Genomic DNA, 114,503 nt, shown 5'->3' on the forward strand with positions numbered 1-114,503 from the left:
CGAGCCGCAACTATCAGTTAGAGAGCTCGTACTTAGAAAGTGCGGAGGCAGTAAGCGCGGAGGCCAGCGAGCCAGTTGCCGAAGCGGAGGTTAGTGAGGGATTACCAGAGGCTGAGCAGGGCGGGCAGTTTGAAGCGGTACCGAGCTTGAGTTTGGGGTCAGAGGGGTTTAACTCGGGAGCCAGCCTGTCGAGTCAGTTTGGTTCAGAAGCAAGTATTCGTTTGGCGGCGGATGAAATGCCGATGAATGATTTTCTGCATTACGTGTTTGGAGAGTTGCTGCAAGTTGACTACATCCTTGGTGATAACCTCCAGAGTATCCGTACTCCGGTTACCTTGAATGTGCAAAGCGCCATCAGTCCCCGCCGGTTGTTTGAGCTGACTCAAGAGCTGTTGTTGGAGCGAGAGGTCACTATTCAGGCTCGTGATGGCTTGTACGTGATAATGAACCTGCAACAAGGTGGGCAGGGGAACACAGTGCTGGGCTATGGCGCTTCACCCGATTCGATACCAGAAGGTGCGCAGAATGTAGCTCAAGTGGTGCCGCTAAAGTTTGTGTTTGGCCTGGAAAATCTTCGGGTACTGCGCGAACTCACTTCGGTGAAAGTCTCGCCGGACCTGCGCCGGGGGGTATTGATACTGAGCGGCTCCCGTACTCAGGTAGTACGTGCACTTGAGTTGTTAAAAATACTGGATGCGCCAGCGAACACCAGTAAGCATATCGGTCTGGTAAAACTGCGTTATATCACCCTTGAAGACTTTATCGAGACGGTCAATGAGCTGCTTAAAAGCGAAGGGATAGTCCCGGAGGCTGGAAATGACCGCCGTATCTCATTGGTACCGATTCCCCAGCTGGGGGCCTTGGCGGTGTTTGCCTCGGAGAGCAGCTTTGTTGGGCGGGTGCGCTACTGGGCCGAGCAAATGGATAAGCCGAGCCAAGGAGCGGAGCTGCGTTACTTTATCTATCAGCCTAAGTATGCCCGAGCCACTGATATTGGTGAGAGCCTGAGTAAGCTGATAGGCGGACGCTCGATGTCGGTACAACGTTCGGCCGAACGAGATTCAGCACGGGTGGAAGAGAATGCGCAAAGTCGCAACTCGGTGTCAAACGATAGCATGAGCCTGGTGGTGGATGAGCGAGCGAATACCTTGATATTCAAGGCCAGTGCCAATGAGTATCAGGGGCTACTGCCGCTGATTGCGCAGTTGGATGTAATGCCCAAGCAAGTCATTTTGGAAATGACCATCGCTGAAGTGACCATGACTGACGAGTTTAAATTTGGTGTGGAGTGGGCATTTGCCAAGGGCAACTTCTCTGGTGGTACGGCAGATGCGTTTGGTCTGGATAGTGTCGGTGGTGGCTTTATCAAATGGATGAGTGGGGATGATTTCATCAACATGCAGGCCTTTGAGAGCAATAACAACGTGAACATCATGTCGAAGCCAAGCTTGTTGGTGCGAGATGGTGTTGAAGCGAACATCAATGTGGGTACCGATATACCGGTGGTTGGGCAGACCACGACAGACAGCAATAATGGTGTAACTCGCTCAGTGGAATACCGTAAGACGGGTGTGAAGGTGTCGGTGACGCCCACGATTAACTCGCAAGGTATCGTGTCGATGACCATCTCTCAGGAGAACAGTAACCAGGTAGATGGCGGTACTTCAGTAGAAGGTAACCCGTCTATTTTTGACCGGAGTATCACCACAGAGGTGGTGGCGGAGTCGGGCCAGACGGTGATACTGGGTGGTTTAATTAGTGAAGATGTAACAGACAATGGTTCGGCAGTACCGGTACTGGGAGGCTTGCCTTTGATAGGAGGGCTGTTTGGTACCAAGACTGAGAGTGTGACCAAAACGGAGTTGGTCATTATGGTAACGCCCCGCATTGTGGACAATAGCAGCCAGTGGGATGAGCTGAAGCAGAGCTTAGCGCAAGGGCTGGAGCATGTTAGGTTGTAGGATGAGAGCCTCTTTACTTGTTTTACTGTTGAGTAGCTGGGTTGCTTCAATTAACGCCAGTGCTTCACAGTATATACCTCTTCAGGATGAGTACCTTACCGCTAGAATAGAGCAGTTAGCAGTCATCGCCAATATTCCCCTGATTTCAAAGCCTTACTCAGTTGAGGTGGTTAGGGTTGCGTTGGATAAAATAGAGCGTGACGTGCCAGGTCTGTACTTTGAAATCAATGGCTTACTGAGTAAATACGAAGAGCCTTATGGACTGAGTTATGCTGATGTGTATGCTCAAGTGAGCTCGAGGAGTGACTCTGAGCCTTCCAGATTTCGGTATGGGGGCGAATTCACTAGCTCTAACCTTGGTGGGAGGGCCATTGCTCATTATCGTTTTGCGCCCTCTTTGCTGCTCTCTCTGGGAGGCAGCTGGTATCAAGAGGGCGAGGACAGCTTTCAACCGAATTACAGCTATCTAAGCCTTGGCCAGCCTAACCTGAACATGTTTGTCGGGTATAAAGATCGCAATAGCAGCGTGATGAAGCTCTCTCGTTGGTTTAACAGTTTGTATCAAGTGGCCTCGCCGTCAGTTAGTTTCAGTAGTTTCCAAGGGGTTGCTAAGAGGTACAGCCCTAATATTGAGTTAGGCGTTCGTTGGCTCGGGGAAGATTCTCTTTCGTTTTCTGCAGCGCCTGAGCATCGTTTCTTTCATCTTAGTGTGGAGCCTAGTAAGGGCTGGACCTTAGGGGTTGGCGTAGACGATATCAAAGAGGGTGACTACTCAGAGACTATTTTTGTTGAAGGTCAGCATTCTTACTCCTTATCCAGCCGTTTTAACTTTTCAGTACCGTTGCCAGTCTCGGTTTATGGAGAACACACTGTATTTGAACATGAGCGGTATGAGACTAAAGGGCTTTCGCTTGGGGCTGATTTGCCCTTAGGGGCTCCGTTAGTTTGGTTGCAAAATGTATCACTAACGGTGGAGCGGCAAGTTTGGGATAGTGACAATACTGACTTCGAACTAGCTCGCTTGGAACGCAGCACTCTGCTGCCCGGCTATAGTGGTTCTTCCTTTTATTTGGGGCTTGGCTGGCAGCGTGATAACTACACGCGTTATGACCTAGGCATTGAGAGCTGGAATGCCGATGAGTTTGGCATCGATGATCAATATAAAGTCGCGTTATCTCGCAACTGGCCAATTGGCGAGTTTTTGGCAAACCTAGAGCTTAGTTATGAGAAGCAGAATAATGGTGATAATGCCTTTGCCACCAAGTTAACGTTGAGGTACTAGTGTTATGAAGCAATGGATGCTTGTGTTTGCGTTTTGCCTTGCGCTGCCCTTACCCAGTGCAGCCAAACTCAATCTTCAGTTTGGAGCAGGTGGCGCATACGTATACGATGCTGACAAATTCAGCGGTAAGAGTAGTGTTTTTCGACCCGCTTTTCAGCTTGGGGTATTTAAGCCGAATAGCCCCGATACAGCGATTGGTACCTCGTTAGAGTTTGTTCCAAACTTTGGTGGAGATTTGCTGGCTACCTGGAGAGTTGTTGATTTTGGAAAGCAGGTGTCTGACAAATCAGCGCTTTCTGCGTATATTGGCATTCCCTATATCAACTCAAGCCCAAGAGAGTACGGAGTTGCGGCAGGTGGTGGATACATATGGCAGCTTTCAAGCGCCTTGGCTCTATCTGCAGAGATTAGTTATGGGTCTGTTGATAGCAGCAGTATCATATGGGCCACCACGATGTTGAAGTATCGTTTCTAGTTTTTCTTTGGAGTTTTGGTGTTTGATCTGCCATATCGTGTGGTGGGAGTGTGCCAGTGCTTTGGCTGCCCCCCCCCTTTTTTTACTGAAGTAACTTTGTGAGAGCTGCGCGTTCTGGCAGGGGCAAATAGCTTCATTAACAGTTAGTCCCGTCTTTGTTGGTGATCAACAGGACCACTGAAAGATATATGATTGCTGCGAGTTAGTTCGCAGCATTACTTCGGCTAGAGTTATTGTGGTCTGAAAAGTTGTTAGTAACCAGCAGCCTTATTATTAATCACTCTGCGTATTTTTTGCTGGATTTTTTTGAAGAGTAATAGCCCCTTCCAGTAGTAGGCCAAGTGACCAATGGGTTTATTTATGGGGATTTCCATAAGTTCGGGCCATGCTCTTTTCATTATCTTAAAATGTAGCGCTGAAGAGCGTTTTTCTTCTACAGACATGCCTAATATTCCATCGATTACATCCTTTCTATTTAATAAGAAAAGAGTGGGGGCTGGGCGCTTCGATGCTACATTAGCAGGAGAAGCCCAACATCCTATTCTCTGCTCTAAATATAGCAAGTCGAGAAGTTGAAATGGCGTTAGCTGTGGCAAGCCATCAAGCCATTTTTGAGCTTCACTTTGTAATCTGGGGGAGTGTGGCAAGTTCATGCGCTTGATTATTAATTCAGGGGTAATGAGAGTGTTCAAGTCGTCTCGTTTTCTCCAATAGTCTCCTCGAGCTAATTCCCCAATGACACTATGACCGAATGGCTTTACTCCACCGGCAGTTTCTTCCATTCGATGATTTAACATTTTTGCGCCCGCTCTCACATAACCAGTGCGCTTTAACCAGTTATCGATATGGCGTTGTTCTGTATGAACCGGGAACACGACTTTGTGTGTTAAATTGAACCTCTTTGCAAGAGCTTTTGCGGTAGTGATATCAATGATGTTTGCTAGTGCAACACTTTTTGCTGTCCAAAACTCAACATTTAGAGATAGCTTTCCACGCAGCCCGGCTAGTAAAACTCGAGAGTCTATTCCAGCAGTGAGACCAACGAACAGTCCTTGTTCCTTAAAAAATTCTGCAAAACTTTGAACAGTGCTTATGCTATTAGATACTACGTCATCAATGTTTTCTGGAGTATTGGTGATAGTTGTTCTTTCTTCGCTGAAGTCACTTAAATTTAGCTTATGGTTTGGTAGAAGCCTTTTTACTCCTAGCTTTGGGGTCAAACCAAAGGGATACCAGTTATCTCCTCTTACAACATTAATGCTATCCACTAATTCATCGTCATAGGGGGCTTGGATTAGCTCAGTTGAAGATGCGAACACTCGACTGGAGCATGAGTAAACAATTGGTTGAGAAGCTGTCGGGTCAGGGTAAACATGCTCTTCAGTTACAAGTACCCACCTGCCACCATATGTAAATATGGTGTTAACTATGTCTTCATTATGAGCAATGGTTACGGTTTCTATTCGCTCTCCACTCGGTGTGATAAGCCAGCCAAGAACGACACCGCATAAACTCCCATTTTTAAATACTTCAATGTAAGGTAAATCAGGGTGAAAGCTGAAAGATATGTCACCAAAACATGCATGCTTCCATCCCTCAATTGGAGAGGCTTCCCTTCCTGCTATATATTGCCCTTGCCAATCGGAGAGGCTAACACCTTCATTTTTCATTGTCTGAACCTTAAAATTTGGAGTCGCGGTATTTTAACATCATGAGTTTATTTGTTCTCGGTTTTTTGCTGGTAGTAAGACACTCAAACATAGTTCAACTTCCGATACCTAATTGCAGTTAACTCAGGTTAAACTGACTTTCCAATTCTCCATTAGTGCTACTGATCTATAGTCTGAATTTGCACTCAGGACTCAGCTCTTTAGCCGGCCTCTTTTACTTAAAGATAAGGCTGTTTAGTATGGCTGCTGCGAGACAAAGCATTGTAGCAGGGGTAAAGACAGATCGAATAATAGTTGTCCTCCTTTGCGGTTTATCACTCCCTGCTATGCGGTGAGTGCATTTTAAGGGTTAAGGAATACTAGTGATGAAGCAGGTTATTGTGATCACCGGGGCGACCGGGGGTATTGGTCAGTTGTTGGTGAAGAACCTTTGTGGCGGTCATCGCCATATCGTCTGCGTTGGGCGTCGAGAGGGCGCATTGCAGCGCCTTGTCGATGACACTTGTGCAGAGAAAGGGCTGAGTGAAGCTGATATCTCTTATGTGGTGGCCGATATGAGTGAGTCGGTTGCGGTGGAATCGGCAGCGATGACGGTGGCGGCGCGCCATGGTCATATCGATATGTGGATCAACAACGTTGGGGTAAACAATCACGCCGCGATGGGGCCGACTTGGGACGTGGATGTCAGCGAGTGGTGGAAGGAGGTTCAGCTAAACCTGTTTACCGCTTATCTGGGCAGCGCGGCTGCTGCGAAGGCAATGAAACAGCAGGCACGCGGCTATATCGTAAATCTCGGTGGTGGTGGTGCCGACAAGCCGAAGCCATTTGGTTCTGCCTACGGCAGCGCTAAGGCTGCGATTGTGAAGTTTAGCGAAACCCTCAACCAAGAGTTGATTGAACAAGGGCTCGGCTTACGCGCATTTTGCTTTAATCCGGGCTTTATTCGTAATCAACGCACCGAGACGCTGGTGGCCTCGGAGGTGGCTAAAAAGTACATGCCAAACCTGGAAGAGGTGATGAATAGCGGGGCCATGTCGGACATTGCCGATTCGGTTGCGCTGCTGGAAGCCATCCTTAGCGGAGATCTCGACAAACTAAGTGGCCGCTACCTGCTAGCGGACTCCTTCCAAGAGGACATCCAGCAGCCGCTAAGTGAGCAACTACTCCTGCTGCGTCATCAGCGTTAGTTCTCGTACCGGGCAGCTAAAAGCATTGGCTGCCCATCTGCCACTTGGTTACATCCCATAGCGAAAGGCTCTCCCCGCTTCGACCATATCCCGATGCACTGGCGCAAGGGCGCTGGCATAGCTGGCGAGTAACTGCAGGGTATAGGCGCTGCGTTGCTGCATCTGCGGGTCGCTACACTCCAGCTGGTCGTTTAGCAGGTCTTCGCAGTAGCGAAAGATCAGATGATCCGGCAAAAAGCACAGATGATTGTTCTTGCTGCCGCTCATGCGCAGCTCGCTGATTGGATACACGCCATTTAGGCTGGCAGATACGCTGACCAGCAGTGCGGGCTTGTGGGCTAGCTCATAGTCAGTGGCCAGCATCAGAAAGTTCTTTAGTGCCGGGGTAGCCATGCCGTGCCACTCAGGGGTGATCAGCACCAAGGCATCTGCTTGCTTAAGCTGCTTGGCGATATCGCGCCAGCCCTGGCACTCTTCAGTGCCTTGCCATACCCCTTCATTCCACAGGGGAAGGGCAAGCTGATGGAGATCGAGCACTTGGCTTTGGCTGAAGTGAGCGATGGCCAGCTTCTCCAGGTAGCGGGCTACCCGCAGGCTTTGTGAGTCAGCACGTTGGCTGGCCGAGACGATACAGAGGTTCATAGCAACTCCTTTTGCGATAAGTGGTTGATTGTGTGGTGTTGTGAAGTGTGCTGGCGGCAATCACCTTGGCTGGCTAGCACAATCGATAGCAAGATTGCCGCCGCGCCAAGGCCTTGCAGCAAGCTCAGGCTTTGCCCCAGCAGCAGGTAGCCGAGCGCACTGGCTGAAATGCTGCTCAAAAAGCCCAGAAAAGACACCGTGACCGGGTCGAGCTTCTCAATACCGCGAAACCACAGGGTATACGCGAGCAGTGCCCCCACCAGGCTGAGGTAACCAAAACCGAGATAGTTGAGCGCACTTAATGTTGGCGGTAGCGGCTCCAGCAATAGCGTTATCGGCAGCAACATCAGGCCACCGAACAGTAGCTGCCAGCCGGTAAAGCCGAGCATGCTCATCCCCATAGGGCGGCCCCATCTTTTGTTTAGCGCGACCCCCACCGCCATACTTAGCGCGCCCAGTAGCGCCATGGCGATCCCGGCTGGGTCGAGCTGAGCCTGTTGGTTGACGACCAGCAGGCCTATCCCGACCAACCCCACAATGCCTGCCAGCAGTTGCCGTGGCCGAATGGTACTGCCCAGCAACACACGCGAAAGCGCCATCACCAGCAAGGGCTGAATCGCCATCAGCATAGCGGCGATGCCGCCGGGTAAGCGTTCTGCTGAGTAGAACAGGCAGTAGAAGAACAGCCCGATATTGAGCAAGCCCAGCAGCGGCAGGCGCAGCCACCATTGGCCTTGCAGCCCTTGTCGGGTTAGTAGCAACAGCAGGGCCCCCGCTGGTAGTGCCCGCAGGGTGGCTGCGAGCAGTGGGCTGTTTGGCGGCAAGGCCTGGGTGGTCACCACATAGGTGCTGCCCCAAATGATCGGTGCCAGTGCAGTTAGTGCCAGCAATGAGAAAGCGTGTCGCGTTTGCATAAGCTGCGTGGCTCCTATGTGAATGGAATATGTAAATGGATACTGTCTTCATGAAATATATCTTTTATGAAAGATACTTTTTAGAAAATAGTGGGAGTTTAACTTTTGATCAAGTATCTTTTTAAAAAGATATTTACTGGAGGGCGGCATGTCCCAAGACAAAGTCGATAGCATCCTTGCCCAGTGGCAACAGGTTCGGCCCGATCTCGACTGTTCGGCGATGGGGGTGGTGGGGCGTTTACGGCAAACCAGCAACCTGTGGAAGAGCCAGCTGGATCTGGTGTTTAAACACCATGAGTTGAGTGCGGTGGAGTTCGATATTCTGGCCACCATGCGCCGCTGCGATCAGCCGCTAACACCGACTCAGCTTTACCAGACCCTGATGCTCTCCTCGGGGGCGGTGAGTACTCGGATTGAGCAGTTAGTACAACGGGGCTTGGTGGAACGCTTGGCCAGCCAACAGGATCGCCGTAGCTGCGAGGTGAAACTCACCGAGGCCGGTGTTGCGCTGGTGGATCAGGCGGTCAATGCCCATGTGGCAAATATGGATGGTATGCTGCAGGTGCTAGATGCCAACGAGCAACAGCAGCTGGCGGCGCTACTGAAGAAAGTACTGTTGGCGGGCGAGTAAGCCCGCCCACGGCTTATATACAAAAGACATACTTCCAACAGGTTTACATCCAACACGCCTGACGGGTGATGTTCACATTCACCCAATGCTTTTTGTTGATGCTCTCTGCCACATAGGCGATGCGTTGGCGAATGTTGTCCATCAGCAGCACATCAAAGCTGCCCTCTTTGACCAAGAAGTTACTCTCAATGGTCAGCTCCATCCCCACCAGTACGGTGCGCAGTTTGTATTCCGCACCCAGCTCCTTGGCAATTAGTTCAACCTCTTGGCGGATCGGCGCAATGGCCTTTTCGTTCATCCTAAAGTACATCAGCTCTTTGGCAGCCTTGGCGAAGCTGGTTAAGGGGAACAGCAAGAAAAAGCTCGAGGCGATGATCACCATGCCGGGGTCGACATAGGCCACTAGCCAATCAAGCTCACCACCTTGCAAAAAGATGGCAACCACAAAGCCAATCAACACCCCTAGGCTTAGCAAAGCATCGCCCAGCCACTGGTCTTTCTCGGCGTTGAGCAGGGCCGAGTCTTCGCGGTTGGCGCGGCGGATAAACAGGGTAAGGGCAATACAGCCTAAGGTGCTGACCAAGGCATACAGCGAGGCGGGGCCGGGGCTCACTTCTCGACCGCCAGAGAGGATGCTGCCGAAGGCATCGAAGGCCGAGTAGGTACACATGCCAACCAGCGTGAGTGATTTAAACACAATCAACAGCGGCTCGAAGTGCGCCTTGCCAAAGGGGAACTTAGTGTCCTCTTTTTGCGCGCGTACCAGCTTGAGGACAATCAGACTCAGGCCACTGAGCCCCACGCTGAATAGCGAGTAGACCCCGTCAAACATGATCATCCCGGAATCGGCCATCATCCCCCAGATAACGCCGATAATAGCAAAGCTAAGTGCCGCCAGAATCGACACCTTAAGTGCGTGTACTTCAGACATGGAGTGCTTCTCTTCGTGGTAGAACGGCTTGAATTTAAGCCAGTTTAATAGAAAAAGACGTCAGGAAAATAACACTAACCACTCCTGCCCTTGGGGAAAAGCAGGAATGGCCGGTGTTTCTTACTTGTTGTACAGGTTTCAGGTTGTGTTTGCATCGCCAGCCCCCGTGTTGGGGGCTGGCATTTGCTCTTTATTGCGCCTCGGCCATCAGCTGGTCGATTTGCTGGTTATAGTTTTGATAGTCTGCGCTGTCTTCCGCTGCATAGTGGAAGTTGCGGAACAGTCGAGTCATGGCGATAAAGTACTTACGCGCCTCGTCCTTGCCGCTGAAGGGGTAGGTCCTGTCGATGATCGTCACCACCTTCTCGAACACGAACTTCTGGCGCTCAAAGCTACAGGAGCCGTCTACATCGTCGAAAGCATCTTGCTGCAGGTAGACCATGTCCAAAAACAGCGCCTTTTGATAGGTGATGTAGTCGTCCAGCGAGATCCCTTCTTCACCGGTTACCTGCATCATCTTGCCGATGCTATCGCCCTTGGCTAGCAGCTGTTGCATGGCGCGCACATTGCTCACCCAGTCTTCGCCGATATGCTGGCGATACCATGGCTCGAGCTGCTCGAGGTAGCGCGACCAAGAGATCAGCGGGTCAATCGCTGGGTAGAAGCGTTTGTAGGCGCGGTCATAGCTCAGGCCGAGGAAGGTCTTCACCGTGCTCAAGGTTGATTGGGTCACCGGCTCCTCGAAGTTACCACCAGCAGGAGATACGGTGCCGATCATGGTCAGCGAGCCGTTCTCGCCATCTTCGTTGCTGATCACCCCGCAACGCTCGTACACGCCTTTAATGGCTGAGTCCATATAGGCCGGGAAGCCCTCTTCGCCGGGGATCTCTTCCAAGCGGTTGGAGGTTTCACGCATCGCCTGGGCCCAACGCGAGGTGGAGTCAGCCAGCAGCAATACGTTGTAGCCCATCTGGCGGTAGTACTCGCCCAGCGTCAGACCGGTGTAGATCGATGCCTCACGCGCAGCGACCGGCATCGACGAGGTGTTACAGATGATCACGGTGCGGTCAATCAAGGTGCCGCCATGGCGCGGATCGGTCAGGGTGGGGAACTCTTCGATGGTTTCCACTACCTCACCGGCGCGCTCGCCACAGGCCACCACGATCACGATGTCGGCATCACAGTAGCGTGAGATCGAGTGCTGCAATACCGTCTTACCCGAACCGAAGGGGCCGGGAATACAGCCGGTGCCGCCGCGGGCGATTGGGAAGAAGGTATCCACTGAGCGCATGGTGGTCACCAGCGGCTCGCTGGGGTAGTGGCGCTCGGTGTTGCCGCGCTTGGCCAGATTGTTGGCAATCGGCTGACGCACCGGCCACTTCTGTACCATGGTGATGGGGTGCTCTTTGCCACGGCTATCGGTCAGGTGGGCAATCACGGTGTGGATGCTGAAGCTGCCTTCTTGGATCCAGGTGACCTCGGCCTCGCCGCGCAGGTTAAACGGCACCATAATCTGATGCTCGAAGCGGCCTTCCTGTACCGACCCCAGTGATTGGCCAGCACGGACTTTATCGCCAATGCGCACCTTGGCGCTAAAGGTCCAAGTTTGCTCACGCTCCAGCGCTTCTACCTGCACACCGCGTTTGAGGAACTTGCCGTGGATCTGGGCGAGGCGCTCCAGCGGATTTTGCAGGCCGTCGTATATCTGCGAGAGGATGCCAGGACCGAGGTCCACGGTGAGCATCTCGCCAGTTTGGATCACCTGATCGCCCACCGCGATGCCGCGGGTGTCTTCATACACCTGTATGTCGGCGCTATCGCCGCGTACCCGCAGCACCTCCGCCATCAGGTATTCTTCGAGGCCCGCGGTTTGCGGGCGCGCTGGGATCACGTAGACCACTTCGTTCTTGGTCAGGCCCTGGCTGCCGGTTGAGCGAATGCGCAGGGTGTCGCCGATCACCGAGGTCACCTCGGCGCTCGCTGGGATTTGAGATAAATCAGTGCTCATAGTATAAGCTACCTTTACTGCTACTCGGGCAGCGCCGCGGCATATTGGCCGAGCGCCTGCTCCACTAATTGGTCGAATCGAACAATCGCTTGCTCGTGGTTGTAAGAGGTCCAGCGCTGCAACACATTCCAGCGCAGCACATAGATAACAACCGCCTCAAAGCTAAAGCGCTGTTTGGCCGCTTCGGCGCTGAGGTGTTGCCATACGGCCGCCAGCAGCAGCTTTTCCGCCTCGAAGCTGTGTCCTTGCTCCAGCGCTTTGGCCACATCGGGCAGCCACAAGAAGCGGTGCTCCAGGTTGAAATAGGGGGCATTCCAGTTGCGGCGAATAAACTCGCGGCGTGAGCCAAAACTCCAGCGCGAATAGCCGGGGGCTTTTTCACCGCGCATTCGCTTGCGCAGCGCCGCAACCACCGTGCGTACGTCTAAGCGCCAGTTCAACAATGCCGCCAAATCGGGGCTGTTTACCCGATTGATCAGGCTGTGGGCGTGCTGGATCAGGTCGAACTCCTGGGCTGTGCTGTTTTGCTCTGGGCGGGCAGGAGCCTCGTTTCCCCATTCCATCTGCTGTTCAATTTCATTGAGCAGGGCGCGCTCGCTAAAGCCCAGCGCGCTTAAGCGCTGGTCTAGCTGAAAGCGGGAGATCGGCAGCTGCTTACAATCGAACAGTGAGTCTAGATGTGGCAGCGATGCCAGCAAGCTGTGATAGGCGTTGTTAGCCATGGTGGACCTCGTGGTTTACTTCACTACGCCTTCGAGCAGGGCTCGAAAACGTGGCTGCAAGTGGCTTAACAGCATCTGAGAAACACTCTCAGTGCCCAGGTTCACTTCGATGTCCTTATCTTGAATACGGAACAGCAGATCCTGGCTGCCTTGCTCACCCACTTGAATGCTTACCCCCTGGTTGAGCATCTCCTTGGTGCGTGCTTTCACAAATGCGTTGAGCTCGCAGTCTTCAGCGCTTTCAGCAAGCTGCTGTTTAGAGAGCGGCTGTGCTGGCAGCAGCACTTCAACCTGCTCGCCTTCGGCAATCGCGTTCTGTCCGGCCACTTCCAGGATCATCTTGCTCAGTAGCTCCGGGTCGCTCATGGCTTGCTCAACACAGCTGTGCAGTTGCTCGGCAAAGCGCTCTTGCAGGTAGCTCTTCATGCTGAGCAGTGCATTGCGCTCGGCTAAGTGCAGCGCTTGCTTACCGGCATTACTGATAAACTCGGCTTCTTTGTTGGCCTCGCTGATGATCTGTCCAGCGCGTTTTCGCGCGTCAGCAATAACGCTGTCAGACTGAGTCTGGGCGTCGATAATCATTTTGCGTGCTTCGGTTCGGCCGGCTTTTACCCCCTGCTCGCGCAGGGTATGAGCCAGCTGGTCGATACCTTGGGATACCGGAGCGTGCTTGGTGTCCAGGATCTTGTTGTCTAACATGTTTATCTCCCAGTCTTACTTAAGCGACGATGCTGGCGCCCAGCACCAGAGCAAATACAAAGGCGAATACGGCGAAGCCTTCTACAATGGCAGCTGGCGCGATAGACAGGCCGAATACCTCGGGCTTGTTCTTAGAGGCGCTAATCGCTGCTGCTACCGCCTGACCTTGGTACATCGCCGAGAAAAGCAGGGCGATACCGGTTAGCAGGCCAATGCCGAACAGCGCGCCAGCGGTGGCGTCAGATACGCCCACACCCATCAGGCTGAACATGATCACGATGCCGTAGATCACCTGCGACGATGGCATGGCCGATAGACCGACGAATTTTCCGTAGCCCGACTCCACGTCCAGCATCGCGCCACAGGCAGACTGACCCGCCAGTGAACAGCCGATGGCTGAGCCAACTGCGCCAAGGGCTACCGGTGCGAAGGTGCCCAACCAACCAAGTGCAATTACAAAGTGTTCCATGATTAATCCTCTTTCTTACGAAAAGCGTTGAATGGGTATCCCTCGTCGGATAGTCCCCAGTTAACAAATTCAATAACGTTCAGTCGCATGCCGTGCACCACACCACTCATGATGCAAAGCGCGAAGTTAAGCAGGTGGCCGAGCAACAAGATCAGTCCTGCAAACAGCACCCCGATAACCGGGCTGCTTTCCAGTGCTTGGCCAGCCAAGCTGTTAAAGGTCATCGCCAGTGAAGCGCCAGACAGGCCCAATGCGAACAGGCGCATGTAGCTGAGCACGTCACCAAAGGCGCTGGTGATGTTGTAAATCCCTTTGGCACCGTCAAGGGTGCGAAGCAGCAATGATTTCAGCGAGTTCACCGGGCGATCCGAGGTGAATACAGCCACCAATACTGCGCCGAGTCCCATCATCCAAGGGCCGATCGTCGACGCGAATAGCGCAGGCAGGGCGCCATCGGAGCCAAACCACAGCAGCATGCCGCCTACCATCAGTAGCGCCCAGCCCAGTGGCGCCAAGGCACGCGCCTGATGGCGATTGACATAGGCGCTCATCACATTGGCAAAGGCCAGATGGCCGACACCGATAAACACCGACAGCTTCATCATTGCGCCGTAGTTATTCAGGTCGAGTAGCTTGAGTGAGGCCAGTGGGCCGCTTTGCGGGCCGGCACCGAAGTAGGAACCCACTAACACCCCCCACACCACGCCCAACAGCGACATAAACAGGCCCAAGTTGAGCAGGCGCACACCGCGTTCGCTGCTGCGGATGCGCTTACGAGCCAGCCACAAGATCCCGCCGAACAGTGCCGAATAGAGCGCATCGGACATGATCATGGCGAAGAACAGGGCGAACGAGAAAAACACCAACTTGCCGGGATCCCAAGCGCGGTAGTTAGGCACCTGGAAAAAGCTCATCGCCTCAGCGCCGCCACCGGTTAGCTCACTGTTTTTCAGCAAGGTGGGTGGTTGGTCATCGGCGTTCGGGTCTTCCAGTAGCGCTGCCGCGCCAAACTGTTGTGCCAACTCCAGTAACGCCTCTTGCTGCTCCTCCGGTACCCAGCCTTGGATCAGGAAGAAATCCTGTTCATCACGGGCGCCCGCACAGGCCATCAGCAACTCGGCTTTGTCCTGGTAGGCTGCCAAATCTTGGCTGAGCAGGTAGATCCAGCGGGTTAGTGCTTCACGCTCGGCGCGTAGCGCTTCCAGCTGGTGCTCGCAGGCTTCGATCTGTGCGGCCACCTCGCTCATACGCAGGTAGCCCAGATGACTGCGTTCCACCGGCATTGCCTTGGCAGCAGGCTCGTCTTTGGCCACGACTACGATGTAGGCGTGCTGCTGGTCGCGATGCACCTCAAACCAGCTCAGGTCATTGGCCTGTACCTCGGTCATTTGATTGAGTGGTACCACGTAGAACCAAAAGCGCTGATGATCGATGGACTCCAGCGGTGGCAGGCTAAACTCGCCCCAAGGCTTGAGCGCATCGAGACGTTGGATCAGGCTGTCGCGCTTGTCGCTGGTGGCTCGCAGTGCCCGCTTGTTGCCCAGTACCTGAGCGACAATATTCTCGATATTGGTTTGTCCACGTTCGCGTACCAAACGGCGGCGACGCTCTGCCTGATTGAGCCAGGCCAGTGCTTCGCTAGCCTGATTGGGCTGGCGCATCACCCTGGAGCGCTGCTGGTCCTTGTTATCCCGATTCAATGGGATCAAGTGGGTGCAGCCGAGGGCCTGCAAGCCGCTCAGTAGCGCCTGCTGTTGTTGCTTGCTGCCTGCCAGAGTCAGGCGTTTAAGCTTGCTAATTGCCATTACTTGCTCCTTGGGCGTGTTGAGCCAGCACCTTTTGCTTGGATAGCTTGGCGTTCATCACCGCCGCGCGGTCTTGGTCTGACAGGTAGATACCGATCCGGCGGATCGCCTCGTGGGTATTGGGGATCAACACCTTGGAGAACAGATTGACCCGCTGGCTGGTGACCCGGCCGGCTTGGCTGATCTCGGCCAAGCGCTTTTCCGACACCGACAGTTCTACCCGCAGACGTACCATCTCTTGCAGCTGGCTGACCAAGGCATCCACCCAGTGGGGATGGGTCAGGTCGCTGTAGTTGCTGAGTGCGACACGCAAATCGTTGAGTAGTGGCACCCGGCAGCCCACGATGTTCTGGGTGGCCAGCTTGATCTCGGCCACCGTCACCAGCTGCTCAAGGCGGATCCCGCTATGGGCTAACATCGGTAACTGCTGCTCCACGCTGGCGCGCAGCTGCGCAACCCGCGCTTGGGCCTCGCTCACCGCTTGCTCGGCTTTGCGTTTTTCCAGCATTAGCTGCTGGCGCTTAAGCTCCAAGGCTGGCAGATAGCGCTGATAGGTCTTGAGACTGCGCTTCTGCTTGTTCAGCGAGCTTTTGTTTAGCGCAACCTTGGCCATAGTCTTTACCCCTCACTTTTTGACAAAGAGCGCTCAGACGAAGCGCTGTCTGAGGTCGCTTCAGTGCGGCTTGGCCAGTAGGTGCGTAGCAGGCTGTCTTTGATCAGGGTCTCTTCGGGCTCGAAGCACTCCGCCAAGATCTGCCAGCTTAGGTCCAGCGCCGCTTCCAGGCTCATGTCTACGTCCAGGCTCATAAAGTTTTGCTTGAACTGCTCGCCAAACTTGAGGGTCTTTTGGTCGTACTCAGAGAGCTCGAAGGCCATCGCTTGTTTCTGCGCGGCTTCCACCGAGTCGGAGTAGAAGCGGATCATCACGCTCATAATCGCGCTGTGGTCTTCACGGGTCTCTTTACCGATCACCATCTGCTTGAGGCGTGACAGCGAACCGAAGGGGTCCAGCACGCCGTTGTGCAGGTAGAACTGACCTTCGGTGATAAAGCCGGTGTTGTCTGGTACCGGGTGGGTCACATCGTCGCCCGGCATGGTGGTCACCGCTAAAATGGTGACTGAGCCGGCGCCTTTGTAATCGCAGGCTTTTTCGTAGCGCTTGGCCAGCTGCGAGTAGAGATCGCCCATGTAGCCTCGGTTGGCCGGGATCTTGTCCATGGAGACGCCAATCTCTTTCATGGCATCGGCGTAGGAGGTCATATCGGTCAGCAGCACCAATACCTTCTTGCCTTCTTCCACTGCGAAGTGCTCGGCCACGGCCAGCGCCATATCCGGGGTCATCAGGCGCTCAACCGTGGGGTCGGAGGCTTGGTTTACAAACATCACAGTACGGGCGCTTACTCCCGCTTCCTCAAACTGGGTTTTGAAGAACTGGTAGTCGTCGTAGATAAGGCCCATGCCGCCAAACACCACCACATCGGCTTCCGCCTGAATGGCGATACGCGCCAGGAATTTGTTGTAGGGCTCACCGGCCACCGAGAACACCGGGATCTTCTGCGATTCCACCAAGGTGTTGAATAAGTCAATCATCGGCACATTGGTGCGCACCATCTTCGAGGCGAGGGTGCGGCGCATCGGGTTGACCGAGGGGCCGTCGATTTCCACCTTGGGGTCGTGCTCCAGCTCGGGCCCCTTGTCTAGCGGGTTGCCCACGCCGTTAAAGATGCGGCCAAGGATGTTGCCGGAGTAGGTGACCTGCATCGGCTGGTCGAGGAAGCTGACCGAGGCTTGGGTCGACAGGCCCTGACAGCCGGCAAACACCTGCAGCGATACCTCGTCGTGGTCGATCTTGATGATCTGGGCCATCGAGTAGGCCTCGCCATCTTGTTCGACTACGGCTAAGTCGCCATATTTAGGGCGGGGCGCATTGCTGCCAACCACCGGTACTTGTACCCGGATCAAGTCACCCACAATGCTGAGGATGTTGGTAAAACGGAGTAAGTTCTGAGACATTCCGAATTCCTTGAGTAGTTACGTTAGTGTTTTCAGGGCGCAGAGCGGCGCAACCGGTCCGCCCGAAGGCGTCGGCTGGCAGCTCTACGAAATGAAATTAAGTCTTAGGGTTTGGCTAAGTTGGGCTTAGGCCATCTCTGGGATCATGCGGTTGCGATACCAGTTAGCGATTTGCTTGCGATACAGCCAGACACTGACCAGCAGGGTGCTAAGCTCGCACACTGGGGCAACCCACCAGATGGAATCAGGACCGAACAGGCGTGGCATGATAGCCAATGAGATAAGCACCAGGATAAAGCCGCGCAGTAGCGATAGCGCACCGGCGCGCTTGGTTTCTTCCAGGGCGGTAAAGAAGCCCGAGGTCACTACGTTCATACCCATGAACAGGAAGCCAAGGCTGAAGATCCGCAGGATGCTGTGCGACTGAGCCACCAACTCTGGATCGGCCAGGAAGGCTGAGGCGATGCGGTCACCGAAGAAGAAGATACCCAAGTAACAGCTGATACAGATAACAAAGGCGGTGCGAATGGTTAGACCGCTAACCCGCTTGATGCCCAGGTAGTCTCCGGTACCACGTGAGAAGGTCACAATTGGCTGCATACCCTGAGTCAAACCAATCATGGTGATCAGCATAAAGTTGTTGATGTAGCCCACCACGCTGAAGGCCGACAGCTCGGTGCTGCTGAAGTAGTACAGGATGGCGCTGTTAAAGGCCAGCAGGACGATACCGGCCGACATCTCGGTCAAGCAATCGGGCAGACCGATTTTCACGTAGCGCGCCACATCGCGCAGCTTCGGCATGATGCGCTTAAAGCGGATGGTACCGGCTGGGCTTAAGAAGTGCAGCAGTAGCAAGCTGGCTTGTAGCAGCTGGGCGAAACCGGTGGCGATCGCGGCGCCGCGCAGGCCCCAACCAAAGCGGATCACCAGGAAGTAGTCGAGCACGATGTTGGCCAAGGCGGCGCAACAGATAGCGGCCAGCTCACGCTTGGGAAAGCCATCTACCTTGGCGAACACTTCCATGGAGTAGGCCACCATGTAAAACGCGTTAAACATCAGCAGGGTAGAGAGGTATTCCACCACCAAGGGCACCAGTTCATCGCGGGCACCTAGCAGGTAAGCCAGTTTTTCAACGTTGAAGTAGCTGATACCACAGACCAGCAGGCCGAAGGCCAGGAGCGAGTAGATGGTGGTAGAGAAGGTGCGGCTGGCGCCTTCGTGATCGCCCTTACCTTTTTGCTTACCAGCAATGGTGGCGGCCCCGATGGTAATCAGGATCGAGAAGGCAAACATAATGGCGATAAATGGCAGTGACAGATTCACCGCCGCAAGTGCTTGCGGGCCGACGCCTCGGCCGACAAACATACCATCAACCATGGTATAGAGAGCGAATACCCAAACCGCCATGGTGGAAGGTAGTGCATAGCGGAACAGGGTTTTACCGACACCGTCTTTTTTTAAGTCAATGGTGCCGCATGGAGCTGACATGATAGTTCACCTATAAAATCTAAAATTTTGGTCTTTGTTGGAATGGGGCTATGATAAAGTCTCGAGTCGTACCAGAGTCAACGGTCGGAATTGAAATAATGAAACTTTATCGCATTGGTCAGCTAAGCAAGCTGTTTGATATCAGCGTGGACACCCTGCGCCACTATGAAAAGCTGGGCATCCTCAAGCCGGAGATCGTCAAAGAGAGCGGTTATCGCTACTACTCGAATCGGCAGATTTGGCGGTTGGCAACGGTGCGACGTCTGAGAACCATCGATGTCAGCCTCGAAGAGATCGCCGAGTATATGAATCAGCGAACCTTGGAAAAGGGCTTTGCGTTTTCTGAGCTCAATCTCGAGCGAGTGCAGCAGAAAATACGTGACCTTAAAGATCTAGAAAGGTTGATGAAAGAAAAGATCCGAGATGTGCGAGCGGTAATGACTGAGGCGGAGAACACCGACATCAGGCTGTGTGAGCTGCCCGAGAGAAAGGTGTGGCAGTCAGATAAAGCGGCATTGAACTACTGGGATATTGATCGACAACATCAAGAACTTGAGTCGGAGATTTCGGCGGAAAGTACCGAAGAGTATATCACTCGCTTGTACCGCCGTGGCGCGGCCATCTCCAGCAAGGATTTTCAGAAAGGGCGGTTTGACCGTTATTCCAGCAGCTTTATCGTGCACCCCAACGGTAAGCAGGTGATTTCAGGCGGGCAGTTCCTGTGTTTGTACTACTGGGGCCATGAGAACATCGACGATATTGCGCCTAAGCATCAGCAGATCCAGGCCTATATGCAGCAACACGGCTGGGAGATAGCAGGCCCGGTGCTGGAGGTATATCTGTTGGATCTCCACGAAGTTGATGACCCAAGCGAGTTCTTAACGGAGATTCAGGTGCCGGTTAAGCCTATGGCGGGCTAACAACGAAAAAGCGCGCCACAAGGGCGCGCTTTGAGTTAGTCATTGTCTGCTTACAGCGAGTAGTAAAGGATAGCGCCAATACCACCCAGGCCGCGCAGTCGGGCAGCTGCCTCGCCGTGCAGTAGCTCAACATCTACATTCGCCTTGAGCGCTTCTACCAGCAGGGCATCGAAGTCATCGGTGTCCATTGGGTAGGGCAGCAAGATCTTGCTCACCTGACCATTGCCCAGCGCTTCCAGTACCGCTTCGGTGCCAGTTACTGCGCGCTCACAGGTCTCTTGGCGGGTCAGTAGCTCTTGCAGTTGGGCGATATCGTTGACTCGGTTACACTCTTCCGCAATCTGCTGCACGGTCTCGCGGATAGCATCCACCGATGCATCCAGTGGGATCGGCTCGATAGATACCAGCTTTTCCGAGATGCTGTGGTGCAGCGCATTCTTCACGTTGTGGGCAATCCGCAGGTTGCCACCAAAGATGATGCGATCAAACTCTGGCTCGTCGGCGAAGTAGCTTTGGATCTCGTGGGCCGCTTCGCGATACACGCGGCGTTCTGAGTCTAGGTCGCGACGCTCCGAGGCCTGAGTGCGAGCCTTCTTACCGCCGGGGCGCAGGAATACACCTAGCTGTACGCTGGAGTCCACGGTGTGCTCGTCCACCACATCGGTGATGTCGATGGAGATTACCCGATGCTCTGTTTCAGAGAACAGTACCACCAAGTACTTACCGTATCGGTGTAACTGCGACAACAAGTGCTTAATCTGTGGCAGGCCGTAGTATGCACGGGTAGTGGTGGGTTGTGGTAGGTCGACCACGATCTCATTGCTCAAATCGGTGAACATCACCACCGAGCGACCGCGCGGTTCAACCGCGTTTAGGGTGCCAATTACGTGCTCTTCAATCTCACCGAGGGTCACATTGCTTGGCAGCACATTTTCGTCGATCTCAGTGGCCAGCTTGTCGAACTGGTTCTTCACCTCAATCAACCACGCTGGACGTTCGCGGCGGTTGTCTGGGTTGGTGGTATCCAGGTTCGCGTAGATGGTAAACAGGTTGTTTGGGGTAGTTTCCCCTTCGCTGAACAGCAGACGAAGGCTGCCAAACAGGTCTTGAATAGAGTTTTTCATGATGCTCTCGCTTGCTTGTTTATTGAGTACGAGAGGATGATAAAGTCTTGGGTTGTTCTAGAGTCAACGGGTGTTTAGTAATTATTTTTCAGCGCGTTTTCGCGATGATTTCTCAGCTAGAACTACCTAACAACGGAGAGTTGCTGATCACGAAACGTCCGTAAAGCAGATAGGCAAGTTGGGTTTTGCTTGTCTGAGTTCACTTGATGTGATGGACGGTAATTTATAAATATCATAACCTTACGATCCTTAGTGTTTGTTGACTCACTAGTGGGTGCTGCTTTAGTTTCATAAGGAAGTGAATAGATGTTCGCAAGGAAGCTGATGATACTAGTCGTGCTAATGCTATCGGCCTGTGCGTCTGTTCAACCACCCCCGTTGACTCAACAGCGACAGACGATAGATCTAAACGGAAGGTCCATAGGCTTTTTTAGCCTGCGTTTATCCAACCAATACAAAAAGCACTTTCAGCCGAAAGCCGACTTTTTTGCTGTTCACACACATCGTAAAAATGAGACTCATCGAGTCATGTTTAAAATCGAAGAGGCCCACCAAGTCCGACTGCACGAGAAAGAGTATTTATTGAGCTTTGAAGTGACGCCGGGTGACTACCTGATCTCTGAGGTGGTGGCGACCTTCAATGCAGTGCTTCTATACGCCACATTCAAGCTACCGATTGCGCGTAGAGTGAGCTTGGAGCCGGGAACCATCAACTATTTCGGGCACTTCAACGCGCAGATTGTTGAACGTACCTCCGAGGAGCAACCTCGAGCAGGAGCGCTTATACCATCAAACGCTCAGGAGGTTGCTGGTGCATCCAGCGGGACCTTTGTGGTCGAGCGCTCCGATAACTTTGAGCAAGATCTTCAGAAGGCTGTTGCGCTTTATCCTGCGTTGGCTGAGCTAGAGATCCTTAACCGCAGCCAGATTGAACAGGCTGAATTGGCACAAAACTAAGCATGGGTGAACACTGGCTGGTGCTTGGCATCTAGCCAGTGATTGCCTTTCCTACTTGTTGCTGCCTAATAGCTCAGCAATCTCTTGATACTGGTATTGTTTGGCCAGCTCCAGCGGCGTGGTGCCATCGTAAGCGCGTAGTTCGATATCGGCTCCTGCTTCAATTAATGCTTGCGCCGCTTTGAGGTGTCCATGCCAGATAGCATCGTGCAGCGGGGTATAGCCATTATTGGGCCCTTGCGCGTTCAACGTTTCCTGAAAGCCCGGGTAGTCCGCCAATAACTCAATCACCGCCGCATGGCCGTTGTAGGCGGCTTTGTGGAGTGGTATGGCCTTCATATAGTGATCAGGGATCTGCTGATCGCCACCTAGGTCCATTAGCTGGCGAAGGCTGGCAACCAAACCATCGCGCGCCGCCACCATCACCGCGGTGTGCTCATCGTTACCTGAGCTGGTGACCGGGCTGGTTGCGTTAAGGGTTTGCTGCTGGCTTAGCGCGCGCAAGCGAGCAGCCTTCTCTTGATCGCTGCTGGATGCGGCGGTCACGATATTGAAGGCCTCCATCGTCGCTTGCTGTTTGAGTTGTTGCTTGTGGTGTTGCTCGAACAAGGCGCGGATCTGCTCGGCTTGCTGCTGGCCAAACCGGTCATCGTCGGCGGCGCCAAAATCAATCAGCTGTTGCGCCTTCAGGCCAAAGTGCGAGCTGATCTCGACGTTGATGTACTTATCGGCCAACAAGCATTCGACCACCGCAGGTTTGCGATGCCATACCGCCACCATCAGCGGCGTCACTCCATGCTTGGGGACTTGCAAGTTGATAAAGGCGCCGTGCTCCAACAGCGTTTTAACAAAAGCAGTTTCACTGCGCTGGGCGGCTATATGTAGGGGCGCATTGCCCATCACGCTATCTAATTGGTTGGGATCAGCACCGTCTTGTAAGGCTTGGGTGAAACCGTCAAGGTCGCCCTGAGTAATGAGCTGATGAAGCGTAGGAAGTGTCATAGCTGTCTCGCTAGCAGGTTGGCTTACTAGATAATCTAGTTACGCTTGACTATCAAATAAAGTCTGTTTTTGGCCTATTACTGCGATTCAGGTAAGCCTGCCCGAATTTCGCCATATTTGGTCGTGATTGATCATCTTTCCTGCCCCTGATTGCCCGCTTGCTTTGGTGTACTTGCGTTATCAAGTGATGACAGGAGTACAGGCATGTTCAGGCGACAACGGCGTTCTTGGCCAAAGCCGGCGCACAAGCCCAAATGGGGGCAGCGTTTGGTTTGGCTGGTGTTTTTATTGGCGGTGGGCTTTTTCAGCTATCGGGTGTTTGCCGATGAGTTGGCTTATCGTGGCGAGGCAAATGCACACGGGCAGGATCGGCAGCCGTTTGGCCTAGTGCTAAGTGGTGATAGTGGCTCCCAAGCGGCGCTGCAGCTTAGCACCGATGTGAACATCACGGTGAGCGGGATGCTCAGCCGGGCGGTGGTCAAGCAGCAGTTTGTTAATGACAGCAACCAGTGGCAGCAAGGACGCTATGTGTTTCCCTTGCCAGCAAATGCGGCGGTGGATCGCCTCAAGCTGTGGATTGGCGAGCGTTTTATCGAGGGGGAGATCCAAACCAAGCAGCGGGCGCGCGAGCAATATACTCAAGCCCAGCAGCAGGGCAAGAAAGCCAGCTTGGTGGAACAGCATCGCCCGAATATCTTCTCCACCGAAGTGGCGAATATCGCCCCGGGTGAGACGGTGGTGGTGGAGATTGAGTACCAGCAGATGCTCGATTATCGCGATGGCGAGTTTAGCCTGCGCTTTCCCTCCACCGTGGGGCCGCGTTACATCCCCGGTGTACCGTTAATCTCAGCCGCGCCAGCATCTGCTTCGCAACGCCATGACCGGAACCAGCAGCAAGATAGCCCTGAATCAAAGAGCAAAGCTAAAGCCAACGCAGAGCTTACCAGTGAGCCGACCCCGCATAACGCCTTTGGCAAAACCGTGCTGGCCTCCCACTCCACTGCGTTCTCTGAACTGGGTTGGGGCATTGCCACCGACCAAGTGCCCGATGCGCCGCTGATTACCCCATTCTATCGTCGCGATGATGCCAGTGAGCTTGGACTCTCAATCGCGGTACTGCTGGATATGGGGCTGCCTTTGGCAAGTATCGAAAGCAACTTTGCGATTAATCGAGAGGCGCTTAGCGACAACCGTTATCAAGTCAACTTGGCACAAAGCGCGATCAGCGATCGCGACTTTGTGCTGCGTTGGCAGCCAACGCCCAGTGCTGCGCCGCGGGCAGCGCTGTTTCGCGAGGCTCAGCACCCACAGGGAGATTTCGCTTTGGCGATGATTATGCCGCCGCAACCTCAGCAGCAAGGGGCGGTCTCTCAAGCGGCCTTGCCACGCCATCTAACCTTTGTGCTGGATATCTCTGGCTCGATGCACGGCGAGTCGATGCGCCAAGCACGTTTGGCCCTGCTCGATGGTTTGGCGCGCTTAAAGTCCGAAGATACCTTCAGCCTGATCGTATTTAATCATCAGGCGAAGCGCTTTGGCTCGGTGGCCATGCCCGCCGACGAGAAACACCTGGCCAGGGCCCATGCCTTTGTTCGCAGCCTCAAGGCCGATGGCGGCACGGAGATTGCCAGCGCGTTAGCCCTTACCTTTGCCCAGCCGCAAGATCCCGAGCGTTTAGAGCAGGTGGTGTTTATCACCGACGGTAGCGTGGGTAACGAGCAGCGGCTATTTACGATGATTGAACGTGACAAGCAGCAGCGTCGACTGTTTATGGTGGGTATTGGCACTGCGCCCAATGGTTACTTTATGCGCCGGGCCGCGCGGGTGGGGCAGGGTAGCTATACCTTTATCGCCCAGCAATCGGAGGTGCAGCGCCAGATGCAGCGCCTGTTCGCCAAGCTCAGTCAGCCGGTGATGCACACCCTCAGCGTGAGTTGGCTCGATGAGCAGGGCGCGCGTCAGGTGGCCGATTACTGGCCACGACCCTTGCCGGATCTTTATCAAAGTGAGCCCTTGTTGGTCAGTGTGAAGGTGCCCGCAAACGTGTCGGCGCTTGAGATTAAAGGACAGGGGCTGAGCCAGCCTTGGCAGCATCGCATCGAGCTGGTCCAAGCGGCAAGCGGCGAGGGTATCGCGGTGCAGTGGGCCAGAGAGCAGATCGCCAGTATCAAACTAGATGGGGAGCTGGAGCGCGAGCAAAAGCGCCAGCAGATCCAACAGCTGGGCTTAGATTTCCACTTGGTGACCGACCACACCAGCTTAATCGCGGTGGATAAAACCCCCAGCCGACCACTCGATACACCGCTGGCCTTTGAGCAAGTGGCGCCGCATATGCCTGCGGGCTGGAACATGAACTCAGCCAAGCTGCTACAAACCGGGCTAGGCAGCCGGACTCAGGTTCTCGCCGGTGTGATCCTCTGCCTGCTGGCTTGGCGGCTGTGGTTAGCTAGCAAGGGGCTGGCTGGAAAGGGGTTAGCTAGTAAAGGGCTAAGCGGACGCGGTGCTAACCGGGAGAGCTTGTGATGGACTGCCCTGTGACACGTACCCTTGCGGTGATCCTGCTGCTCTCCGGTATCGGTTTGTTGGGCCAAGGTGCTTACATCCAACTCAAGGCCCAGCTCGCCCAGTGGCTGATCAATGATGCCTGGCGTCAGCAACTGGCAACGGGCAATTGGCACAAGCCTTGGTCGTGGGCCGATACCCATCCGGTGGCGAAGTTAAACCTGCCCGGCAGCAACAAACCTTTGTTGGTGCTAAGTGGGGCCAACGGTCGCAATCTGGCGTTTGGTCCTACCTTACAGCAGTCCACCTCTGCGCCGGGCGAGCCGGGCAATGTGGTGATCTTTGGCCATAACGACACTCATTTTGCCAATCTCGACCAGCTCGAACGCGGCCAGCAGCTGCTGCTGCAAGACGCCCAAGGCAATGAGCTGCGCTACCGGGTCAGCGGCCTGTATGTGGTGAATCAGTACGACACTATTTGGGCTGAGCAGAGTGATGAGTCCTTGCTCACACTAATCACCTGCTACCCCTTCTCCAGCGCGTCTTGGGGCGGTGAGCTGCGCTATGTGGTGCGGGCCAGCAAGGTGTGATCAGCAGAGTGCCGGCGGAGGTTGAAAGGTGTTAGCTGGTTGCGACAAGCGCTTCCTGCTATCTGCGCTGTTTACTTAAGCAGGGCCAGCATCTGTTTGTTCTCTAAGGTGTCTCCAACCGACTGAGCGATGGCTCGGTTGAGCATCACCTGTGCCAGTTGCGTCGATCGGATCCCGATGCTGTCGGACAGTTTGCTCATGGCAGGATAGAGCCAGCGAAACAGGCGATAGCTGAAGTTGGGCTCAATGCGTGGCTCAACCGGGTAGATGTAGCCCGGTCTATAGCTGGAGAACTTGTCACCAAACAGTGCCAACAAGCGGTTCTCGATACAGCCTTTGTCGCGGGCAAACTGCACCCGGCTCTTTTCGCTGCGATCAGCGCCCATGCCGCTCAATAGATGGAACAGGGCGCTGGGGTTGGCTGAGTACAAGGCTCGGGCGAGTGCCTCAGGAAGATCGACGTTGACTTGGCGAAACTGCTCGGCGGGCAGCGCACCGGTGTAAGCGCCCAAGCAATAGATGCAGCTGTCTTGCTCTGCTAGCACAGCGTTGAGTGCCGAGAAATCGCGGTGGTCTTGATGGACAACCTGCTCAAGTTTTGGATGCTCGATGGGCAAGCGGCGGCGCACAATCGCGGTTACCTTTGCAAGCCCAGAGGCTTGCAAAGCCAGCTTCAGTACCTCACCACCGACCATGCCGCTTGCGCCAATAAGCAGCAGGCGCAGGCCCTGCTGTTGATTGCTGAAATTGCTCATTGTTTTACTCTCGTATTCGGTGTTTATTCTGCGTATACATCCATTGGCTGGGCGCGCTCGAACTCAGGCAGATAGGCCTTCCACCAAGCGAGGTACTCTTCTGGTTGGTGGATGGCTACTGCCTCGCCGAACATCGGCAATCTGACTTCGGTAGCATGCTGCGCGGCTAACTGCTCCATCGCCTCGAAGGGTTCCCACCAGGCGTGACGCCCGAGATCGAAGGTGGCGTTGTGGATCGGTACCAGTACCTTGGCTTGCAAGTCGAGGTGCGCTTGCATAGCATCTTCCGGCAGCATATGGATATCGCGCCATAGCTCGTTATAGGCCCCCACTTCCAGCAGTGCCATATCAAAGCCACCAAAGTGACGACCAATCGCTTCAAAGCCGTCGAAGTAGCCGCTGTCACCGCTGAAGAATATCCGGCTGGTGGGGCTTTCAATCACATAGCTAGCCCACAGGGTTTTGTTGCGATCCATTAGCCCGCGGTTGGCATAGTGCTGAGCCGGAGTAGCGCTAATCGTAAGCTCGCCAAGTTCGACGCCTTGCCACCAGTCTAATTCGACAATCTTCTCGTCGGCCACACCCCAGCGCCGTAGCAGCGCGCCGAGTTTTAGCGGTACTACAAAGTAGTCGGCGCGATTTTTCAGCTTTACGATGCTGCGCTTGTCTAGGTGGTCGTAGTGATTGTGCGAGATGATCACCGCCCGCAGCTGCGGCAGTTGCTCGATCTCAATCGGGGTTTGTTCGAAACGCTTTGGCCCAAGCCATTGAGTTGGCGAGGCGCGCTCGGAGAACACCGGATCGGTGATCAGCCATTGTTCGCCCAGTTGCATCAATACCGTGGAGTGGCCAAGGCGATAAACCCGCTCTGGGTTAACACTCTGTAGCGCGTCGCTATCCAGCGGCTGGATCGGCAGGGAGTGGTCGGGGGTTGAGGCCTCATGCCGGGCCGAACGCATGGCTCGGTACATGGTGGCAAACTCAAAGCGCATCTCGAAGCCGTCGTTGTGGAACTTGCCGTCTTGGTAGCGAGCGCCGGGCTTGCCATGATCGATCATCGGCAAGTTGTGGCTGGCTGTCGGCTCCTTGCTGACACAGGCGCTGATGGCAAATACCGCCAAGCCTAGGGGAATAAGTAGTTTTTTTAGCATCCTATTGGCGCCTCTTTATCGTATAAATCGAACGTTCGTTCTGTTTGTCGGGTAGATAAAACCAACCGCGCAGGGCGGTTGGCTGCAAAGTAATCTAGGCGCTGACGCTATCCCAACAGCAGTCAAAGGCCTGCTGCTTGAGCTGCTCAGTCACTGGCTGTCCCACGCTAGGCAGCTTCACCAAGGCGACAATCTGACTGAACAGCAGCGACATTAGTAGCGCCAAGTTGAGATCTTTTAGCTGGCCTTGCTCGATGCCGCGTAAGATAAACTGCGCTGCAATCTGCTCGTAGTTGAGCTTGGCTTTCAAGGTATCTTCGCTGATCAGCGGTGAGTTGGCGCACTGCTCCATCAACGAGAGCTTCTGCGGGTAACGGATAAAGTAGCCATAGGTCAGCTCCAGTAGCTGATAGAACTGCTGGCGGTAGTCGAGTGTGTTATCGAGCTCGCCAAAGGTGGCATCCATCACCCGCTGTTTTTCTAGCAGGTAGAGCTGATTAATCAGCACTTCCTTGCTGGGAAAGTGATGATAGATCGCCCCAGCCGATACACCGGAGTGCTTGGACACCTGTGACATGGGGGTGTTATGCAGGCCATTCTCGGCGATGAGTTCCATCGTAGCATCGAGAATGCGCTGGCGTTTATCTGTATACCGAATGTTCATTCGGTTAGTTTGCGCGGAGGTCACAGCGTAGTCAAGCCTAATCTGTAAGCAAAAAACTGCGCTTCTTGGCTCCAAGCGGGCAAGAAGCGCCGACTAGGACTAGTTGTATTCTCGCAGTTGCGTTTCCAGCTGCTCAGTGGTTTTCTGGGTAGTGAACTCACGATATAGCGATTTTTGGTCGGTCGGATCCAACTCGCGTCCGCTCTGGCTTACTATGTCATCGAACAAACTATCACGCTGGTTGGCTGGTAGGGTTACCAGCGCGCATACGTGGCTGACATCCTCGATTTTAACCATTGCCAGTTGCTCAACTTGGGTGTTACTCAAGGTGACCGAGGTTACATTGCGAGCAATTTGTTCAAAGCTGGTGCCTGTGGTGGAGATGCCCGCCGCATTTTGGCTTTTCTGGTAGGTTTTTTCCAGCACATCGGCCTTCATTTCAATGCTTTGCGCAAGCGAGCTTCTCGCTTGGGCGATTGCATGATTGCGATCGATGCCGAAGTCTCCAGAGCTGACAATGCAGTCTGACGCAGCCAAGCCATTAGCAGCTGACGGCGTTAGCACCCAAGGTGGCAGCTGGGCTTGAGTTTCTACCTCGCCATAGCGAGCATTCTGTTGGCTTGCACATGCCCCAAGCAGCAGGCTCAGCATGATAACGCTGGGTTTTGTGATAGTGCTGATTTTCATAGTCTCTTCCTCGAGGGTAATTCCTGGTTATTGCTGATAAAGACGCTTACGAGAGGTCACTTTCTTCAGGTAGTTCTGGGTCTCCGGATAAGGGAGGTTGGCAAGTAGCTGCTGATAGACCTGCTCAGGTGTTAGCTGGTTAATGGCTGCAACCGCTTTACTGGTTGAGCGCGTATTGAAGGCCTTGGCCACATTGCCTGCGCCGGTGTTATAGGCAGCGATAATGGCGTACTCCGAGCTCTGGGGGTTGTTGATCCCTTTTAGGTAGCGCGTTTGCAGAATACTGAGATAAGCGATGCCGGTATGGATATTGAACTCGGGGTCATAGAGCTGGTGTGGCGACATCGATTTATCGCGCTGGTGGAACAAACGATTTACATCCCGGCCAGCACTACTCGGCACCACTTGCATCAGCCCGTAGGCGGGAATATGTGATTTAGCCTGAGGGTTAAAGTGGGATTCGGTATGCATGATTGCCATCACCAGAGCTGCCGGAAGCTGCAATTCTTGGCTGTGTCGCTCCACCGGCTCTCGGTACGCTGCTGCTAGCTTGCCCATAGAGCCGGAGGGGATGGCTACCCGATATTCAACGACCTGCTTGGGTTGTTCCTGCCATTCTTTTCTGGCACTGGCGAAATCTCTGGTTGCTTGCTGTTTTCGTTGCTCTCGCGTGGCCATAATACGTTGTTGCTGTTCGGCGACTAAGCGATCACGAAAGTCTTGATTGACCTCTGCTGGCGCATGTTCGACTTGGATATCTAACTGGCTTAGTTGCTGTTGGCTTTGTTGGTCGATCAACTGGTGAACTTTCTGCAGCTCTGCGGTGGGCAGTACCTCCGGTTGAATGGTGACCTGCTTTGTTTCCAACGTCACAGCGGGCGGGGTGAAATGCAGTTGTTGCCAGAGTTGCTGGTTGGCTTGCAGGGCTTGATTAACCTTTTCGATAACCTGTTGATGCGGCGTGTGAGCTTGTCGAATGCTGTTGACCTCAACTACGCCGTCAGTTGTAGGCTGCGTGGGTGTTTGTGGTGAGTCGGGCGTTACATTAGGCGTTGCATCGGGCGATGGTTCGTTTTCGGGAGCCACTTGAACAAAACGCACCACAATCTGCTGCTGCTCCAGATCCACCGTGGTTTTTACATCACCTTGTTCGGAGACAGATACCAGTGTGTCGGGCTGTTCAATATGGGTATCGCCCCATTGTCGCATTGCTTCTGCTCGGTAGGCATCCCATTCTGCGAGGTGCTGTTCTTGCCACTGCGAGAACTCCTGCATTCGTTGATAGTACCAGAGGGAAAACTCTTCAGTATCGGGCTGGGTGAGCTGTTCTACCGCTTGGTCTAGCTCGGCAAAAGGATCGGCGCTAGCGTTTTGGGGAGCGAGTAAAAGTAGCGTTATCAAAGGGAAAAGGTGCTTCATGGTTACTCTCTCTCGATGGAAAAGTATGCGCCTAGGTCGCTGACGGAGTCTTGATCCCGCTGGACTTGAAGAAGCTGTAGTTCAACTGAGTAGTTATCACACTCGGCCAAGCTGCATTGGGCTAAGGTGGCTTGGGCATCATCCTCACGCGAAGACTCGGCTTGCCAGCGAGCAATTTCCAAGTACAAGCCTTGATTGAGTAGTGGCTTATTGGCCACGTATTGTTGGTAGTAGCTATCGGCTTGTTCGGGCTGGCTGGCTTGCAACATCAGTAACACCAGGGCAGCGGCATCATTGGCGGTGTAGCTGTGACTGAGCGGTAGGCGCAAGGCTGCGACCAAGGCGTCGGCTTGCTGTTGGCGATGGTAATGGTAGCCGTAATGTAGCGACGTTAATGCAAGATTCTGTTCCGGGTTTTGCTCACTAACCATTGCAGAGCAGCTGGCACTGCCCGGTCCGTGCTTTTTGAAGCGCAGGGATTGCGTCTGATAACTGAGTCCTGCAATCGGCCAACTGCTGAGAGGTTTTTCTATCCGAGCTTGTTCGAGCAACTGAGATTCGTACTTGGCGCGCAAGGGCAAACCTAAGCCCCGTCTACACAGCCGTTGCAGCTGAGCATCATTCAAGCCCTTTGATGCGCTAATAGTGACTTGAACGGGCTGCTCTCCCGTTACTTGATACTGGGTGTCTCCGAACTGCCATGATTGGCTGGCTAGGGCTGGCCAACAGGCCAGTCCTAACAGCAATGACCACTTAGAGATCATTGGCGCTACTTACCTGACCACTTGGCCCTTGGCTGGAGTTGTTTTGCTCTGACTCCCCACCATGCACACTGAGTTTATGTTTGCTGCTACTTGGGCTGTGTGTGGCTGTGCGTTGGTCGTTCTCTTGACGAGCTTTTACTGCTACCGCTTCAAGCGACGGCGAGTAGACCGCGACGGTTAGCATCCAGTCGCCGTCGTGGCTCTGGAAAGACTTGGTTGAAACCCCTGCAGGTAGTTGGCCCGCTGAAATGGACTTGTAGCTGTCGGTCATCTTCAGCTGGTTGACGAAGGTGCTGCGATCTTGCTCCAACACCACGACGTTGTCTGGACCGGGCGCCTCAGGCACATACTCGAACTGCTCATTGGCCTCTTGCAAGGTCTCAGAAAAGCCGCCTTGCCAGTAGATCTCCTCACCCTGCATGGTTGCCAGCAGCGCGCTGCGCGCCTTGGCTTGGGATTGATTGATGGCGGCGCCTTCCAGTTTGCGTTGGACGGTCTTGTTACGATTGTGGCGGATAATCGACGAACCGAAGCCTAACACGTAGGTTTCATTGGTTTCTGGATGGGTAATGACTTTGGCGCCAACCGGGGGCATTACGCCACTTTGCAGGTCGTCAATGATGTGTTTGAAGATCTCATTGGGGTCGGTGCTCACGGTTAAGCAACCGAGCTGACGCTTGGTTTGTTGACGGGTTTTCGGCGTCGAAATCAAGCTGACGCTGACCCGTTGTGCATCCATGTCATCAAACACATCGAAGGTGACATAGCCTGCCAAAGAGCCTTGTACGGATTCCAAACACGCATCAACCATGTCGCTGGTGACATTGGCCACCGATTCGGTCGCCGTGTCGATAACGTCGACGCTCTCGCTAATTGCCGTGGTACAGGCGTTGTTCATTCCCTGCATGTTTTCAACAAACTGCTTCTTAGCAATCTCAAAGGCCTGAATGTAGGCTTTGCGCTTGGAAAGCAGCGTAGCGTTACGGTTATCAAAGGCTTTGTAGTCGGCAGAGCCAATTGACAAGATGCCGATGCCAGAGCCGACCGAGATCATCTGAATACCATCGGCTTGTTCTTGCAGTAGCATTTGGTGGGCGGTTGCAACGGCTTGTGGCTCTGAGTCAGCGAAAATCACGCCGTCTACCGGCTCTAGCTCGTTGCTTACCAAGGCTTGGCCTTGTTCGCTGGTAGCAGGTACTAAGTCGTTGAGATCAAAATTTGCCTGAACGCTTAACGGCAATACCGCTAACGCAAACAGAGCTGAAAGGGGAGAATGATACTTCATAGGTCGTCCTTGATAAGCTATCGAATGTCCAGCGATGAGTCGCTGACGATCTGAATGGAAGGCTGATAGTCAGGGTGGTGAATCATCAGCGTTGGCTTAAGATACTGAGCGAGATGGGCGGCATCACGCAGATAGCGCAAGTAGAGGTGTCGCTCCTCCCCGCTGATTTCGAAACGCACCTCGCTGACACCTGGAATAGCTTTTACTAGGTTGATCAATTGCACTTGATCGCCGGCGGCTTTTTCGCTCAGTTTGATTTGATGTACAGCGCCACCTCGGGCTAGCACATTTTTGATTGCGGTGTTTAGCGCTTGGTTTAGCTCGTGACGGTTCAGTTCATTGGCAAAGTGGATCTTGGCCAGGTTCTCTGCGCTGTCATCGCTGCCAGGAAGCGTGACCAAGCTAGGATCGTTGTTCCACTGGGCATATATTTCACCGGTTTTGTCGATCACTTTCAGGCGAACTTCCAGCTGTTTGCCACCTTGAACCTTGCGGATAGTCTCTTCAATGGCGACCACAAAGGTTGACCCGGCGCGTTGTGGCGTGGTGCGAACATCCTTAGCGATCAACGCTTGGATAACCGCTTCACGCACGCTGGGTATCTCGCTGGCCACAAAGACTTTGGGATGTTGCAGCTGATCTAAGATTTGGCTGAGCTCGGTCACCACCTTTTCTTGTTCGACGGTAACGTTAAGCACCACTTGTACTCGACCATCCTCCATACTTTGCACCGCGATCTCGTTCCACGAGGAGATGTAACCGCGCGAATGTGAACTCAGCGAACGGCGGGCGATGTCGACCATAGAGGTGCTATCGCTATCATCCTGAGCCAGTAAATGGGTGTAGCTTTGCTCCAAGTAACCAGAGCTGATCGCCACCCCTAATACCTGGCTTATCGCGCGAGCAAATGCGTCCATTTCAGCAGCTTGTCGGGCGCTTAGCTGACGGGTTGAATCTGCCGCTCCTTCACCGGTAACTTGAATGGTGATACTGCTACCTTGCTCCCAAGCAATATCGCCGATGTCATCGGAAGAAGGGGGAGGCGCGAGCGCTACCGCTGCAACCACACAGGTATCATCGCCTTGCAGGTAAGGCTGCTGAAAATCAACAGCCACTCGGCGGGTGTTGACTGCATCGACAAAGCTGGCGAATTCCTGCTCCGTGAACTGGCTGTCGATCAACGCTTGGTCGGTTTTACTGAGCTGTTGAATCGTTGCGGGATTCATCATCTCCACTAAGCGCTGAGCAGCTTCAGCTTTCGCAGACTCGATAGTTTGCTTACCACGCCCATAGCTACAGCCTTCTTGGGCCAGAGCTGGTTGTCCCATGACCTCAATCAGACTTAAGGCGTGGCTGTGCTTGGTTGCGGTGAGTGCACATGCACCCACCATTAGCAGCACGGTTAGCCGCGGTCGTCCCATACGCTTCGTTCCTTCAAGTATTCAGCTGGTACGCCAACACTGACCGCAAACAGCTTACGATCGCCGTTGGGGCGGTAGATGCTATCCTTAGCGTCTTGTTTGATTGAGTCCGCTGTTTTTGCCTTCTTCCAGCGAATGATCTGACCTTGGGCGCTTTGGGCGCTAGGGTTGACCTTGGCAACACCAACTGGCTCGACAAAACCAGCGCTGTACTCAAATACCACCATGGTTTCGTTTGGTAGGATCCCAGCATTCTGGCCGCGATCCAGGCTGATTCGGTCGTCTTTGATACCCAGTACTTGGGCTGTTGCGGGCATCTCGGTCAACAGGCGCGACAGCATGATGTCAAAGCTGCGAGAGGCCATTTCGTTGAGTACCGAACCTACATCTGCTTCGCTGGTGTAATTGAAGCCTCGATAGTAGTTGCCGTTGGCAATGACAGTGGTGAAGTCACCTTTGTCACGAACGTCAAAGTTGGAGACCCGGATCTTGCCCACGTTGGGGTAGCTCAAGCGCTCAGAAGTGTAGGGGTCGATAATCCCTGCAGTTAAATCCAGCGAGGTTTGGAACAGCGACTGTTTGGAGCCAAACAGCATGTCACCGGTTTTGATGACATCCACCTTCATCACGTAGTCGGTGCTCACGGCCGACTTGGTCGACAGTTTGTTGGCAACGGAGTCTGCGCCTTCTTGTTCCATGATGACCTTCAGCATCTCAGAGATACTGCTGGTATCACTCGCCAGAATACGGAAGCGGTTTACCCCGGCAAACTGAGTTTCCAGTACGTTGTTCAATGCTTGCGAGTTGAAGCTGCCAATGCTGTTATGCATTTGCTCAAACACTTTGCTAGAGGATTGTACTTGGTCACTTAAGCTGGTGTTTACATCGCCAAAGAAGATGCGAATGGTCTTCTTTGCCAGTGGGCAGCGCGAGTCAGTTTCGATGCTTTCATAGCTACAGAACTGCAAACCCTGGGTGTTAAAGTAGGCTGGGACTTCGATATCTTTGTCTTCGAAGTTGTAAGCGGACTTGCCCACGATAACCTTTGAGTCGGCGCCGCTGCTGGATTTCAGCTCGGTAGTTTGACTCGGCTGTGGGGTACTTTGACACGCTGCCAAACTTAAGGCTGCGGCTGTAAGGCCAAATAGTTTGGTTAGCTTCATTACTGGCTAACCCCCGCGATATGTTGGTCCAGCTCTTTTAGCTGGTCGATGGTTGCTTTGTCGCTGGCAATCAGGGTATTGGCATCAGTGATGAGCTCTTTGCGGAAGTTCATATCATCCCAGGCTTGCATTAGTGGCGATTTTTCGTCATCAGATTTGAACAAAGACGTGACGGTACCTATGCCGGTTTCAACAGCAAGGTCAGTAGCGTTGTTTGCAGCGACAATCCCCAGCTCGGCAACATCTAAGGCAATTTGAGCGGTGAGTTCAATGTTGGCCTGAAAAATATGATCGCCAGCAGCTTGATAGGCTGCCACTTTGGGGCCGATGTGCTCTTCTTCCGGTTTATCTTGGTCAAACTCGGCAATTGCCAAGCGTAGCTCTTCATCGTTGAGCCCCGCGTTTACGTCCAAAAAGCCCACTACATCAGCATATTCGCTCGCTAGAACGCGGTATTCATCCAGTACTTTACACTGCCGCTCTTGGGTTGACTTAAACATGTTGGATACTTTGTCGATGGCGTAGGAGACATGGGCTAAGTGACCATCGATTTCGTCACAGCGTTCTACCAGTTGTAGTTTGGTTGTTTCCCGATCCAAGTTTGCCTGTTCCTCGGTTGAGGTAGAAGCGCAGCCAAAGGCAAAAGCGGAGGCTAACACAGCAATTGCCAATTTATTCTTGGTCATATTGATAGTCCTTTTCAATTAGATCCCTGATGAGCAGGTTGATAGTGCTTTGTTCTGCGGTTGATACCGCTTCTTGATAACTTATCGGAGACCTTCCAACACCTGAGTAGTCCTTAGTAAATACAGGTGTGGTAAGCGCCGATGAGCTAAATACTTTTACTGTAACGATCGATTTGGCTACATATTTAGAGCCAGATTTACCTCTGCTTTCACGACTGCTGAAATGAATGAAGTAATCTGCCGGGTTTCCTGAGTTAATGCTTGACTGGAATGCTGACGATGCCTTTGATGAGATCGGTTTGCTATCATGTGAAATATTAAATCTCACGCTTCTCACTAGTTCTGCTATTTCGATCTCCAATAATCGGTTTGTTTTCGATAATTCCAGCGGATTGTTCTGCAAGACTTTGAGCAAGGAGATGCTGATATCACTTCGTTCTAGTTTTTTTTGAGCGTGTTGCAGGTTGGAGATATCTAGCCATGTGAGCCTCGTGTCACGCAGGCTGGTTAGCAAGGTCTTTGCTTGTTGCTGTTCCTTCTCTACTAGATCTTCTAAATAGCTGATCCAAATGCTTTTAGATAAAGCGTACTCGATGATGCAGCTCTCAGAGTTTTGGCAGGATACCGAGCGCTCTTCGAGATGAGGGATGGGGATTTTTCTAGATTGAGAATAACCGCTTTGCTCGAAGCTTCGCTGACTGCTCCCATCTTTGGAGCTAAGATGAGAGCGGGTCGTGACAGAAACTTCTGACAAATACTGGGAAGCTAGCTGTGACTTGGCATCTAGTAATGCGTCTTGCTTTGTTGCACCGTAACCAGTAAGCGTTATAAGGTCGTTTTCATTAGCCTTCGCCACCAAAGTTGTGAGCGAAATTAAAATGATTATTACAAACTTCATCCGTGATAGTTTGGTTATTTAACGTATTAGTTTAATGGCATTCTCCTGTTAACTTGTTGAGTTAGTCAATGGTTATTTTACCTTTTAATAAAAATATTAAGTCGTATTTTTGTTTTATTTATCTTTTGTCTATCCGATCGTATAGCTCATTGATAAATGAATACGTTTTCCTTTGATAACTAACTGTTATTATCTTGTTTCCTTTTTATTTGAATGCTGTTGTTGTGTAATTGAAACGCTACGATGGCTAACTCAAGTTATCGTGCCATTTTGATAGTCTGCAATCGCCTGATCGATCTCTTGTTGGGTATTCATCACAAACGGTCCCCAGTGAACCACCGGTTCGGCAATCGGCTCTCCGGCGAGCAGCAGTAGGCCGGCGTTTTCAAGGTCGAGGTTAATCTCATCCCCTTCACCGAAAAACAGCATGTTGCCCCGCGAGTAGCTGACGCCTTCATGGCTTACCTGACCCTGATAGATATACGCCATCGCCTTAAAGCTGGCATTTACCGGCAATGCGAGTGCGCCCTCGCCGTGAATATTGGCTAGCAGCATCGATACGGCTGGGTTCTCCAATGGCCCTTGTTGCCCGGCGAGTGAGCCAGCAATCAGCTTGGCTTGTAGGTTCTCACTTAGCGCGATATTGGGAATCGTTTCGGGCTGGAAGTCTCGGTAGTCTGCCGCTTGCATCTTCTTCGCTGCCGGCAGATTGATCCACAGCTGAAAGCCATGCATTGCGCCGTCGGTGGCGATGGGCAGCTCCGAGTGGATGATCCCACGTCCGGCACTCATCCATTGGGCGCCGCCGTCGCGCAGCTCACCAACGTTACCGAGGTGATCCTGATGGCGGAAGTGGCCATGCAGCATATAGGTGAGGGTTTCGATGCCGCGGTGAGGGTGCGGAGGAAAGCCGCCTATGTAGTCTTTTGATTCGTCGGCTTTCAGTTCATCAAGCATCAAGAATGGGTCCATAAGATGCTGATGAAAACCGGCGATGCGTTGGATCTTAACGCCATCACCATCACGAGTGGCGTGGGATGCCTTGCTGGAAACAATCGGGCGAACAGTCATGGTGATTCTCCTTTTTAGTTAATCGCTAAGCTCTGTTGATGATTAAGAGCGTCGATGCTGTAAGGCTAGACTTAGTAAAATCGAAAGAAAATCGCATTAATTAGCCAAAAGAGTTCGTAAAAATAGAATTGTGTAAACAGTGAGCTGTCGCCGAGTTCTGCCGCTTGCGCTTGTCGGTGGCTTTAGTCATCTACCCGCACCTGCTAAGCTGTTGTCTTATATGGATATCTTTTCAAGTTGCTGGGTGTGGTAGAGATGCATAACGGGTGGCTTTTCGAAGTTGGGAGCGGCGTAAGTGATTGAGATGGTCACCACCATTTCGCTGTGGGAGCTCGGAAAACATGCGATCTCGTGGGTCAACAATCTGCGGCGAGCCAAGCTTGCGCGGCGCCAGCAGTCCTTAAACGCCTTGCGCCAAGTGGTGGTAGCAGCGCAGAAAACTCAAATCTACCTGCAGCATCTAGATCAGCATGGTGACGATTTGATGGAGCAGCAACTGGCCTTGGCTGAGCAGTGGACCGCACTTAGCTTCGAGTTGGATGATCTTGGCCTGGGCAAGCTGGCTAGCCGCTGTCGGATGCGTGGTAGCGAGTGGGCCAGCTTTGCTGATGCGCCCGCTGAACAAACGGAAAAACTCACCATGGGCTTGGCGCGTTTACGGCGCGATGCTCTGGAGATACTGGATCAACTCAACGACGAATAGCATTGACTATACCAATCCGAATAAGTAGATGTTCAGATGTTGCGCAGGGAAAATCTTTGAGGACAAGGAAGGGCTTGCCGTAACTAGTGGGCTAATTACAAAAGCGCTGACGCTGTCAGCAAAGATTTTAACCAGCAAAGATGACCAGATACTTGTTCTGATTGGTATTACAGGAGTGAGCAATGAGCACTGCGCAAGAGATACTCGGTGAAGCCCTGCAGGCCTTTTATCTGGGCGATAAGCAAGCGTGTATTGATGTTCATACCCAAGGACAAGCCACAGAGTCGTTGCCGGTATCGCTGTTTTTTCGTGATGCTGAACACTATCCAATAGACGAAGTCGCGCTCACCCTGTGCCGTGGCAGGGTGTTGGATGTGGGGGCCGGGGTAGGCTTGCACGCTCTGCACCTGCAACGCCAAGGCTTGGAGGTTAGTGCGCTGGATGCCTCTGGCGCGGCCTGCGCCATTATGCGCTTGCGCGGAGTAAACTCGATTATCCGCGGCGATATCTTCAAGCAGTCCCTGCCGCACAATTTCGATACCTGGCTGATGCTGGGCCGCAGCGTCGGTCTGGCAGGCTCCTTGGTGGGGCTACAGCGGCTGCTGCAGCTGGCCTATATCAACCTCAATGAGAATGGCTTGGTAGTGCTGAACTCCTATCTGGGGCCGGAGCGCCAGCCGCAGATCCGTCAGATGAGCTTTGAGTATGGCGGCCAGTGCAGCGAGCCGGTGCCGTGGTTGGATGTGGACTATAGCACCTTGGCCGAGCTGGCCGATCAGCAGGGCTTTGAGTGCGATGTACTGCGCACCGAAGATGATGGTAACTATTTGGCTGTGCTTAATAAACTCACCTAAATCTGCCTATCACTTACACAGCAAGAACGCCGTGAGGAAGCTAAGGGAGGGAGGCCTCCCTTGAATGACGCTAACGCCCGAGCATCCGCTTCAAGGTACGATCTTTATCGATGACATGATGCTTGAGCGCACCGGCCACATGCAGTACTAAGCTCACCAGCAATACCTTGGCGGCGATACCATGTACGCTGTGGAACAGTTCGGCCAGCTCCTTGTTGATGGGCATATTGCGCTGCGGGTTGTCGGGCATTGGGTTGTGGGGGAACAGCTCAAGGCCAAACAACTGCAAGCCGTGCCCTCCCATCGCCGACATCAGCATGCCCGAGAGTGGCATCAATAGGGTAGAGATAATCAGCAACCAGTGAACCAGCTTAGACAGTGCGCGTTCCCACTGCTGGTGGCTGGGGAGCGCGCTGGGCCAACCGTTCTTTATCCGCCAGCCGACCCGGACCACGGCAAACAGCACCACCAAGATGCCGAAGGACTTATGCCAGCTATAGAGTGGATAGACCTTATTGGTGGCCATATACCAGCCGACACCCCAAAGGGCGATAATCGTTAAGGCGATCAGCCAATGTAGACCGCGGGTGGTGTGGCTAAGTTTGTCGCTACTGTCCAATTCCATTTGCTAACTCTCCTGCATTGAAGCACTTTAAATGCTGTATTAGTTATTGTTGGCCCATTGTAAGGCCTATCGAGTTAGTGTAACGATTTGGCACTAAGGTTTTATTAACACTGATAACAGATTAACGATTTTGTTGGTGCTGTGACGACAGCGAACAAGAGGGAGAATAAGGATGTTTCCAGCCACTTGGCTAAGGTTGATATCACCGTTACTAACGTCATTGCTGATGGTGACGCTGATGACTGGAGTAGTAACCTGGGTGAATACCGGGTTAGATAGCGATTTTGTCGCGCGTTGGGCTCAGGCCTATCTGGTTGCCTGGCCGATCGCCTTCAGCTTTATGCTGCTGTTTGGCAAGCCGATCCATCGAATGGCTGAGCGACTATGTTCGCGTACGCGGTGATCGGGCTCACAACTTGGTAAACTGGAGCGTAAGCATCTTCTGTAAAATCAAATAGATACCCTTGAGCTGTGTAGCCAGTCTTCGATGTAGTAGTCCACTACTACCGACCCCGTAACCGGGAGGTTTACAGTGAGTGTGATGTTACGCACTTGTTAAGGAGAACCTAATGGCTAAGGTACTGATCATTGCAGGCGACTTTGTTGAAGACTATGAGTTGATGGTGCCGTTTCAGGCGCTACAAGCGATGGGGCACGAGGTATCCGCAGTATGCCCTGACAAGCAAGCCGGCGAGCAGATCCGCACGGCAATCCACGATTTTGAGGGCGACCAAACCTACACCGAAAAGCCCGGCCATAACTTCACCTTGAATGCCGGCTTTGCCGATATTCAAGTAGCGGAGTTTGATGCGCTGCTAATCCCCGGCGGCCGTGCGCCGGAGTATCTGCGGCTAAACGCCGAGGTGCTGGAGTGGTTGCAGTACTTTGCTAAGGCCGATAAGCCCATCGCCGCTATCTGCCATGGCGCGCAGTTGCTAACTGCTGCAGGGTTGGTGGAAGGTAAGCGCGTATCCGCCTATCCCGCCTGCGCCCCAGAGGTGACTGCCGCAGGGGGCGACTACGCAGACATTGCCATCGACCAAGCGGTCACCGATGGCAAGTTAGTCACCGCGCCGGCCTGGCCGGCTCATCCAGCCTGGTTGGCCCAGTTTAATCAGCTGCTCGACTAAAGTTGTAGGGTACTTAACAGGACTTGGCGGCATGCTTAGACATCGGTTTGTCGCCAAGTAAGGCTGCGCTATGTGTGAGATCTACTCCGGGACCGAGCCCGAACTATTTGAGCTAAAGAGCCGCTCCATCCGCGTCGATGGCGTGGTCACCAGTATTCGATTGGAGGCGATCTTTTGGCAGTTACTAGAAGAGATTGCCGAAGATGCCGATCTGAGCTTGGCGGTGTTTATCACCCGCATCTACCGTGAGGTATTGGCCAAAGACGGCAAGATGGGCAACTTTAGCTCGCTGCTGCGGGTCGCCTGCACCACCTATCTAAACCAAGGGCGACGCTTGCAATTGCGTCCATCGCTGCAAACCCACGGCGACGAAGCACAGCCTTTGCTTAGTTAACCGAACAATTGCCGCGCAAATCCTGAGCAAAAAAAGCGCAAAGCCGCAGGGCTTAACAGAACCTGGCTTTGTCACTTGCAAGTGGGTCAGGGCGGTTTACTCTGAATGCAGGCTTAGTTTCGGAGATCCCCTTATGCCCTTCTCTAAAGATGTACTGAACGAACTTAACCTGCTGCTTAAATTCGACGCCAGCAGCCAGCAAACCGGTATCAAGGTGAGCAGCGATGCCGCGCCGGAGATGGTTGCTGCCGCCAAAGGCCTGTTCGACAAAGGCCTGTGTACCCGCGATGATGGCGGTTACCTGACCGATCTCGGCAACGAAGTACTCAACCACCTGGCCCATATCGACAGCGTAATGGCGCCGGTGACCAGTTAGCTATCGGCTGAGTCTAGTTTCACTGGCAAGCGCTGCTCGATGCTCAACTCGGGCAGTGCAAAGCTCGCGGCATAGGCGTAAACCTCAACACCAGCGTCTACCGCTTGAGCCAGTAGCTCGGCGTACTTGGCATCGATATGCGCCGCTGGGCTGACCTGCCGGATGCCGCTATGCATCACCGCAAACAGCAAGACTGCTCGGTAGCCTTGATGTTTCATTTGCATCAACTCACGCAGGTGTTTTTGGCCCCGGGTTGACACCGCATCGGGGAAGAAGCCCGCCCCCTCGCCGAAGCTCTCATCCAATAGCGTGCAGCTTTTTACCTCGATATAGCAGTCGGCCTGCTCGCCCTCACTCAGCAAGAAATCGATGCGACTGTTTTCCTCGCCATAGCGCACCTCGGCGCGGATCTGCTGATAGCCGCTAAGCTCGCTGATGACACCTTGCTCCAAAGCTTCTCCCACTAACTGATTGGCGCGCACGGTGTTCACGCAAATCATATGCTCGCCCTGACTTAGCTCCCAGGTGCCGGGATATTTGCGCTTGGGGTTATCCGAGAGGCTGTAGTAGACGGTGTTACCTGCCTCGGCGCAGCCGGTCATCGCGCCGGTATTCGGGCAGTGTAGGGTGAACTCTTGGCCTTGCGAGTCGACCACATCGGCCAAAAAGCGCTTGTAGCGTTTAAGTAAGGTTGCGGTGTGTAGCTCTAGTTGCATCGTTTGGCATATCGCATCAGTGTTTTTTTGATGGTCAGTAGGCTACCCAACTAGCGGCCAGCTGGCTAGTCGCTGATAGACCGAGCCGTGGCTGTTGCGCTGTGAGCGATACAGCTCGAAGCTACTCACCGACCAGCTAAGGCCTTGCACGTTGCGCGACAGCGAACCATTAAAGCGGCGCAGCAAGCTGATGTGGGGCACAAAGGGGTGAGGCTCTGTGGGGCGCAGCACTTGCCCCAGCGCTGTTAGCTCCTTTGGTACCTCACTGCAGCCCAGCCAGGCGATGCCGGCTTTCTCAAAACAGCCCAGCTGATCTAATGTGAGCTGGAAGCGCGACACTTGCACGTTGGCTGCTAACTGCATCAGTTGCTCCAGCTCGGGCAAAGAGGCCGCGGGGTAAAACCCCAAGGTCAGGTGAAAATTACGCGCCGGGATAAGCTTGGCGTGCGGTGCCGCCTCTGACTTTGATGCTGCGCACTGCTGATACAGCGCGGCGGCTTGCCGTTCAATGGCATCGCGCAGTTCTCGCTCGGGGCTGAGTGCGAAGAAGACGCGCTGCCGCTGCGATATGTTATGCGCATTAGAGCGTATAGCCTTGCTGGTTGCCTGTGACATGTTTCGGTAGACTAGCCTGCGTGTCTATTTAGTCTAAGAGATCTTTGTTGAGCACCCTACCGATTGAGCAGATTTTTCCTGAGCTGCTGTCATACCTCGCCGAGCAACCCGATGAAGCCCAGCTGATTATTGGTGCCCCGCCGGGGGCCGGTAAGTCTACTGCACTGCCGCTGATGCTGCTGCGCCAAGCCAAGCTTGATGGCCAGATCGTTATGCTGGAGCCGCGCCGCTTGGCTGCGCGCAATATCGCCAGTTATCTGGCCAGTCAGCTCGGTGAGCCGGTGGGTAAGCAGGTCGGTTATCAGATGCGCGGGGAGACCAAGGCTTGCGCGCAGACCAAGCTGCTGATCGTCACCGAAGGGGTGCTTAACCGCAAGCTGCAGAGTGACCCGGAGCTAAGCGGGATGGCGATGCTGATCTTCGATGAGTTCCATGAGCGCAGCCTGCAGGCCGACTTAGGACTAGCGCTGAGCCTTGAGGTGCAGCAAGCCTACCGCCCGGATTTGTGTCTGGTATTGATGTCAGCGACCCTCGATCTCGAGCCGCTGCAAGCCTTGCTACCTCAGGCCAAACAGCTGATTAGCGAAGGGCGCAGTTATCCCATTGAGCACCACTACCATAATCTGCCGCGCGACCGCGAGTGGCTGGATAAACTGGCGCAGTTTTGCCTGCAAACTTGCGAGCGGGAGAGTGGTAACGTATTGGTGTTTCTTCCCGGCGCGGGAGAGATCCGCCAACTAGAACAGCGCTTGAGTGAGCGCTTGGGTCGCGAGTTTGAGGTGCATCCGCTGTATGGCCAGCTCAAGCTGGAGCAGCAGCAAGCTGCCATCGCGCCTCCACCGCAAGGCAAACGCAAGATAGTGCTGGCCACCAATGTGGCGGAAACCTCGCTCACCATCGAGGGGATTAGCTGTGTGATTGATAGCGGTTTGGAGCGTCAGGCGTCGTTTCATCCCGCTTCTGCTACCACCCGCTTGCAAACTCGCATGGTCTGCCGCTCATCTGCGATTCAACGAGCTGGTCGTGCTGGGCGTTTGCAGGCCGGGCGTTGCTACCACCTCTACAGCGAAGAGGCGCTCAACCACCGCCCCTTCGCCAGCGAAGCCGAGATCTTGCGCAGCGACTTAAGCGATCTGTGCCTCAACTTAGCCCAATGGGGCGCTCAGGCCAGCGAGCTAAGCTGGTTAGATGTGCCGCCCAAGGCCTTGTTGGCGCAAGGTTATGCGCTATTGGAGATGCTGGGACTGGCCAAGGATAAGCAACTGACCAAGCTTGGCCAGCAAGTCAGCGAGCTGGGCATGAGCCCGCGTATTGGCGCGATGCTGCTGCAAGCTCGTTCTTGGCAGGAACGTTTGGGCGAGGAGGTGTTAGCCCGCGCCTGCGAGCTGGCGGCACTGCTGGAAAGTGGCGCACTGCCGCGCGATGCATTGAGCCCTGAGCATGCCCAGCGAGCACTGCAAGGTGCGGCGCGGCAGCGTTATTCGCAGCTGCTGGAGCGCTTAACTAGACGATTCAAGCTGGCCAAACGTGTTACTAGCGCAGATGCTGACAAATGGGATGGCTTACTATTGGCGCAAGCCTTCCCGGATCGCATCGCCACTAAGCGCAGTCAGGGCGCTTACACTCTGGCCGCGGGCTTTGGTGTTAGTGTTGATGGCCAGCATCGCTTAGCCCGAGAACACTACATAGTGGTTGCTAACTTGTTCTGGCGAGAAGGGCAGGCCCAAGGCCAGTTAGCGCTGGGCGCTGCCTTGGATATTACTGAGCTGGAAAGGCTCCAACCGGAGCGTTTTAGCTGGCAACAACGCTGCCAGTGGTCGAGTGAGAGCCATCGGATTCAGGCGCTGCGTTGCTGGTGTCTGGGCGATCTGATCCTCAAGCAAGAAGTGGCGGCTCAGCCAAGTGGTGAAGCCTTAATCGAAGGCTGGCGCGAGGTGCTGGCGCAAAAAGGCCTTGCCTGGCTGCCACTCAATGAAGCCGCGCAAGCCTGGCTGGTACGCGCGCGCTGTGCCGAGCAATGGTTTGAGCGCAACGATTGGCCGGGACTGGATCAGCAAAGTCTGTTCGAGGAGCTGGATGAGTGGCTACTGCCCTACTTGGATAGCTGCCGCAGCTGGGGCCAGCTACAAAAACTTGATTGGCAGGCGCTGCTCAGTCAGCGCTTGAGCTGGGAGCAACAGCAGCAGTTAGCCAGCTTGGCACCGACCCACTACCAAGCCCCATCAGGGCGCAAAGTAGCGATCCGCTACAGCGAAGGGCAAGCGCCGGTGATGGCGGTCAAACTGCAAGAGATGTTCGGTGAGCCCGGTTCACCAATGCTCGGCAACAAGGTGAAGCTCACCTTGGAGCTGCTCTCGCCTGCCGGCCGCCCCTTACAGCTCACTCAAGATCTCGCCAGCTTTTGGCAAAATGCCTATCAAGAGGTGAAAAAAGAGATGAAAGGGCGCTACCCCAAGCATCCCTGGCCAGATGATCCGACAACCGCGGTGGCGACGCGTAAGACTAAACGAATGTTAGGCCAGTAGCTGGGTTAGCTGCCCGCAATAACGCGCCCAGCTCATTGAAGGGTGTTCGATAAGGGATCTCATGGGCATCGAACACCCGATAATACTGGATAGCCTGCCCTCTGGATGCTTGCAGCATGAGCTGCGCTTGGTCCATTGGACCATACAACTTGCCATTATCGAAACACATAAAGCGCATTGTCGACACCGGATAAAAGCAGGTGACATGGCTGGTGTTACGCCGCGCTCCCCACTCATCCCATGCCACCATCAACAGCTTGGCTGACGCGATATTCGAGTGCGCAAGGGCCGCCAGCGCAAAGCTCGCCAAGTCATAGCAAAAACCGTATCCATCCCGGTAGGTTTGCTGTGGCTGTTTCCACTGGCAACCATGTGCTTTGCTTTGTTCGCGTTGCTCTGCAGAGGCATAGCTGAGCTTAGTTTGCATAAATTCAGCAAGATGCTCTGCAGAGCGAAAGCGAGTAATGATGGCGCCGAAGTCGGTGGTCACTGAAAGCACTCCTGAACTGAGGTTGCTTCAGCCTACTTGTTTCGATGCCGCAGCGCGATGACTAAGTTCACTACCCCTAGCAGCAGCTCTCTTTGCGCTCGACTTTGGTGGCCTCGTTACAGCATTCAGCCTGCTCAATACAACACTGCTCTATACAACAATGATCAAGGATTTCGCTATGGCACTGGCACTGTGAGGGCTGGGCGCAACGGCAGCGCCCGAGCTGGGTTTTGTCGCTAAGGTAATAGCGGCTGAACGCCTGCTCAAAATCTTCCGCCACGCTTTGCTCTGCCAAGCCGGTGGCCAGCAGTGCTTGCTGCCAAGCTTTGACCTTAGGAAAACCCGCCAAAAACTCATAGCCGCTGCGTTGGCGGATAATCTCGGCGCGATGCAGCACCGGTAGCCAGGCGATATCCACCATACTGAGCTGTTCACTGTTGAAGAAGCGCTGATTGCCCAGCACCTTTTCTACCTTGGCGAAGGCGCCGGCCAGTTTGGCGCTGCGCTCTCGTAGCGTGGCGATATCTTGGCTGCTTTGGGCGCTACATTGCAGCAGGTATTGCTTGGTGCCCAAGTAGCTCCAGGCCCGGTTAAGGGCTTTTTGCTCAGCGCTGAGATCGGCCTGCAGCGCTGGATAAGCTTCCTCCAGATACTCGGCGATGGCGTCGGATTCAAACAGTGCCGTGCCTTGCTCGGTAATCAGTAAAGGCACTTGGCCGTTGGGGGAGATATCTAAAAACCATTGTGGCTTTTCGCTTAGGCTGATGTATTCAACCTGATAATCCAGCCCCTTGGCTTCTAACAAGGCAGTGATGCGCTGAACAAAAGGGCAAATGGTAAAGCTGACAACTTTTAACATGGGGTTCTCTCGTGAATTTATTCATGTGCAGTTAAAGACGCGAGAGCGATAGAAAAGATGCAAATTAAACCCAGAACAGAGTGCTCGCTGGCTAACTTCTCCACAGAGCTGCATGCGTCACAAAAGCAGGGTATCCTATGGCCATTCCTTAAGTATTTCGTCGTTGGGATCCCCTGCCAATGAGTGCTGCCAAAAAAGGTCGCAACACTAAAGCCACTACTAAGGCAAAAGCCAAGCCTAGAAAGCCATCCAAAGTCCGTTCCAGCAAAGGGCGCTCGCGAAAAAGCGCCAAGGCTGCCAGCCCATTGTGGCGCAAGGCCTTAGTGCTAGGTGCCAAGCTGGGTATTGGCGTGCTTGCGGTGCTGTTGCTGTGGGGCGTCTACCTCGATAGCAAGATTCAACAGCGCTTTGCTGGCGACAAATGGGAGCTACCCGCTGCGGTGTATGGGCGTGAGCTGCAGCTCTACCCCGGCCTGCGGATGACTCGCCAAGAGCTGCAGGACGAGCTGGCTCAACTGAACTACCGCAAGGTGAAACGGGCCCAGCGCGCCGGTGAGTATGCCGTGTCCAGCACCCGTATCGAATTGGTAAGGCGCAACTTTGATTTTGCCGATGGCGGCGAGCCTGAGCTGCCGTTGCTGCTGACTTTTAACGGCCAGCGCTTGGCGCAGATCCAGCATCGAGACAGCGCTGAAGAGCTGGCGCAAACCCGGCTCGACCCGATGTTACTTGGGCGGATTAACGTTAGCGACCAAGAAGACCGGATCTTGGTGCGTTTGGAAGATGTGCCCCAGCAACTGATTGATGCTCTGCTATTAACCGAAGATCGTGACTTTTACCAACACGATGGCGTCTCACCGACTGCAATTCTCCGTGCCTTAGTGGTTAACCTACGCGCTGGTCGCACCGTACAGGGGGGCAGTACCCTGACCCAGCAGCTGGCCAAAAACTTCTTTTTGACCCGCGAGCGCACCCTGTGGCGTAAGGCCCAAGAAGCCTATATCGCGGTGCTGATGGAACTGCGATTCAGCAAAGACGAGCTGCTGGAAGCCTACCTCAATGAGGTGTATCTGGGGCAGAACGGCAGCAATGGGGTCTATGGCATCGGCTTGGCCAGCTACTTCTACTTCGGGGTGCCGGTCAGTGACCTGCGGGTCGAGCAGATCGCCACCTTGGTTGGCTTGGTAAAAGGGCCTTCCTACTATGACCCTTGGCGACATGGCGAGCGGGCACTTAAGCGCCGCGACCTGATCTTGTGGCTGCTGGTGGAACATGAGCTGCTCAGCAGTGATGATTACCAGCGTGCCACCGCGCAAGAATTAGGGGTTATCCGCCGTGGCAGTATGGGCTATCAAAAACTTCCCGGCTTTATGACGCTGGTGCAGCGCGAGCTGAAGCAATATGCCAGTGGCTGGCAGCAGTACAATGGGGTGAAGATCTTCACCACCCTCGACCCGCGCTCACAACGCCATGCCCAGCAAGCCGCCAGCACGGTGTTGACTGAGCTGGATAAGAGCAAGCCGGAGTTGGAAACCGCCATGGTGGTCAGCGAGCGCTATAGCGGGGCGATCCGCGCCTTGGTGGGCGGACGCAACGAAGCACTACGCGGTTTTAACCGGGCCTTGGATGCGCGCCGCCCCATCGGTTCCTTGGTAAAACCCTTTGTTTATCTCAGTGCGTTCGAGGAGGGTCACCACTTGGGCGAGTTGCTTGATGACAGCCCGCTGACCTTAACCTTGGATGACGGCAATCAATGGCAGCCGAACAACTACGATCGCGAGTTCCGCGGTCCGGTGATGCTCTACCGCGCTCTAGCAGATTCGCTGAATGTGCCCACGGTTCGCCTTGGGATGGAGGTGGGCCTGAACTCGGTGATCAACACCTTGCACCTAGCTGGGCTTGAGCAAGAGCTTAAACCCTTCCCGGCATTGCTGTTGGGCAGCACCAGCTTATCGCCCTATCAGGTCGCGCAGATCTATCAAACCCTCGGTGGCGATGGCGAGTTCCGCCGCTTGTACGCGGTGGAGCAGGTACACGATGGCCAAGGCAACAGCTTGTACAAGGCGAAGGTGCAGGCCCAGCGACGTTGGTCTGAGATGGCTAACTATCTGACCCTGTACAGCATGCAAGAGGCGACGCGTAGCGGCACTGCCCAATCTCTGCGCTGGCGAGTGCCCAAGGTTGCCCTCGCGGGGAAAACTGGTACCACTAACGACCTGCGCGATAGCTGGTTTGTCGGCATTGATGAGCGAGAGATTGTCACCACTTGGGTAGGGCGTGATGATAACCAAAGCGCCGGGGTCACCGGTTCGTCGGCGGCTCTGCCAGTCTATGCCGCCTACCTGCAAAAAAGCTATCCACAGTCGCTGCGCCCGCTGCAACCGGATGCGTTGGCCTGGGTGAACGTGTCACAAAAAACCGGCCGGGTAACGGCGGCAGATTGCGGTAATGTGGTGTTGCTACCGGCGCATCAGCAAATGACTACTGAAGTTGATAGCTGTTTTAGAGAGCAAACCCGTAAGGCGGGGAACTGGCTGCAGCGGATCTTTAATTGAGCCCAAGCTGGACGCTTATCGGAGGGTAGCAAGCGACTAAGCTGAAATGTCGTCGCTTGCTGCATAGTGTGGCTTAGTTATAAGGCTTGTTCGAAGTCAAACGCGCCAGACCTTTGATTACACGGTACAGACACCAGATACCGCCAGCGATCAGCACGATAATACCGATGCCCACAAAGCTCAGTACAAAGCCCACAATACCGATGATCAGACCAACCCAGAAGGTCTTGGTGATGTTGTCGTAGTGGTCTTGATAAAGGGTGCCAGCCGCATCACCTTTTTTCACCATGCCCCAGATGGCGCCCGCCAGCCAGAACACGCCGGTAAATAGACCCAGTACCATCATTACATAGGCAATCAATGCATGGGTTTTCGCGTTGTTGTCTTTTTCGGTAGGGGCTGCGGTAGTTGGTACTTGTTGTACGTCAGACATGTTTACTCCTTGGATGTCTTTCCCGATGTCTTTGTTATTGCAAGCAGCGTCAGGCCACTTACGGCGATATATTCTAACAGATTGTTTTTAAAGAAATATGTAAAGAAACGAAAAGTTGGAGATGGCGCGTATTGGATTTATCAAGCGCGATGTTGGCTTTGTCGTCTATCGCTAAACGGCTGGTCGAAGGTGGTTGTGGTTGGGAAAGATATTGAGGGGGCATGGGCCCCCTAACCTTAATTACGCGCTGGCTAGCTTGGCAAAACAGCGTTCAGCAGCGGCAATAGTTGCGTCGATATCCTCAATGCTGTGGGCCAGAGAGGTAAAGCCCGCTTCAAAGGCGGAAGGTGCCAAGTATACCCCTTCGTCCAGCATCAGGTGGAAGAAGCGCTTAAAGCGTTCTAGGTCGCATTGGCATACTTGCGCGAAGTTAGTGACTTGCTCCGCCTCGGTAAAGAACAGGCCAAACATGCCGCCTACTTGGTTGGTGGCCAGTGGAATGCCTTGGCGTGCTGCGGCGGCTTTGATGCCGTTAACCAAGCGTTCAGTGGTCGCGCTCAAGCGTTGGTGCAGCCCCGGCTCTTGCAGTGCAGTGAGCGCAGCCAGACCAGCGGCCATGGCAATCGGGTTACCTGATAGGGTGCCTGCTTGATAGACCGGACCGAGTGGCGCCAGCTTCGCCATCACCTCTTTCTTACCGCCGAAGGCGCCAACCGGCATACCGCCGCCGATCACCTTACCCAGACAGGTAAGGTCGGGGGTAACACCGTAATGGCTTTGCGCGCCACCCAAGGCAACCCGGAATCCGGTCATTACCTCGTCGATAATTAGCAGTGCGCCGTGCTCATCACAGATGCTGCGCAGCCCTTCTAAAAAGCCCGGCTGTGGTGGAATACAGTTCATATTGCCAGCCACTGGTTCGAGGATGATGCACGCAATATCCTCGCCGAACTCCTTGAACAGCGCGCTGACCGAATCAAGGTCGTTGTAGCTGGCGGTCAAGGTGTGTTTGGCAAAATCGGCCGGTACGCCCGGGGAGTTGGGCTCACCGAGGGTTAGCGCGCCAGAGCCGGCTTTTACCAATAGCGAGTCTGCGTGGCCGTGGTAGCAGCCTTCGAATTTGAGGATCTTGCTGCGGCCGGTGTAGCCGCGGGCCAAACGAATGGCGCTCATGGTGGCTTCGGTGCCGGAGTTGACCATACGTACCTGATCCATCGACGGAACCAGCTTACACACCAGCTCGGCCATTTCGATTTCCACCTCGGTAGGCGCGCCAAAGCTGAGGCCTTGTTCGGCGGCATCGATAACCGCTTGGCGGATCGCTGGGTGGTTATGGCCAAGGATCATCGGCCCCCACGAACCCACATAGTCGATGTAGGCTTTGCCATCGGCATCATAGATGCGCGCACCATCGGCTTTTTCGATAAACAGCGGGGTACCGCCAACGCCGTTAAAGGCGCGCACCGGGGAGTTAACACCGCCGGGGATGGCTTGTTGGGCTTGGCTGAATAGTGATTCAGAGCGAGACATGTTTAATCCTTTGAGCTCAGGCAGAATTTGCCGATCACTATATCAAAATTTAGGTCTAAGTCAGCGCTGTTTAGATGACGTGGCGCGTTTTATCCCATATACCCGAGCAACCTCAAGATGCTTGTTCAGCGAGATTATTCCGCCCCTCAGGCAAGGCACTGTGACATAGGCTTAGTGGTCTAAGTCAAGGAACAGTAACGCAGCATGAGGGACGGGAAAACTCGCCCTTTGGGAGGCGCTCAATGTCCATAGTTCTTCGTTGAAAACACTAAAAATGGATCACCATTCCTGCGTATTTTCGCCTCGCCCTATGGGCATTGAGTGCCTCTGAATCCTGTATCTTGAGGTTGTTCGGGTATAGTGTTTCCACGTAAACTGCGGGCAGTAATGGATTAATCTGGATGTATCCCTTGAAACGACTTTCGCTGCTTATCGTTACCTTTGTTGTCAGTTTGGCGCTGTTTATTGTGTGGCTGGCACACAACCTAAATATGGAGCAACAGCATCAGCTGGGAGAAGTTGAGCGCGCCAGCGAACTTGCACATCAACAGGCGCTGGAGCTGCAACAGCAGTTGAAGTTAACCGAGCAGGCGTTGGTTATTGGCCAAGCCGAAGTGGAGCAGCTGCAGCAGGTGCTGCGCCAAAGCGAGGAGCTCAATGCCGAGCTGCAAGAAGAGCTGAGCCTGTATCGGCGGATTATGGCCCCGGAACAGAGCGCCGGTGGCGCGGTGATTGAGCGCTTCCAACTGCAAAAGCAATTGAGTGAGGGCTACTACCGGATGCAGATCCTGCTGATTCAAGTGGCCCATAAAAAGCGCTGGCTCGATGGCGATGTGGACTTGCTGATCAGCGGTAGCGAACAAGGCGAGCCGCGTGAGTATCGCTTATCGGATCTGCGTGATAGCGGCAGTTTGCCCAGCTTTAAGTTCCGTTACTTTCAGGAGCTAAGCAGTAACTTTAAGCTGCCTGAGGGCTTTTTACCGGAGCATGTTGAGGTGGTGGTCAGCTTCAAGGCCGATAATGCCAGCAAGGTGAACCGATTGACCCTCAATCAAGAGTGGCAACCGCTGGCCATCGTCGATGACTACCCGGTCGCGGGCATCGAACTGCTGCCAACACCGGAGCTGGTTTCACCAGAGCTGCCGGAAGACGCGCCGGAACAAGCGGTGCAACAGAGCGGATTTGCTGAGGCTGAAGCGCCAAGCACCAGTGAGTCGATCTCACAAGCAGAGACTCAGATGGAACCAATGAAGCCGGTTGAGAAAATCACCACGGTTGAGCTGATTGAATCCGATGGCGAGGCGAATCAAGCTGCGCCTTCAGCCACTAGATTGGTGGTGCCTCAAGGTCAATCCAGTGGCAACGGGGCGAACACCACTGATTCACCCCGAAACACCATGCAGCTAGATAGCAACTAACAGCTTGCCGTCGTTGCTGCCATCAAACAGCATATTCACGCCTAACTTGGCGGACTCTAGCCCCTCCAGTACATGCACTTTGTGCTGTAGTTTGCCTTGTTGCAGGTACACTAACAGACCTTGAATAAGCTCCGGCGCGCGCTGGAAGTGATCGGTGATGGTGAAGCCTTCGACGCGAGCTCGCCGCTTAATCAAGTTGATCCAGCTAGGCGCAAGGGCTGGCTGGGCGCTGTGATAATCGGCAATCAGGCCACACACCGCCACCCGACCATGGGGATTGATCCGTTCGATAACGTGGTGCTGGGTCTCGCCCCCGGTGTTCTCAAACATATAGTCGATGCCATTGGGCGCAAACTGGTCCAGCTTGGTAGCAATGTCATCGCTTTTGTAGTTGATAACGCCTTGAGCGCCCAGTTGTTGCAGCCATTGGCATTTCTCGTCACTACCCGCCAGCGCAATCACATTCAGACCATCGGCGACTGCCATCTGCACCACTACCGAGCCGACTGCGCCCGCAGCCCCGGTTACCACGATGGTTTTGCCTGCTTCGGCTTCCAGTACATCTTTGTAGCCAATGATTGCTGTTTGGCCGGGCATGCCTAAGGCTGACAAGGCCAGCTCGGGAGTAACCCCTGCAGGTAACAGGCTAAGCCCCGTGCCATTGCTTATCAGCTGCTCGGTCCAACCGGTCATTCCTGCAACTCGAGCGCCTACTGGGAACTCGCTGTGTTGCGATTCGATGATCTCGCCTACACCTAGAGAGCGCATCACCTCGCCGATGGCAACTGGCGGGATATAGCTGTTGGGATCGGGGCTGACCCAACCGCGCATCGCGGGGTCTAGCGAGAGGTGCGTCACCTTCACCCGAAACTCGCCTGCCCCCAGTGGCTGAGCCTCAAACTGGCGGGTCTCGAAGGTTTGCTGGTCGATACTGTGAGTTGGGTACTCGCGCAATACGATCGCTTGGTAGTGAGAGGCATGTTCCATCTTGCTGTCCTTAATTGAGTGATAAGCAAATGCTGAGTGATAAACAAACGAGGGTTGATAGTGCAAGTATAGAGAGACGCACTTTTAGCCAAAACCGTATAGTGAGCTAAAGTAATTTGCGTAAAATGCAAAAAGTGGTTTCGCGCTTGCGGACTGCGGGGAGCTAAAGGCTCAAGGCCTCGAGTTTGAATTCGGGTCATTGATAGGAGAGCACATGGATCAACTACAGGCTATGCACTACTTCGTGCTAGTGGCTGAGCAGGGCAGCTTCTCGGCGGTGGCGGATGCGCTCAATTGCCCGGTATCGAAGGTATCGCGCCAGATACAAGCGTTGGAGAGTACCCTGAAAGGCGAGTTGGTGCTGCGCTCTACCCGGCGCAACCAACTCACTGAGTTAGGCCAGCTGTACCTACCTCGTTGCCGCGAGATTTTGGCGGCGGTGGCGCAGTCCAACGATGTGGTCGCACAATACCAAAGTCTGCCGAGTGGGCGGCTGCGTATCACCGCCATGCCCAGCTATGCGGAGCTGCAGTTACTTCCCGCGATAGAGGGCTTGCAGCAGCGTTATCCGCAGTTAGTTATCGACTTGGAGCTTACCGACCAAGTGATGGACTTTTACCAACACAACATCGATATCGCTATTCGCGGCGGACTGCTTGGCGACCAACGCCTAGTGGCCCACCGATTAGAAGACAACCAGTTCCTGTTATGTGCAGCGCCGAGTTACCTCAAGCACTATGGCCGTCCCAGCCATTATCGCGAGTTGGTTCAGCACTATGCATTGGATTACCGTTCCCCACGTGGTGAACTGCCTTGGCGAGTAAAAGAAGCGGGCAACTGGGTCAAAGTGGATGTGCAGAAGCGACTGGTGACCAACTCGACGCAGTTATTGCTGCGTCAGGTACTAGAGGGTAAGGGCTTAGCGATGCTGCCGCTTTGGTCGATCCGCAGCTATCTGGCTGCTGGGCAGCTGGAATTGCTAGATCTTGAGCCCACGATAGGTGGGGGCGATAGCGACTTGGGGGTACATTTGCTCTATCAACGCTCCCGTTATGAAGTCCCCAAGGTCCGGGTGGCAGTCGATTACCTGCTTGCTCAGCTCTGCGAAAACAGTGGTCGGACGAATACTTGAACTAATTAGTCGGGTATTAGATAATGCGGCCATTATTAATCCGAGGAATCCCATAGTGTCAGAGTCAGTAGTAAGCGAAACCAGTGCCTTTCCTATCCAGTTCACCGACGCCGCCGCGCTGCGCGTTAAAGAGCTGATTGCCGAGGAAGAGAACGATGCGCTGAAGCTGCGAGTGTACGTCACTGGCGGTGGTTGCTCTGGTTTCTCCTATGGCTTCACCTTCGATGAGAAAGTGAATGACGGTGATACCGTAGTGACCAATCAGGGCGTTGAGATGGTGGTTGATTCTATGAGCCTGCAATACTTGGTGGGCGGCATCGTTGACTTTACCTCAGGCTTGGAAGGCTCGCGCTTTTTGGTCAACAACCCCAACGCTAGCACTACATGTGGTTGTGGCTCTTCGTTCAGTATCTAACTGGTGAGTCGAAAATCTACTTTGAAAACCCGGCCTTAGCCGGGTTTTTTATTGCCTGTGGCAAAGGGGTGTGAGCGCACTCAGCCGTTTGGCTGTACTAATAATTGTACGCTTGGTCAAAAACGGGTCAAAAAATAGCAAGATATGACAATTAGAGCGCTTACTTTAGGGGTAAAGTAGCCCGTGGTATGCTGCTTCTTTACCAGTTGCACAAATTGGCGACCAGTTTGCGCCGCTTGCTGCAGGTAAAGACTCTCAAATGTAGAAAGATTGGTTTTCACTTTCAGCTTGGCTGTTGGTTTTGGATAAGGACGTTCCACCTATGTTTTCGCGTTTTCGACAATTCGTTGCTGTTCGCCCCTACTTGTTTTCGATTCTGATCGTCTTGGCCGTGTGCCTGTGGATGGCCTCTGGCATGACACCCGATGGCAGCAATAATGTGGTTGCAGCGGAGCAAGACGGGAGTCTGAATGCTCCGCCGCCAACCCGGGTTCAAGTGAGCCAATTCCAAACCGAAACCATCGAAGATCAATTGCTCTTGTATGGTCACACTGAGGCGCGTCGGGTTAGCGTGATATCTGCCGAGGTCTCCGGTCGCCTGATTGAGTATCTGGTGGACCCGGGCCGCGAAGTGAAGAAGGGTCAACCGTTGGCGCGGCTGGATGTACAAGACCGCCGTTCGCAATTAGCCCGTGCTCAGGCCTTGCTGGCGCAGCGCGAGATTGAATACGAAGGCGTGAAAGCGCTTAATAAACAAGGCTTCCAAGGTAAGGCTAGCTTGGCGCAGGCGCGCGCTGCCCTGGTCGAGGCGCAATCCTCGGTGGAAAACCTGCAGTTGGCGATTACCAATACTCAGGTGTTGGCACCCTACGACAGCGTGTTTGATGAGCGGATGGTGGAAGAGGGCGCATTCTTAGGCATTGGCGATCCTATTCTTAAGTTGGCCGAAACTCGCCGTTTAATCGTTCGCACCGATGTGGCCGAGCGCGATATCCAAAAACTGCGCTTAGGCATGCCAGCTCAGGTAACACTGCTCAATGGTGAAGCGGTAGAAGGCGAGGTGGACTTTATCGCAGCGGTTTCCAACCCCAATACACTGACCTTCCGAGTTGAGGTGTTGGTGGAGAACCCCGATGCGGTGCTCAAAGCTGGCCTGAGCGCTGAGGTGCGTATCCCCCTTGGCGAACTGCAGGCGCTAAAAGTCACCCCAGCGGTACTGGCCTTGGATGAAGATGGCACCTTAGGGGTGAAAACCGTGGTGGATGAGCGAGTCGCCTTTGTGCCGGCTCAGTTGCTGCGCTCCGAGTCTGATGGCGCTTGGCTGGGTGGCTTTGACGGTGAGGTAACCATTATTACCCTCGGCCAAGGCTTTGTTCGCCATGGCGATCCGGTTGATGCGGTGCCTTACCAAGGCGCGGCGGCAGCCGAGGAGCTAAGCCAATGAAGGCGCTAATCGAAGCGGCACTCTCGCGTAGCCGAACAGTCATCTCGCTACTGGTGTTTCTGCTGATCGCCGGGGTGAGCACCTTTATCAGTATTCCCAAAGAGGCCGAGCCAGATATTGAAATCCCGGTTATCTATGTGTCGATGGCCCACGATGGGATCTCGCCGCAAGATGCTGAGCGCCTGCTGATCCGCCCCATGGAGCAGGCTCTTCAATCGCTGGAAGGGCTCAAAGAGATGACCGCAACCGCCGCCGAAGGCCATGGCTCGGTGGTGCTGGAGTTTGAAGTCGGCGTACCGCTGAGTGAGGCGATGGCCGATGTGCGCGCCAAAGTCGACGAAGCCAAGCCCAAGCTGCCGGAAGGCGGGGAAGAGCCCGAGGTGCATCAAGTCACCTTAGCCAGCGAGCAACCGGCGATTACGGTGCTGCTATATGGCGAGCTGCCACTGCGCGCCTTGCTGACCGCGGCCCGCGAGCTGCGCGATGAGATTGAAACCATGCCCGAGGTGCTGGAGGTGGAGATCGGCGGTGACCGCGATGACTATCTGGAGATCCTGGTCGACCCGATGCTGATGGAGAGCTACGGCCTCGACCAGTACGATATCGCCTCATTGATCAGCCGCAACAACCGCCTGGTTACCGCAGGCACCATGGACAGTGGCAGCGGCCGCTACGCCATCAAGGTTCCAGCAGTGTTCGAGACGGTTAAAGATGTGGTGGACTTGCCGGTTAAAGTTGATGGCGACCGGGTGGTGACCTTTGGTGATGTTGCTACTATCCGCCGCAGCTTCAAAGACCCCAGTACCTACGCACGGGTAAACGGCCAGCCGACCATCTCCTTGGAAGTCAGTAAGCGCCCCGGCGAGAACCTGATTAACACTATTGGCCAGGTCAAAGAGCTGGTGAGTCAGGCCAAGACCTTCTGGCCCGAGAGCCTGCAGGTGGGCTATGCCGGTGATACCTCGAAAGATGTGAAGACCATGCTCTCTGAGCTGCAAAATAACATCCTATCGGCGGTGCTGCTGGTGGTGATAGTGATCATCGCCGTGATGGGTGTGCGCTCATCCTTGCTGGTGGGCATCGCCATCCCGGGCTCGTTTTTGGCGGGGATTGTGCTGCTGGCAGTTTCGGGGCTGACCATCAATATGGTGGTGCTGTTTGCGCTGATCATGGCGGTGGGTATGCTGGTGGATGGCGCTATTGTGGTAACCGAGTTCGCCGACCGACAGATGAGCGAAGGCGTGCCGCGCCACCAAGCCTATGCCAATGCGGCAACCCGCATGGCTTGGCCGATTATCGCCTCAACCGCCACCACCTTAGCGGCATTTGCGCCGCTACTGGCGTGGCCCGGAATCGTGGGGCAGTTTATGGGCTACTTGCCACTGACCTTGATTGCCACCTTGAGTGCCTCGTTGGTGATGGCGCTGATCTTTGTGCCAACCCTTGGCAAGGTGTTTGGTCGCCAGCGTAAGCTAAGCGACAAGCAGCAGCGACGCTTGGATCTGGCCGAAGAAGGGCGCTGGCAGGAACTTGATGGCTTTACCGGTTTTTATCTGCGCTCGTTAAAACGTGCTGTGCGCATGCCCTTGGCGGTGCTGCTGCTGGCCATTGTGGGGGCTGTCGGGGTGATCTTCGCTTACGGCACGGCAGGTAAGGGGGTTGAGTTCTTCCCCGAGGTTGAGCCCAACGGCTTTACCATTGTGATGCGCTCCTACGGCGATTTCTCCATTGAAGAGCAGCTGGCAGTGGTTAAGCGAGCCGAAGATCAGATCCTCGATCTGGACGACTACGAGACGCTGTACACCGTGGTGGGTGGCGAGCAGCTAGGCAGTATTCGGGTCAACCTTAAGGATTGGGACCTGCGTCGCCCGGCCAATGAGATCATCGAGGAGATGCGTGAGCGTTTGTCGGTTATTGCTGGCCTCGAGATCGAGTTCCGCAAGGATAAAGCCGGTCCTCCGGGGGGCAAAGATCTGCAGATCGAGCTCAGCTCGCGCTTCCCTGAGCGCTTGCCCGAGATGACCAAAAAGCTGCGGCAGCTGGTGGAGCAAAGCCCGGCCTTTGTAAACATCGAGGACAGCACCGCCAAACCGGGCATCGAGTGGCAGGTGAAGGTAGATCGTGGCAATGCGTCGCGCTACGGGGCAGACGTCTCGCTGCTGGGCAACTCGCTGCAGTTTATGACCAATGGCCTGAAGATCGGCGGTTATCGCCCCGATGATGCCGATGACGAGTTAGACATTCAGGTGCGTTACCCCGAGCAGTACCGCAGCATTGCTCGGCTTAGCGACCTGCGGGTGAAGACCGCCTACGGCATGGTGCCGATCACCAGCTTTGTGCGCCTTGAGCCACACCAGAAGCAGGATGTGATCAATAAAGTGGATGGCAAGCAGGTGCTGACGGTCGGCGCTGATATGGCGCCGGGCTTTAACCTCAGCGTTGAGCTGCCCAAGCTGGAGCAACAGGCAATGGCCTTGGAGCTAGACCCATTGGTGAACATTCGGATCCGCGGTGAGAATGAGGATCAGGAAGAGAGCACGGTGTTCCTTGAGCAGGCATTCTTAGTGGCGTTATTCGCCATGGGGCTGATCTTGGTGACTCAATTCAACAGCTTTTATCAGGCGGGACTTATCCTGTCGGCGGTGCTGTTCTCCACCGTTGGGGTGTTGCTTGGTCTGCTGATCGCGCAGCAGCCGTTTGGCTTGATCATGAGCGGAATCGGGGTGATTACCCTGGCGGGGATTGTGGTGAACAACAATATCGTACTTATCGATACCTACAACGTGTTCCGCAAGCAAGGGATGGACTGTATCGATGCAGTTATGCGCACTGGTGCCCAGCGTTTGCGTCCGGTGATGCTAACCACGGTCACCACGATTTTGGGCTTGTTGCCGATGGTGCTGGAGCTGAACATCGACCTGTTTAATCGCCATATCAGTGTTGGTGCGCCCTCTAGCCAGTGGTGGTCACAGCTGGCGACTGCGGTGGCTGGTGGACTGGCATTTGCCTCGGTGCTGACGCTGATCCTTACTCCTTGTTTGTTGGTGTTGGGCAATCGTATGCATCACTTTGGCGAGCGACGCCGGATGAAGGCCAAGCAGCTTAAGTCGGTCGATGCAGCGGAAGCCGCCTAGCCGACATGCCGGGTGTTTTGATACCTCTTAAGTAAAACATCACCGCTTCAGCTAAGCATGAAGCGGTGATCTTCCTCACCAATCTGTTAATCGTCGCCGCTGTTCGCTGGCTTACTCGCTCACTCAACTAAACTGACCAAGATAGTACGGGTTGGAGAGAGCTATGCGTTTGATTTTACGTATTAAATTGAGTGTTTTGTTATTATGCTCGATGATCTTTTCTGCATTCGCTGTCGATGTGGTCCGCTATAACCCTCCCCATTCGCAAGAAGATAAGCGCAATGATTACCCGCTAACGGTGCTCACCGCTGCCCTGGAGGCCACCGAGGAAGAGTACGGCGCTTACCGCATCGATTACGCGCCGTTTTTACTGCGTCGTGAGCGAGCGCTCAAAGAGTTGTTGCATGGCGAGATCATTAACGTCTACAGCGCTGCCAGCCAGCAGCATTGGGAGGAGACTCTACCGCCTATCTATTTCCCAATCCTTCGAGGGCTGCTCAACTATCGCTTGTTACTGATTAATCGTAAGGATGAAGCGGTGTTCGCTAACTTGAGCACTAATGAGCAGCTGATGAGCCTACGCGCTGGGCTGGGTGCCCAGTGGAGTACTACCAAAGTATTTCGCTCGCAAGGCTACGCCATCGTTACTAGCAACAACTACGATGGCTTGTTTGGCATGTTGCACTATGGGCGTTTTGACTATTTTAGTCGCGGTATTAACGAGATTTATTCGGAATTCGATGCATATCGCGGCAAGTACCCCAGTATGGCCATTGAGCAAACTAAAGCGCTACACGTGCCGCTACCGGTGTTCTTCTTCGTGGCTCCGAATGAGGTGCGCCTGCGCGAGCGGATCGAAAAAGGGCTTTGGGCACTGCAAGAAAGTGGCGAGTTTAAACAGATATTCGACCGCTTCCACGGCGATGCCATCCGTCGGGCCAATATTAAAGACAAGCTGGTGTTGCATATCGACAATCCCTTCTTAAGCGATCATCCCATCTATGAAAACCTTGCGCTTTGGGTGTCGCCAGAAGAGTATTAGTTTGGTGAGGCGATACGTAGCGCGATAGCAAGTGCTTGCTGAAAGCGAGAAGGAGCCCAAAGGCTCCTTCCTTTAACACTAGAAGCGGTAGTAAGCGCCAATAGTGAAGTAGCTAGCATCTTGTTCCACGATGGTGTATTCAGCTTCGATACTGATGTTGTCAAAGTGGTAACCGCCACCGAAGCCCACAGACAGGCCGGTGTCGCTCCATGACTCAGAACCACCATAACCAGAAAGCTTAACCTTCTCGTTTAGCAGACCAAGGCGACCTTTCAGGAACCAGTTGTTGTGGAAATCTGAGCGGTATGCGCCATAGATTGCGTAGGTGGTCATATCGTAGTCAAGGCCACTAAGGATGGTATCGCCACCACCAAACATGGCATCGGCTTCTACTGCAAAGCCATTGTTAAACTGGTAGCCACCAGTAAAACCGAAGGTGCCGTCGTTTTTAAGTTCATCGATATCGACAAGAATTGAGCCTGCTTTTAGGCCTAGGTAAGCACCTGCTTGAGTAGATGAGGCGTGGGCTGGAAGGGTGAGGGTGGCTGCCAAAAGTGCGGCCGCTGCAATGGAATGTTTCATTATTGTTTCGCTTCAGTCTATTTATTGCTATAAAACGTGCGAATAATAACCGTATATGCTGACAAATCAAGTTTAAATGGGTGTAAGCACCATTAAGGAAGTGCGTTTTAGCGCTTTGTTCTTAGGAGCTGTGGGGTTGTCGATCTAACGCCTTGCATCTTCTGGAGGGGGAGAGTGGTAAAGCGTTAGGCCTAGAAGGGGCCTGAGCCCCTCCAATGTGTATACCGGCGTTTAGATTAGGTTCAGTTTCACATCGACATTGTTACGGGTTGCGTTGGAGTAGGGGCATACCTGGTGGGCTGTCTCAACCAGTTGCTGTGCGGCTTCACCTTCCAAGCCCGGTAGTTTGATGGTCAGGCTAACGTCTATGGCGAAGCCAATGCCTTTGTCGTTCTCGCCGATACCCACTTCGGCGGTCACTTCTGGCTCGCCGCTAAAGCTGATGTTTTGCTGGGCCGCGACAAACTTTAACGCACCGATAAAGCAGGCGGAGTAACCCGCTGCGAATAGCTGCTCTGGGTTGGTGCCGTCGCCGCCCGCGCCACCAAGTTCTTTGGGGGTGCTCAGTTTTACTTGTAGGCGCTGATCGTCAGAGGCTGAGTTGCCTTCACGGCCGCCGATCGAGGTGGCTTTGGTACTGTAGATGGCTTGCATGGTGTTCTCCTGAATCTTAGCAATATAGTTATTGCGATAACTATGTGTCGATAAAAAAGCGGTCCTTGCTGACCGTTAGCTATAAAGTTATCGCGATAACTAAAGTTATGCAAGCAGATTATTGTGGTTTTTTTGTCCGATTATTCTGTCGTTGGGCTGCTGTGCTTAGGGGGAGGAACTAGCGCTGCAGATTGTGGCGCAGTTTTAACAGGGTTTCTCTAAGCTGAATCAGCTCTTGCAGCGGCATACCACAGGCCTCGGCAACGCACCCTCCTACCTTTGCAGCAGGCAGCTTAAGCGCTTTGCCCTTATCGCTGAGGAAGATGGCCAGGGCCCGTTCATCGTCGGGGCGGCGCGAGCGAATCACCACGCCGTCTTGCTCTAAGCGCTTGATAACGGGAGTGAGCGCACCGGGCTTTTGACCGAGTTGCAGGGCGATATCTTTAAGCCCTACGCCATCTTGCTGCCACAGAATCAGCATTACTAAGTACTGCGGGTAGGTCAGGCCTAAGGGCTCGAGCAGCGGCTTGTACAATTGGGTCATTGCCAAAGAGGTGGAGTATAGAGAGAAGCAAAGCTGTTGCTCCAGTTTTAGCGGGTGCTCAAGGTCCATAATACAGCGCAGTGGTCGTCGGTAGCTTTATGGTACAGCGCGCAGAGAGGGCAGGGAAGCGCCAAAATCTGAGCTTCCCGTTTTGTTAGCGCATCGCCAGTAATACACGCTTGGTGTTATTGAGCTGTTCCAGCAGCGGGGTCGAGTTCGCGCGGAAGCTCGCCAAGTCTTGTCCGGTCAGCGGCTTGGACTCTGGCAATTTCACGGTTCTGGGGTTCTTGTGTACCCCGTTGACCAAGAACTCGTAGTGCAGGTGTGGGCCGGTAACCCGACCGGTTGCGCCCACAGTGCCGATGGTTTTGCCTTGGCGTACCCGCTGGCCAGTTTTTACATGGCGTTTGTGCAGGTGCAGGTATTTAGTCACATAGGTCGCGCTGTGCTGAATAAACACGTAGTTACCATTGAACTTGTTGTAGCCCGCCTCGATAACTCGACCATCGCCCGCTGCAACCACCGGCGTGCCCACTTTGGCCGCATAGTCGATGCCATTGTGTGGGCGTACCCGGCCAGTTACTGGGTGTAAGCGTCGCGGATTGAAGTTGGAGCTGATATAGCGGAAGTTGACCGGGGCGCGCAAGAAGGCTTTGCGCATTGGCTTACCTTCTGGCCCGTAGTAGTTCTCATCGCTGTGGCGCAATGCCTGGAAGGTGTCGCCTTGGTTGGTAAACTCGGCAGCGACGATGTTGCCATAGCCGACGAACTCACCGTTGATGTATTGCTCTTCGAATAGCACCACGAAGTGGTCGCCAGATCGGATATCTTGGGCAAAATCGACGTCCCAGCCGAAGATCCCCGCCAGCGACATGATCTGCCCTTGGCTAAGACCCGCTTTGATCCCGGCATTCCAGAACGAGCTGGTGATAGTGCCCTCGGCAAAGCCATAGCGCAGCTCAACGGCTTGCTCTTCGATATCGGCAACAAAGCTGCCTTGCTGCTGGCGTTGAATACTTAAGGTGCGGCGGCTATCCAGTGGGTAGCGCAGTTCAGCCAGTTGCCGCTGATCATCAAGGTAGAACTCAACGCTGTCGCCCGGATGGATCTTGCGCAGTTGCTTGGCATCGCCACCCAAGGTGTCAATCTTATGCAGGGTGGCGGCACTTAGGCCGACTCGGGAAAACAGTAGCGCCAGGCTGTCGCCGTTCTTAACCGTTTGCACCTGCTTGCTATAGAGCTCGCGCTTGCTCGCCGGAGCCGGGGTTGAGCTTACCGCCAGCGGTAGCTGATAGCGCATCCCTTGTTGTAGCTCGTTCTCTTCGTTGAACACCATGATGACCGGCTCTTGCTCGGCCAGTAGTTGTTCGGTAGTCAGTGTTTGCTTGCTCGGCTGAGAAGAAGCGGGCTGGGCTGGCACCTGTTGGGCGACTTCAAGTGGCTGGTCTTGCGCTTCGGTTGTCGCATTTTCTGATGCTTCGGCTACCGTACTTCCTGGTGCCTCGCTAGGGGTATCCGTTGGCTTGCTGGCAAGCTGAGGCGCTTCGGCCTTTTGCTCTGCTGGCTCACTGGCTTGGGCAGTGCTTGCGCTTACTGGTTCATTACGGGTTTCTGTCGTCGCAGGTTGCACTGTGTGTTTGGCTATCGCATCTGCCACGGTTGGCGCTGGGGCCTGTGGCGCGGCTTTGGGGGCGAGCTTAACCGGGACTGAGTCAGTCACTGTGGCGGAGGAGCCGTTGCGTTGGCTAACCGCTAAGGTGCTTCCTGATGCACTTGAATTTAGGCTTGGCGGCTCGCTGCTGGCGTTGCTTGCTGCGGTCGCACTGATGGTTTCGCCAATCACCAGATCGGTACGTTGACCATCGATGCTATGGCTTGATTTTGACTTGCTGGGGATAAAGCCTGCGATGGCAACCAGCGCAAGACTGAGTACCAATAAGCGTTTATGCAAGGGCGGTAAAAGATTGATCAAGCCCATTTTGAATCCATTCCGGTTTTACAATCTGTTCAGGTGACCTAAATCGCGATTTTATCCAGCAACGGGTGCTTTGACCAGAGCCAGATAGCAGTCTAGTCCCTCAAATGAGAACTGAATAGCTTTGCAGTAGTAATTTTACGGAAATCGTGGGTTGAAACACGCTAATCCCGCTTGGTATTTGTGCTCAGCCCCTGCATCATGGAAGACATCCTTGTAGTCGTGGATCAAAAAAATCAGGATAGATTATGCATACTCGTCAAAGCTTGCTGAATGATTTGGAGCGCTCGGGGATTGTGCGCTCAGGAACGCTAATGGTACATGCCTCGATGAAAGCCATCGGCCACGTGGAAGGTGGTGCCGACACGGTACTGGATGCCTTGTGTGAGTATATGCAGCCAGGGCTGCTGCTATTGGCCTGTCACACATGGGACAAACACAATAACCCCGGCGGAGTCTTTGACCCGCGCAAAGAGCCCTCGTGTGTGGGGATCTTGGGCGAGCGTTTGCGTCAGCGCCCCCGGGCCTATCGCTCACTGCACCCCACTCATTCGGTCGTGGCGGTGGGCCAGGGCGCTGCCAGCTACATTGCCAACGACGCTCACGCTAGCACGCCATGCCCGCGCGATGGTTCGATGGGTAAGTTAGTCGATGTCGATGGGCAGATCTTGTTTTTGGGCTGCCCACTTACCAAGAACACCTTTATTCACGGGGTGGAGGAGTGGAATAACATTCCCAAGCGGCTCACCGCCGAGCCAGAAGCGATGACCGTGAAGGTCGATGACGCGCTGATCCCACGCAAGATGCACCGCCATGAAGCGGCGTGTGGCGATATCTCTCTGAACTACGACAAACTGGAACCGGCATTTATCGAGCTGGGCGCAGCCCACTACTGCGATATTGGCGATGCGCGCTCGGTGGTGGCATCGGCCTCGCGGATGATGGAAGTTACCAGCCGCTTTTTGGCCATCAATCCTGACTTTCTGGCGGATAAGTTACCGGTGCCGGGGATTTGGTATCGCTAGCGAGAGCCGTTCAGCGAGTCATCTGTTAGCGTTTTCACTAACCCACTATAAAGTGGCACGCTTATTTCATATACAACAATGAAGCGATGGCTTCACTCTTCTATGCTCTCGCCCATCTGGTAACAGGTGGGCTTTTTTTATCGATATGCATCGGTCATTTCGCATAGCTGCTCGATACCATCGAGGGTGCGTGGGGTGAGCCGGTGTAGCCGGTCTACCTCTAGCTCAAGCAGCGCCCCGTCTTGTACGGCGCGCATTTGCGGCCACTGATTCCAGCCCGCATCTGGTCCCGCCAGCAAGATAAGCTGCGGATCGGCCGCGACCACCGTTTCCACATCGACCAAGGGGTAGGCCGCTTTGGCGTCGCTAAGAATATTTTCCAGCGCGCACAGTTTTAGCCCTTCGTTGATCCAAGAACTGGCAGAGATGCTCATCAGCGGTTGGTCGCTCAGCTGATAAAACACGCTTATGGGCTTGCGCGAGGTGGCCTGCCGCTTGAGGTCGGCAAAGCGCTGCTCCAGATCGCTGGCCAGTGCATCGCCTTGCTCGCTTACACCTAGCGCTTGAGAGAGCGCGCGCAGGTTATCGGGCAGTGCATACAAGTCCTTGGCTTCGCTCAGGTAGGTGGCGATCCCAAAGCTGGCTAGCTGTTCGGCCAAGTTGAGTTGTACTCCTTGCGGCCAAATCAGCACTAAATCCGGCTCAAACGCGAGTATTGCTTCAAGGTTGATGTATTGGGCATTACCCAAGCGGGGAAGGGCCTTTGCCGCTTCCGGGTGGTCGCTGTATTCGACAGCGGCGACCAGCTTGTCACCTGCTCCCAGGGCGTATACCTGTTCGGTGAGGTGAGGGGCTAGGGCGATAACGCGTTGCACTGGAGGATTGGCGGCAAACACTGTTTGGCTGAGCAACAGCGTCAGCAGCAGGTAGTAACATCTAGAGAGCATGACGAAGTAGATAGACCGGAACGATGATGAGACTAAATAGCAGTGAGGCCAGGCGTAGCTGGGTGATCAGGTTCTGCATCTGCGGCACGCTGGGGTAGCACTTGGTTGGGCCAAAATAGGCCTGCTCGATGCGCTGCCCTTGGTAATGACGAGGGCCGCCCAGCTCCAGCTTGAGGTTGTTGGCCGTGACGCTAAGCAAGCTGCCACTGCCGCTAAACGGCCAGCGAAAGCCTTGTTTAACCGCCTGCAGGTTGCTACGAAAATCCCCTTGGCTGGCCAGCACTAGCGCCAGTAGCTTAAACGGCAGCCAGCTCAGCAGCTTGTAGCCGCGGCTAAGGGCTGCACCAAATTGGCGGTACTCGCTTTGCTTGGGGTTCCAGCTCAGGTGCAGTTGATAGACCATCACATACAGCACACACATCTCGATGCCTGCCAAGGCATACCAGAACACCGGGGCGAACCATTGCGCTGCCAAGCGTAGCAGCAACATCTCGATACCGGCTTTGGCCACGCCAACCGAGGTGAGGCTTTGGCATTCGCGCAGTAGCCAAGGCTTGAGGGCGATACGGGCTTGCTGGTGTTGCTCCAGTTGCAGGGCGGTCAGCTGGAAGCTGTTCATTGGCCCTTGCCAATTGAGCAGTAACACCAGCAGCAGGGCGTCAAAGGGGCTAGAGAGCGGGTTGATGCTGTTAAACAGCGCCAAGCCTAAACAACAGGGGATAATCAGCACCAACGCGGCGAGTAAACCCGCGATGCGTTGTTGATGGGGGCCATTGTTGGCGCGATTGACCTTGGCAGCCAAGCGCCTGCCCAGCCAGGGCAGAAACCCGCCCACGCCATGAATGGCAAAGCCGGGAATCAACACAATGGCAAAGATTGCCAGCCATGGCAGGCTCAGGCTAATCCATTGCAGCCCCTGTTGCATATTAGCTGTCGAAGCGCTTCAGCATTGCCAGTACCAAGGCGGTGGAGTGCTTGGCGGCGGTTTCCAGGAAGGCATCGAAGGAAACGGGTGATTCAGTGCCTGCAATGTCAGACAGCGAGCGGATCACCACAAACGGCACATTCGCCAAGTGACAAACTTGGGCAATCGCGGCCCCCTCCATCTCAACGGCGGCCATGGTCGGGAAGTCGGCCCGGGCTTTAGCTACGCGCTCTGGTGCAGCCATAAAGATATCGCCGGTGCAGATAAGACCGCTGATAATCTTGTGGCCGCTTTGTTCGGCGGCGGCTTGCTTGGCCACATCCACCAGTTTGCCATCGGCGATATAGGCGGCGGGGTTACCCGGCAACTGGCCCATCTCGTAGTTAAAGGCGGTGAGATCCACATCGTGATAGCGAACCTCGCTGGAGATCACCACGTCGCCCACCTTTAGGCTCGGGTCGAAGCCACCGGCAGAACCGGTGTTGATCACGCGGCTTGGCTGGTAGCGCTCGATCAGTACTGTGGTCGCAATCGCTGCTGCTACCTTGCCGATGCCTGAGCGGGTTAATACAACTCGGTGACCTTCGATGGTGCCGCTGTAAAACTCACATCCGGCCAACTTATAGGTTTCGCAGTCTTGAATTAGCTCGCGCAGTGCAACAACTTCTTGCTCCATTGCGCCGATAATCGCTGTAGTCATAGTTTTCTCTTATAACTCACGTACATACACGTGTTGGTCTTTTCTTAGTTTAAAGCCAATGTGCTCATAAAATCCGTTGGCCTGCTCACGTTCAACGTCACAACGTACTCGAAGATGGGCAACACCACGGCTACGAGCCCAGTGCTTACAATGTTTTACCAGAGCTCGGCCGATACCTTGCTCTTGAGTCTCGCCGTCTACCACCACGCCGCTGATTTCTGCGAAGGGCAGTGAACCGAGGCGCAGCGCCACGAATACGTGCACCCAGCCAATCACTTGATCCTGCTCGTCCAGATAGACAAAGGCCTGATGGGCGGGGTTTTCCAGAATCGCGTTGATGTTCGGTTTGACGGTTTGTGCGGTAGGTTTATAACCAAGTTGGGTTGCCAGCTCGGCAACACGGGTAGCGTCTTGTTCTTGAATTGGGCGAATTTGCATAGTCTTTCTTCATCCTTTTATTATCTTGCCGACTATCGCACGCCGTTGCGGCGCAATTATGACAATTGGGTAAATAGCCCTTGTGTCACCAGTGTATGTCGACAGCAATCGCGGAGCAAGGAAAGACGAGGGCACCCTTATGTGAGTGCCCACTATTACTCAGTAACAACTGTTGGTTGGTTTGTCTAAGCGGCGATTAGCCCCATTTTACCAAGCTAAACAGTTTCTTACCGCGCTTGATGATGCTGTACTTACCGTACAGGGCATCGTCTTTGCTGAAGTTGGCCATAGGGTCAGTGACCTTCTCACCGTTCACTTGCACTGCACCGTTACCGATGAACTCGCGCGCCATCTTGTTAGATTTGGCCAGCTCAGTGGTGGTTAGCAGCTCAACCAGGCTCATTTCAGCTTGCTCAACGCTCACGCTTGGCAGGCCGTCTTGGGCCAGCTGGGCCAGGTCGCTTTCGCTTAGCTGGCTCAGGTCGCCAGAGAACAGCGCCTGAGTAATGCGCTCGGCAGCTTGCAGGCCTTCTTCGCCATGTACCAAACGGGTTACTTCGCGGGCCAGAATGCTTTGCGCTTCTGGACGGCCTTGGCGCTCGGCGTCGGCTTTGCGTACTGCTTCAATCTCATCTTGCGCCATAAAGGTGAAGAAGCTCATAAAGCGATACACATCGGCATCGGCGGTGTTAATCCAGAACTGGTAGAAGGCGTATTGCGAGGTCTTGCGTGGGTCTAGCCATACTGCGCCGCCTTCGGTTTTACCGAACTTGGTGCCGTCTGACTTGGTGATCAGCGGTACGGTCAGGCCAAAGGTGCGCGCTTGGTTGGTGCGGCGTGACAGGTCGATACCACCGACGATGTTACCCCATTGGTCAGAGCCACCCACTTGCAGGGTACAGTCGTAACGCTTGTTCAGCTCGGCGAAGTCCATACCTTGCAGCAGGGCGTAAGAGAACTCGGTGAACGAGATGCCCGAGCCTTCGCGGTTCAGACGTTGCTGTACCGACTCTTTGTTGATCATGGCATTCACTGAGAAGTGCTTACCCACGTCACGCAGAAAATCCAGCGCACTCATCTCGCCGGTCCAGTCCAAGTTATTGGCGACGATGGCGGCATTCTCGCCGCAGTCGAAGTCGATAAACTGGCTAACTTGGCCTTTGATTTTGTCTACCCATCCGGCAACCACGTCGGGGGTGTTGAGCTGGCGCTCAGCGGCTTTAAAGCTTGGGTCGCCGATAAGGCCGGTGGCGCCGCCTACTAGGGCGATAGGCTTGTGGCCGGCCATTTGGAAACGCTTAAGTACCAAAAGTGGTACCAAGTGGCCCAAGTGTAGGCTGTCGGCGGTTGGATCGAAGCCACAATACAAGGTGCGATAACCGCTTGAAAGGTGCTCCGCCAACTCCTCATCGGCCGTGCATTGAGCGATCAGGCCCCTTGCCTTCAAATCTTCGATTAACGCATTCGTAGTCATGACTTTTCCTGTTTGATTTACAACATTCGCCCCTGCGTGGGACTCAATAAATAAGCCGCAAATCATACACTGAGTTGCGGCTTAAAAAAATACTCGCGGCGGCTGCGGCCAACAAACTTAGCCGATTTTACCGGTGCTCAGCTCTTCGGCCAGTTGGCCCGGGCTGACGATGGTGCCTTCACCCGCCATTGACGGGGCGACAGCCACATCGAAGCCATCATTGCTCATGCCCGGCGCCCACTTCTCGACAAACATCTCCACAGGAATGCTCAGCGGGGCAAAGCTTGGGTGATCTTGCTCGGCCCAGGCCTTGGCAAGCTGCTCATTTGCGAACACCAACAACACCTTTTCTTTCTCGGTATCGACGATTAGGCAGCCTTGCTCATCGCTAAGGGTCCAAAGCGCACCCGCTTTACGGGCCTGTTCGATTAGCTGCTCGTAGCGTTGCTTGGCGGTCAGGCGTGCATAGCCTGCCAACATCTCGGTATCACTCATAGTTTTCGCTTAGTTTGAAATTTGCCGCGCAGTATAGCACGGGCTAATCACTTTCCTGATTGACGTGTCGGTCTAGGCGGGTGCTAGGGTCGCTGTCGAGATGGCCCGACAGAGTAAGTAGCTGCTCGTCACTCACATCTCCATTGGTGCGTTGGGCATTCAGCAGCAAGGTGCAATGGGTCAGCAAGTCCGGTAAGTCAGGATACTGCAGGTGGGTGAGCATGCCATCTTCCTCGCTATGCTCAATCATGATCTGCTGCAGGCGGCCATCGAGGCACATCTCACGAAACGAGCGGTTGTAGTCGGCGATCAAGCGTTGTTGGCGAACCGGGCGTTCGCTGTTTTTCGGGATCAACGGCCCCACCGGTTGCCCACCAAAGCCGGGGTGCAGCACCTTGTAAGCGGGGCGGTCGTCGCGCGGTAAGGTGTCATAAACATCGAGGAAGGTGTCGAGCGGACTGTAGATAACATCGATGCGGCCTTTTAGCAGCATCTTAATGCTCAGCACCTGAGTGTTTTGATACTTGATGCTGGAGAACAGCGGTACGTACTCTTCGCGAATTCTATCGGGAAGGCTGTTGATAGCCGGGCTGCCAAAGCGCAGACCTCGCAGTGATTCAGGCTCTGAGTTCGGGATACCGGTGTTGGTGGTAATCAGGTGATTCTGGGCAATATAGCCAGAGAGCAACGCCGGAGGGTAGTGCATGTTCTGGGTGTTTTCCGGGGTAAGCCAGGCGGCGGCCACCATATCGATAAGCTCCGCCTCGGTGCTTTTTAGGCAGCGCTTCCATGGCAGGACGTACGTCTCCACTTTATAGCCGGCGTTGACGAAGATGGATTCGGCAAGGTGTAGGTAGAAGCCCTTGTCTTTGAGGTAGTCGCCGGTAGAGCGTCCCCACTCCAAGTGACAGATCTTCACCACATCCCAGTCATCACGGTGCTCGGCCATCGAGCCAAATGAGAGCAGTAGTGATAACAGTAAGAGAAGGCGCATCGCGTATTACCTGCTTCTAAACCGGTGAGCGTGCTATCGATTCACTCCCACTAACGATGGTTAGAGCAGCACACAACCGAAAACACAGCATCTAATCACTTTAGCACAGCCAGCTATTGACCAAAGGAAGCCTTAGGGTTGCTTTCGCTTTCACCCACTTGCGGCATAGCTCACCGTTCTAAACTCTTTTTAAAACAGATAGATAGTTTTTCGATAGCATCACGTTTTTTTGTCGGAAAGGTCTGGTGTACTGGGCGTTGTTGTTCTGTTCAATGCACAAGGAAAGCAGGAGTGGTGTGATGCGACTGATTTGGCAAGGATTATTCGGATTAAGTGCGGTGTTGTTGGTCTCCGCCTGTGGCAGCTCCGGTGGGGCACTGGAACAGCCTGATGAATCGCTTCCGCCCTTGGATGTGCCGGTTTACCGCGCCTTTGATGAGTATGACCATAGCCAGCGCCTGCGGGTTGATGGAGCGCTGATCGTCGATGGCGCCGGGCAAGAGCACACCTTACGGGGCGTCGCCTTTGGTAACGAGATTTGGTCCAACCCCAATGCGCCTACTCAGCACCATGACGAACGCGACTACCTGCGCCTCAAAGCAATGGGGCTGAATAGCATCCGTTTCTACCTTAACTACCAACTGTTTGAACGAGACAGCCAGCCATATGTCTATCGTCAGGCGGGCTGGGATTGGCTGGATAAAAACCTTGAGTGGGCGGAGAAACATGGCATCTATCTGGTGCTAAACATGCACGCCCCGCAAGGGGGCTATCAGTCCAACGGTGCTGGAGATGCGTTGTGGGAAGAGCGCAGCAACCAACAGCGATTAACCCGCCTTTGGCAAGCAATCGCGATGCGCTATCGAGGGCACCCGAACATTGTCGCCTTTGATCTGCTCAACGAGCCACGACCCACGCGCAGCAATAGCCAGTGGCAGCAGTTAGCCAATGAAATCGTCGCGGCTATCCGCGAGGTCAACCCCGAGCATATTGTTTCGGTGGAACGGATCTTGGGAACTCAGATCAGCTGGGAAGTGGATGAGCAGCAAAACTTCTTCCGACTCGAGGACCCTAACATTCTCTATCAGTACCACTTTTATGAGCCGATGGCGTTGACCCATCAGCAAGCTGATTGGCTGGTTGGCTATAGCGCCGCTCGCGAATATCCTGATCCCTACCGCTATGAGATTGTTGGCAACTCCCGCTGGATCGGGGGAACGTTTTGTAATCCAACACTGGCTCAAGACCACAGCGAATGGCAGCAGATGGAAGGGGAGATTTGGTGGGCAAACGATCCAGAGGTCGAGGTGCTTTATCCGGTGTTAGCGGCTAAGGCCGTGAGCGGTTACGTTGAGTTTGCCGATGCGGTGGTACTGGAATATGCCCCCGGCTCCAGCCGGGGTAATGTGCTGATGGAGGTGGACCTTAGCAACCAAGAGAACTGGTACTTTTGGAGTCAGAATGGCAGCGGTAGCGGCCGGGTGTATCAAGAGTCGGGGCTCGAGGTGCGCCGAGCCGAGGGAACCACTGCTGGTGCCGACTGGACCAGCCGTTCTCAGCTGATTGTGCCCAAGCCGGGCTATGGCTATCAGATTTCTGGCTTGATGCGAGGCCAAGGGCTAGCTGGGTCTACGAGTCGCTTGCGACTAGATTTTCTAGGGGACGTCGATAAGGTATTAGCTTGGGATCGCCCCTTGTTGGAAGCGAAGATCGACTTGATTGAGTCCTGGGCCCGCGCCCAAGGTGTGCCGCTGTATCTGGGGGAGTTCGGTTGCATCCGCCACTGCTTCGAGGACGATCAAGGCGGCGAGCGCTGGGTGGAGGATATGCTCGATATTCTGGAGCAGCGCGGCACCCACTTTAACTACCATGCCTACCACGAGTACAGCTTTGGTATCTACCACAACGGTGAGGGCCTACCCTCGGGTGATTCGGTGAATCAGGCCTTGGTTGATTTGTTCAGCAATCGCTTCATGGACTAGCGAGCAAGAGCAAAGCTGAGTGTTGCCGCTCAGCTTTGCTCCACTTTTCTATAACTACTTCGGGCTACTTTTCTTGACTAAGTCAGCTACGTGCATTGCGCGATCATCACCGGACTTTTTCAGCCCCTCGATAACGCCAGCAATGTTCTCTGGCGGTTGATTTTGGCTAAGCTTCCATTGCCCCTCTATCTGTTCTACCTCGATTTCAACCCCGACTATCGCGTTCAGTAGCTTGTCGATATAGCTGTCTGGGGCATCGTTCACCGACCAGGGCTTGGCTTTCTTCGACTCGTGCTCTTGGGTTAAGCCATCGACCAGCTTAAGCAGCCAAGATTTGTCGTGTTTGAAGGTCAAGCTACCTTTTACATGCACCGCCACATAGTTCCAGGTAGGCACCGCCTTCCCGTGCATCGCCTTGCTTGGGTAGTGGTTGGGCGAGATGTAACAGTTGGGACCGTGGAATATGCTAAGGACTTGCGAAGACTCCCCTGCGGTTTTCCATAGCGGGTTCGCCTTGGCGATATGCCCTTTAAGCAGCAGTTTATCTGGTTGTTGCTCGAGCAGCATAGGGAGGTGCATCGCATCGGGACCGACTGGTGACTGGGTTACCAGAGTGGCAAAGGGATGACTGCGAACAAGCGTCAGCAGCGCTTCGATATCGTCTTGCTGAAAGTGCTTCGGAATGTACACCGGCGCTCCTTTTTGGAGTTAATAACCTGAATGGCTTCAAGCATAACTCGTCGCTCCCCTGTTGTGCAGAGCCTAGATTGCGCGATAGCGCAGGTGTCTTATCAATAGCGCTTGGCGTTTGATGCGAATGAACAACAGACCGGCAACTTTGAACTTGGTATGTAAGCTGCGGCGTAGGGAAAGAAGGGGGCTACTAGACCCCCAAATAATCCATCATCCCCTCAGCAGCCGTGCGTCCCTCATAGATGGCGGTAACCACCAAGTCAGAGCCGCGCACCGCATCGCCGCCAGCGAAGATCTTGGGGTTGGAGGTTTGGAAGGCGAACTCACTTTGCTCAGGCGCGACCACACGTTGCCACTGGTCCAGTGCAACCCCATGGGCGGCCAGCCAAGGCTGTTCGGCGGCCTGAAAGCCGAAGGCTTGGATCACCGCATCGCACTCCAGCACATACTCGCTACCAGGCACCGGCTCGGGGCGTCTGCGGCCTCGCTCATCGGGCTCACCCAGTTGGGTTTTCACCAGCTTCACGCCGCAGGCCTGCCCTTGGGCGTTCACCACTACATCGAGCGGTTGGACATTCCACAGGAACTCGACGCCCTCTTCTTGGGCGTTATAGACCTCGCGGGCGGAGCCGGGCATGTTGTCTTGGTCGCGTCGGTAGGCGCAGGTGACCGAGCTGGCACCTTGGCGTACCGAAGTGCGCACGCAGTCCATGGCGGTGTCGCCACCGCCGAGCACCACCACCCGTTTGCCCTGCATGGAGATGGGGGCCGGAGGGTTGGCGAAGTCCTGCACGTAGTAGGTATTGGCAATCAAAAACGGTAGGGCATCGACTACACCGTCGGCATCGCCGTGCTCAAAATTGCCGCTGATATAACGATAGGTGCCGTGAGCGAGGAACACCGCATCGTAGTCACTAAGTAGCTGCTCGAAGGCCACGTCGCTGCCCACCTCGCAGTTGAGTCTAAACTTGATGCCCATGCCCTCGAAGATCTCCCGGCGTTTTTGCATTACCGATTTTTCCAGCTTGAAGGCGGGGATACCAAAGGTGAGTAGCCCGCCTATTTGCGGATAGCGGTCAAACACTGTGGCCTTCACGCCGTTGCGCGCTAGGATATCCGCACAGGCCAGTCCGGCCGGTCCGGCGCCAACGATGGCGACGGTCTTATCGCTTTGCTCCACGGCGCTAAGATCGGGCTTCCAGCCCATCTCAAAGGCCTTGTCGGTGATGAACTTTTCGATATTGCCAATGGTTACCGCGCCAAACTGGTCGTTCAGGGTGCAGGCGCCTTCGCATAATCGGTCCTGCGGGCAGACCCGGCCACACACCTCGGGCAGGCTGTTAGTTTCGTGGCACAGCTCTACCGCCTCTAAGATCCGCCCCTCGTTGGCTAGCTTCAGCCAGTTGGGAATGTAGTTGTGTACCGGACACTTCCACTGGCAGTAGGGATTGCCGCAGTCTAAGCAGCGGTCCGCCTGTTGCTCCGCTTGGGTGGCCGAAAAGGGCTGATAGATTTCGATAAACTCGCTGCGGCGTCGGGCGATGGACTTCTTGCTCGGGTCCACCCGCTGCACGTCTACAAACTGGAAGACATTCTTACTCATAGTGACCTCCTTGCGCCCTTATTGGGCATGCACCCGCAGCTCGGCGGCAGAATTACGTTTATGCCCTAGCAGCGAGCTAAGCTCGGCAGACTTGGGCTTAATCAGATGGAAGTGGCCAACCTGACTCTCGAAGTCGTTAAGCAGCTCCTGAGCGCGCGAGCTGCCGGTAGCATCGAGGTGATCGTTAATCAGGCCGCGCAGGTGTTCTTGATGGATCGGCAGCTCGGTGACGCTCAGCAGCTCAACCATCTCGCCATTGCAGCGTTGGGCAAATTGGCCGTCTTGGTCATAGACATAGGCGAAGCCGCCGGTCATGCCTGCGGCAAAGTTGATCCCGGTCTGGCCCAATACGGTCACGATTCCACCAGTCATGTACTCGCAGCCGTTATCGCCAATCCCTTCCACCACTGCGATGGCCCCAGAGTTGCGCACCGCAAAGCGCTCGCCCGCCTTGCCCGAGGCAAACAGCTTGCCGCCGGTGGCGCCATACAGGCAGGTGTTGCCAATAATGCTGGCTTCGTGGGCGGCAAAGGCGACCCCAAGGTGGGGTTTGATCACCAGCTTGCCGCCGGTCATGCCCTTGCCGACGTAGTCGTTGGCATCGCCGGTGAGCTCCATCTCCACCCCGCCGACATTCCATACCCCAAAGCTTTGCCCGGCAGTGCCGTTGAACTTCAAGGTCAGTGGGGTGGCGGCAAGCCCTTGGTTGCCATAACGCTGGGCGATTTCGCCGCTCAGCAGCGCGCCGACGCTGCGATCGGTGTTGCGAATACCAAAGCTTAGGCTGGCGGCTTTACCTAGTAGCGGTTCGGCCGCTTGCCACAGCTGTAGGTTTAACTCGCCCTTGTCGAAAGGCGCATTGGTCTGCTGGTTAAACTGCGGGTGGGGGCTGTCTTGGCGAACCAACAGTTCGCCCAGCTGCAGTTTTTGCTGTTTGGCAGTGATGCCGGGCAGCAGCTCCAGTAGATCGGTGCGGCCTATCAGCTGAGTCAGCTCGGCCACGCCGAGGCTGGCCATCAGCTCGCGTACCTCGCGCACCAGTAGCCGGAAGTAGTTCATGACTGCCTCCGCTTGGCCGAGGAAGTACTTGCTGCGCAGGGTCTCGTCTTGGGTGGCTACGCCGGTGGCGCAGTTGTTGAGATGGCAGATCCGCAGGTATTTGCAGCCCATCACCACCATTGGCCCGGTGCCAAAGCCAAAGCTCTCGGCGCCAAGGATGGCGGCTTTGACTACATCCAGCCCGCTTTTCAGCCCGCCGTCGACTTGCAGCCTCACCTTATGGCGCAGGCCGTTATCGACCAGCGCTTGGTGGGTCTCGACCAGCCCAAGCTCCCAAGGGCTACCGGCATATTTAACCGAGGTAAGCGGGCTTGCGCCAGTGCCGCCGTCGTAACCGGAGATGGTAATCAAGTCGGCATAGGCCTTGGCCACCCCGGTGGCAATGGTGCCCACCCCGGGCTCGGAGACCAGCTTGACCGAGACCAGCACCTGCGGGTTGATCTGCTTGATGTCGAAGATCAGCTGGGCCAAATCCTCAATCGAGTAGATATCGTGGTGCGGTGGTGGCGATATCAGGGTGACCCCGGGCACTGAATAACGCAGCTTGGCGATCTCAACGCTGACCTTATGACCGGGCAGCTGGCCGCCTTCACCGGGCTTGGCCCCTTGCGCCATCTTGATCTGCACCACCTCGGCATTGCGCAGGTAGTGGGCGGTGACGCCAAAGCGGCCCGAGGCGATCTGCTTGATCTTGGAGTTGCGCTCGCTGTTAAAGCGACTGGGATCCTCGCCCCCTTCGCCGGAGTTACTCTGGCCGCCCAAGCGGTTCATGGCGACTGCCAAGGTTTCGTGGGCTTCTTTGCCCAGCGCGCCAATCGACATGGCGGCGGTATCGAAGCGGCGGAAGAACTGTTGTTCATCTTCTACTTGCTCGATAGGGAGTGGCTGCTCGGCGCTCTTGAGCGCTAGCATATCGCGCAGGCTGGAGATAGGGCGCTGATTGACCGCATCGGCAAAGCGCTGGTAGGTGGCATAGTCGCCGCTCTGGCTGGCTTGTTGTAGTAGCTGCACCACATCCGGATTGTAAGCGTGGTATTCCCCGCCGTGTTGGTACTTCAGCAGGCCGCCTGGTTCGAGGGGGCGACGCTTGATCCAGGCGCGGGTCGCCAGGTTGTGTTGGTCGGCCTGCAGGTCGTTAAAGCCGGCACCTTCGATACGTGAGGTGATGCCGGTAAAACAGCGCTCGACCACCTTGGAAGAGAGCCCCACCGCCTCAAACAGCTGGCTACAGCGGTAGCTGGCAATGGTGGAGATCCCCATCTTCGACATGATCTTAAGCAGGCCCTTACCAATGCCCTTGAGGTAGTTGCTTTGTACCTCGCGAACGCCCAGTGGGATTTTGCCGTCAGCGACCATGGCATTGAGGCTTTGCAGCGCCAGATAGGGGTAGATGGCGGTAGCGCCAAGGCCGAGTAACACCGCGAAGTGGTGCGGATCGCGCGCCGAGCCAGTTTCGACAATGATATTGCTGTCGCAGCGTAGCTGCTGTTCCACCAAGCGCTGTTGGATCGCCCCGACCGCCATCGCCGCGGGGATCGGCAGATGATCCGCTTGTAGGCTGCGATCGCTCAGCACTAATAGCACCGTGCCTGCGCGCACCGCCTCCAAGGCTTGCTCACACAGCTGCTCTAGGGCGACCTCTAAGCCTCGCGATTCTGGGTAGTTCAACTCCAAGCGTTGGTGCTGGTAGTGTTTGGCATTGAGCTCCAGTAGCTGGCTAAAGTCGCTGGGGCTTAAGATGGGCGATTCAAAGCCACAGCGGTTGGCGTGGCCGGTAGTCTCTCTAAAGACGTTTTGCTCGCGGCCAATCAAGGTGGCCAGCGACATCACATGGCGCTCACGCAGTGGGTCGATGGGCGGGTTGGTAACCTGAGCAAAGCACTGGCGGAAGTAGTCGTAGAGCGAGCGGCTGCGTGAGCTGAGCACCGCCATCGGCGCATCATCGCCCATCGAGCCAGTGGCCTCCTGGCCTTGCTCGCCCAGTACTCGGACGACCTGCTCCAACTCTTCGCGGCTATAGCCGAACATCTTTTGCTGCACCAATAGCTCTGCGGCGTCCATCGGTGCGTCTTGGATCTGCTCGTCACTGAGTTGGTCGGCTGGGGTCAGGCGGCTGCAGTTGTTATGTAGCCATTCACGATAGGGGTGGCGGCACTTGAGCTGCTGATCAATCTCGAACGACGACCATAGGGTATGTTCTTGGGTGTCGATCACCAGCAGCTCGCCCGGGCCAACCCGACCCTTCTCCAGCACTTCGTCAGGCTGGTAGTCCCAGATGCCGATCTCCGAGGCAAGAGTGATAAAGCCTTCGCTGGTGCGCACGTAGCGGGCCGGGCGCAGGCCGTTGCGATCCAGTCCGCAGGCGGCATAGCGGCCGTTACACATCACGATCCCGGCTGGGCCATCCCAGGGCTCCATATGCATGGAGTTAAAATCGTAGAAGGCGCGCAGGTCTTCATCCATATTCGGGTGATTTTGCCAGGCGGGCGGGATCAGTAAACGGAAGGCGCGGAACAGGTCCATGCCGCCGGCCAGAAACAAATCCAGCATATTGTCTAAGGAGGAGGAATCGGAGCCGCTTTCGTTAACAAAGGGGGCGGCATCTTGCAGATCTGGCAGTAGTGGCGAGGCGAACTTATAGCCACGAGCCTTGGCCCACTGGCGGTTGCCGGCAATGGTGTTGATCTCGCCATTGTGGGCCAGCAGGCGAAACGGCTGAGCCAGCTCCCAGCGCGGTGAGGTGTTGGTCGAAAAGCGCTGGTGGAACAGGCATGCGGTGCTGGCCAGGCGGATATCGGCTAGATCGGGATAGAACAGCGGCAGGTCGGCGGGCATACACAGCCCTTTATACACCACCGTTTGCGCCGAGAGTGAGGCGATATAGCAGGCTAGCTTGTCGAGTTTTTTCTCCACTCGGCGGCGCGCCATATACAGACGGCGCTCCAAGTCGTCGCCGCTCCAGCCTGCTGGTGCGTTGATCAGCACCTGTTCAATCTGTGGCAGGGTTTGCCGGGCCAGCTCACCGAGGATATCGGCTTCTACCGGTACTTCTCGCCAGGCCACCACATCCAGCGCTTCTTGTTCCAGTTGCTGGTTGATCAGCTGGCGGGCGGCCTGAGCGCTGACCGGATCGGTGGGCAGAAAACACACCCCCACCGCGTAGCAGGGGGCGAGTTGCCAGCCATGTTGCTCGGCCAGCATCTGGAAAAAGCCATCGGGCTTGGCCATTAGCAGGCCGCAGCCGTCGCCGGTTTTACCGTCGGCGGAGATGCCGCCGCGATGCTGCATCCGTTGCAGGCCCTGGATGGCGGTGCGCACCAGTTTATGGCTGGGCTTGCCTTCGACATTGGCGATCAGCCCAAAGCCGCAGTTATCTTTGACCAGTTGAGGATCATAGATTGCCATGGTTCTCCTCCTTGATTGGCGCGGATATCTCAGCTTATTCCTTTATTTTCAATGAGATATTCTTACAGTGCGATTCAGTGTCCGTTACGCTGAGGGTTACGCCCGTGCTTCCTTGAAAAAATAGCTGACTCTTGCACGGGCTTCCTCTAAAATCGCCCAACTTTTATTCAGCAGCCATTGTTAAGCGGTAATCTACGGTGCAACTCGATCTCTACGTCAATACCCTCGGTCGTCATCTAAAACAGCGTTTCCCCCACCGGGTGCGTAAGTTGAGCGTTGATGGTGCATTTACCTGCCCCAACCGCGATGGCACCATCGGTCGTGGCGGCTGCACCTTCTGCAACGTTGACTCCTTTGTAAAGCCCCACCAGCAAAGCTTAGGCGTGGCCGAACAGCTGGAGCAGCGCAAGGCGGAGATGAAGCACAAAGACATTGGCTATCTGGCCTACTTCCAGGCCTACACCTCCACCTATGCGGAGATCGAATATCTGCAAGGCATGTACCAGCAAGCGCTGGAAGACCCCTCAGTGGTGGGGCTGTGTATTGGCACCCGGCCCGATTGTGTACCCGAGCAAGTCTTGAATTTGCTGGCCGACTACCAACAACAAGGCAAAGAAGTGTGGCTTGAGCTGGGGCTGCAAACCGCCCACGACGACACGCTAAAGCGCATCAACCGTGGCCATGGCTTTGCCGAGTTTGCCGATACCGTAGCGAAGGCTAAATCTCTGAATTTGCAGGTGTGTGCCCACTTGATCTTGGGGCTACCGGGCGAGGGGCCTGAGCACTACATGCAAACTCTGCAGCAGGTGCTGGCATTAGATGTGGATGGCATCAAGCTGCATCCACTGCACGTGGTTGAGGGCAGCATTATGGCCAAAGCCTATCGTGCTGGTCGTATCGAGCTAATGAGTCAAGACGAGTATGTGGAGCAGGCGATCCGCTTGATTCAGCACACCCCGCCGGAGGTGGTCTATCACCGAGTCGCGGCTGAGGCGCGCAAACCGCTGCTGGTTGCACCGGATTGGTGTGAGCAGCGCTGGCCGCCGATTACCGCCATTGCCAAGGGCTTGGCGGCGACCGGCGTGCAAGGCTCGCGCTACTGCAGTGAGTAAGTGCTTGATCGCAGTTTTTTAGATCGAGTAATTATTGATCACATTAGCCCTTTATCTTTAAGGTGTTTACTGTAAATTAGAGAGCTGTACACGGAATGATTATACAGTTCAATGTCTTACACACTCCCCACAGATTCTTGGCTGCAGCTGAGTCTGTTTCTCTTTTTAGCCGTCGTGCTTGGCCTGACCACGGTTCTGGTCCGGGTTAGTATGCGGTATAACCGGGTGCGCTCCATCAGTGGGCTGTGTCCCGGTGCGCAGTTGGTGTTCTGCGCTAGTAGTCAAAAGATCCTCTACTGCAACGAGCAGGCCTGCGAGTTGTTTCAGCTCAAAAACAAAGGGAGCCATTGGCGCTTTCCGCAGAGCGGTATGGCCGGGCAACTGCTAAGCCGCCTGTCTGAGACACAGGTGCGTGGCCAGGTGCTCGGGGTACACTGGAACTTCCGCTTGGACGGCCAGCGTTCGGTCGCGATTTTGTACGCTAACCATCGCCGCTACCGAGGTCGCAAGAGCTGGTTTATCAACGCCTATGAAGATGCTGCTGGCTACGACTACCTCAAATCGGTGGAGCAAGAACGTACCCTGTTTGGCGATGTGCTGAACTCGATCCCCGAGTTTATCTACTTCCGTGATGCCGGTGGTCGCCTGCTCGGCTGTAACAGTGCCTGGGCCAGCTTCCATGGCCAGTCGCCCAGTGGCCTGTCGGGCAAGAACATGGCCGACTTTATGACCAAGGAAGAGCTAGAGCAGAGCCAGCAGTTTGACGAGAAGGTGCTCAACGGCGAGCGCTGCCAAAGTACCGAGTGGTTTAGCGCACCGGACGATCAACAGATCCTGCTGCAGCACAACGTCTACCCGCTGCGTAATCCGCAGCGACTGGTAACCGGGGTGCTGAGCGTCTCCTACGATGTTACCAAGTGGCACCAGCTTAACCGTAAGTTAGAGCAGGAAAACCAACACCGCTTGAGCTCGGAGCGCAAACTGGGTCGCCAGAACAGTCTGATCCGCACCGTGTTTAACTCCACCCCCGATCCGCTGGGCTTTTTCGATGACCAAGGGGTTATCGTGGGTGCCAATGAGCCCTTTGCGGCTATCTTTGGCGGCACCAGCAGTGAGGTGATCTCCAAGCACCTCAGCGAGGTGGTAGAGGGCGAGGCGCTGGAGACCCACCTCAAGCAGAATCAGCAGATCCTCGATGAAGGCGAGCCGCTGCGCTACGAAGAGCTGGTCTACTTCAACGACGGTCAGCAGCGTTGGTACGAGGTCATCAAAGGCCCCTATCTGGATGATGTGAGCGGCGAGAAAGGGGTGATCTACATTACCCGCGACGTTACCGAACGCAAAGAGACCCAGCAGCAGCTGGCCGATGCCATTATGCAGCTCGAAGAGCTGAGTTTTATGGACAGCCTGACTCAGGTGGCTAACCGTCGTAGCTTCGATGAGCGGCTAAGCGAGCTGTGGGTGACCCATACCCGCGAAGAGCTACCGCTGAGCTTGTTGCTACTGGATATCGACTGCTTCAAGCAGTTCAACGATAACTATGGTCACCAGAAAGGTGACGAGGCCTTAAAGGTTACCGCGGGGCTGGTCAGCTCGGTGACCAAACGTGGCTCGGACTTAGTCGCGCGCTATGGCGGCGAAGAGTTTGCGGTGCTGCTGCCCAACACCGAAGAGCAGGGGGCCGAGAAGGTGGCGGGCGAGCTGGTGCAAGCCTTTGAGAAGCGCCGTTTTGAGCACCTGTTCTCGAAGGTGAAACCGCATCTAACGGTGAGTGTCGGCGTGGCTACCATTCAACCCGCGGCAGATCGCGACTACGGTGAGCTGGTGGCGATGGCCGATGAGCTGCTCTACAAGGCCAAGAACAGCGGGCGAGCGCGCTATTGTTCAAACGCCAGTGAAAGCCTGACTGAGGTTGGACAGGCTTGCACCAACGGCGCGTGAATTAGGCGGTGTAGCCGCCGGAGATACCTTTGGTGGCAACCGCTACAGCATTGTGGGCGTGCAGGCTTTCCAGGTGGTGTACCTTCAACCAGAAGTCTTGCGCGTCAGCGCGCTGCTCCAGGCAGTGCTTGACGCGGCGCGCGGCGTCTTCACAGAACATCAGGTTTTGGCCATTTAGCAGGGCAAACTGCTGCTCATCTTCGCGCTTCACTGCTGCCTGTACCGGCGTTTTTAGACAATCTTCCACGGCATCGATGATCGACACAAAGGGCATGTCGCCAGCGCCTTGCTGCAGTTTAATCTTCAACTCGGCAATACTGCGCTGGCTGTGCGGGGTGGCCACAATCCCTTGGGTGCTGCCTAGCCAGTTATACACCGTATCCGCGTCCAGTTGAGATTGCTCGGCGAACTGCTCACTGAAGGCCTTTTGGATCAGCTGGCGCGCCAGTGCCGCAGAGCATGGGCAGGTGGACGAGTAGGGGATTTCGAGTCCCAGCTCAACATCCAGACCTTGCGGGCTCAGCTCGGCGGTAATGGTTAGTGGGTAGCTTTTCCAGCCTTCTTTTTTGGAAATCAGCGAGTGACGACGCAGCTGATAGTCGAACTGGAAGGTGACCTTGGCGCGATCACTAAGTTCATGATGACTTTCAATAAATCCTTCGAGCAGGCTGCTGATGCTGGCATAATCGAGAACACCGCCAGTGGAAAGCTCATCTAATAGCAGGTACAAACGGGACATATGGATCCCTTTTGCTTTGGGATCGGCCAGGTTCACGAAGGCGTCGATCTTGGTGCTGACCCGCGTTGGCGCCTGTCCATCGAATGCAGCCATCATGGGCATTTCGATGTGACCCATCCCGACCCAGTTGAGGGTGCCCTCAGTGTTGGCTCGAGAGGTGTTCGCGATGTCAGGCATTGTCTTAGGCATGCACCAAGTACTCCAATTAGTGTGCGAAAAGCTGGGGTGAACAGCGGAGAGGGAAAAAAGTTGGCTAGTTATACCATAAAAGCCAAGTCAAAATTAACCAACTTTCTATGGGGGTATTATTCGACCCTCCTGATAGCTAACGGAAGATAAGCATGCATCCATTCAAGAAGCTCGCTACTTACTACGTATTCCTGTTGTCGCGCCTTGGCGTGGTGAGGTTTAGCGCGACCTTAGCGGTGCTGATTATCTTGGTGGCGCTAACCATTCAGGTGAGCGTCACCTTTGCGCTGACCGGCGATGTATCCTCGGTGGATCTGGTGCGGTCGGTGTTCTTCGGCCTGATTATCACCCCGTGGGCGGTGTTCTTTATGTCGGTGATCGTCGAGCAGTTGGAGGAGTCGCGCCAGCGTCTAACCGGGATGATCCGCAAACTCGAGCAGATGCGTGCCAAAGACCTGCAGATGACCAACCGCCTGCAGGCCAACATCGACCAACTTAACCGCGAGATCGAAGAGCGTGAGCGCGCAGAGTCGGAGCGGAGTCAGGCGATCTTTAAGCTCGAGCGCGAGGTGAAACAGCGTCAGATCGCCCAAGCCGAGTCCGATGAGCGTTACGCCCTGTTGCGTAGCTTTATCGACAGCTCCCCCGATCTGGTGTACTACCGCAACGAAGAGGGGCGCTTCTACGGCTGCAACCGCGCCCACGAAGAGCTAACCGGCCATAGCGAGAAAGAGCTGATCGGCCTCACCCCCTACGATGTTTATCCTGACGAAGTGGCGCAGCGGATCATCGAAACCGACCGGCAGGTGTTTGAAAGCGATGACCTGGTGACCTACGAGCAGTGGCTGGAATACCCCGATGGCCGCAAGGCCTACTTCGAGCTGCGTAAGGTGCCGTTTTATGCGCACACCGGTAAGCGCTTGGGGCTGCTTGGTTTTGGCCGGGACATCACTGAGCGCATGCAACACCAAGCCAGCGTGGAAAAAGCCAACCGCGATAAGACCCAATTTATCTCTACCCTCAGCCACGAGCTGCGTACCCCGCTTAATGGTGTTGTGGGGCTAAGCCAAATGCTGCTGGATACCCCGCTGGATAAAGAGCAGCGCAAGCAGGTGAACACCATCTTGCTCAGCGCTACCTCGCTGGGGAACATCTTTAACGACATCATCGACCTGGATAAGCTGGACCGGCGCCGCTTTGCCGTGGCCTTAGCGCCGATGGACTTCCAAGCATTACTGACCGATATCGAAACCCTGACCCGCCTGCAGGTAGCCTCCAAGTCGTTGGCATTTAGCATGGAGCAACACGGCCCGGTGCCCACCGTGATCAATGGCGATGCGACTCGCTTGCGGCAGGTGCTGTGGAACCTGTGTCACAACGCAGTGAAGTTTACCGAGTCTGGCAAGATTGAGGTGGTGGTGCGCGCCTTTGAAAGCGAGCACGACAACTGCGTAGACCTGCGCATCGAGGTGCATGACACCGGACCCGGGATCCCCGAAGAGGAGCAAGAGCAGATCTTCGCCATGTACTATCAGGCCAAAGGCAGCAAGCAGGCCACCGGTACCGGCATCGGTTTGGCTATCTCGCGTCAGCTGGTGCAAGCCATGGGCGGCGATTTAGAGGTAGAGAGTGAACCGGGTAAGGGCAGCTGCTTTACCATCAGTTTAGAGGTGGAGCTAGATAGCCTGCCTGAACAGGCAGAGCAGATTGAGCATCCGCCGCTGGAGATCCTGCTGGTGGAAGACGTGGAGCTTAACGTCACCATCGCCAAAGCGCTGCTAGAGAAGCTTGGCCACACTGTGGCGGTGGCCATGACCGGCACCGAGGCCTTGGATAACTTCAACCCTGATGACTTCGACCTGTACCTGCTGGATATACAGCTGCCAGATATGACCGGTTTTGATGTGGCGAAGCGATTACGCGAGCGCTTCCCCGCCTCGCACTTGCCGCCGTTGGTGGCTCTGACCGCCAACGTGATCCGCGACCGGGCCGACTTTGATGACGCCGGCATCATCGATATCGTCAACAAGCCGATCAACTACAACGCGATGGTTGGCTGTTTGAACAAGATTTTCTATATCGGTGAACAGGAACAGCAGCCCGAGCGTCAGGCTGCGGCCAAGAAACTACCGTCCCATGTGGTGCTAAGCCGCAGCTCGAAACCGGTGCTCGATTATGACTTAATCGCGCAGTTTGTAGAGAACCTTGGTCCTGAGATCTTTATCGACAGCGTGGAGCTGTTCGCGGAGGTGATGCCGGGCTATCTGAAGATCCTCGAATCGAACCTGACCGCTCAGGATCAGGAAGGCATTGCCAGTGAGGCGCACAAGATCAAAGGCGCTGCCGGTTCGGTGGGCTTGGCGCGTTTACAACGTTTGGCCAATAAGATCCAAAGCCCCGAGCTACCCGCATGGGAAGATAACGTGGAGGATTGGATCCATCAGCTGGTGCACGACTTCCCGGGCGACCTTGAGCTGCTCAGAGAAGAGGTCGCACGGCTAGACCAAGCCAAGCCAGAATAGCACTAGCACCGGGCAGAGCAGGCTGAGGATGAAGCCGCTGGCGATGGCAACCGGTACGATCTGGTTTCCGCCGGCGCGTTGCAGCATCGGCAGTGAAAAGTCCATGGCGGTGGCCCCGGCATAGCCGATAATCGCCGCTGGGCTGCGCCCCATCAGCACGGGGATCAGCAGCAAGGTAAGTAGCTCCCGGCCCATATCCACCATAAAGGCGGTACTACCCAGAACCGGGTTCAAGCCGTCGCCAATCAGCGCCCCCGACAGCGAGTACCAGCCATAGCCGCTGGTCATCGCTAGGCCCGCCGCCCACGGCAGCTCAAAATACCAGGCCGCCGCCAAGCCCACCGGCATTGAGCTTACCACCACAGTAAGGGCGATCAGCAAGCCACGACGATTTAGCAGTAGTTGGCGCAGGCTGATCCCGGCAGCGCGCAGGTCGATGCCGATGGCGAACACCAGCGCCACCAGTGCCCACTCGGCAATGGCAGACTGAGCGGGGAGCGCTTGGCCATGCAGTAAACCCAGTAGCAGGCCAACGCCCACAGTGGCAATCAGTCGCAGCGGCTCAGCCAATGAGGCGCCTTTCGATTGACCGGCGGTTTCGCTGTGAGGACTTGGCATCGCCAGATAGCGGCCAATCAGATACAAGCAGCCTAAGTTCGCGATAAGCAATGCGCCGACCAAGAACAGGGTTTGTTGCAGCATCGCCAGTAGGTTACTGCCTAAGTCTTCGACCAAGGCCAGGCCAAAGCCCATCAGGAACAGAATCAGGTAGAGCATGGCGCTGCTAAAGCGGCGCAGTACCAACTGTAGGGAACGAGAGTGAATGCGAATACAGTAGCCGGCGAACAAGGCGCCTAAGATCAATAACAGTCCGGTGTACATGGTTTCCAGTTTGGTTGCAGCCAGTTAGGTTATACAGAGAAGGGTTAATTACGAGCGCGGCTATTATACCCGAGCTGGCTCAAAAGCAGGGCTTTGAGTTTCGCTCCGAGGCGCAGTGTGCGCTTAGCGCTTGCGAAACGGTAGCAGCAACAGGCCGAGTAAGCGCTGATTATCGCGGCTATCCGGCCAGTTCTTCAGACCAAATTGAATCCCTTGCTGGCCCTCTCGCGGCGCATGACGGTAGCTGGCAAATAAGCGGTCCCAACACGACAAGCTAAAGCCGAAGTTGCGGTGGTGCTCATCCGGGCGCTGTGAATGGTGGATGCGATGCATATCCGGGGTCACCACCAGATAACGTAGCCAACGTTCCAAGCGCTCGGGCAAGGCCAAATTGGCGTGGTTAAACATCGCCATACCATTGAGCAACATTTCAAACACCACCACTGCCAAAGCTGGGGCACCCAACAACGTGATGGCCGCCAGTTTCAGCAGCTGCGACAGCACAATCTCGATGGGGTGGAAGCGCAGCGCCAAGCTTACATCGAAGTCTTGATCAACATGATGCACCCGGTGCAAGCGCCACAGCCAAGGGATGCGATGGAATAGTCGATGCTGCCAGTAGATCAGGGCATCCAACAGCAATACACAGACCACGCCCCAAACCAGCGGATGGAGCGACAGCCAGTTGCCCAGCCCCCATCCCTGTGCGTGCAGATACCAAGCCAGGCCAACGCCAGATAAGGGAAGCAGTAAGCGGGTCAGGATCTGCCCCAAGGCCAGGATCGCAAAATTGGCCGGCCAGCGCTGGCTACGTGGAATAGCCCGATTGTGCTTTGGCCAGCGCGCTTCCAACAGCAGCAAGCTCACGCACAGACCGAGGAAAATAGTAATCCGAACAATAGTGATAGCATCCATACTGTGAGTATACGAGGATCGCGAAATCCCTGAAAATAGTTTACCTTTTTGATTGAACTAACAATTACTTGACCTTGCCATGGATTGGGACAACTGGTTAAAACAGCATACGCAGCAACTGGGTATGGAGATGGGCATTATCAGCCAAGTGGATGGCGACCACTACTTGGTGTTGCACGTCTACTCAGAGCTAGGCTTTGTTGAAGTAGGCGACCGCTATGAGCTCACCAACACCTACTGTCAGGCGGTGGTTGAGCAACAACAGATGATTGCCATCGACCATGTGGCCAAGCTCAGCGACTGGAGCCTGCACCCTTGCTACCAAGCCTTGCAACTAGAGAGCTATATCGCCACGCCGATATGGTATCAGCAGCGGGTTTTCGGTACGCTGAACTTTTCCTCCCTCAGCCCTAAAAAGGGAGGCTTCAGTGCCTTAGACAAACTGAAAGTACATGAGCTGGCCCAAGAGATTGAAGCCAGTGGGCTCACGGCGCAGGGAATGCGAACCATATAAAACGCACGGAGTGCATAAATACGAATGACGAATAGTGGTGTAAAGCTAACCGTGGTTCCCGTTAACCAGCTACAGGTGGGCATGCTTGTGGTCGGCATTGCGGAGCAATCCGGTAAAGCCTCGTTGTCCCAGTCTGGTCGCATCTCCAGCACCCAGCAGATTGCCTTACTGCAAAAAAAAGGTATTAGGAAAGTCAAAGTTCAACTCGATTCTCCCCACCGGTTTTCTAGCGAGCCTGAAGAGCTGGAAGAGAAGAAGCTACCTGAATCCCCCCCGCAGCCAGAGCCGCCCACCGAAGGCACTAAAGTTAAGGCTATCTTCAACGAAGCAAAATCGCTGCAAGGTAAGTACTTTGAGCAGTTGCGCCAGGGTGAGCCCATCGATATCCGGCCGATGGAGAAGGCCGCTGGTGCGTTAATCGACTCATTGGATAACAACAGCGATGCCCTGTTGTGCCTGGCCAAGATCCGCGCCAAAGACCGTTATCTGATGGAGCACTCGCTGAATGTTGGGATGCTATTAGCGTATTTTGGCCGCTCGTTGGGGATGGATAAGCAGGTACAGCGTCAGTTGTTGATTGGCGGCATGCTCCACGACATTGGTAAGATCATGACCCCCGACGAGGTGCTGCATAAAGCTGGCCGCCTAGATGATGCTGAGCTGACGATCATGCGCGAGCACGTTGTCCACTCCAAAGAGATCCTAAGTAAACAGCGCGGCTTCAGTGAGATTATGATTGAGGTGGCCAGCAACCACCATGAAAGGCTGGATGGCAGCGGCTACCCCTTGGGCCTTAAAGGTAATCAACTGAGCGTATATTCGCGTATGGCGCTGATTGTGGACTGCTACGATGCCTTAACCGCCGACCGTGTCTATAAAAGTGGTATGACGCCAACCGAGGCATTTCGGACCTTACTCGGTGGCGCAGGCACCCAATGTGACAAGGTGCTGCTGGAGAAGTTTATCCGCTGCATCGGTGTGTATCCGGTAGGGACCATGGTGAAGCTTAAATCGGATCATTTGGCGGTGGTGATACAGCGTAACGAGATGAAGCCACTGCGACCCAAGGTTAAGCAGGTGTTCGACCTGGCCACGGATGCGCAGTGTCCCTTTAAGCTGATCGATCTAAATGGCTCTGAGGAAGAGGAGATTCTCCAGGCTGTGTCAGCGCGGGACTATGGTTTGGTGATTGATGATTTTATGGAGCGTTAGTTATCGATTAACAAGACGAGAGGCAAGCTCTCGTCTTGTTAGTGCTTATTGCTTGTCGTATTGTTTAGCGTTTAGTGCTGATGCTTATGATGTTGCATGCCCGCTGCCACTTTCTTGATTGGCGCACTAATCTGTTGGCTTGAGCCATCGCTAAACTGCAGTTCCAACTTCAGGCTGTCTCCTTCCACTAAAGGCTTTTCCAAACCGAACAGCATCACATGTAAGCCACCGGGTTTGAGCATCACTTCGCCATTGCCAGGCAGGTCTATCGCATCGACTTGGCGCATCATCATAATATCGCCCTCTTGCACCATGGTGTGCAGCTCTACCTTGCTGGCTTGTTGGGTGGTTGCGCTGACTAAGCTGAGCGAAGACGCGGCATCATTTTTAATATGCATAAAGGCGGCAGAGGTAGTCACGCCCGGAGGGGTAGCGCGTACATAGGGATGAGCAATAATGATCTCGGCGAAGGCGGGAATGCTGAGCAGGCCAAGCTGGCTAAGCAACAGCGAGATGAATAACGTCCGTGTCATAGGTATCTCCGGTGAAAAGTGTTTAGTTGTCTATGTGAGCGATGATCGCATCAACCAAGGGCTGGGGATCCAAGGTATGGGGAATGCGCTCCAGCAGGCGACCCTGTCCGTCAAGTAGGTAGAAAAACGAGCTGTGATCCACGCTGTATTCCATCGCCGAGTCAGGCGTGTCGACATACTTGTAATACACCCCAAGCTGCTGGCTCAAACCCAGCAACTGGCCCTCATGTGGAGTCAGGCCAACGATGTTGGGATGAAAGTATCCCGCATACACAGTACTTTTCTCTGGGGTATCCCGTTTGGGGTCGAGGGTGATAAACAGGCCTTGCACGGCGGCAAGCTGCTGCGGGCTCAAGGCGTTAAAGGCTCCGGATAACATCGCTAAAGAGGTGGGGCAAACATCCGGGCAATGGGTAAAGCCAAAGTAGGCGATATACAGAGCTTGCGTAGGCTGAAGGCCACTAAAGCGACCATCGCTACTGGTGATGTTAAGTAGCTCAGCGGGCACCTGAATGGGCGCTGTTGAAGCGGGCGCAGTAGCTATTGGTGCTGGCTCATCGGGGGCAAAAAAGCGAAAGCTGGCGAAGCCCAGCGCGAAACTTATCAGGATCGTCACGACCCACTGCCACGTCTTCATTGACTGTTTACCTCAAAGCCTAATTGAATGGGATGTTGTGGATCGTTGGATTGAATGCGTACCAACCAGCGCATCTCTCCCGATGTGCAGTAAGGCAGTAACACCTCACTGTGATAGCGGCCATGTTCATCGGCCTGCAGGGTTTGATTGATCTCGCCCATAAACATATCGATGCCGGCAATGGTCATGGTTATCTCTGGCGCAAACTCGCTGCTGGTTTGGATATCTATCGGATGCAGTTGCATCGAGGCCAACTCGCGTCCTGGCAGCGATACCTGCCATTGTTGCTGCTCGATCTGCCAGCTGCAGCTGCCTTGAGCATCCAGCTCACAAGCGTGATAAACCTGCGTCGGCGATGAGCGAACAAACTGCTGAACGAGGAAACCGCTCGCCAGACCCAATACGGCCACTGCAGCTGCACAAAGCAGTAATTTGGGGGATAAAGTCACAGCAAGTACTTAAGTATTTAACGACTTGGCAACTAATTTACAGCGCTTTGATTACCCGGGCAAGGCGTGCGAACTGGAAAGGTGAAGCGCAACAGAATCATACTGTTGCAGTGGCAGGCAAGGGCAAGCAGATGCGCTTGCCCAAGGCGAGCAATTAAGCTGCTGCAGCCAGTTTTAGCTCTGGCTTTTTACGGTCGATAGGCAGGATCACACGGCCGTATTCGTTGTTCAGTACCTGTGCCATACCGAAGTAGATAGCAGACAGGCCACAGAAGATACCTTCCCAACCAGCAATGGTGCCGATCAGCTCGTTGCCGGTGAAATCACGGATCGCCAACAGGAAGAACAGGATGGTCAGGCTGCCGAATACCACTTGCTTGGCAACCGGGTAGCGCAGTGAGCCAACAAACATAAAGGCGGTGAACAGGCCCCACATCGCCAGGAACCAGCCCATGTAAGCATGCGGGCTAGCTTCTGCCAGGCCCATCTTGGGCATGACCAATAGGCCAACAAAGGTCAGCCAGAACAGGCCGTAAGAAGTAAACGCGGTGGTACCGAAGGTATCGCCACGCTTAAAGCACATGATGCCAACAATTACCTGTGCCAAGCCACCGTAGAACAGACCCATTGATAAGATCATGGCATCGATTGGGAAGAATCCCGCGTTGTGGATGTTGAGCAGTACGGTGGTCATACCGAAGCCCATCAGGCCCAGCGGTGCTGGATTGGCAGTGGTTTGGCTTGTCATGTAACAGTGATCCTGAATATGCTAAATAAGGACTCCGTAGGCAGGGCGCAGTTATCCTTATCGCAGGCGCCAAAACTGTGATCCATGTCTACTTTGGAGCGAAATCGCGCGGATATTACCCGAAAGCATTGTCCACCACAATGCCTAAAATTTGACTAGTTGGAATTTGTTCGAAAAGGAGAGCAAGCCATGCCCCATTGCCTGATTGAATATGCCAGTGAACTGGAAGAAACGCTGGATGTTCAAGCGCTGGTTCACGCGGTCTATCGCTGTGCCAAAGACAGCCAGCTGTTTGCTGAAGGAACAGTAAAAGTCAGGGCTAGCAGTTTTGCCTACTACCAAACCGATTTTGCCGACCCAAGCTTTGTGCATCTGCGCATCCACCTGTTCCCGGGGCGCAGTGCAGAGCAAAAACAACGCTTGAGCGGCGCTATGCTGACAGCCTTGGAAGCGCAAGCACCCAAGATCCAGCAACTCTCGGTAGAGCTACTGGATATCGATACTAGCTGTTATAGCAAGCGGATCCTCGATTAATCGAGCTTGTCGAGCAAGGCAAGGCGGGCGAGCACTAACTGTTTCAGTTCGCCCTGTTCGCGGATAAAGCGCAGCACACCAATACTGCAGCTGAACATGTCCTCCCCCATTGCCGCCAGTGGCAGCTCCATCATCTGACCGTCTTGGTCCTGACAGTGCAGCTCCAAGCGTCCACCTTGATGGATGGTGACAAAGTCATCCTCACTGCCATAGCGCCCTTGATACTCGTGCATGTCGGCAATCACCGGCTCGCTATCTGCAACCGAGGATTGCTGCTGCTCCAGCAGCCATGCCCAAAAGGCGGGAGAGTCGTAGACTGGCTCCCAGGAAGGGTGGGCAATCTGCGGGTATTGGATGTAGTTGAGGGTGGCCTCTCTTGGCAACTGTCCCAAGGTATCAAACAACTCTTGAGAGAATTTGGCGGGCACCACATCGTCGAGCAGGCCATGGGCTAGGTAAATGGGCAGCTGATTGAGGCGTTTGTATAGGGTGGCGCAGATCGGTCGGGCATCCAACTGCATCGACCAAGGAGCCAGCAAGTTGGGATCGCCACCGGCAATGGGAGCGAGGGCAGCGAAGCGCTGTGGGGAACGCAGCGCCCAGTTAAGTGCGCCAAAGCCGCCCATACTCAGGCCCGTGAGGTAGACCCGTTTAGGGTTGATGGGGTGGCGTGCCATCAGTTTGTCTAACAGGCTCTCTAGCTCATCCAGCTCCCAGCCCATGCGTCCTTCCGGTACGTGCGGGGTTAGGGTGAATGCGGCCAGCTGATGGCGCTGCTGATAACGCAGTGGCCCAAAGTCTTCAAGATGGCTGATATCGCCGCCAATCTCGCCACGGCCGTGCAGAAATACCACCATGGGCCAACCGTCGGCCGGTTGATAGCCTAAGGGCTCAGACAATAGGTAGCGATAGGATTGGGCACCAAGGTGCAGGTGCTGAGAAGAGTGAAGCTGAAATTCTGCAGGCATGGGCATTTCTCCAACACGCCTGCATTATTCACTGTTTGGGCTTAAGGCAGGCCTTAGAAATAGAGTCTGATTACTGATTCAGTCACACATGCCGGGCGACGGCAACCCTCGATCTCCACTTTCATCTCTTTTACTAGCTCCAGACCACGTTTTATGGGGGTCACACTAAGTAATTTTGTGCGCGCTCGCACGTTGTTCCCGACTTTAAGTGGATAAGGGAAACGCACCTGATTCAGCCCATAGTTCACCACCATTTTAGCGTTGGGGTGCTGTGGCTGCTCAGGATTGACGCTGTCGCTCAGATAAGGGATCAGCGATAGGGTCAGGAAGCCATGGGCAATGGTGGTCTTAAAGGGGGATTCGCTGGCGGCACGCTCAGGATCGGTGTGTACCCACTGATGATCCATGGTCACGTTAGCAAACTCGTTGATGCGCTTTTGATCCAAGTGCAGCCATTCGCCCACGTGGATCTCTTCGCCCACCTGTGGCAACAGCGTGTCGTACTCCGCTTGCGCTTCTGCGCTCAACTCAATAGCGGGCTTCGCAGGCTCTACTGCGATAGCTTGTTCGGCATCGCTGCCGTTCACTGCGCTGGTGGCTTGGCCATTGCTCACCAAGCTCTCGCGAACCTGACTCGCCAGTTGAGTCTGATTCGCCTTATTCAGGAATTCCATCCAGTAGTCACGCAGTGATGGTGAAAGCCAGTCCTTTAGCTCCAGAGGATTGTTCGCCAAGATTTCGCGCTTGGTCTTGATAAAATCGACTACTTTCATCGTTTAACCCATATGGATACAGTGGCGGCGCATTCTAAAGGAAAGCTCCGACCAGTTAAATAGCCTAGCACTATTTAATCGTGCAAAAAAACGTCAGCGATAAGTGGGATTTATCTCACACTATTGCAATTAGCTCCAGCGTAAACAACCAATTAGTGCTTTTTGAGCGGGTTATTCTGCTTGATCTTGTTGCCTCTTTTCGAGGAAAAGCGGAATTTGCAGCTTGATCATAAGCTGTTGAATTACGCTGGTTTCTACTAAGCCGAAATCTACGCAGGCATCGTGCCCATTGATTCGACCAGACAGCTAAATGTTGGCTGGCGTGCTCCAACCGTCCGATTTACTGACTTTCTTGAGGTAATCTTGCTGAAACTAGGAGGGGGCGCCGAGCTGAGACTGCGGCGATGTGTATTTGCGAACAGTAGGGCAAGTCGAGGCTTACCCTGCTGTTCGCAGCATAAGCCTCGAGTGCCATATCAGCGCACCGCCACGGTAATGTCGGTCACGATCCGGTTACCGGTAAACTGTCCATAGTCTTCTTCGTGATGCTCCAAACTAAAGTACTGGCGCTGTTCGTCGGGTAGGGCGTGGTAGCTACCCCATACCTGATACAGCCACACTTCGGCTGGCCATGTCAGCTCATTCTGCTCCAGATAATCCAAGGCGCTCAGCTGTTGCAGGCTATCGAAGCTGGAGACGAGGTAGTCTTCCACATCACGCTTGATCTGCTGCTCACTCAGGGCGAACTCTTCGCTGGCTTCCAGGCTTAGCTCGCTGGAGGCTTCCGGCTCGTGTTGATTGTGCCGGCGCGGCTTAAGCTTGCTGGCCAAACTCAGCAGCGGCTGCTCATGGTCCTGATGACGAATATCTACCGCTGCCGGGCGAATACAGGCTGGCGGTTGATTCAGCAGATCAGGTAGCTGGCTTTGTAGCGTCCAGTCCTTCGGCTGGTAATCGGGCTGGCGCTCGCAGTGGAGGGCAAAGCCCTTGAGCAAGCGCGCCTTGCCGCGCAGTTCGCGGAAGCGGCCTAGCAGCGCCAGTAGGCGCGACTGCACCACGGCCAGCTCTTGGGTACACTCTTCCACCGCTACCGCTAAGTGCAGCACCAGCAAGCGGCGCAGCTCGCGAATATCGCCGGCGGTTTGGCTGAGCGATTCAAAGCTAAGCAGCGACAGGCTGTCGAGCAGTTCTTTGACTTGTTGCTGGGCCAGTTGGTTTTCGCGGATCTTGGCGCTGAGGCTGGCCACATAGCCAAACTCGTTGTTGATCCGGCTCCAAAGCGCTCGGGTGCTGTGGCGCAGGCTCTCGGTTAGCTGGTAGGTATGCTGGGTCAGATCCTGCAAGTAGGCATCGGCGGCGGCCAGATCGCCTTGGTGGCGCGCCTCTTTATAGTGGCTGGCCAGAGTTTTCAGGCTGTTTAAGCGGGTGCCAACGTTGGCATCAATCTCGCGGTTACGGATATCGCTGAGCGCTTCTTCCAGCAGGCTGCGCAGGTTGGAGCTAAGCATCAACGGGCTATCCGCGTCAGGTCGAAACACCAAGCCGGCTTGCAGCAGCGCTTGGGCCTGCTTGGCGTCCAGCTCGGCTTCGTTTAGTTGGCCATTGGCATAGCCTTCAATTAGCGCCTCGCTGTTGCGATCCAACAGCTTAAACAGGCGCTTACCAGCTTTTAGCAGGTTGGGGTTCACAGCAAGGTCTCCTGCTGATTGAGTGCATCCATGGCGTGCTGTTCGAGCGCCAGGTCTTCCGCCTCATCGATAAAGCGCAGCAGCTCGTAGAGGTAGTCCAGCTTGGCGGTGGCGGTGTAGATCAGCCGCTCGGGGTTGGGGCGGATAAAGTAGCCGTGCTCCACCAAGCGCTTGAATACCTGCTTAAGCTGGCCATCCACCGAGTTACTGGTAGAGCCAAACAGGCGGTATTGAGCCACTTTGGCCAGCTGCTCGCGCAGCGCTGGGGTGTCTTCAATCACGCTCTGTAGTTCGTTGAGGCGTAGTGGATCGCCGGCCGATAGCGGGGCATCGCTGCCTTGCGCTTCTTGGGCCAGTAGCAGCCATTCCACTAAAGGATGTAGGTGGGTGGCAATCTCTTGGAACTGCGAGCTCAGCACCCGGTGCTCATCATCGCCCAGCACCTCATAGGCGCAGAAGTAAACTTCGCCGTCGCAGGCGCTGGCCAGGCGACGGTTCAGCGGCGCGAGCTGGTGGTTGATGGTGGCGCGGTTGGCTTCTAAGCCTAAGTAGCTGAAGGCGTCTTCATCGCTAACGGCGCAGATAAACTGGCCTTGCAGCAGGGCTTCTAATACACGGCCATTTTCAGTCATTGCGGCACTCATTAGCTGGCCTCCTTCGCTTTACGGGCTTGTTCGAGTTTTTGCTGGAGCGCGCTTACCCGTGGCTGCACGGTTTGTAGCTGGCGCTTCTCGCGGTTGATGATGTAGCGGTGGGTGAACAAGTCCAGCACCTCCGACTCGGGGTTGGGAAAGGCGCCGAGAATGCGAATGTTGTTGTGATCGCAGGCTTGGAAGATCTTCTTCACGTTGCTTTGGTGCAGGGTGCCCAGCTCATCGATTGGCCAGTGAATGGCGCTGTCGGCGTTACCGCGCAGCAGGCGGGTAAAGGCCAGCAGGAACTTACACAGGATCAAATAAGCCATACCGTGGCTACTACTCTCGTTGAGCTGGCGGTCGGTGCGGATAATCAGGTCGCTGTTGCCTTCGCGTAGGTGCAGCTCCACCATCAGCAGGCGGCCAATCCCCTCTTTGAGGGCGCTGCGGCCAATGATCTCCAGCGCTTGTTTCATCGACAGGGCGTAGTCGCTCTCGGGCAGTTGGCTAAAGCCCTGTTTTTCCCACTGTTGGTAGTGGCTGACAAAGCTTTCCAGCTCGCCCCAGAACTCCAGTTCGGCGATCTTGGAGCGGATCTTCACCGCCGAGCCACTGACGCCATCAAGACTCAGGTCTTCGCCGATCTCCTTGGTGATGCGGCGGCTCTGGCTCTCGATGCGTTGGTCGATATCGCGCAGGTTCTGGTAGAAGTTACAGATACTCATACCGAAGTTGCGACCCAGCTCGATAAGACCCTGGATCTTCTGCGGCAGCAGGCCGTTAAGCAGATCGCTCAAGGTCGGCACCAGTGCTACGTAATCGGTGATGCTATCGCCGTCGGCATCCAGGCGCAGGTGCTCTTGGCGTGCTCGCTCCCAGATATCGCTGAACTCACTGCCGGCTTGCTGGGCTAGCAGGCTATCAAACTTGCGCACCCCATCTTCAACTTGCTGCAGCTGCTGCTTGCGTTGGTGCAGGGCTTGCTCGGCTTCGCGCAGATGCTCGGCAATCGCGGCTTGGTCTGGGTCGCTGAGTTGCTCACTAGAGAGTGGCGGTAGTTGTAGCTGCTTGAGCTGTTTTAGCTGGCCTGCCAGCTGCTCTTGTAGGGCGGTGAGCTCGTCGAGCTTCTGCTGTAACTGCTTGAGCTCGCTTTGTTGCTGTTGCTGGCTGGCCTTGAAGCTTGCCTGAGCTTGAGCGAAGTCTTGCTTGGCTTGGCTGTGGTCCTGCTTGGCCTGTTGCAGCTTATCCAGCAGCGACGGTTTTTGCTGTAGCCACACCTGCTTGTGCCAGATACGGTATTCGTTCACCAGATCCTGGCTCTCTTCGGCGCTAAGGATCTGCTGTTTGAGTTGTTTCTGCTGGTTGGCCAGGTCGATGATCATGGCATCGTCCAGCCCTTGGTTTTGCAGCTCGGCGCGATACCACTGCTCGGCCTCGTCCAGTGCTTGCTTGGCTTGCTGTTGGCGCTCGCCGATGCGCTTCTTGGCGCGGCGCTCTTTGTCTTCTAGTTCATCGACTCGCTCTTGCCACCAGGCCATCTTCTCGAGGCGGGTTTCTTGGGCCTGCTCTTCCAACTCGCTCAAGTGCTCTTGGTGCTGCACATCTGCGGCATCAAGCGCCTTTTGCAGCTGGGTAAGCTGCTGCTGCAGGCTGAGGCGGCGGGTTTCCAGCTGTTGGTTAAACTGCTCTTTGAGTAGCTGCTTTTCTTGTTGCAGGTGGCTGAGTTTTTCCTCGGCATTGGCCTCGGCTGAGCTGGCTTGGTTGAGGCTGAATTTGGCCTTTTGCAGCTCGCTGTTGGCCTCGGCGAGCGCTTGCTCGGCTTGTTGTTGTTGAAGCTGATACTGCTCCAGCTCGGCCTCAGCCAGTTGCAGCTCTTGCTTAAGCTGAGCCTCGTTCTTGGCATGTGCAGGCAGTTCGATGGCTTTGAGGTCGACCTTGAGGCCGAAAAAGCTATCGGATTCGCCGTGGAACTCCGGTTTCAGGTCGCGGCGACTGAGTAGCTCGGGGGTAATCAGCTTACCGATGTGCTCTTCCCAGCCCGGCGCTTCGCTGCGCAGGTTGGCCAGCAGGCTGTTATCTTGTGGGTGCAGTTGCTCGCGCAAATCGGCAATCTGGCGCGACGCGCTTTGCGCCTCATGGCGCGCCTGAGTCAGGCGCTTGTCGCAGTCGTGCTGGCTTTCCAGCGCCTGGCGTTGCAGCTGCTCTTGCTTGCGGCGCTGTTGGCTAAAGTGCTGTAGCTTGGCTTGGGCATCTTCTAAACGGGTATCCAGCTGATTGAGCTGGTTGTTTTGCTCGGCATCGAAGCCCAAGTTAGCGGCCTTGGCTTTGAGCTCCACCTGCTCGAGCTGGCGCTGATGCTGCTGCTCGGAGAAGCGCTGCTTAAGCTCGCTTTGTTGCTGCTGATGCTGGCGCTCTAGCTGGCTGATCTCTTGTTGCTGCTGCTGACGTTCGCGGGAGAGCTGCTCGCTGATGGTAGTCAGCTCTGGGTGTAGCTTGGCAAGGGCGTTATTCAACTGCTCGTTGGTCTCGCTCTTGCGCTGGTTAAATGCCGCCTCGATGTTGCTGTGCTGTTCGGTTAACAGCTGGTGGCGCTGGGTAACCTCGGCCAGCTGCTCACGACGGCTGGGCAGCAGCTCCAGCTCATCCACCAGGCTGTCGATGTCTTTGTCTTGCCAGTGGTTGTACTGGTCTTCAATCTGGTTGAGCTGCTCATCGAAGGTGCTCTCGTCGGCTTGCGCCTGACTCAGCCGTTTTTGCAGCTCAAAGCTCTGCTCCTTCCACTGGGTTTCCAGCTGTTGTAGCGCAAGCTTGGCGCCTTGCAGCTGGTTTTGCTGGGACTCACTGTCGGCGGCCAGTAGCGCCTGATCGTTTTTTAGGTAGCGGTTAAGCTGGCTGAGGCGTTCAAGGTTACTTTGCAGTTGATGAAAGGATTGCTCCAACTTCACAAACTTCGGACGATTCGATTCGAAGTGCTCAATCAACTGGCTTTCTTGGATCCAGCTCTGGGCGTTGGCGGCATTCACCTTGGTAGGGGTGAGTGATACCCCGTCTTCTTCCAAGATGGCGGCAATCATCGACTTGATGGTCTCCATCTTGCCTTCTTTGGAGTGCACTGCCTTGGCCAGTTTCTCGATATGGCGCAGGCTATGGCGCGGGTCACACATCGAGAAGCGTTGTGCCAACTGCTTGATATCGCCATCGCTGGCTAGCTGCAGGCCGCGGTCATTCTGGATAATCGCTCGGTACTGGCGGGTGTTGAGCATGCGGCTCACGGCCACCGGTTGCTCTTGGTATTCGCGTTTTTTGAAGGCGCGGCCCAACTCGTCGGGGCTAAAACACAGAATGCCGGTGTCGCTGCGCTGTTTAACGAAGTCTTCCAGATCAAAAGGCTTGCCCACCAAGCGGTACTTTACGCCTTGTTCTTCGCGGGCGCTGGAGAGGATCACCTGAGCAATTTGGCCGTCATGCTGTTGATACTCATAGCTGATGTAGCTGGCTTCGCGCGGCAGGTACCAGCGCTCAAAGCTGTCGCGGGTGCTGGGGACAACTCGGCTGGGGTATTCGCCATAGAATACCGGAATCAAACGTTGCAGGGTGGTTTTACCCGAGGCGTTGGTCCCGCAGATATTACTATGCTGGTCCAGTTTCAGTTCGACCACGCCATTGAGATGGGTGTCGATAAGTATGATTCGTAATAGGCCTGACACGGCGGATCCTTTAATAAGACTTCTCTTTTAGCGTCCACATTGTTACCAGAAATTGCCGATCAAGCATAGCGCGCGGCCCTTGCTTGGTTCTCGTTTAAGCAAACTGACCACAAATGCATCACCACTAAGCAAAATAAACACAAAATTTTGCCAATAAATGGGTGAAAATAGCGACAAAGTGTGCGAATATCGCGCCCCCTTGTGACTCGCTGGTTAACAACTGTACGGGTTCAGGGCATTAAAACTGGTGTTTGGGTTCTCTCACCCCAATTAACAAAAAGAAGGTACTACCCATGTGGTTAACATCCCTTTCTGCGCTTGAGCGGCGCAATGTGCTGATTCTGGCACTGTTTCATGTTGTAACGATTGCAGCCAGCAACTATCTGGTGCAGCTTCCGTTTACTATCTTTGGTTTCCACACCACGTGGGGAGCCTTTACCTTTCCTTTCATTTTCCTGGCAACCGATTTAACTGTGCGCCTGTACGGTGCTGAGCGGGCCCGCAAGATTATCTTTGCGGCGATGCTGCCGGCGCTGGTGTCGAGTTATGTGGTATCGGTGCTGTTTTTTGAAGGGGCCTTCCAAGGTTTTGGCCAGTTGTTGGTGATTAACACCTTCGTGGCGCGTATCGCATTGGCGAGCTTTCTGGCTTACGCGCTGGGCCAACTGCTGGATGTGAAGGTGTTTAACCGCCTACGCGGCAACAAGCGTTGGTGGATTGCGCCTACTGCGTCGAGCTTTTTCGGCAACTTGGCCGATACCATGCTGTTCTTCTCGGTGGCCTTCTATGCTAGCTCTGATGCCTTTATGGCTGAGCACTGGGTAGAGATTGCCTGGGTCGATTACGTATTTAAGGTAGCGGTGAATCTGTCGCTGTTTGTGCCCCTCTACGGCATGTTGCTGGCGTTTATCCAGCGCCGCTTGGGTTTGCAACCGGCCAAGGTTGCTTCCGAGTAACTCTCCTTGTTCAATACCGTGGAATGTCTCACGGTATTGATCTTGATAAGTTTTTACTCAAATCGTTGTGCTAGGATGCTGTTACGGTAATTAGGTATCTAGCATGATGTTGATTAAAAAGAAGATTTTTAAATGTTCACCGCTTCTTGTTTTACCCATCTGGGCGATCATCGTTGCATGTGAACCCGTAGATCGTGATTTTCGCGATTCGGTTGAAGCTTATAAAGAGCAGCAGCTGAGCGAGGGGGATGAGTTTCGCCGTTACGTTTATCTGGCTGAGTTGGAGCGACGCTGGCTCGGTCACGATACCAACGAAAGTGGCGTGCGTGATGATGTAGAAGCGCTGCTGCGTGGTATGGAGCTAAACGCTGAAGAGTTTAGTGCCAGCATGGGCTATGCCGCCCTGTTGCAGGAGCTGATGCGTTCGACAACCGATGGCCAGACCATTCGCGTGGCTCACTATCTGGGCTTATCTCTCAACTGCATGAACGAGGTGTTGCACCAAGATTATCAAGAGGTGCAACTGGAGATCGAACGCCTGCAGTTCAACAACGAACTGCGCCTGCATCGCTATCAAGAGCAAGTGGAAGTGATGATGAACGACCCCCACGCCCATGGCGACAGTCGTTCAATGGAGCGTTTCTGCAATACCATGAAGACCCGTTATCAGCAGTATCACAAATTCGGCTAGCCCGAGTGATAACCAGAGTGCTAGCCGTTTGAGAGTGCTCGGGTATAGATAGAGCGCGTTAGTTAGTCGCCGTACCTTCGCGTCGGCTGCGTTCTTCAACTAGCATCGTTTTAAGCTGCTCTTCATATTGCTTAGCCAGTTTCAGGCTGGCTGCGGCCCCCTCACGGCTGATTTGCTCCGACACCGCCAAGCTTTTCTGTCCCACTGGGCTTTTGTAGAATGCCAGCAACTCTTTGATCTCGGCATCGCTGAAGTACTTGGCGTACAGCTCTTTAAACTCTGGCGCTAAGTTGCTCCAGGTGATGTGCTGCTGTGACCAAGTGTCGAGAACATCCTGATAGTCAGCCAGTGCCGAGTTTTGGCTAATCAGGTAGCGATTGAGTTGGCGGTGGATCCGCTCAATAGATTTGGGGCCGGCGAGAGTATCGACCAATTCATCGACCGGGGCTGCCTGTAGGCTGAAGCTTAGGCAGAGCAGCAACAAACTGAACTTTTTCATTTTTCTTCCTTGAAATCAGTTGATAAGCAGCGCTTAATGCGTCTCGATTAAGCTTAACAGTAGCTGAGAAGCAACACGAATTAATTTTAGGAGTCGTTATGGCCAAGGCGAAACCACTGGTCAAACTACATAGCTACGGGATCTACTCGACCTGGGACAGCGAGGACAAATCGCTACCACAAATTAAACAGTTCACGCTGGACGTTGAAGCCGAGTTAGAGGTGGAGTTTGGCATGATTATCAACATCAAAAAAGCCCGTGGCGAAAAGCTGGTGTACTGCATCTATCACCCCGATATTCCCGATGAAGACGGCGAGGTGATGGCCCCGTTTCGTGGCGAAGAGTACATTCGCAGCAACGATTGGAACTTCTACTTAGGTGACACCATTTGGGCGCCGGTCAGCAACAAGTTGGGCGACTGGCGGATGACCATCGAGATCGACAACAAGATCGTTGCCGACAAAACCTTCAATCTCTACGTGCCCGATACTGGCAACGAGGCTGACTTTTTTAAACGCCGGGGAATGTAAACTGCGCGTCAATGACTACAACTGACAGTTCAGCATCCAGCTAATCCCATATTGGTCGCTAATCCGGCCAAAGCGGGCGCCCCAAAAGGTGTCTTGTAAGGGATGTATCACCTGGCCGTTCTCCGCCAGAGCATCAAACACTTTTTGCTGCTCTGCCAAGTCGTTAAAGTTTAGATTCAGCTCGATGCTTCCTGCATGGGGCTGTAGCTCTTCGCCGGGCATACCATCAGAGGCCATAAACTCCAGCTGCCCGGCTTTAAAGTGGGCGTGCATCACTTTCTGTTTTAGCTCATCGGGGATGGGGGCGTCGCTGGGGTTGTCGCCAAAGCGCATCATGGTGGTGATGTCTCCGTTAAAGCAACGTTGATAAAACGCCAGCGCCTGCTCGGCCTGACCAGCCAAGTTCAAGTAGGGAATAATGGCTTGCATCACTGTTCCTTAAAAAGGTAAGGGCCTAAAGTAAAAACTAGCCTAATTCTGGGCAGGATTGTGTGAAATTTTCTGTTGCTAGCTAATGGCTGCTCGCTGGAACAATCCGCTCATTGAAAGCGCGCTGCTGTTGGCGATAGAGCGGGGTGCAGTAGTGGGCACTGATAGTGCGGCCGAAACTGCAGCAGCGAAGACGTCCCGGGGTGAGCGCCATAGGCCAGACAATAACTAAAGGCGAGTAGCTGTTGCTGGCGCTGAAAGTTGAGCTGACTACTTAACTGAGGTTGAAGCTCAAGTTGCGCAGCCAGCCAGTCACGCTGGGCATCGAGAATGGCTTCGCTTTGGGCGGCATCGAGGGTGTTAAGTAACAGCAAGGTCGCTAATGCTTGGCGGTGGTAGCTGGGGTCGCCAAGCCAGATTTGATGGCTCTGCCACTGTTGGGCCAGCGCCTGATAGCGACGATACTGCAGCAGGTTGGCCAGGCCAAGGCTGTGTTGTATCGGCGAGGCGTAGCGCTTGGCTTGCTGCAGTTGCTTGCTGGCACTAGCCAGCCATTGCAACAATGCGTCGGCTTGCTCAGCGTTATCGAGTGGGTCTTCGAGGGAGAAGGGCAACTCAAGCTGCTGGTTTATAACTTCGGCGAATCGCTCAAAGGGGGCTTGTTCAGTCATCCAGCTACGTAGCTCGGTTTGTGCGCTGGCCTGCGCTGTGGAGAAACCGTACAGCGCGATTACAATCAGCATAGCTCGCCAACACCTCACGATAACCTCCGCTATCAGCTAACTCATGCCAGCTTAATCAATAACTGGATAGCTGCGCAAATACTCCACAGGCTTAAGCGGCGTATTTGCGCACCAATTTAGTTAATTGCTTGGAGCTTAGATGTTGGTGTAGCTGGTCGATGGGCACCCATTGGCGCTGGCGTTGGTGTTGCTCGGGCCAGCGCTCCAACTCCTGTTGCACATCCATCAGGTAGAGTTTGCAGTGACGCTTCTTGCCTTTTTTCACCGCTTTTAGTTTGGCGGACCTGTTCATCGGAATCACCTTACCAAGCAGTCCTGCCTCTTCAAAGGCTTCGCGCTCGGCTTGGGCTCGGTCTGCCGCGCGCTGCTCGCGCCAGCCTTTAGGCACCAACCACTCGCCCGAGGCTCGGCTGGTTATCAGGCAGATCTGCACAACACGTTGGCTGCCTTGTGCCACTTCCCTAACCGGGATGATCATCACATGGGTTGGCTTCATGGGTGAATTCTCCCTGCAATTTTTCTCACTAGCGTTCGCACTTAGAGTGAAATCTTGCCTTTTAAGTAGGCCTTAATCAGTGACTCGATAATCTTCTGCACCGAGCGCTCTTCTTCGATGGCCCGAATCTTTAACGCTTTCAGCGTTGCCGGATCGAGGCGCAACGAAGTGTTCTTCTTTGATTTTTCCGACTTTGGTTTATCGGATTTAGGCTTATCAGATTTAGATTTATCTGACTTCGCCGCTTTATCGGTTTTACTGCTCTTTGCCATCTAGTTAACCATAGACTGAAGTTATGACGTCATTATGTCACTTTGGTGAATTGGCTGAGTTAGTCAACCGATTTGTGACAGCTTTGGGATTTCACAATAATTTTCAGGCGATTACTGGCGAAAACAGTGGCTCAGAGCTTGTTCGGGTATGAGGTTAGCGCAGGATATTGAAGCGGGGCGGAATCAAACAACGGAGAGACAAGGCGTCTCTCTGTTGGGTTAACCGGCTTTACTCTATAATCGACTTTTACTCGCCAATAGAGTAGGGCAGTTGCGCCAAGGTAAACTGGCTGCTGTTATCGCCACTGAGGCGGAAGCGCGCATCGGCTTCCAGCTCTTTATCACTGACGGCCAGCAGTTCAATATGCTCGGGCTCGATGGCTACCGCCTGCAGCACGGTGGCCTTAGCGCGCCAGTTCTCGCCTAGTTGCAGCTCCAGCTTGTCGCCAGCTTCCGGCAGGCGTTGGCTGTGGCCCACCAAGCGGTGAGTGGCTCGCTTGTTAATGCCGCGGTAGCGGGCGCGGGCGATGGTTTCCTGTCCGGTGTAACAGCCTTTGCTAAAGCTGATTGCCTCTAGGCTGTCCAGGTTAAGCGCTTGCGGGATAAACTCGCCACTGGTGGCGGCTTCAAGCATCGGTAGGCCAGAGGCGATTTGCCCGGCCAGCCACACGTGGTTGGCATCCAAGGTGTTATCAGCAGGCTGCGCAGTCAACCCTTGCTCGTTGATCACCAGGTAACGCACGCGTGGGCCATCGAGGCGAATGCATACGCCGCCATCGTTCAGTAGGCCGCCGTGGTTGGCCAGGTTCTCGTCAAACTGCTCGCTAATAAAGCTGGCAGCTTGGTTACCCATGACTGCGGTAAGGCTCAGGTTCTCTGGCTCGCTGATCTCGACCTTAGCGAACACCGCGTACTTTTTGAGTTCATTGAGTTGGGTAGCTGCTACTGACTGCGGCTGCAGATAGAGGAAGCGCTGCTCATCAAGGCGTACCACTCGGATCACCGACCAAGTTTTGCCTTTTGGGTCGCAGTGGGCGCTCAGGCTGTGTTGGCCAACTTGTAAGGCGCTCACATCGCAGGTGAGCTGCCCTTGTAGGTAGCTGGCCGCCTCTTCACCGCTTACCTCGGTGATATGCCATTGACTGAGGCTTTGAACAAAAATCGGGGGAAGCGGACACAATGCATTGGTTGTCATGGTTTAACTCCGTTGCCGCTGGCAAGCCAGGGAACCTAGTGATTAGCCGTGTGAGCCTGCTTTGTCTGCGTCTCTTCTTAGCTAAGGTTAAAGCGTTGTTGCAAGCATTCTACAAAAAAAGCGTTGGCAACGCAGCTCCTTGAGGCTTGAAAGCGCCGTTTCTCCATTTGTATAAGTGAAGTGATGAACAGCCAGCAATTGGTGGCTTTAGTGAGCTGAATTTCTGACAAGTAACCACGAATTTGGTATGGTTTGCAGCGAAAAATCCCGGCGAGTCTATTTGCCGGCGATGCGGTTTTAGCCTCGAGGAAAAACATGCAACAAAGTAAATCACGCTTAAAGTGGGCCTGTCGGCGCGGAATGCTGGAGCTGGACGTGCTACTGATGCCATTCGTTGATGAAGCCTATGACCAACTTAGCGAAGCCGATCAAGCAGCCTTCCGTCGCTTACTAACCTGTGATGACCCGGATCTGTTTAGCTGGTTTATGGGTCACCGTGAATGCGACGATCCTGAGTTGGCGAAGATGGTGAATGTCATCCTCAAGCGCATTAAAGCATAAGCTTCAGGCCAGGCGCTCCCTTAGCTACCTGGCCTTAGTCCTTCTCTCTACGCTGGTGATGCTGGCGGCCATTCGCCAACACTGGCAACTTCTTAGCATCAGCACTCTACCCCTGATTAATCTGATTTTCGGCCTGCAGCACTGGTGGCGCTACCGCCCACAGTTTAGTTTTTCTGCCGAGCAGCTTTGGTTGGTCGATTCAGGCGAGCAAGCGCCGTGGCTGTGGAGCCAACGAAGTCGAGTGGGATTGGGCTTTTGTTTGGTGGTCGCACAACGCCAAGGTGAGCGCCGCTATTGGTTGGTATTCGCCGATAGCGCTGAAGATAGCGACTACCGACGATTGTGTGCGGTGATAAATTTGCTCGCTTAGTCGAGCTGACCGCCGTGGTAGAAGCTGTTGGGGGCGAGAATGGTCGGCTTCGCTTCCGGTAGCTTGTCGGGGTAGTCTTGGTTGTAGTGCAGCCCGCGACTCTCGTGACGCTGCATCGCGCAGGCGACGATAAGCTCCGCCACTTGTACCAAGTTACGCAACTCCAGCAGGTTGTTGCCTACGCGGAAGTTGGAGTAGTACTCGAAGATCTCTTGCTGCAGCAAATGGATGCGGCGCATCGCTCTCTCCAAACGCTTGTTGGTGCGCACAATACCCACGTAATCCCACATAAACAGACGTAGTTCGTGCCAGTTGTGGGTAATGATCACTTCTTCATCGGAATTGCTTACCTGGCTTTCATCCCAGTCTGCCAGTTTTGATACCAGCTCAACCTTATCGAGGCGCTGGTGGATATGCTTGGCCGCGCTGTGGGCAAACACGACGCACTCTAGCAGCGAGTTACTGGCCATACGGTTAGCGCCATGCAAGCCGGTGTAAGCAACTTCACCGATGGCATACAAGTTGGCGATATCGGTCGCGCCGTTGAGGTCGCTGACTACTCCGCCACAGGTGTAGTGGGCTGCGGGCACCACCGGGATCGGCTGTTTACGGATATCGATCCCCAGTTCTAAGCAGCGCTTGAGGATGGTGGGGAAGTGGAGTTCTATAAATTCATCATCGCGATGGCTGATATCTAAGTACACACAATCGCTGCCAAAGCGCTTCATCTCGTAGTCGATGGCGCGTGCCACCACATCACGCGGAGCCAGCTCTTCGCGCTTGTCGTGGTCAGGCATAAAGCGGGTGCCATCGGCCCGTTTTAGCAAAGCGCCTTCGCCGCGCAGTGCCTCGGTAAGCAGGAAGTTACGCGCATCGGGGTGATACAGGCAGGTTGGATGGAACTGATTGAATTCCATATTGGCCACCCGACAGCCTGCGCGCCAGGCCATGGCTATGCCATCGCCGCTGCTGACATCTGGGTTAGAGGTGTACTGATAGACCTTACTGGCACCGCCGGTTGCCAAGGCGACAAACTTGGCGCGAACCACTTCAACCCGCTCGCGGTTACGGTTCCAGATATAGGCGCCCACTGCGACTTTCTTATCGCCCTGCTGCTCGGTGATAAGGTCCACCGCATTGAAGCGTTCTAGCAGGGTGATGTTGGGGTGGGCCAGCACCTTGCTGACCAGGGTGCGTTGCACCGCCTTACCGGTGGCGTCGGCGGCGTGCAGAATACGTCGACGGCTATGGCCACCTTCGCGGGTCAGGTGGTAGTTGGTCTCGCCGCTGGCGTCTTGTTCTTGGTCGAATGGAACGCCTAAGTTAATCAGCCAATCGATGGAGGCCTTGCTGTTCTCGGCGGTGTAGGTCACCGCCTCTTCATCGCACAGGCCATCGCCGGCAATCAAGGTATCGTTGACGTGTTGCGGGACACTGTCGTTCTTGTCGAACACGGCGGCTATCCCGCCCTGAGCATAATAAGTCGAGCCTTCCTTCAACGGCCCCTTGCTCAAAACGTGGACTTTGGCATAATCAGCTAGATTAAGGGCAAGAGTCAGGCCGGCAGCGCCACTTCCTATAACCAGTACGTCGCTTGTGTATTCCATTGCAGTGTTCTTGATGCTTGTTGTCAGACTGGATGAGGCGCTAGTGTAACCGAAATACAAGATGCTGTGCAGTGTCGCGCTTGCCAAATGAAATAAAAACGAATTGATGAGAACTTTTTTGAAAAGCAGTAGTCCTAAAAAGTGCGCCACCGAAAAAGCTACCGAATTTCAAGCATTAGGGGGTCGGTAGCATACAATGAGTGAACAGTGGACTGACCAAGCGTTGGTCGAGCGGACTCAGCGCGGTGACAAAGCCGCCTTTGGTCTGTTAGTAAAGAAGTATCAGAACAAAGTGGCAAGTCTGGTTGCCCGATATGTAGCAAACCCTGGCGACGTCGCTGACGTCACTCAGGAAGCATTTATCAAAGCGTACCGGGCGTTGCCGAATTTTCGTGGTGAAAGTGCGTTTTACACTTGGCTGTATCGGATTGCGGTGAATACCGCAAAGAACTACATCGTGGCTCAAGGGCGTCGCCCGCCAGCTAACGATGTGGATGCCGAAGAAGCTGAGTTTTATGATGGCGGCGAAGCCCTGCGAGAAGGCGATTCTCCGGAGACGTTACTGCTGTCAGACGAGATTAAGAAAGTGGTTTTTGCTACGATAGAGGCATTACCCGACGATTTACGTACTGCGATTACGCTTCGAGAGCTGGATGGACTAAGCTATGAGGAGATCGCAAGCGTGATGGAGTGCCCTGTAGGGACAGTACGTTCGCGTATTTTCCGTGCCCGGGACGCTATCGACAAGCGAATCAAGCCGCTATTGAGCCGGTGATTTTTGGGAAAAGAAAGAGATTATGGCAAATAACGAGCAGCTATCAGCGCTAATTGACAACGAGTTGCAGGACGCAAAGTTGTTGGAACAGTTAGCTAATGACGCCGAACTGGCCGACAGTTGGCGTGACTATCACCTGATTGGCGATGTTATCCGGGGCGAAGTGGCTCCGCGCATTGAAATCGACATCGCTGACCAAGTTGCCTTGGCCCTTGAAGAGGAACCAGCCATTGTGGCGCCACGCCCACAAGCTGAGCAAGACAAGCCTTCTTCAGCCAAAGTCGTCAAATTCTTCCGTTACGCGGGTCAATATGCGATTGCGGCTTCGGTTGCGGTTGCCGCGATTATTGGCGTGCAGCAGTATTCTGTAGAGCAGGGGGGCGAAGAGCCACTACCTGTATTTAATACCATTCCGGTTGGTGGAGCAGTAAGCCCGGTCAGCCTGCAGTCAGGTCCACAGCATCGTGAAATGACTGAAGCTGAGATCCTCGAGCAGCGTCAACGTATCAGCGCCTACTTGCAAGACCATCGGTTCCAACAGCGTGTTGTAGAGTAGTTCGCCTATGCGCAAGACTGTATTGATGATGCCAGCGCTGATTGCGCTGGCTTCTTTTTCTGTAGCTTCTGAAACTGTCCTTCCTGAATCTTCTAGTAACGACACCTCCGTTCAGGCGGTGACCCCTATGCTGGCCTCACAAGAAGAAATCCGTGAGGAAACCGCGCTTGATCTGCTGATGCGCTTCCAGCATGCCTTCCATCATCTCAACTACGAGCTGGCTTACATCGAGGTGCGTCAAGGTCATATCGAGCCGGTACGCTTTATCCACGGTTTGGTCGATGATGTGCAGATCAGCCATCGGGTCTACCTCAATGGGCCGGCCCATGAGGCGGTTTATCGCGCTAACAAGGTCGCCTACTTCGAGGCCGGACAGCCGCCTTACAGCCTAACCTCTAAGCGCCTGCCGGGCATCTTTGGCAACTTAGCCGCCTTGGAAGCAGAGCGCCTCAGCGCCAACTACGAACTGGTCATTGCCGGTAAGAGTCGGGTAGCTGGCCGACCCGCGCAGGTGATGCGTATCGTGCCGAAATCCGCTGACATGTATGGCCTGTACCTCTGGCTGGACTTTAACTCAGCCTTACCACTGCGTATCGATATCGTCGATCGCCAAGGGGATTTGGTTGAGCAGCATATGGCGGTGAGTCTGATTGAGTTCAGCAAGCCCAACGAGTGGATGCAAGAGCTAGCCAGTATCGACCTGCCGAGCGTGGTAACCGGTGCTAACCTTGATGCCAGCGAAGAGCTGCAAGTTGATTGGCAACTCGGTTGGAAACCGGTAGGCATGGAGGTGCGCGCCCGCGAGCAGCACTCCTTGGTGCTGTTGTCTGAATCGGTGGATTACATGCAGTTGGGCGATGGCCTGTTTGATGTCTCGGTGTATATCAACCCCATCGGTACTACCAGTCCGCTGCGCGAGCACTTGGTTCGCCAAGGCGCGACCAGCCTACACACCGTAGTGCGCAACGGTATCGAGATCACTGTGGTCGGTGAGATCCCACCGGAGACCGCCTCACGTATCGCCGACAGCGTAAAATTCTCGCCACGCCTTGAGCAGCCATAACGCGGCCGACCGATGAAGCAGGACCAAAGCGAGCTACTGATCGAAACCGCCAAGGTGGTGGAAGTCACCGAACACGGCGCGGTAGTGGAGTGTATCTCGCGCAGTGCCTGTAGCGCCTGCTCTAAGGCTGAAGACTGTGGCAACAGCTCGTTGGCCAAGGCCTTTCCCTCGCGGGTGCATCGCTTTGAGGTGGCCACGCCACTCAAGGTTGCGCCCGGTGAGCAGGTCGAGCTTGGCCTACCTGCCAAGCAGCTGGTGCGCCACGCCTTACTGGTCTATCTGCTACCGCTGGTATGCCTGGTGCTGGGGAGCGCCTGTGGGGCGCTGCTGGGCGCCACCAATGGCAGCAGTGAGGGCCTGAGTATCGCAGGCGCTGGCATCGGTTTAGCACTGGGTTTTGTGCTCAGCCGTCGCCTCTCTCGACAGCAATCCGGCAACCATGCCAAGCCCAGTATTGTCGGTGTTCATCAAGGGCGCGACAAAGCGTAGCTACTGTGGGCGAAATCGAGTAGAATTCCGCCCCTTAGAGCTCAACCAATGATCACGGTCTCCCTTCCAGCCTTTGGCCCCCAGCAAGCTAACGTCTATGCTGCTTTAGGAAGGCAGTATCGAATTAACTAGCGTACAGATTTTCTATGAAGCACATTCGCAATTTCAGTATTATTGCTCACATCGACCACGGTAAGTCGACCCTATCCGATCGACTCATCCAACACTGTGGTGGCCTGAGTGAGCGCGAGATGGAAGCCCAAGTTCTAGATTCAATGGATTTAGAACGTGAACGCGGCATTACCATCAAAGCCCAAAGCGTGACGCTGGACTATAACGCCAAAGACGGCGAGACCTACCAGCTGAACTTTATTGATACTCCCGGACACGTCGACTTCACCTATGAAGTAAGCCGCTCGCTGGCGGCCTGTGAAGGCGCGTTGCTGGTGGTCGATGCCGCTCAGGGTGTAGAAGCGCAAACACTGGCGAACTGCTACACCGCCATCGAGATGGATCTGGAAGTGATCCCAGTGCTGAACAAGATCGACCTGCCACAGGCCGACCCAGACCGCGTTGCCGAAGAGATTGAAGACATCGTCGGTATCGATGCCACCGACGCCACCGTATGCTCGGCCAAAACCGGCCTGGGTATTGAAGACGTACTGGAAGCCATCGTTAAAAACGTACCCGCGCCAGAAGGTGACACCGATGGCCCGCTAAAAGCGCTGATCATCGACTCGTGGTTCGATAACTACCAAGGCGTCGTGTCGTTGGTGCGAGTGACCCAAGGCGAGCTGAAAGCGGGCGACCGCATGCTGGTAATGTCGACCGGCCAAGTGCACGTGGTCAACGAGGTGGGTATCTTCACCCCGAAACAAACCAGCACCGGCACCCTGCGCACTGGCGAGGTGGGCTATGTGATCGCCGGTATCAAAGACATTCTGGGCGCGCCTGTGGGCGACACCCTAACCACCCAAAAGAACGGCGCTGAGCAAGCGCTGCCGGGTTTCCAAAAAGTGAAACCGCAGGTTTATGCGGGCCTATTCCCAACCAGCTCGGACGAGTATGAGAACTTCCGTGATGCGCTGGGCAAACTGAGCCTGAACGACTCATCGCTGTTCTACGAGCCAGAGAACTCAACCGCACTGGGCTTTGGTTTCCGCTGTGGCTTCCTTGGCATGCTGCACATGGAGATCATCCAAGAGCGTCTTGAGCGTGAATACGATCTCGACCTTATCACCACCGCGCCAACGGTAGTTTATGAGGTGGAGCTAAGCTCAGGCGAAGTCAGCTATGTAGATAGCCCTGCCAAGCTGCCACCAGTAAACAACATTGGCGAGATCCGCGAGCCGATCGCCGAGGTGAACATCCTGGTGCCACAAGACTACTTGGGTAACGTGATTACCCTGTGTGTCGAGAAACGTGGTGTGCAGAAGAAGATGGACTACCACGGCAAGCAAGTTGCACTGACCTATGAGATCCCAATGGCAGAAGTGGTGCTGGATTTCTTCGACAAGCTGAAATCGACCAGCCGCGGTTACGCCTCACTGGATTACAACTTCAAGTACTTCCAGGCCGCCGATATGGTGCGTGTAGACATCATGATCAACGGCGACCGGGTTGATGCGCTGGCGCTGATCTGCCACAAAGACAACGCGGAGAGCCGTGGTCGTCAGGTGGTTGAGAAGATGAAAGAGCTGGTGCCAAGACAGATGTTCGACATCGCGATTCAGGCGGCCATCGGC

At 54.7% G+C, this 114,503-nt stretch carries 108 protein-coding genes (1 of these 108 running past the window's edge); 41 read left to right on the top strand and 67 right to left on the bottom strand.

The window, feature by feature from the left end; translation table 11 throughout:
* The 3 genes from G461_RS0117570 to G461_RS0117580 form a co-directional block, all read left to right on the top strand.
* On the top strand, positions 1-1,961 hold a 1,961-nt coding region (locus tag G461_RS0117570; RefSeq protein ID WP_026972820.1), incomplete at its 5' end, for a secretin N-terminal domain-containing protein.
* A gap of 1 nt (position 1,962) precedes the next feature.
* Entirely contained in the window at positions 1,963-3,243 is a 1,281-nt protein-coding gene (locus G461_RS0117575; protein ID WP_035480655.1) for a hypothetical protein, read from the top strand.
* 4 nt (positions 3,244-3,247) lie between these two features.
* Positions 3,248-3,718, top strand: a complete 471-nt coding sequence (locus tag G461_RS0117580; RefSeq protein WP_157360358.1) for a hypothetical protein — start codon at positions 3,248-3,250, stop codon at positions 3,716-3,718.
* A 251-nt stretch (positions 3,719-3,969) separates the two neighbouring features.
* Here the strand turns inward: G461_RS0117580 and G461_RS0117585 are convergent, their stop codons facing one another.
* The gene (locus tag G461_RS0117585) at positions 3,970-5,388 is read right to left on the bottom strand and encodes a hypothetical protein (protein ID WP_026972823.1); all 1,419 of its coding nucleotides are present in this window, start codon (positions 5,386-5,388) and stop codon (positions 3,970-3,972) included.
* A 365-nt stretch (positions 5,389-5,753) separates the two neighbouring features.
* Between G461_RS0117585 and G461_RS25655 the strand changes: the two genes are divergently transcribed.
* The gene (locus G461_RS25655) at positions 5,754-6,575 is read left to right on the top strand and encodes an SDR family NAD(P)-dependent oxidoreductase (RefSeq protein ID WP_051333660.1); all 822 of its coding nucleotides are present in this window, start codon (positions 5,754-5,756) and stop codon (positions 6,573-6,575) included.
* 48 nt (positions 6,576-6,623) lie between these two features.
* Here the strand turns inward: G461_RS25655 and G461_RS0117595 are convergent, their stop codons facing one another.
* Positions 6,624-7,217, bottom strand: a complete 594-nt coding sequence (locus tag G461_RS0117595; RefSeq protein WP_026972824.1) for an NADPH-dependent FMN reductase — start codon at positions 7,215-7,217, stop codon at positions 6,624-6,626.
* Entirely contained in the window at positions 7,214-8,131 is a 918-nt protein-coding gene (locus tag G461_RS0117600) for an EamA family transporter (protein WP_026972825.1), read from the bottom strand. The genes G461_RS0117595 and G461_RS0117600 overlap by 4 nt, the downstream gene beginning before the upstream one ends.
* A gap of 148 nt (positions 8,132-8,279) precedes the next feature.
* Here G461_RS0117600 and G461_RS0117605 point away from each other — a divergent pair, with 148 nt between their 5' ends.
* Positions 8,280-8,762, top strand: coding sequence for a MarR family winged helix-turn-helix transcriptional regulator (locus G461_RS0117605; protein WP_026972826.1), 483 nt, complete (start codon positions 8,280-8,282; stop codon positions 8,760-8,762).
* Positions 8,763-8,805: 43 nt separating this feature from the next.
* Here the strand turns inward: G461_RS0117605 and G461_RS0117610 are convergent, their stop codons facing one another.
* The 9 genes from G461_RS0117610 to G461_RS0117650 all read right to left on the bottom strand — a co-directional run bounded on the left by G461_RS0117610 (position 8,806) and on the right by G461_RS0117650 (position 18,897).
* Positions 8,806-9,693, bottom strand: coding sequence for a cation diffusion facilitator family transporter (locus G461_RS0117610; protein ID WP_051333661.1), 888 nt, complete (start codon positions 9,691-9,693; stop codon positions 8,806-8,808).
* Positions 9,694-9,883: 190 nt separating this feature from the next.
* Entirely contained in the window at positions 9,884-11,701 is a 1,818-nt protein-coding gene (locus G461_RS0117615) for a V-type ATP synthase subunit A (RefSeq protein WP_026972828.1), read from the bottom strand.
* 20 nt (positions 11,702-11,721) lie between these two features.
* Positions 11,722-12,423 carry a DUF2764 family protein gene (locus G461_RS0117620; protein ID WP_026972829.1) on the bottom strand — a complete coding sequence of 234 codons (702 nt, stop codon included), beginning with the start codon at positions 12,421-12,423 and terminating at the stop codon, positions 11,722-11,724.
* A 15-nt stretch (positions 12,424-12,438) separates the two neighbouring features.
* Positions 12,439-13,122, bottom strand: coding sequence for a hypothetical protein (locus G461_RS0117625; RefSeq protein ID WP_051333662.1), 684 nt, complete (start codon positions 13,120-13,122; stop codon positions 12,439-12,441).
* A gap of 19 nt (positions 13,123-13,141) precedes the next feature.
* Entirely contained in the window at positions 13,142-13,591 is a 450-nt protein-coding gene (locus G461_RS0117630) for an ATP synthase subunit C (protein ID WP_026972831.1), read from the bottom strand.
* Positions 13,592-13,593: 2 nt separating this feature from the next.
* Positions 13,594-15,396, bottom strand: coding sequence for a V-type ATP synthase subunit I (locus G461_RS0117635; protein ID WP_026972832.1), 1,803 nt, complete (start codon positions 15,394-15,396; stop codon positions 13,594-13,596).
* A complete protein-coding gene (locus G461_RS0117640; RefSeq protein WP_026972833.1) occupies positions 15,386-16,009 on the bottom strand; it encodes a V-type ATP synthase subunit D in 624 nt (207 codons plus the stop codon). Before G461_RS0117640 ends, G461_RS0117635 begins: the two co-directional genes overlap by 11 nt.
* Before the next feature lie 5 nt (positions 16,010-16,014).
* On the bottom strand, positions 16,015-17,409 hold the full coding sequence (locus tag G461_RS0117645) for a V-type ATP synthase subunit B (RefSeq protein WP_026972834.1): 1,395 nt from the start codon (positions 17,407-17,409) through the stop codon (positions 16,015-16,017).
* 126 nt (positions 17,410-17,535) lie between these two features.
* Positions 17,536-18,897 carry an MATE family efflux transporter gene (locus tag G461_RS0117650; RefSeq protein WP_026972835.1) on the bottom strand — a complete coding sequence of 454 codons (1,362 nt, stop codon included), beginning with the start codon at positions 18,895-18,897 and terminating at the stop codon, positions 17,536-17,538.
* Between the two features lie 98 nt (positions 18,898-18,995).
* Here G461_RS0117650 and G461_RS0117655 point away from each other — a divergent pair, with 98 nt between their 5' ends.
* Complete coding sequence (locus G461_RS0117655) at positions 18,996-19,817, top strand: MerR family transcriptional regulator (RefSeq protein ID WP_026972836.1); 822 nt, start codon at positions 18,996-18,998, stop codon at positions 19,815-19,817.
* A gap of 50 nt (positions 19,818-19,867) precedes the next feature.
* On the opposite strand, the gene G461_RS0117660 is transcribed toward G461_RS0117655, so the two are convergent.
* The gene (locus G461_RS0117660; protein WP_026972837.1) at positions 19,868-20,941 is read right to left on the bottom strand and encodes a baeRF10 domain-containing protein; all 1,074 of its coding nucleotides are present in this window, start codon (positions 20,939-20,941) and stop codon (positions 19,868-19,870) included.
* Positions 20,942-21,469: 528 nt separating this feature from the next.
* Here G461_RS0117660 and G461_RS25660 point away from each other — a divergent pair.
* On the top strand, positions 21,470-21,898 hold the full coding sequence (locus G461_RS25660) for a hypothetical protein (RefSeq protein ID WP_157360359.1): 429 nt from the start codon (positions 21,470-21,472) through the stop codon (positions 21,896-21,898).
* Between the two features lie 51 nt (positions 21,899-21,949).
* Here the strand turns inward: G461_RS25660 and G461_RS0117670 are convergent, their stop codons facing one another.
* Positions 21,950-22,900 carry an ankyrin repeat domain-containing protein gene (locus G461_RS0117670; protein WP_026972839.1) on the bottom strand — a complete coding sequence of 317 codons (951 nt, stop codon included), beginning with the start codon at positions 22,898-22,900 and terminating at the stop codon, positions 21,950-21,952.
* A 204-nt stretch (positions 22,901-23,104) separates the two neighbouring features.
* On the opposite strand from G461_RS0117670, the gene G461_RS24680 reads away from it, so the two are divergent.
* Positions 23,105-25,423, top strand: a complete 2,319-nt coding sequence (locus G461_RS24680; RefSeq protein ID WP_051333663.1) for a marine proteobacterial sortase target protein — start codon at positions 23,105-23,107, stop codon at positions 25,421-25,423.
* Between the two features lie 11 nt (positions 25,424-25,434).
* Positions 25,435-25,992 carry a class GN sortase gene (locus tag G461_RS0117680; RefSeq protein WP_245587194.1) on the top strand — a complete coding sequence of 186 codons (558 nt, stop codon included), beginning with the start codon at positions 25,435-25,437 and terminating at the stop codon, positions 25,990-25,992.
* Between the two features lie 71 nt (positions 25,993-26,063).
* Here the strand turns inward: G461_RS0117680 and G461_RS24685 are convergent, their stop codons facing one another.
* The 12 genes from G461_RS24685 to G461_RS0117740 all read right to left on the bottom strand — a co-directional run bounded on the left by G461_RS24685 (position 26,064) and on the right by G461_RS0117740 (position 37,956).
* Positions 26,064-26,747 carry an NAD(P)H-binding protein gene (locus G461_RS24685; RefSeq protein ID WP_051333664.1) on the bottom strand — a complete coding sequence of 228 codons (684 nt, stop codon included), beginning with the start codon at positions 26,745-26,747 and terminating at the stop codon, positions 26,064-26,066.
* Positions 26,748-26,770: 23 nt separating this feature from the next.
* On the bottom strand, positions 26,771-27,898 hold the full coding sequence (locus G461_RS24690; protein ID WP_051333665.1) for an MBL fold metallo-hydrolase: 1,128 nt from the start codon (positions 27,896-27,898) through the stop codon (positions 26,771-26,773).
* Between the two features lie 94 nt (positions 27,899-27,992).
* The gene (locus G461_RS0117695) at positions 27,993-28,562 is read right to left on the bottom strand and encodes a TetR/AcrR family transcriptional regulator (protein ID WP_026972841.1); all 570 of its coding nucleotides are present in this window, start codon (positions 28,560-28,562) and stop codon (positions 27,993-27,995) included.
* A gap of 99 nt (positions 28,563-28,661) precedes the next feature.
* Positions 28,662-29,249 carry a hypothetical protein gene (locus G461_RS0117700; protein WP_026972842.1) on the bottom strand — a complete coding sequence of 196 codons (588 nt, stop codon included), beginning with the start codon at positions 29,247-29,249 and terminating at the stop codon, positions 28,662-28,664.
* A 27-nt stretch (positions 29,250-29,276) separates the two neighbouring features.
* On the bottom strand, positions 29,277-30,668 hold the full coding sequence (locus tag G461_RS0117705) for a transglycosylase SLT domain-containing protein (protein ID WP_026972843.1): 1,392 nt from the start codon (positions 30,666-30,668) through the stop codon (positions 29,277-29,279).
* Positions 30,669-30,670: 2 nt separating this feature from the next.
* Positions 30,671-31,432, bottom strand: coding sequence for a hypothetical protein (locus G461_RS0117710; protein ID WP_026972844.1), 762 nt, complete (start codon positions 31,430-31,432; stop codon positions 30,671-30,673).
* Complete coding sequence (locus tag G461_RS0117715; protein ID WP_026972845.1) at positions 31,422-32,717, bottom strand: hypothetical protein; 1,296 nt, start codon at positions 32,715-32,717, stop codon at positions 31,422-31,424. Before G461_RS0117715 ends, G461_RS0117710 begins: the two co-directional genes overlap by 11 nt.
* Positions 32,718-32,734: 17 nt before the next feature.
* A complete protein-coding gene (locus G461_RS0117720; protein ID WP_026972846.1) occupies positions 32,735-34,138 on the bottom strand; it encodes a hypothetical protein in 1,404 nt (467 codons plus the stop codon).
* Positions 34,120-35,301, bottom strand: coding sequence for a hypothetical protein (locus G461_RS0117725; protein ID WP_026972847.1), 1,182 nt, complete (start codon positions 35,299-35,301; stop codon positions 34,120-34,122). Before G461_RS0117725 ends, G461_RS0117720 begins: the two co-directional genes overlap by 19 nt.
* Positions 35,301-35,987: a hypothetical protein gene (locus G461_RS0117730; RefSeq protein ID WP_026972848.1), complete on the bottom strand. Its 687-nt coding sequence runs from the start codon at positions 35,985-35,987 to the stop codon at positions 35,301-35,303. Before G461_RS0117730 ends, G461_RS0117725 begins: the two co-directional genes overlap by 1 nt.
* Positions 35,974-36,885 (bottom strand): hypothetical protein, encoded by a 912-nt coding sequence (locus G461_RS0117735; protein ID WP_026972849.1) that lies wholly within the window; start codon positions 36,883-36,885, stop codon positions 35,974-35,976. The genes G461_RS0117730 and G461_RS0117735 overlap by 14 nt, the downstream gene beginning before the upstream one ends.
* A 252-nt stretch (positions 36,886-37,137) precedes the next feature.
* Positions 37,138-37,956 (bottom strand): pirin family protein, encoded by an 819-nt coding sequence (locus G461_RS0117740; RefSeq protein WP_026972850.1) that lies wholly within the window; start codon positions 37,954-37,956, stop codon positions 37,138-37,140.
* 295 nt (positions 37,957-38,251) lie between these two features.
* On the opposite strand from G461_RS0117740, the gene G461_RS0117745 reads away from it, so the two are divergent.
* Positions 38,252-38,659 carry a hypothetical protein gene (locus tag G461_RS0117745; RefSeq protein WP_026972851.1) on the top strand — a complete coding sequence of 136 codons (408 nt, stop codon included), beginning with the start codon at positions 38,252-38,254 and terminating at the stop codon, positions 38,657-38,659.
* A 182-nt stretch (positions 38,660-38,841) separates the two neighbouring features.
* Positions 38,842-39,513, top strand: coding sequence for a class I SAM-dependent methyltransferase (locus G461_RS0117750; protein WP_026972852.1), 672 nt, complete (start codon positions 38,842-38,844; stop codon positions 39,511-39,513).
* Between the two features lie 70 nt (positions 39,514-39,583).
* Here G461_RS0117750 and G461_RS0117755 read toward each other — a convergent pair whose 3' ends face one another.
* Complete coding sequence (locus tag G461_RS0117755; protein ID WP_026972853.1) at positions 39,584-40,138, bottom strand: cytochrome b; 555 nt, start codon at positions 40,136-40,138, stop codon at positions 39,584-39,586.
* 172 nt (positions 40,139-40,310) lie between these two features.
* Here G461_RS0117755 and G461_RS0117760 point away from each other — a divergent pair, with 172 nt between their 5' ends.
* The 4 genes from G461_RS0117760 to G461_RS0117775 all read left to right on the top strand — a co-directional run bounded on the left by G461_RS0117760 (position 40,311) and on the right by G461_RS0117775 (position 42,038).
* Positions 40,311-40,541, top strand: coding sequence for a DUF2798 domain-containing protein (locus tag G461_RS0117760; protein ID WP_026972854.1), 231 nt, complete (start codon positions 40,311-40,313; stop codon positions 40,539-40,541).
* Between the two features lie 166 nt (positions 40,542-40,707).
* Positions 40,708-41,268 carry a DJ-1/PfpI family protein gene (locus tag G461_RS0117765; RefSeq protein ID WP_026972855.1) on the top strand — a complete coding sequence of 187 codons (561 nt, stop codon included), beginning with the start codon at positions 40,708-40,710 and terminating at the stop codon, positions 41,266-41,268.
* 70 nt (positions 41,269-41,338) lie between these two features.
* Complete coding sequence (locus G461_RS0117770) at positions 41,339-41,662, top strand: ribbon-helix-helix domain-containing protein (protein ID WP_026972856.1); 324 nt, start codon at positions 41,339-41,341, stop codon at positions 41,660-41,662.
* Positions 41,663-41,795: 133 nt separating this feature from the next.
* A complete protein-coding gene (locus G461_RS0117775; protein ID WP_026958572.1) occupies positions 41,796-42,038 on the top strand; it encodes a TIGR02647 family protein in 243 nt (80 codons plus the stop codon).
* On the opposite strand, the gene sfsA is transcribed toward G461_RS0117775, so the two are convergent.
* Both sfsA and thpR read right to left on the bottom strand, forming a co-directional pair.
* Positions 42,035-42,754, bottom strand: coding sequence for a DNA/RNA nuclease SfsA (gene sfsA / locus G461_RS0117780; RefSeq protein WP_026972857.1), 720 nt, complete (start codon positions 42,752-42,754; stop codon positions 42,035-42,037). The genes G461_RS0117775 and sfsA overlap by 4 nt on opposite strands.
* 42 nt (positions 42,755-42,796) lie before the next feature.
* On the bottom strand, positions 42,797-43,369 hold the full coding sequence (gene thpR, locus G461_RS0117785) for an RNA 2',3'-cyclic phosphodiesterase (protein ID WP_026972858.1): 573 nt from the start codon (positions 43,367-43,369) through the stop codon (positions 42,797-42,799).
* A gap of 47 nt (positions 43,370-43,416) precedes the next feature.
* Here thpR and hrpB point away from each other — a divergent pair, with 47 nt between their 5' ends.
* Positions 43,417-45,894: an ATP-dependent helicase HrpB gene (gene hrpB, locus G461_RS0117790; protein ID WP_026972859.1), complete on the top strand. Its 2,478-nt coding sequence runs from the start codon at positions 43,417-43,419 to the stop codon at positions 45,892-45,894.
* Here the strand turns inward: hrpB and G461_RS0117795 are convergent.
* Together G461_RS0117795 and G461_RS24695 are read right to left on the bottom strand one after the other, a co-directional pair.
* On the bottom strand, positions 45,872-46,384 hold the full coding sequence (locus G461_RS0117795; RefSeq protein WP_026972860.1) for a transglutaminase-like domain-containing protein: 513 nt from the start codon (positions 46,382-46,384) through the stop codon (positions 45,872-45,874). The genes hrpB and G461_RS0117795 overlap by 23 nt on opposite strands.
* A gap of 76 nt (positions 46,385-46,460) precedes the next feature.
* Positions 46,461-47,243, bottom strand: a complete 783-nt coding sequence (locus G461_RS24695) for a glutathione S-transferase family protein (RefSeq protein ID WP_051333667.1) — start codon at positions 47,241-47,243, stop codon at positions 46,461-46,463.
* Positions 47,244-47,422: 179 nt separating this feature from the next.
* On the opposite strand from G461_RS24695, the gene mrcB reads away from it, so the two are divergent.
* The gene (mrcB, locus tag G461_RS24700) at positions 47,423-49,798 is read left to right on the top strand and encodes a penicillin-binding protein 1B (protein WP_084429353.1); all 2,376 of its coding nucleotides are present in this window, start codon (positions 47,423-47,425) and stop codon (positions 49,796-49,798) included.
* 73 nt (positions 49,799-49,871) lie between these two features.
* Here mrcB and G461_RS0117810 read toward each other — a convergent pair whose 3' ends face one another.
* A complete protein-coding gene (locus G461_RS0117810; RefSeq protein WP_026972861.1) occupies positions 49,872-50,231 on the bottom strand; it encodes a DUF4870 family protein in 360 nt (119 codons plus the stop codon).
* Between the two features lie 240 nt (positions 50,232-50,471).
* Positions 50,472-51,761 (bottom strand): glutamate-1-semialdehyde 2,1-aminomutase, encoded by a 1,290-nt coding sequence (gene hemL / locus G461_RS0117815; protein WP_026972862.1) that lies wholly within the window; start codon positions 51,759-51,761, stop codon positions 50,472-50,474.
* A gap of 410 nt (positions 51,762-52,171) precedes the next feature.
* Between hemL and G461_RS25665 the strand changes: the two genes are divergently transcribed.
* On the top strand, positions 52,172-53,179 hold the full coding sequence (locus tag G461_RS25665) for a DUF6776 family protein (protein ID WP_157360360.1): 1,008 nt from the start codon (positions 52,172-52,174) through the stop codon (positions 53,177-53,179).
* Here the strand turns inward: G461_RS25665 and G461_RS0117825 are convergent.
* On the bottom strand, positions 53,165-54,166 hold the full coding sequence (locus tag G461_RS0117825; RefSeq protein WP_035480661.1) for an NADP-dependent oxidoreductase: 1,002 nt from the start codon (positions 54,164-54,166) through the stop codon (positions 53,165-53,167). The genes G461_RS25665 and G461_RS0117825 overlap by 15 nt on opposite strands.
* Before the next feature lie 214 nt (positions 54,167-54,380).
* On the opposite strand from G461_RS0117825, the gene G461_RS0117830 reads away from it, so the two are divergent.
* The 5 genes from G461_RS0117830 to G461_RS0117850 all read left to right on the top strand — a co-directional run bounded on the left by G461_RS0117830 (position 54,381) and on the right by G461_RS0117850 (position 61,333).
* Positions 54,381-55,298 (top strand): LysR family transcriptional regulator, encoded by a 918-nt coding sequence (locus G461_RS0117830; protein ID WP_026972864.1) that lies wholly within the window; start codon positions 54,381-54,383, stop codon positions 55,296-55,298.
* Positions 55,299-55,353: 55 nt separating this feature from the next.
* Positions 55,354-55,713 carry an iron-sulfur cluster insertion protein ErpA gene (gene erpA, locus G461_RS0117835; RefSeq protein WP_026958580.1) on the top strand — a complete coding sequence of 120 codons (360 nt, stop codon included), beginning with the start codon at positions 55,354-55,356 and terminating at the stop codon, positions 55,711-55,713.
* Positions 55,714-56,035: 322 nt separating this feature from the next.
* Complete coding sequence (locus G461_RS0117840) at positions 56,036-57,157, top strand: efflux RND transporter periplasmic adaptor subunit (RefSeq protein WP_026972865.1); 1,122 nt, start codon at positions 56,036-56,038, stop codon at positions 57,155-57,157.
* Positions 57,154-60,291 (top strand): efflux RND transporter permease subunit, encoded by a 3,138-nt coding sequence (locus tag G461_RS24710; RefSeq protein WP_035480664.1) that lies wholly within the window; start codon positions 57,154-57,156, stop codon positions 60,289-60,291. The genes G461_RS0117840 and G461_RS24710 overlap by 4 nt, the downstream gene beginning before the upstream one ends.
* A 211-nt stretch (positions 60,292-60,502) precedes the next feature.
* Complete coding sequence (locus G461_RS0117850; protein ID WP_157360361.1) at positions 60,503-61,333, top strand: type 2 periplasmic-binding domain-containing protein; 831 nt, start codon at positions 60,503-60,505, stop codon at positions 61,331-61,333.
* A gap of 78 nt (positions 61,334-61,411) precedes the next feature.
* Here the strand turns inward: G461_RS0117850 and G461_RS0117855 are convergent, their stop codons facing one another.
* From G461_RS0117855 to G461_RS25670, 4 genes are all read right to left on the bottom strand, one after another.
* Positions 61,412-61,915 carry a porin family protein gene (locus G461_RS0117855; protein ID WP_026972867.1) on the bottom strand — a complete coding sequence of 168 codons (504 nt, stop codon included), beginning with the start codon at positions 61,913-61,915 and terminating at the stop codon, positions 61,412-61,414.
* A 231-nt stretch (positions 61,916-62,146) separates the two neighbouring features.
* Complete coding sequence (locus G461_RS0117860) at positions 62,147-62,569, bottom strand: organic hydroperoxide resistance protein (RefSeq protein WP_026972868.1); 423 nt, start codon at positions 62,567-62,569, stop codon at positions 62,147-62,149.
* Positions 62,570-62,747: 178 nt separating this feature from the next.
* Positions 62,748-63,182 carry a MarR family winged helix-turn-helix transcriptional regulator gene (locus G461_RS0117865; RefSeq protein ID WP_026972869.1) on the bottom strand — a complete coding sequence of 145 codons (435 nt, stop codon included), beginning with the start codon at positions 63,180-63,182 and terminating at the stop codon, positions 62,748-62,750.
* Between the two features lie 85 nt (positions 63,183-63,267).
* On the bottom strand, positions 63,268-65,091 hold the full coding sequence (locus tag G461_RS25670) for a peptidoglycan DD-metalloendopeptidase family protein (protein ID WP_051333669.1): 1,824 nt from the start codon (positions 65,089-65,091) through the stop codon (positions 63,268-63,270).
* 245 nt (positions 65,092-65,336) lie between these two features.
* Here G461_RS25670 and G461_RS0117875 point away from each other — a divergent pair, with 245 nt between their 5' ends.
* Complete coding sequence (locus G461_RS0117875; RefSeq protein ID WP_035480667.1) at positions 65,337-66,113, top strand: AAC(3) family N-acetyltransferase; 777 nt, start codon at positions 65,337-65,339, stop codon at positions 66,111-66,113.
* Between the two features lie 137 nt (positions 66,114-66,250).
* On the opposite strand, the gene G461_RS0117880 is transcribed toward G461_RS0117875, so the two are convergent.
* The 7 genes from G461_RS0117880 to G461_RS0117910 form a co-directional block, all read right to left on the bottom strand.
* Positions 66,251-67,060 carry a cobalamin-binding protein gene (locus G461_RS0117880; RefSeq protein ID WP_051333670.1) on the bottom strand — a complete coding sequence of 270 codons (810 nt, stop codon included), beginning with the start codon at positions 67,058-67,060 and terminating at the stop codon, positions 66,251-66,253.
* Positions 67,050-67,985, bottom strand: a complete 936-nt coding sequence (locus G461_RS0117885; protein WP_026958588.1) for a cobalamin biosynthesis protein CobD/CbiB — start codon at positions 67,983-67,985, stop codon at positions 67,050-67,052. The genes G461_RS0117880 and G461_RS0117885 overlap by 11 nt, the downstream gene beginning before the upstream one ends.
* Position 67,986: 1 nt before the next feature.
* Positions 67,987-68,685 carry a 5'-methylthioadenosine/S-adenosylhomocysteine nucleosidase gene (gene mtnN, locus G461_RS0117890; protein ID WP_026972872.1) on the bottom strand — a complete coding sequence of 233 codons (699 nt, stop codon included), beginning with the start codon at positions 68,683-68,685 and terminating at the stop codon, positions 67,987-67,989.
* 9 nt (positions 68,686-68,694) lie between these two features.
* The gene (locus G461_RS0117895; protein ID WP_026972873.1) at positions 68,695-69,123 is read right to left on the bottom strand and encodes a GNAT family N-acetyltransferase; all 429 of its coding nucleotides are present in this window, start codon (positions 69,121-69,123) and stop codon (positions 68,695-68,697) included.
* Between the two features lie 196 nt (positions 69,124-69,319).
* Positions 69,320-70,597: a tyrosine--tRNA ligase gene (gene tyrS, locus G461_RS0117900; protein WP_026972874.1), complete on the bottom strand. Its 1,278-nt coding sequence runs from the start codon at positions 70,595-70,597 to the stop codon at positions 69,320-69,322.
* A 117-nt stretch (positions 70,598-70,714) separates the two neighbouring features.
* A complete protein-coding gene (locus G461_RS0117905) occupies positions 70,715-71,092 on the bottom strand; it encodes a DUF2750 domain-containing protein (RefSeq protein ID WP_026972875.1) in 378 nt (125 codons plus the stop codon).
* A gap of 43 nt (positions 71,093-71,135) precedes the next feature.
* Entirely contained in the window at positions 71,136-72,086 is a 951-nt protein-coding gene (locus G461_RS0117910) for a substrate-binding periplasmic protein (RefSeq protein WP_026972876.1), read from the bottom strand.
* Between the two features lie 299 nt (positions 72,087-72,385).
* On the opposite strand from G461_RS0117910, the gene G461_RS25675 reads away from it, so the two are divergent.
* Positions 72,386-74,068, top strand: coding sequence for a glycoside hydrolase family 5 protein (locus tag G461_RS25675; RefSeq protein ID WP_051333671.1), 1,683 nt, complete (start codon positions 72,386-72,388; stop codon positions 74,066-74,068).
* A 54-nt stretch (positions 74,069-74,122) separates the two neighbouring features.
* On the opposite strand, the gene G461_RS0117920 is transcribed toward G461_RS25675, so the two are convergent.
* The 3 genes from G461_RS0117920 to gltB all read right to left on the bottom strand — a co-directional run bounded on the left by G461_RS0117920 (position 74,123) and on the right by gltB (position 80,828).
* The gene (locus tag G461_RS0117920; protein ID WP_026972877.1) at positions 74,123-74,758 is read right to left on the bottom strand and encodes an FMN-binding negative transcriptional regulator; all 636 of its coding nucleotides are present in this window, start codon (positions 74,756-74,758) and stop codon (positions 74,123-74,125) included.
* A gap of 193 nt (positions 74,759-74,951) precedes the next feature.
* Positions 74,952-76,364 (bottom strand): FAD-dependent oxidoreductase, encoded by a 1,413-nt coding sequence (locus tag G461_RS0117925; RefSeq protein WP_026972878.1) that lies wholly within the window; start codon positions 76,362-76,364, stop codon positions 74,952-74,954.
* Positions 76,365-76,382: 18 nt separating this feature from the next.
* Positions 76,383-80,828: a glutamate synthase large subunit gene (gene gltB / locus G461_RS0117930; RefSeq protein ID WP_026972879.1), complete on the bottom strand. Its 4,446-nt coding sequence runs from the start codon at positions 80,826-80,828 to the stop codon at positions 76,383-76,385.
* A gap of 197 nt (positions 80,829-81,025) precedes the next feature.
* Between gltB and mnmL the strand changes: the two genes are divergently transcribed.
* Together mnmL and G461_RS24725 are read left to right on the top strand one after the other, a co-directional pair.
* The gene (mnmL, locus tag G461_RS0117935; protein WP_026972880.1) at positions 81,026-81,940 is read left to right on the top strand and encodes a tRNA modification radical SAM protein MnmL/YtqA; all 915 of its coding nucleotides are present in this window, start codon (positions 81,026-81,028) and stop codon (positions 81,938-81,940) included.
* Positions 81,941-82,051: 111 nt separating this feature from the next.
* Positions 82,052-83,881, top strand: a complete 1,830-nt coding sequence (locus G461_RS24725; RefSeq protein ID WP_051333672.1) for a sensor domain-containing diguanylate cyclase — start codon at positions 82,052-82,054, stop codon at positions 83,879-83,881.
* A gap of 1 nt (position 83,882) precedes the next feature.
* On the opposite strand, the gene folE2 is transcribed toward G461_RS24725, so the two are convergent.
* Positions 83,883-84,809: a GTP cyclohydrolase FolE2 gene (gene folE2, locus G461_RS0117945; protein ID WP_026972881.1), complete on the bottom strand. Its 927-nt coding sequence runs from the start codon at positions 84,807-84,809 to the stop codon at positions 83,883-83,885.
* A gap of 152 nt (positions 84,810-84,961) precedes the next feature.
* Here folE2 and arcB point away from each other — a divergent pair, with 152 nt between their 5' ends.
* Positions 84,962-87,331, top strand: a complete 2,370-nt coding sequence (gene arcB, locus G461_RS0117950) for an aerobic respiration two-component sensor histidine kinase ArcB (protein WP_026972882.1) — start codon at positions 84,962-84,964, stop codon at positions 87,329-87,331.
* On the opposite strand, the gene G461_RS0117955 is transcribed toward arcB, so the two are convergent.
* Both G461_RS0117955 and G461_RS0117960 read right to left on the bottom strand, forming a co-directional pair.
* Positions 87,308-88,213, bottom strand: a complete 906-nt coding sequence (locus tag G461_RS0117955) for a LysO family transporter (RefSeq protein WP_026972883.1) — start codon at positions 88,211-88,213, stop codon at positions 87,308-87,310. The two genes, arcB and G461_RS0117955, sit on opposite strands and share 24 nt — an antisense overlap.
* 123 nt (positions 88,214-88,336) lie before the next feature.
* Complete coding sequence (locus tag G461_RS0117960; protein WP_026972884.1) at positions 88,337-89,128, bottom strand: sterol desaturase family protein; 792 nt, start codon at positions 89,126-89,128, stop codon at positions 88,337-88,339.
* Between the two features lie 79 nt (positions 89,129-89,207).
* On the opposite strand from G461_RS0117960, the gene G461_RS0117965 reads away from it, so the two are divergent.
* Together G461_RS0117965 and G461_RS0117970 are read left to right on the top strand one after the other, a co-directional pair.
* Positions 89,208-89,642: a GAF domain-containing protein gene (locus G461_RS0117965; RefSeq protein ID WP_026972885.1), complete on the top strand. Its 435-nt coding sequence runs from the start codon at positions 89,208-89,210 to the stop codon at positions 89,640-89,642.
* Between the two features lie 24 nt (positions 89,643-89,666).
* On the top strand, positions 89,667-90,854 hold the full coding sequence (locus G461_RS0117970; protein WP_035480674.1) for a cyclic di-GMP phosphodiesterase: 1,188 nt from the start codon (positions 89,667-89,669) through the stop codon (positions 90,852-90,854).
* Positions 90,855-90,925: 71 nt separating this feature from the next.
* Here the strand turns inward: G461_RS0117970 and G461_RS0117975 are convergent, their stop codons facing one another.
* The 4 genes from G461_RS0117975 to G461_RS0117990 all read right to left on the bottom strand — a co-directional run bounded on the left by G461_RS0117975 (position 90,926) and on the right by G461_RS0117990 (position 93,221).
* The gene (locus G461_RS0117975) at positions 90,926-91,387 is read right to left on the bottom strand and encodes a copper chaperone PCu(A)C (protein ID WP_026972887.1); all 462 of its coding nucleotides are present in this window, start codon (positions 91,385-91,387) and stop codon (positions 90,926-90,928) included.
* A gap of 22 nt (positions 91,388-91,409) precedes the next feature.
* A complete protein-coding gene (locus G461_RS0117980; protein ID WP_211236295.1) occupies positions 91,410-92,003 on the bottom strand; it encodes an SCO family protein in 594 nt (197 codons plus the stop codon).
* A 17-nt stretch (positions 92,004-92,020) separates the two neighbouring features.
* Positions 92,021-92,473: a hypothetical protein gene (locus G461_RS0117985; protein ID WP_157360362.1), complete on the bottom strand. Its 453-nt coding sequence runs from the start codon at positions 92,471-92,473 to the stop codon at positions 92,021-92,023.
* 154 nt (positions 92,474-92,627) lie between these two features.
* Positions 92,628-93,221 carry an acetate uptake transporter gene (locus tag G461_RS0117990; RefSeq protein WP_026972890.1) on the bottom strand — a complete coding sequence of 198 codons (594 nt, stop codon included), beginning with the start codon at positions 93,219-93,221 and terminating at the stop codon, positions 92,628-92,630.
* Between the two features lie 189 nt (positions 93,222-93,410).
* Between G461_RS0117990 and G461_RS0117995 the strand changes: the two genes are divergently transcribed.
* Positions 93,411-93,755, top strand: coding sequence for a 5-carboxymethyl-2-hydroxymuconate Delta-isomerase (locus G461_RS0117995; protein WP_026972891.1), 345 nt, complete (start codon positions 93,411-93,413; stop codon positions 93,753-93,755).
* On the opposite strand, the gene G461_RS0118000 is transcribed toward G461_RS0117995, so the two are convergent.
* From G461_RS0118000 to G461_RS0118020, 5 genes are all read right to left on the bottom strand, one after another.
* Positions 93,752-94,723, bottom strand: coding sequence for a carboxylesterase family protein (locus G461_RS0118000; RefSeq protein WP_026972892.1), 972 nt, complete (start codon positions 94,721-94,723; stop codon positions 93,752-93,754). The two genes, G461_RS0117995 and G461_RS0118000, sit on opposite strands and share 4 nt — an antisense overlap.
* A 53-nt stretch (positions 94,724-94,776) precedes the next feature.
* A complete protein-coding gene (locus G461_RS0118005) occupies positions 94,777-95,496 on the bottom strand; it encodes a MaoC family dehydratase (RefSeq protein WP_026972893.1) in 720 nt (239 codons plus the stop codon).
* Between the two features lie 476 nt (positions 95,497-95,972).
* Complete coding sequence (locus G461_RS0118010; RefSeq protein WP_026972894.1) at positions 95,973-97,184, bottom strand: hypothetical protein; 1,212 nt, start codon at positions 97,182-97,184, stop codon at positions 95,973-95,975.
* Complete coding sequence (locus G461_RS0118015; RefSeq protein WP_026958614.1) at positions 97,181-97,828, bottom strand: hypothetical protein; 648 nt, start codon at positions 97,826-97,828, stop codon at positions 97,181-97,183. The genes G461_RS0118010 and G461_RS0118015 overlap by 4 nt, the downstream gene beginning before the upstream one ends.
* Entirely contained in the window at positions 97,828-101,526 is a 3,699-nt protein-coding gene (locus tag G461_RS0118020; RefSeq protein ID WP_026972895.1) for an ATP-binding protein, read from the bottom strand. Before G461_RS0118020 ends, G461_RS0118015 begins: the two co-directional genes overlap by 1 nt.
* A gap of 293 nt (positions 101,527-101,819) precedes the next feature.
* Here G461_RS0118020 and G461_RS0118025 point away from each other — a divergent pair, with 293 nt between their 5' ends.
* Both G461_RS0118025 and G461_RS0118030 read left to right on the top strand, forming a co-directional pair.
* Complete coding sequence (locus G461_RS0118025; RefSeq protein ID WP_026958616.1) at positions 101,820-102,482, top strand: 7-cyano-7-deazaguanine/7-aminomethyl-7-deazaguanine transporter; 663 nt, start codon at positions 101,820-101,822, stop codon at positions 102,480-102,482.
* A gap of 103 nt (positions 102,483-102,585) precedes the next feature.
* Positions 102,586-103,173 carry a hypothetical protein gene (locus tag G461_RS0118030; RefSeq protein ID WP_026972896.1) on the top strand — a complete coding sequence of 196 codons (588 nt, stop codon included), beginning with the start codon at positions 102,586-102,588 and terminating at the stop codon, positions 103,171-103,173.
* 58 nt (positions 103,174-103,231) lie between these two features.
* On the opposite strand, the gene G461_RS0118035 is transcribed toward G461_RS0118030, so the two are convergent.
* Complete coding sequence (locus tag G461_RS0118035) at positions 103,232-103,672, bottom strand: DUF2059 domain-containing protein (protein ID WP_026972897.1); 441 nt, start codon at positions 103,670-103,672, stop codon at positions 103,232-103,234.
* 98 nt (positions 103,673-103,770) lie between these two features.
* Here G461_RS0118035 and G461_RS0118040 point away from each other — a divergent pair, with 98 nt between their 5' ends.
* The gene (locus G461_RS0118040; RefSeq protein WP_026972898.1) at positions 103,771-104,202 is read left to right on the top strand and encodes a DUF3859 domain-containing protein; all 432 of its coding nucleotides are present in this window, start codon (positions 103,771-103,773) and stop codon (positions 104,200-104,202) included.
* 15 nt (positions 104,203-104,217) lie between these two features.
* Here G461_RS0118040 and G461_RS0118045 read toward each other — a convergent pair whose 3' ends face one another.
* From G461_RS0118045 to ygfZ, 5 genes are all read right to left on the bottom strand, one after another.
* The gene (locus G461_RS0118045) at positions 104,218-104,631 is read right to left on the bottom strand and encodes a VOC family protein (RefSeq protein ID WP_026972899.1); all 414 of its coding nucleotides are present in this window, start codon (positions 104,629-104,631) and stop codon (positions 104,218-104,220) included.
* Between the two features lie 110 nt (positions 104,632-104,741).
* Positions 104,742-105,374, bottom strand: coding sequence for a hypothetical protein (locus tag G461_RS0118050; RefSeq protein WP_026972900.1), 633 nt, complete (start codon positions 105,372-105,374; stop codon positions 104,742-104,744).
* A 91-nt stretch (positions 105,375-105,465) separates the two neighbouring features.
* A complete protein-coding gene (locus tag G461_RS0118055) occupies positions 105,466-105,870 on the bottom strand; it encodes an NUDIX hydrolase (protein ID WP_026972901.1) in 405 nt (134 codons plus the stop codon).
* A gap of 41 nt (positions 105,871-105,911) precedes the next feature.
* Complete coding sequence (locus G461_RS24730; RefSeq protein WP_035480679.1) at positions 105,912-106,142, bottom strand: hypothetical protein; 231 nt, start codon at positions 106,140-106,142, stop codon at positions 105,912-105,914.
* Between the two features lie 247 nt (positions 106,143-106,389).
* Positions 106,390-107,337, bottom strand: a complete 948-nt coding sequence (gene ygfZ / locus G461_RS0118065) for a tRNA-modifying protein YgfZ (protein ID WP_026972902.1) — start codon at positions 107,335-107,337, stop codon at positions 106,390-106,392.
* A gap of 315 nt (positions 107,338-107,652) precedes the next feature.
* Between ygfZ and G461_RS0118070 the strand changes: the two genes are divergently transcribed.
* Both G461_RS0118070 and G461_RS0118075 read left to right on the top strand, forming a co-directional pair.
* Complete coding sequence (locus G461_RS0118070; protein ID WP_026958624.1) at positions 107,653-107,898, top strand: FAD assembly factor SdhE; 246 nt, start codon at positions 107,653-107,655, stop codon at positions 107,896-107,898.
* A complete protein-coding gene (locus G461_RS0118075) occupies positions 107,870-108,268 on the top strand; it encodes a hypothetical protein (RefSeq protein WP_157360363.1) in 399 nt (132 codons plus the stop codon). The genes G461_RS0118070 and G461_RS0118075 overlap by 29 nt, the downstream gene beginning before the upstream one ends.
* On the opposite strand, the gene nadB is transcribed toward G461_RS0118075, so the two are convergent.
* On the bottom strand, positions 108,265-109,875 hold the full coding sequence (gene nadB, locus G461_RS0118080) for an L-aspartate oxidase (protein ID WP_026972904.1): 1,611 nt from the start codon (positions 109,873-109,875) through the stop codon (positions 108,265-108,267). The two genes, G461_RS0118075 and nadB, sit on opposite strands and share 4 nt — an antisense overlap.
* Before the next feature lie 196 nt (positions 109,876-110,071).
* Here nadB and rpoE point away from each other — a divergent pair, with 196 nt between their 5' ends.
* The 5 genes from rpoE to lepA all read left to right on the top strand — a co-directional run.
* Positions 110,072-110,650, top strand: a complete 579-nt coding sequence (gene rpoE, locus G461_RS0118085; protein ID WP_026958627.1) for an RNA polymerase sigma factor RpoE — start codon at positions 110,072-110,074, stop codon at positions 110,648-110,650.
* Positions 110,651-110,672: 22 nt separating this feature from the next.
* A complete protein-coding gene (locus tag G461_RS0118090; RefSeq protein ID WP_026958628.1) occupies positions 110,673-111,206 on the top strand; it encodes a sigma-E factor negative regulatory protein in 534 nt (177 codons plus the stop codon).
* A gap of 7 nt (positions 111,207-111,213) precedes the next feature.
* Positions 111,214-112,269, top strand: coding sequence for a MucB/RseB C-terminal domain-containing protein (locus G461_RS0118095; RefSeq protein ID WP_051333673.1), 1,056 nt, complete (start codon positions 111,214-111,216; stop codon positions 112,267-112,269).
* A 12-nt stretch (positions 112,270-112,281) separates the two neighbouring features.
* Positions 112,282-112,758, top strand: a complete 477-nt coding sequence (locus G461_RS0118100; RefSeq protein WP_026972906.1) for a SoxR reducing system RseC family protein — start codon at positions 112,282-112,284, stop codon at positions 112,756-112,758.
* A 146-nt stretch (positions 112,759-112,904) separates the two neighbouring features.
* On the top strand, positions 112,905-114,503 hold the 5' portion of the coding sequence (gene lepA / locus G461_RS0118105; RefSeq protein WP_026972907.1) for a translation elongation factor 4. The gene runs 195 nt beyond the window's last position; the window shows 1,599 of its 1,794 coding nt (coding positions 1-1,599); the start codon lies at positions 112,905-112,907; the stop codon falls past the right edge of the window.

The sequence above is a fragment of the Aliagarivorans marinus DSM 23064 genome, assembly GCF_000429485.1.
Taxonomy (GTDB): Bacteria; Pseudomonadota; Gammaproteobacteria; order Enterobacterales; family Celerinatantimonadaceae; genus Aliagarivorans; species Aliagarivorans marinus.

Coding starts and splice junctions, on each gene's coding strand:
- G461_RS0117575 (WP_035480655.1), top strand. CDS start 1,963: ATGAGAGCCTCTTTACTTGTTTTACTGTTGAGTAGCTGGGTTGCTTCA.
- G461_RS0117580 (WP_157360358.1), top strand. CDS start 3,248: ATGAAGCAATGGATGCTTGTGTTTGCGTTTTGCCTTGCGCTGCCCTTA.
- G461_RS0117585 (WP_026972823.1), bottom strand. CDS start 5,388: ATGAAAAATGAAGGTGTTAGCCTCTCCGATTGGCAAGGGCAATATATA.
- G461_RS25655 (WP_051333660.1), top strand. CDS start 5,754: ATGAAGCAGGTTATTGTGATCACCGGGGCGACCGGGGGTATTGGTCAG.
- G461_RS0117595 (WP_026972824.1), bottom strand. CDS start 7,217: ATGAACCTCTGTATCGTCTCGGCCAGCCAACGTGCTGACTCACAAAGC.
- G461_RS0117600 (WP_026972825.1), bottom strand. CDS start 8,131: ATGCAAACGCGACACGCTTTCTCATTGCTGGCACTAACTGCACTGGCA.
- G461_RS0117605 (WP_026972826.1), top strand. CDS start 8,280: ATGTCCCAAGACAAAGTCGATAGCATCCTTGCCCAGTGGCAACAGGTT.
- G461_RS0117610 (WP_051333661.1), bottom strand. CDS start 9,693: ATGTCTGAAGTACACGCACTTAAGGTGTCGATTCTGGCGGCACTTAGC.
- G461_RS0117615 (WP_026972828.1), bottom strand. CDS start 11,701: ATGAGCACTGATTTATCTCAAATCCCAGCGAGCGCCGAGGTGACCTCG.
- G461_RS0117620 (WP_026972829.1), bottom strand. CDS start 12,423: ATGGCTAACAACGCCTATCACAGCTTGCTGGCATCGCTGCCACATCTA.
- G461_RS0117625 (WP_051333662.1), bottom strand. CDS start 13,122: ATGTTAGACAACAAGATCCTGGACACCAAGCACGCTCCGGTATCCCAA.
- G461_RS0117630 (WP_026972831.1), bottom strand. CDS start 13,591: ATGGAACACTTTGTAATTGCACTTGGTTGGTTGGGCACCTTCGCACCG.
- G461_RS0117635 (WP_026972832.1), bottom strand. CDS start 15,396: ATGGCAATTAGCAAGCTTAAACGCCTGACTCTGGCAGGCAGCAAGCAA.
- G461_RS0117640 (WP_026972833.1), bottom strand. CDS start 16,009: ATGGCCAAGGTTGCGCTAAACAAAAGCTCGCTGAACAAGCAGAAGCGC.
- G461_RS0117645 (WP_026972834.1), bottom strand. CDS start 17,409: ATGTCTCAGAACTTACTCCGTTTTACCAACATCCTCAGCATTGTGGGT.
- G461_RS0117650 (WP_026972835.1), bottom strand. CDS start 18,897: ATGTCAGCTCCATGCGGCACCATTGACTTAAAAAAAGACGGTGTCGGT.
- G461_RS0117655 (WP_026972836.1), top strand. CDS start 18,996: ATGAAACTTTATCGCATTGGTCAGCTAAGCAAGCTGTTTGATATCAGC.
- G461_RS0117660 (WP_026972837.1), bottom strand. CDS start 20,941: ATGAAAAACTCTATTCAAGACCTGTTTGGCAGCCTTCGTCTGCTGTTC.
- G461_RS25660 (WP_157360359.1), top strand. CDS start 21,470: ATGTTTAAAATCGAAGAGGCCCACCAAGTCCGACTGCACGAGAAAGAG.
- G461_RS0117670 (WP_026972839.1), bottom strand. CDS start 22,900: ATGACACTTCCTACGCTTCATCAGCTCATTACTCAGGGCGACCTTGAC.
- G461_RS24680 (WP_051333663.1), top strand. CDS start 23,105: ATGTTCAGGCGACAACGGCGTTCTTGGCCAAAGCCGGCGCACAAGCCC.
- G461_RS24685 (WP_051333664.1), bottom strand. CDS start 26,747: ATGAGCAATTTCAGCAATCAACAGCAGGGCCTGCGCCTGCTGCTTATT.
- G461_RS24690 (WP_051333665.1), bottom strand. CDS start 27,898: ATGCTAAAAAAACTACTTATTCCCCTAGGCTTGGCGGTATTTGCCATC.
- G461_RS0117695 (WP_026972841.1), bottom strand. CDS start 28,562: ATGAACATTCGGTATACAGATAAACGCCAGCGCATTCTCGATGCTACG.
- G461_RS0117700 (WP_026972842.1), bottom strand. CDS start 29,249: ATGAAAATCAGCACTATCACAAAACCCAGCGTTATCATGCTGAGCCTG.
- G461_RS0117705 (WP_026972843.1), bottom strand. CDS start 30,668: ATGAAGCACCTTTTCCCTTTGATAACGCTACTTTTACTCGCTCCCCAA.
- G461_RS0117710 (WP_026972844.1), bottom strand. CDS start 31,432: ATGATCTCTAAGTGGTCATTGCTGTTAGGACTGGCCTGTTGGCCAGCC.
- G461_RS0117715 (WP_026972845.1), bottom strand. CDS start 32,717: ATGAAGTATCATTCTCCCCTTTCAGCTCTGTTTGCGTTAGCGGTATTG.
- G461_RS0117720 (WP_026972846.1), bottom strand. CDS start 34,138: ATGGGACGACCGCGGCTAACCGTGCTGCTAATGGTGGGTGCATGTGCA.
- G461_RS0117725 (WP_026972847.1), bottom strand. CDS start 35,301: ATGAAGCTAACCAAACTATTTGGCCTTACAGCCGCAGCCTTAAGTTTG.
- G461_RS0117730 (WP_026972848.1), bottom strand. CDS start 35,987: ATGACCAAGAATAAATTGGCAATTGCTGTGTTAGCCTCCGCTTTTGCC.
- G461_RS0117735 (WP_026972849.1), bottom strand. CDS start 36,885: ATGAAGTTTGTAATAATCATTTTAATTTCGCTCACAACTTTGGTGGCG.
- G461_RS0117740 (WP_026972850.1), bottom strand. CDS start 37,956: ATGACTGTTCGCCCGATTGTTTCCAGCAAGGCATCCCACGCCACTCGT.
- G461_RS0117750 (WP_026972852.1), top strand. CDS start 38,842: ATGAGCACTGCGCAAGAGATACTCGGTGAAGCCCTGCAGGCCTTTTAT.
- G461_RS0117755 (WP_026972853.1), bottom strand. CDS start 40,138: ATGGAATTGGACAGTAGCGACAAACTTAGCCACACCACCCGCGGTCTA.
- G461_RS0117760 (WP_026972854.1), top strand. CDS start 40,311: ATGTTTCCAGCCACTTGGCTAAGGTTGATATCACCGTTACTAACGTCA.
- G461_RS0117765 (WP_026972855.1), top strand. CDS start 40,708: ATGGCTAAGGTACTGATCATTGCAGGCGACTTTGTTGAAGACTATGAG.
- G461_RS0117770 (WP_026972856.1), top strand. CDS start 41,339: ATGTGTGAGATCTACTCCGGGACCGAGCCCGAACTATTTGAGCTAAAG.
- G461_RS0117775 (WP_026958572.1), top strand. CDS start 41,796: ATGCCCTTCTCTAAAGATGTACTGAACGAACTTAACCTGCTGCTTAAA.
- sfsA (WP_026972857.1), bottom strand. CDS start 42,754: ATGCAACTAGAGCTACACACCGCAACCTTACTTAAACGCTACAAGCGC.
- thpR (WP_026972858.1), bottom strand. CDS start 43,369: ATGTCACAGGCAACCAGCAAGGCTATACGCTCTAATGCGCATAACATA.
- G461_RS24695 (WP_051333667.1), bottom strand. CDS start 47,243: ATGTTAAAAGTTGTCAGCTTTACCATTTGCCCTTTTGTTCAGCGCATC.
- mrcB (WP_084429353.1), top strand. CDS start 47,423: ATGAGTGCTGCCAAAAAAGGTCGCAACACTAAAGCCACTACTAAGGCA.
- G461_RS0117810 (WP_026972861.1), bottom strand. CDS start 50,231: ATGTCTGACGTACAACAAGTACCAACTACCGCAGCCCCTACCGAAAAA.
- hemL (WP_026972862.1), bottom strand. CDS start 51,761: ATGTCTCGCTCTGAATCACTATTCAGCCAAGCCCAACAAGCCATCCCC.
- G461_RS0117825 (WP_035480661.1), bottom strand. CDS start 54,166: ATGGAACATGCCTCTCACTACCAAGCGATCGTATTGCGCGAGTACCCA.
- G461_RS0117830 (WP_026972864.1), top strand. CDS start 54,381: ATGGATCAACTACAGGCTATGCACTACTTCGTGCTAGTGGCTGAGCAG.
- G461_RS0117840 (WP_026972865.1), top strand. CDS start 56,036: ATGTTTTCGCGTTTTCGACAATTCGTTGCTGTTCGCCCCTACTTGTTT.
- G461_RS24710 (WP_035480664.1), top strand. CDS start 57,154: ATGAAGGCGCTAATCGAAGCGGCACTCTCGCGTAGCCGAACAGTCATC.
- G461_RS0117850 (WP_157360361.1), top strand. CDS start 60,503: ATGATCTTTTCTGCATTCGCTGTCGATGTGGTCCGCTATAACCCTCCC.
- G461_RS0117855 (WP_026972867.1), bottom strand. CDS start 61,915: ATGAAACATTCCATTGCAGCGGCCGCACTTTTGGCAGCCACCCTCACC.
- G461_RS0117860 (WP_026972868.1), bottom strand. CDS start 62,569: ATGCAAGCCATCTACAGTACCAAAGCCACCTCGATCGGCGGCCGTGAA.
- G461_RS0117865 (WP_026972869.1), bottom strand. CDS start 63,182: ATGGACCTTGAGCACCCGCTAAAACTGGAGCAACAGCTTTGCTTCTCT.
- G461_RS25670 (WP_051333669.1), bottom strand. CDS start 65,091: ATGGGCTTGATCAATCTTTTACCGCCCTTGCATAAACGCTTATTGGTA.
- G461_RS0117875 (WP_035480667.1), top strand. CDS start 65,337: ATGCATACTCGTCAAAGCTTGCTGAATGATTTGGAGCGCTCGGGGATT.
- G461_RS0117880 (WP_051333670.1), bottom strand. CDS start 67,060: ATGCTCTCTAGATGTTACTACCTGCTGCTGACGCTGTTGCTCAGCCAA.
- G461_RS0117885 (WP_026958588.1), bottom strand. CDS start 67,985: ATGCAACAGGGGCTGCAATGGATTAGCCTGAGCCTGCCATGGCTGGCA.
- mtnN (WP_026972872.1), bottom strand. CDS start 68,685: ATGACTACAGCGATTATCGGCGCAATGGAGCAAGAAGTTGTTGCACTG.
- G461_RS0117895 (WP_026972873.1), bottom strand. CDS start 69,123: ATGCAAATTCGCCCAATTCAAGAACAAGACGCTACCCGTGTTGCCGAG.
- tyrS (WP_026972874.1), bottom strand. CDS start 70,597: ATGACTACGAATGCGTTAATCGAAGATTTGAAGGCAAGGGGCCTGATC.
- G461_RS0117905 (WP_026972875.1), bottom strand. CDS start 71,092: ATGAGTGATACCGAGATGTTGGCAGGCTATGCACGCCTGACCGCCAAG.
- G461_RS0117910 (WP_026972876.1), bottom strand. CDS start 72,086: ATGCGCCTTCTCTTACTGTTATCACTACTGCTCTCATTTGGCTCGATG.
- G461_RS25675 (WP_051333671.1), top strand. CDS start 72,386: ATGCGACTGATTTGGCAAGGATTATTCGGATTAAGTGCGGTGTTGTTG.
- G461_RS0117925 (WP_026972878.1), bottom strand. CDS start 76,364: ATGAGTAAGAATGTCTTCCAGTTTGTAGACGTGCAGCGGGTGGACCCG.
- gltB (WP_026972879.1), bottom strand. CDS start 80,828: ATGGCAATCTATGATCCTCAACTGGTCAAAGATAACTGCGGCTTTGGG.
- G461_RS24725 (WP_051333672.1), top strand. CDS start 82,052: ATGTCTTACACACTCCCCACAGATTCTTGGCTGCAGCTGAGTCTGTTT.
- folE2 (WP_026972881.1), bottom strand. CDS start 84,809: ATGCCTAAGACAATGCCTGACATCGCGAACACCTCTCGAGCCAACACT.
- arcB (WP_026972882.1), top strand. CDS start 84,962: ATGCATCCATTCAAGAAGCTCGCTACTTACTACGTATTCCTGTTGTCG.
- G461_RS0117955 (WP_026972883.1), bottom strand. CDS start 88,213: ATGTACACCGGACTGTTATTGATCTTAGGCGCCTTGTTCGCCGGCTAC.
- G461_RS0117960 (WP_026972884.1), bottom strand. CDS start 89,128: ATGGATGCTATCACTATTGTTCGGATTACTATTTTCCTCGGTCTGTGC.
- G461_RS0117965 (WP_026972885.1), top strand. CDS start 89,208: ATGGATTGGGACAACTGGTTAAAACAGCATACGCAGCAACTGGGTATG.
- G461_RS0117970 (WP_035480674.1), top strand. CDS start 89,667: ATGACGAATAGTGGTGTAAAGCTAACCGTGGTTCCCGTTAACCAGCTA.
- G461_RS0117975 (WP_026972887.1), bottom strand. CDS start 91,387: ATGACACGGACGTTATTCATCTCGCTGTTGCTTAGCCAGCTTGGCCTG.
- G461_RS0117990 (WP_026972890.1), bottom strand. CDS start 93,221: ATGACAAGCCAAACCACTGCCAATCCAGCACCGCTGGGCCTGATGGGC.
- G461_RS0117995 (WP_026972891.1), top strand. CDS start 93,411: ATGCCCCATTGCCTGATTGAATATGCCAGTGAACTGGAAGAAACGCTG.
- G461_RS0118000 (WP_026972892.1), bottom strand. CDS start 94,723: ATGCCTGCAGAATTTCAGCTTCACTCTTCTCAGCACCTGCACCTTGGT.
- G461_RS0118005 (WP_026972893.1), bottom strand. CDS start 95,496: ATGAAAGTAGTCGATTTTATCAAGACCAAGCGCGAAATCTTGGCGAAC.
- G461_RS0118015 (WP_026958614.1), bottom strand. CDS start 97,828: ATGAGTGCCGCAATGACTGAAAATGGCCGTGTATTAGAAGCCCTGCTG.
- G461_RS0118025 (WP_026958616.1), top strand. CDS start 101,820: ATGTGGTTAACATCCCTTTCTGCGCTTGAGCGGCGCAATGTGCTGATT.
- G461_RS0118030 (WP_026972896.1), top strand. CDS start 102,586: ATGATGTTGATTAAAAAGAAGATTTTTAAATGTTCACCGCTTCTTGTT.
- G461_RS0118035 (WP_026972897.1), bottom strand. CDS start 103,672: ATGAAAAAGTTCAGTTTGTTGCTGCTCTGCCTAAGCTTCAGCCTACAG.
- G461_RS0118040 (WP_026972898.1), top strand. CDS start 103,771: ATGGCCAAGGCGAAACCACTGGTCAAACTACATAGCTACGGGATCTAC.
- G461_RS0118045 (WP_026972899.1), bottom strand. CDS start 104,631: ATGCAAGCCATTATTCCCTACTTGAACTTGGCTGGTCAGGCCGAGCAG.
- G461_RS0118050 (WP_026972900.1), bottom strand. CDS start 105,374: ATGCTGATTGTAATCGCGCTGTACGGTTTCTCCACAGCGCAGGCCAGC.
- G461_RS0118055 (WP_026972901.1), bottom strand. CDS start 105,870: ATGAAGCCAACCCATGTGATGATCATCCCGGTTAGGGAAGTGGCACAA.
- G461_RS24730 (WP_035480679.1), bottom strand. CDS start 106,142: ATGGCAAAGAGCAGTAAAACCGATAAAGCGGCGAAGTCAGATAAATCT.
- ygfZ (WP_026972902.1), bottom strand. CDS start 107,337: ATGACAACCAATGCATTGTGTCCGCTTCCCCCGATTTTTGTTCAAAGC.
- G461_RS0118070 (WP_026958624.1), top strand. CDS start 107,653: ATGCAACAAAGTAAATCACGCTTAAAGTGGGCCTGTCGGCGCGGAATG.
- G461_RS0118075 (WP_157360363.1), top strand. CDS start 107,870: ATGTCATCCTCAAGCGCATTAAAGCATAAGCTTCAGGCCAGGCGCTCC.
- nadB (WP_026972904.1), bottom strand. CDS start 109,875: ATGGAATACACAAGCGACGTACTGGTTATAGGAAGTGGCGCTGCCGGC.
- rpoE (WP_026958627.1), top strand. CDS start 110,072: ATGAGTGAACAGTGGACTGACCAAGCGTTGGTCGAGCGGACTCAGCGC.
- G461_RS0118090 (WP_026958628.1), top strand. CDS start 110,673: ATGGCAAATAACGAGCAGCTATCAGCGCTAATTGACAACGAGTTGCAG.
- G461_RS0118095 (WP_051333673.1), top strand. CDS start 111,214: ATGCGCAAGACTGTATTGATGATGCCAGCGCTGATTGCGCTGGCTTCT.
- G461_RS0118100 (WP_026972906.1), top strand. CDS start 112,282: ATGAAGCAGGACCAAAGCGAGCTACTGATCGAAACCGCCAAGGTGGTG.